The sequence below is a fragment of the Achromobacter sp. FW305-C-28 genome (genome assembly GCF_058783235.1).
In genome coordinates this window covers 1-112,807 of the sequence record NZ_JBYSYL010000013.1, presented here as the reverse complement: position 1 = coordinate 112,807, position 112,807 = coordinate 1, and the positions used below count along the sequence as shown (strand labels likewise).

The following is a 112,807-nucleotide window of genomic DNA, read 5'->3' as shown; positions in this document are numbered from 1 at the left end:
TACGGCTTCTGGTGGCCGCTGTACGCGCTGATGCTGTTCCTGACGCTGGGCATTGGCGTGATCCACCATAACCATACGCACATCCGCATGTGGCGGGGGCGCTGGACCAATCGCGCCACCGATTTCTGGATCACGCTGCTGCAAGGGCACCCCACCTTCGTTTTCTACCCGGCGCACGTGGCCAACCATCATCGCTACAAGCACGGCGCGCTGGACGCGGCGCGCACCTACCGGTTCGGCGGCGACACCAATCACCTGTGGGGCTACCTGATCCACCCGGCGCAGGCCGTGTGGGTGCTGTATCCGTTGTTCTTTGCCTGGCTGGGCCGGTTGCGCCGGCATTGGCCGGGCGCCTGGCGCTACTGCATGTGCCAATACGGCGCCTGGCTGGGCCTGTGGGGCGGGCTGCTGGCCGTGAACCCGGTCAAGGCGCTGGTGTTCGTCATCATTCCGCAACTGCATGGCCTGCATTGGCTGCTGGCCACCAACTATCTGCAGCACGCGCACGCCGACGGCGGCCCGCGGGCGGTGGCCGGCCTGAACTATGCCCGCAACTTCGAAGGGCTGGTCAATCCGCTGCTGTTCAACATCGGGCTGCACACTGCGCACCACGAACATCCGCGCGCGCACTGGTCGGAACTGACCGGCTTGCACCGCGACCATTACCGGGCCCGCGTGACGCCCGCGCTGAACGAGGGCGGCCTGACGCCCTACATGTTCCGCGTGTTCGTGCTGGGCACTTTCCTGCCGCGTTTCCGCACCCGCTCGTGCATGGCGCCCGAGCACGTGCGCTAGCGCCGCCTACCCATACCTGCCACTAGAGACCCGCCATGCCTATCGCGTTCAACCGTGTCTACCTGGAGAGTGCCGGCTATTTCATGCCGGGCGAACCCGTGTCCAACGAGGCCATGGACAGCTACATCGCGCCGCTGAACCGCATGTCCAGCCGCATCAAGAGCCGCATCCTGGCCGAAAACGGCATCAAGCAGCGCTATTACGCGATCGATCCGGAAGGCGCCACGGTGTTCACCAATGCGCAGCTGGCGGCCAACGCGATCCGCGATTGCCTGCGGCGCAACGACAGCGACCTGGCGGACGTGTCGCTCTTGACCAGCGGTTCGTCGGGCGGTGACGCGTTGATGCCCGGGTTCGCCAACATGATCCAGGGCGAATTGGCGGCGCATCCGATGGAAACCCTGTCGGTGCATGGCATCTGCGCGGCGGGCGTGTCGGCGATTCAGACGGCGGCGCAGGGCGTCGAGATGGGCGGCCATGCCCGCGCGCTGGCGGTGGCGGCCGAATTGCCGTCGCGCATGTTCAAGCGCTCGCGCTTCGCCGCGCGCGGCTATGACGCGGATTTCGATGCGCACTTCCTGCGCTGGATGTTGTCCGACGGCGCGGGCGCCGTGCTGCTGGGCCATGGCGGCCAGCCATTGCCGGGCGCATCTAGTGGCGTGCGGCTGCGCCTGAAGTGGGTGCACCAGCGGTCGTTCTCGGGCGATTATCCGGTCTGCATGCAGCTGGGTCTGTCGGCGGATCGGCAGCGGGGCCACCTGGACTATCCGTCCTGGAACGAGGCCGAGGCCGACGGCGCGCTGTCGCTGCGCCAGGACATCCGGCTGTTGCCGCACCTGTTCGACATCGGCATCCACGAATACGCCAAGCTGGTGCGCGATGGCTGGCTGGACCCGGACCAGGTGGATCACTTCCTGTGCCACTACTCGTCCGAGAAATTCATTCCGGTGGTCGAGGACCTGATGGAGAAGGCCGGCCTGGTGATCCCGCGCGAGCGCTGGTTCAGCAACCTGGCCTGGCGCGGCAATACCGGCGCGGCATCGATCCTGATCATGCTGGCCGAATTCCTGGAGACGCGCGAGGTCAAGCCGGGCGAGCAGATCTTCTGCTACATCCCCGAGTCGGGCCGGTTCATGGCCGCCTACATGCTGCTGGAAGCCGAGGCGGTGCAGGGCGCCACGGTGCCGGTGTCGACCGGTGCGGTACCGGCCACCACCGGCCGCGAAGACGTCCATAGCGCCGATGCCGACGCCATCGCCCCGCCGCACGATCCGGACATGGCGCCGCAAGGCCTGGGCCAGCTGCTGACCGAGCTGGCAGCCATCTGGCACGACTACCGTTCGCGCGTCTGGCGCACGCCGGTGGTGCGCCGGCTGCGCAACCGCCAGTTCCAGACCGCCGACTACCTGAACTGGATGGAAAACTGGATTCCGCAGGTGCGCGAGGGCAGCAAGTGGATGCGCGAGGGCGCGGCATCGCTGACCGAGCAGTACCAGCCGCTGGCCGCGCTGATCGACATGCACGCCGGCGAAGAGCAGAACGATTTCCAGATTCTCTTCCAGGACTACCGCACGGCCGGCGGCACGATCGACAACATCGACCTGTTGCGCCGCAACCCCGGCGGCGAAGCGCTGAACGCCTATCTGCACAGCCTGGCCGCCACGCGCGACCCGATCGGCCTCCTGGGCGCCATCTACATCATCGAAGGTACCGGCCAGCGTATCGTGCCGGCGCTGCTGCCGCTGCTCAAGGCCAGCCTGAAGCTGCCGCCCGACGCGTTCCGCTTCCTGGAATACCATGGCCACAACGATGAAAACCATCTGGCCCGCTGGTTGACGGCCGTGGAACTGGCGCTGGACTGCGATGAAGATGGCCGCGCCGAGCAGCGTATCGTCGACACCGCGCGCCGCACGGCGTCGCTGTACCTGATGCAGTTTCATCACGTGATGGAGGACGGCGCGGCATGAACAAGGAACCGGATTTCCTGGCCAAGGCGCACGACCCCGCCGATCCCAGCCCTTGGCTGGCCCTGTACCTGGACCGCAGCACGCCGTTGCCGGACAAGGTCAAGAAAGCCTGGCTGACGGATTCCAGCTGCGCCTCGCGCCAGTACCTGCTGCCGTTCTTGCGGCCGCTAGCGCGCGCATTCATCATACTGATCCAGGTCGTGAAGACCTTCTTGCCGCGCCGCTGGTCGCATTCTCGGCTGCTGCATCGCATTCTGGCGTGGGGCCTGAAGCGTTTCGTGTCGCCCGAGGCCAACTGGCTCATCCTGCGCCACTTTCACCTGGGCGCGCAGGCCCTGTCGTTCATCGCGGCCAATTCGCCGGTGCGTATCACCACCACGCCGCTGGAGCCGATGGAGATCGATGACCTGAAGGATGAACTGTTCGTCAAGCATGACCTGAACCTGTTCAACTTCGTGATCCGACTGAACCAGGCGCTGCGCGATGCCGGCGTCGAGATGCATGCGCCCGAGCACGTCGATTTCTCGATGATCCGCGATCCCGACCTGCGGCTGGAAGACATGCCGCGCGGCAAGCTGAATTTCCTGGACCTGCAAAGCGCGATCGAGTTGTTCACGCCGCTGTACCAGCTGATGCTGACCGACAACGACTTCTGGCGCGCGGCCAATTCGCTGCAGCTCGATGAAACCATCGGCATCTACGCGGCCAAGCTGCTGGGCGCGCCGCAGCACCTGATCCTGGTGAACAACAGCCATCCGCTGGTGCCGATGTCGACGCTGCGCGCCGGCTACCGGCTGGTGCTGCACGGCCTGTCCACGGAAATGCTGCACAGCCTGCTGATGGAAATGAAGGCCGCGCAAGCTGGCGCCGAACCGCCCGCGCCGATCGCCTGAGGCCGCGCCGCTCAGGGCCGTCGGTGCGCACAAGCCCGGGTTGTCACTGTAGGAGGCGGCAAAGCCGCTGCGCTATATTGCGACGCTTGCCCGCCGAGCCCCGCGGGGGCCGTGACCGCACGGCCTGAATCCCTGTTCCGGAAGCGCTTTCAATGCCCCAGCCCATAGAAGTTCTTGCCACTGCCTTGTTCGTCGTGGCGGTGCTTCACACCTTTTCCGTGCCCGTGTTTGCCCGCCTGGCCCACCGCGGCGGACCGCATGCGGGCTTCTGGCATCTGTTGTCGGAAGTGGAGGCCGTCTTCGGCGTCTGGGCGTTTGCGCTGATCCTGGCGATGGCGGCCCTGTCGGGGCCATCCGAAGCCATCGGCTACATGGACACGCGCAACTTCACTGAGCCGCTGTTCGTGTTCGCCATCATGGTGGTGGCGGCCAGCCGGCCGATCCTGGAACTGGTGGGGTTGCTGGTTCGCCTGGCCGCGCGCGTCGTGCCCCTGCCGCGCGAGCTGGCGACGTTCTTCGTGGTGATGTCGCTGGTGCCGCTGGGTGGGTCGTTCATTACCGAACCCGCGGCCATGACGCTGGCGGCGATCCTGCTGCGCGATGCCTATTTCCGCACCAGCGGGCGGGCCGGCTTCAAGTACCTGACCCTGGGCGTGCTGTTCGTCAACGTGTCCATCGGCGGGGTGCTGACTTCGTACGCGGCGCCGCCGGTGCTGATGGTGGCCTCCACCTTCGGCTGGGATTCGGCCTACATGGTGCAGCACTTTGGCTGGCGGGCGGCGGTGGCCGTCTGCCTGAACGCCGGTCTGCTGACTTTCGTGTGCCGCAAGGCGCTGCTGGAGCGCTCGGTGGGCACGGGGGGCGGCGTGGATGCGCCCGAGGGCCAGGATAAGCGTCCGCCGGTGCCGGCCGTGGTAATGCTGATCCACCTGGTGTTCCTGGTGGCTGTCGTGCTGACCGCGCACCATCCCGCTATTTTTCTGGGCCTGTTGATGATGTTCATCGGCTTTGCCGAAGCCTACAAGCGCCACCAGAACCGCCTGTTGATCAAGGAAGGCCTGATGGTGGGGTTTTTCCTGGCCGGGTTGGTGGTGCTGGGCGGTCTGCAGAAATGGTGGCTGCAGGATCTCTTGGGTGGACTGGAGCCCTTCGTGCTGTTCTGGGGCGCCACGGCCCTGACCGCGGTGACGGACAATGCCGCGCTGACCTACCTGGGTTCATTGGTGGAGGGCACGGGCGAGGCCTGGCGCTACATGCTGGTGGCGGGGGCGGTGACAGGCGGCGGCCTGACCGTCATTGCCAACGCGCCCAACCCGGCCGGGTTTGCCATCCTGAAGAACCATTTCCCGGATGGCAGCATCTCGTCCGGGCGGCTGTTTTTGTCCGCCCTGGGGCCTACGCTGGTCGCTGCCCTGATGTTCCTGTTGCCCGTCTGACGGGGTGGGGGGCGGCCCCCCGGCGACGGCCCCCGGGGGGGCGTCGCGAGGTTGCCGCCGGCCCTTCATGAAAAACCGCTAAAATTCAAGACTTTCCCGTATTTTTCCGGCCTTGCCCGCCCGTTGTCCGGTCTGGCGCCAGTTCCGGCCCCGTGTCCTTCCCTGAAGGGCCCGCCGGCGAACCTGGTTCCGCATCGTCCGGCCGACGGTTATTGAACCGCCGGGCCCGCGCCTGGGAGCCCTCGATGCCCATCTACGCTTATAAGTGCAGCGCCTGCGGCCATGCCAAAGACGTCTTGCAGAAGATTTCCGACGCGCCGCTTTCGGTTTGCCCCGAATGCGGCCAAAGCACGTTTTCCAAGCAGGTGACCGCGGCTGGATTCCAGCTCAAGGGGTCCGGCTGGTACGTCACCGATTTCCGCAACGGTAGCGGCGGCAACCAGGCCACCGGCGCCGCAGCGCCGGCGGCGTCATCCGACAATGCCGCCCCGGCCGCCAGTCCGGCGCCCGCCGCCAGCACGCCGGCACCGGCTGCTGCCCCCGCGCCCGCCGCCGGCTCGGCTTCCGCTTCCTGAGACCGCGCGCGATGCGAATGCGCGTCATCAAAAAGTACTTCATCACCGGCCTGTTGATCTGGGTTCCCCTGGTCATCACGGTGTGGGTGCTGGGGCTGCTGGTCGCGACCCTCGAAGGGTTCGTGCCTGGCTTCCTGTCGTCCGAATCGCTGTTCGGCGTCGACATTCCCGGCTTCCGCTTCGTCCTGGTCATCGTGGTGGTGCTGTTGACGGGCATTTTCGCGGCCAACCTGATCGGCCGCACCATGGTGGACCAGTGGGAAAACCTGCTGGGCCGCATCCCCTTGGTGCGCTCGATCTACAACTCGGTCAAGCAGGTCAGCGATACCGTGCTTGCCCCCAATGGCCAGGCGTTTCGCCGCGCGGTGCTGGTGCAGTACCCGCGCGTGGGCAGCTGGACCATCGCATTCGTGACCGGCACGCCCAGCGGTGAAGTGGCCGACCAGCTTCCTGGCGACCACATCAGCGTGTACGTGCCGACCACGCCGAATCCCACGTCCGGCTTTTTCCTGATGGTGCCCCGTGCCGACACGGTGGACCTGCAGATGAGCGTGGACGCGGCCCTGAAGTACATCGTTTCCATGGGCGTCGTCGCCCCGGGCCCGGCGGTTGCGCCGGGCGTCCGGCCGGCGCCGCTCTCTCCGGCACCCGGTGCGCAGAACGCGCCAGGCGCCGATTCGTAACCCTTACGCTACAACCAAGCACACAACGGAGTTATCCCGATGCGTACCTGCTACACCGGCCAGGTTTGCCGCGACCATCTCGGCCAGACCGTCACCCTGTATGGCTGGGTGAACCGCCGCCGCGACCACGGCGGGGTCATCTTCATCGACTTGCGCGACCGCGCGGGCCTGGCGCAGATCGTGTTCGATCCGGATAACGCCGCCTTCGCCACCGCCGAGCGCCTGCGCAACGAATTCTGCGTCCGCGTCACCGGCCTGGTGCGCGAGCGTCCGGCCGGCACGGCCAACGCCGAGCTGGCCTCGGGCGAAATCGAAGTGCTGTGCAAGGAAGTCGAGATCCTGAACGCGTCGGTCACCCCGCCGTTCCAGCTCGACGACGACAACCTGTCGGAAACCACCCGCCTGACGCACCGCGTGCTGGACCTGCGCCGCCCGCAGATGCAGCGCAACCTGATGCTGCGCTACCGCGTGTCGATCGAAACGCGCAAGTTCCTGGACCAGCTGGGCTTCATCGACATCGAAACCCCGATGCTGGCCAAGAGCACGCCCGAAGGCGCGCGCGACTACCTGGTGCCCTCGCGTGTGAACGCCGGCCACTTCTTCGCGCTGCCGCAATCGCCCCAGCTGTTCAAGCAGATGCTGATGGTGTCGGGCTTTGACCGCTACTACCAGATCACCAAGTGCTTCCGCGACGAAGACCTGCGCGCCGATCGCCAGCCCGAATTCACCCAGATCGACTGCGAAACGTCGTTCCTGAACGAATTCGAGATCCGCGAGATCTTCGAAAACCTGATCCGCCACGTCTTCAAGGTGGTGCAGGGCGTCGACCTGGCCCAGCCGTTCCCGATCATGACGTGGACCGAAGCCATGCGCCGCTACGGCTCCGACAAGCCGGACCTGCGCGTGCAGCTCGAGTTCACCGACATCACCGATGTCATGCGCGACGTCGACTTCAAGGTGTTCGCCGCCGCCGCCACGGCGCCCGGCAGCCGCGTGGTCGCCCTGCGCGTGCCCGGTGGCGCCGAAATGTCGCGTAGCGAGATCGACGCCTACACCCAGTTCGTCGGCATCTACGGCGCCAAGGGACTGGCCTACATCAAGGTCAACGAAGTGGCCAAGGGCCGCGACGGCCTGCAATCGCCCATCGTCAAGAACCTGCACGACGCTGCCCTGGCCGAACTGGTCAAGCGCACGGGCGCGCAAGACGGTGACATCATCTTCTTTGGCGCCGACCGCGAAAAGGTCGTCAACGACGCCATCGGCGCGCTGCGCGTGAAGATCGGCCACAGCGAATTCGGCAAGAAGTCGGGCCTGTTCACGGCCGGCTGGCAGCCGCTGTGGGTGGTCGACTTCCCGATGTTCGAATACGACGAGGAAGACGGCCGCTACACCGCCGCCCACCACCCGTTCACCAGCCCCAAGGATGGTCACGAAGACTTCCTGGAAACCGATCCCAGCAAGGCGTTCGCCAAGGCCTACGACATGGTGCTGAACGGTTGGGAAATCGGCGGCGGCTCGGTGCGTATCCACCGCGAAGAAGTGCAGAGCAAGGTGTTCCGCGCGCTCAAGATCGGCGCCGAGGAAGCCCGCGAGAAGTTCGGCTATCTGCTGGACGCGCTGCAATACGGCGCGCCTCCGCACGGCGGCATCGCCTTCGGCCTGGACCGCATCGTCACGATGATGACCGGCGCCGAATCGATTCGCGACGTGATCGCCTTCCCGAAGACGCAGCGCGCGCAAGACCTGCTGACGCAAGCGCCTTCGGAAGTCGACGAGAAGCAGCTGCGCGAACTGCACATCCGTCTGCGCAACGTCGAACAGAAGTAAGCCCCCCCCGAGGCGCCGGAGGCGCTTCCCCCCCGGGGGGCGCCTCGCGGGACCGGCGGAGCCGGATCCTCGGCGGCCTGGCTTGTGGGGCGGCGCTTGCTGGTGGCAACCAGGCTTGCGGTGCGCAGCTTTTTGTTGCGGCTCGGGATTGCTGAATTGGGGTAATCTGGCAAACGCCGCTTTGTGGCGGTGCTTGCCGGGCTGCTGCAAGGCTTGGCTCTTGGTTCCTCTGCTTTCAAAGGCGCCATCGCTTTTATGTCGCTCATCCGTGTCGTCAGCTACAACATCCACAAGGGCCGTTCGGCGCTGGGCCGGCGCGATTCCCTGAATGAATTGCGCCTGGGCCTGTATGGCCTGCGCCCCGACCTGGTCTTCCTGCAGGAGGTCCAGGGCCGCAATGAACAGAAGTCGTTGCTGGACGCTCAGCACGAGTCCTTGGCCGCCGCCCTGAAACTGGACGTGGCCTATGGCCGCAATGCCGTTCGCCATGAAACCGATCATGGCAATGCGCTGTTGTCGCGCTTTCCCATTCTTGACCACGAAAACCAGGACATCTCCGACCACCGGCTGGAGCAGCGCGGCCTCTTGCACGCGCGCATTGAACTGGATGGCCGTGCCGTGCATTGCTTCGTGGTGCACCTGGGCCTGTTTGCCGGCAGCCGCAGCCGCCAGATCCTGGCGCTGACCGAGCGCATCCGGCGCATGGTGCCGGACGGCGAGCCCATCCTGATCGCGGGAGACTTCAACGATTGGGGCGACCGGCTGGCGCCGCTGTTCGTGCAGCAGTTGGGGCTGTACGAAGTGTTCTCGCACGCGCCGCGCAGCCATGGCGGCGAATTGCCGCGCCTGCGCGACTCGGTCAAACGCCTGAGCAATGCCTTGCGCGGCCTGCCCAACAGCGGCGTGTCCGTCATGGAACGCACCAACCAGCTGGGCATGGACGGCAGCTCGCGGCTGCTGTTGCCGCCGCCGCGCACGTTTCCCGCCGTCTTTCCGTGGTTCCGCCTGGATCGCATCTACCAGCGCGGCTTTGCCGTGCGCAGCGCGCGCGTGCTGCGCGGCCGCGAATGGGCGCGGCTGTCCGATCATTCCCCCTTGCTGGCCGAGCTGGAACTTCCGTGAAGGCCGAGCAGGTCAAGTTGGAATGGACCGACGGCAACCAGATCCGCTTGTTGCAGAACGGGACCGATTTTTTTCCTGCGCTGTGCAAGGCGATCGACGAGGCCCAGGTCAGCGTGCACCTGGAGACCTACATTTTCATGCTGGACCGCACCGGCCTGAAGGTGCTGGACTGCCTGATGGCCGCGGCCGCGCGTGGCGTGAAGGTGCGCGTGGTGCTGGACGGCTTTGGCAGCGCTGATACCGTCGATGCCGTGCGTGAACGCCTGACCGACGCGGGTGCGCAATGCCGCATCTTCCGCCCCGAGCCGCGCTGGTTCGCCAAGTTCATCCCGTCGCGCAGCCGCCTGCGGCGCCTGCATCGCAAAGTCACGGTCGTCGATGGCAGCATCGCCTTCATCGGCGGCATCAACATCATCGACGATTACGACGACCTGGATCCGACCGACGGCATATCAGCGCCACGCTTCGATTTTGCGGTACAGGTGCAGGGGCCGGTGGTCACCGACGCCGCCTATGCGCAGGACTTGCTGTGGGTGCGTCTTAACTGGGCCCGCCTGCGGCGCCATCCGCGCGACTGGAGCCGCATGCGGCTGACCAAGCCCAGCCATGCGCCGGTGGCGCCTTGCGGCGAGCTGCGCGCGGCGCTGGTGCTGCGCGACAACCTGCGCTTTCGCCAGACCTTTGAACGCGCCTACCTGTACGGCATCACGCAGGCGCGCCGCGACATCCTCATCGCCAACGCCTATTTCTTCCCGGGCCGCCAGTTTCGCCGGGCCCTGGCCAAGGCCGCCGCGCGCGGCGTGCGCGTGCGCCTGTTGCTGCAAGGCAAGGTCGAATACCGCATGCAGTATCACGCCACGCGCTCGCTGTACGACCAGCTGCTGCGCGACGGCATCGAGATCTACGAATACATGCCCAGCTACCTGCATGCCAAGGTGGCCGTCATCGACAACGTGGCCACCGTCGGCTCGTCCAACCTGGACCCTTTTAGCCTGTTGCTAGCGCGCGAGGCCAATGTGGTGGTGGATGACCAGCCGTTTTCGTGGGACCTGCAAGAGCGGCTGGAAGCGGCCATCCAGCAAGGCGGACGCTTCATCCGGCCGCTGGAATATCAGCGCCGCGGCTGGTTGCGGCGCTGGGTGGATGCGGCGTCGTATACCTTGCTGCGGATCGGCGTGGCGCTGACGGGAACGTCGGACAAGTACTGAACCGGCACCGCCAGCTAGCGGCGTTTGCCGCCGACCAGGCCCAGCGCCAGCGCTGTGCCGACCAGGATGATGCCTGCGCCGACCAGGATCGATGCCGTAATGGCTTCGTCCAGGAACCAGGCGCCCCACACCACACCGAAGACAGGCACCAGGAACGTGACGCTGACCGCGCCGGTCGGTCCCACATTGGCAATGAGCCGGAAGAAGACGATGTACGCCGCGCCGGTGCAGACGACGGCCAGCAGGATGGTCGCGCCCCACGCCATGGCCGACACGGGCGCCTGCGGCCAGGTGGCCAGCGCCAGGGGCAGCAACAGCAGCGTTGCGGCAAGCATGCTGCCCGTGGCGTTGGACAGGGCGTCCACGCCCGTCAGAAAGCGTTTGGTCCAGTTGGCGGCGATGCCGTAGAAAACCGGCGCCGACACCGCTGCCAGCACCGCGGGCCCCGTGCCGCCGGCCTGAAAATCAAGTTTGTCCCAGACCAGCACCACGATACCCAGCAGGCCGATTGCCAGCCCCAATGAGCGTGACCAGGGCAGCCGATCCTTCAACCATAGCCAGCCGACCACGGCGCCCCACACCGGCGTCACCGCATTGGCGACCGACAAGAACCCCGCGCCTAGCGACTGGGCGGCATAGGCATACAGGAGGAAGGGCAATGCCGCGTTCAGCGTGCCCACCACCAGAATGGCCTTCCAGTGCTTGGCGATGACCGGCAGCCTGCCACGCCACAGGGCCGCGGGCAGCAGGAAGAGCGCGGCCAGGCCGACGCGCAGTTCAATCAGCGCGACAGGCCCGAATTCGCCGACGGCCAGGCGCATGAACAGGAATGAGCCGCCCCAGACGGCGGCCAGGAGCAAAAGGTCCAACAAATCGCGACGACGCATGGTGAGTTCTGAGTCAGGCTTGGTTCCGGCCGGTGGCCAGATTCTTCATCTTGACCCGATGCGCGAGTACCGCACAGGTCAGGCACAGGACAATACACAGGACCAGACCGGTTCGCACTCCGTTTAGTACAGTGCCATGCGAAATCAGGATACCCACCACGGCGGTACCCAGTGCGCTGCCGATGGCCCGCGTGGTCTGTACCAGCGCGGACGCCACGCCGACGTCGCGTCGCTCGCTCAGCATCTGCATGAATAACGTCAGATTGGGCAGCAGGAAGCCCAGGGCGCAGCCATTGACGAAGAACGCCGCCAGGATCCACCAGGCCGACGTCCCGGGCGAGATCAGCAGCACCATCAACGTCCCGACGGCCAGCATGCCCGCCCCGAACACCATGAGGCGTTGCGGTTCGGCCTGTCGGGGGAACAGGCGGCCGTTGATGATGCTGCCGACCGAGATGGCCGCCACCAACGGCGTCATCAGCAAGCCCGCTTCGCTAGGGGTGTAGCCCAGCACCTGTTGCAGCAGCAGCGGGCTGTAGAAGATCAGCACGAACATGACGGCGCCGACCGTCATCGCGGCCAGGTTCAGCAGTTGCGGTTCGCGGCCGGCCAGCACGCGCAATGGAAAGATGGGTGTTTCGACGCGGCGTTCGATGGGGATGAGCAAAACGATGGCGGCGATGCCAATGATCGCCAGGGCCAGGCCCATCATCGGATGGGCATGCTCGCCTTTTGCGAAGGCGAGTTCCAGCGCCGCCAGCGGCGCACCGACTGCCAGCACCAGCAGCACCGCGCCAATCCAGTCGATGCGTCGCGCGCCGGTGTGCACTGGTTTGATCCGTGGGAAATACTTGGCCAGCAGGAACAGCGCTACCGCGGCCGCCAGTGGGGAAATGAAAAACGCCGCTCGCCAGCCCAGCGCCTGGGTGGCAGCGCCGCCCAATACCGGACCGATGCCGCTGGCCATGGCGAAGGCGGCCGAGACCAGGGCCATCCACTTGACGCGTTCCTTGGCATCGGGGAACAGGTCGGCCGGCGCCGCGAAGGCGGTGGCGATCATCATGCCGCCGCCGATGCCCTGAAGCGTACGGAACAGAATCAGTTGTCCCATGGTCTGGGACAGGCCACAGGCAATGGACCCCAGTGCAATGATCAGCACGGAAACCAGCATGAGGGGCTTGCGGCCGAACATGTCGCCCAGGCGGCCAAAGATCATGATGGACGCGGCGGTGGCCAATAAATAGCCCGTGCCGACCCAGGCATACAGCGCCATGCCGTTCAACGCTTCAGCCACTCGCGGCAAGGTGGTGCTGATGATGGTGGAATCGAAGGCGGCGAGGACCACCGTGGCGGCTACCCCGGCCATCCCCCTCAGCAGGTCGCGACGAGAGTGAACGGGTGCGGCGGGCTGGGCAGGGGCGGATGGCGGCGTCATGCCGCCAAGCATATCATCGGTGCATAAGGGTTTTTACTTGTAGAACGCGTGGTAGCTCCAGAACACCGCGACCACCAGCACCACCAGTATCCATGACCAACGCGAGTTGGACAGGCCGCGCGGTTCGGGTTCCGGCGGCGGGGGCGGTGGGGCCAGGCGGGGCTGCTTGGCCATGTGGTCAATGAAGGCGGTGAAGAATTTCTGGATGATCTTGTCGCCCGCCTTGAGCAGCAGCCCTTCGCCGCATTCGGCGAGCTTGCCGCCGGCCATACCGGCCACGGTGTAGGCAACACGCGTGCCTTGATCCTTGGTGCTGAGATTGATCTGGGCGGTGCCGATCGCCAGGCAGGCCGCCCGGCCCTTGCCCTCGAAGACAAGTGTGCAGCTATTGGGGGCGTTGGTGTCCGACATGAGGATTTCGCCTTCGTAGTCCGTATCGATGCCGGCCAGCTTGGCGCGCAAGGTGACGGCGTATTCGGTGGGGCTTTTGCGGGCGACTTCTACACAACCGGGAATGCACTTCTGCAACACTTCCGGGTCTGTCAACGCGTCCCATGTCTGGTGTTGCGTGGCAGGAATCCATTGGGCATCAGCTATGCGCATGGCTGTCTCCTTGTAGAAGAGTTGTACGCCTATTCTGTTCCCAAATAGGCTGTTTGGCTACTTGGTGAGCCCCTGTTGCGCGCGATACCCTCGGTCTTTCATTTTGCCGCTTGCCGAATGTGCAAGGAATTTCAGCCGCGGCCAACCGTAGCGCAATGAGGCATTGAATGAACAGTGTCCCTCTTTCACTGTATTGCAGAGGGTCTATCGCGTTTTGATGACAGGCACACGTCTGACGTTACAATCGCGCCAATTCACCATTTCAGCGTGCTTTCCCCATGTTGTACGTTCTTGTAGCGTTTCTGGTTTCGCTCGTTTCAACCTTGCTGATCGTCCGCTACCGATCCTGGCATGATGGCTTGACTGGGGACCACGACGTGGCGGGCGTGCAGAAATACCACACGGCGCCCGTGCCCCGCATTGGCGGGCTGTCGCTGCTCATCGCGACGGCGGTGACCTGTGCGTTGGTCGCCGTCCGGGAACCCGAGGTGCTACCCAGCATGGTGCTGCTTCTGGCGGCTTCCATGCCGGCGTTCCTCGGAGGCTTTGCCGAAGATCTGACCAAGCAGGTCAGGGTATTGGTACGGCTCGGCCTGGCCATGCTTTCCGGGGTTGCAGCCTATTATCTTTTGGGTGCCGCGGTAACTCGAGTCGATATTTTCGGCATTGATTGGCTGCTGCAGTTCGGCATTATTTCGTTGATATTTACATCAGTGGCGATCGGTGGTGCCGCCAATGCCATCAATATTATCGACGGATATAACGGATTGGCGGCGGTGGTTTCCGCGATGATTTTGGCGGGTTTTGCCTACGTATCTTTCTATCTGGGCGATCGGTTTTTGCTGATCGTCGCATTGAGCACGTTGGGCGCCGTTATCGGATTTTTGGTCTGGAATTATCCGCACGGCCATATTTTCCTGGGGGACGGCGGCGCTTATTTCCTGGGATTCATCATTGGCGAGCTGTCGGTCCTGATGTTGGCACGCCATCCCCAAGTCTCGGCGTGGTTCCCGCTGCTGCTATGCATCTACCCCGTGTTCGAGACCCTGTTTTCCATCTACCGCAAGAAGTGGCTGCGAGGACGTTCACCTGGGGCGCCGGACGGTGTGCATCTGCATATGCTGATCTACAAGCGTCTGGTGCGCTGGGCGATCGGTTCGCGTGAAATGCGCCATCAGACTCAGCGCAACTCCATGACGTCGCCTTATCTGTGGCTGCTCTCGTCCCTGGCGGTCATTCCTGCGGTATTGTTCTGGCAGCAGCCGTACGTGCTGATGCTGTGCACGGCGGCGTTCTCCACGATGTATATCTTGCTTTATCGTCGACTGGTATTGTTCCGCATGCCTAAATGGATGATTGTCAAAAAACGGAAACGACATTGAGACAAGCGTGATTTCGGCTGGAATGCGGATTTGGCATGGGGCGGATCATGCCGCGCTGCAATAGGCAATGTTGTTGTACAGTTCGGGCTGCGTTGACCGGTGCCTGCCCTTCGGGTCGATAGTGGCGCCAAGCACGAATCCTTGCCCATGCCCACACGAATTCTGATTGTTCGCACCTCCTCCCTGGGCGACCTCGTCCACATGTTGCCGGCTATCACCGATATTGCCCGGCACGTTCCCGACGCGCAGATAGACTGGGTGGTCGAAGAGGCGTTTGCCGAGATTCCTTCCTGGCATCCCGCGGTCAATGAAATCATCAAAGTTGCCCATCGCCGCTGGCGTAAATCCTGGTGGTCGGCGCAAGTGCGGGCCGAGCGGCGCGCGCTGCGCGAACGCCTGCGGTCCGTGCATTACGACATCGTCCTGGATATGCAGGCCTTGCTGAAATCCGCCTGGCTGGTGCGTCAGGCGCGTGGCGTGCGGCACGGTCTGGATTGGCGTTCCGCCCGCGAACCGCTGGCGTCCCTGTTCTACAACGTGCGCCATCGCGTGGAATTCTGGCAGCCCGCCGTCATTCGCCAGCGCAAGTTGGCCGGACTGACGTTCGGGTATCAGCACGCCGGCTTGCCGGATTTCGGCTTGCAGTCCTTTGTGCGGCAAGCCGGGCAAGCGGCGGATCCGGTGCATGACGTGCCGAGTGAAGGGCTCAATGCCACGGAAATGCCCCGGCTGCACCATGTAGACGCAGACCGTGGCTATGCAGTGATCATGCCGTCGGCCAGCCGCGACGACAAACTCTGGCCCGAAGACGACTGGCGGGCTGTCTTTCGTCGCCTTCTGGACGCGGGTTGCTCGCTCAAGCTGCTGGCCGGCAACGAGCAGGAAGCCGAACGTGCCCGGCTGTTGGTGGCCGGCATGGAAGACGTCGAGGTCATGCCGCGCATGGACCTGACCGCGGTGGCCCGACTGTTGGCGGGTTCCCGCCTGATGGTCGGCTTGGACAGCGGCCTGACGCACCTGTCGGCGGCCCTGGGCCGCCCCACGATCGGCATCTACCGCGCGTCCACGCCGGTGCGCACGCCCCTGGTCGGTTCCAATTACACCGCCAGCCTGGGGGATCGCGGCGCCTCGCCTTCGCGCGAGGCCGTCATGGCGTCGGTGGAGCAGGCGCTGGCGGCGCACTGACATGAACCGCAGCGTCTACACCCTGGCGTTGCGGGCGCTGGCGCCGCTGGTCTGGCTGTGGATGGCCCGTCGCGCCAAGCGGGCGGGTGGCGAATGGCAGATTTTTTCACCCGAGCGTTTTGGCCGGACGGCAACGCGTCTTCCCGGGGCTGGGACCAGGGCGGATGCCGCCGCAGCGGCTCAGGCTCCCGTTTGGGTGCATGCGGTGAGCCTGGGCGAAACGCGCGCCGCGCAGCCGCTGCTGCAAGCGTTGCTGGACCGCGGCCTGCCCGTCTTGTTGACCCACATCACCGCCACGGGCCGTGCCGAAGGCGCGCGGCTGTTTACTGACGCGATCGCACGCGGACAGCTTCGCCAGGCCTGGCTGCCCTACGATTTTCCTGGCGCGACACGGCGCTTCCTGGCCGCCAATGCGCCCCGGTGCGGGCTGTTGATAGAACGCGAAATCTGGCCCAACCTGTTGGCGGCTGCTCGGCGTGCCCGCCTGCCGATGGCGTTGGTAAGCGCCCGCTATTCGGAATCTTCGCTGCGGCAGGCGCGTCGGCTGGGTGGCGTCATGCGCGAAGCGCTGCAAGGGCTGGATCTGGTGCTGGCGCAGACCGCGCAGGACGCCGACCGATTGGCCCAGGCCGGCGTGCGCAATCCGAGCGTTTCCGGCAACTTGAAATTCGATCTGGCTTTACCTGAGCAACAGGTCCAGGACGGGCAGGCGTGGCGCGCCCGCCTGGGCCGGCCCGTGGTGGCTCTGGCCAGCACCCGCGAAGGTGAAGATGCGCCATTCATCGACGCGATCAAGCGCCAGTCCGCGACGGCCGGTGGGCCGTTATTCCTGCTGATTCCACGTCATCCCCAGCGGTTCGACGAGGCCGCGGCGCTGCTGGAGCAGGCCGGCGTGCCTTATGTCAGGCGATCGTCCGGACAGGAACCTGGCGCGGACACGACGGTGCTGCTGGGCGATACGCTGGGCGAGATGGCCTTTTACTATGCGGCGTCGGACGTGGCCGTGGTGGCCGGCAGTTTTGCGCCGCTGGGCGGCCAGAACCTGATCGAAGCGTGCGCCGCGGGCGTGCCCGTCATCGTGGGGCCGCACACGTTCAATTTCCAGCAGGCCGCCAGCGACGCCATTGAAGCGGGTGCGGCGCAACGCCAGCCCGATCCGGCACAGGCGGTGGCGGCAGCCTTGGCGTTGGTGGCCGACCCGGCCAGGCGGCAGGCGGCGGGCCAGGCGGCGCAGACCTGGTTTGCCAGTCACTCGGGCGCGACGGCCCGGACCATGGCGGCGTTGGCGCCCTGGCTGGATTGATGCGGGTGCGCCGCAGGCGCATGCAGCGCGTCCTGGCCGATAGCTTGGCGTGCAAGCCGCCGCGAACCTCTAACGGGGGTTTCTGGGCACCAGCGTGACGGCGCCCGGATTCAATTCCTGGCTGAAACGGCGCGGATCACGGCCTTCGTCTGCTGGCCGCGTGCCCAGCCAACCTTGCCCCAGGGCCAGCACCCAAAGATTCGCCAACAGGATCAAGATGAAGAGCACTCGCATGCGGCGGCTTCGTGTCAGGCGTCCGGTGCCGGGGTGGCGCGCGCCATGGCGGCCAGTCCGTCCAGGACGGGGTGGTTGAGGTAGACGGGCACGGGCGCGGCGCCGAACGCGCCGCCGGCATCCGCCAGCAGGCGTTCGATTTCCTGGTGCACTTCCGGCCAGCCGCCGCCGGCCGCGAAGATCTGCGGCGTCTGGCCGTAGCGCTGGCGGCCGGCCAGCCATTGACGCACCACGGCGCCGGCCTGGGCGGCGGCGATGCCCGAGGCGATCGCTTCGTGCGTATCGGTGGGATAGGCCACGACCTGGCCCTCGGCGATCGGCAGGTTGGCCGTGCCGTGGGCCAGTGCGTTGCGCATCATGGCGGGTCCGGGCAGGATCAGGCCGCCCGCAAAGACGTTGTCGGGCCCGACCGTGTCGATGGTGGTGGCAGTGCCGAAACTGGCCAGCAGGAACGGCGGATGGGCCCCCGGCAGGCGCGACAGCACGCCCAGCAACGACGCCCAGCGGTCCGCGCCCAGTTGTTGCGGTGTCTTGTAGCGATTGACCAGCCCCAGGGTGGTGGCCTGTGAGGTGGCCCAGGTGACTGCACAGCCGCGGCGCTGCAGGATGGCCGCGATGGCGACGCCGCGTTCGGCACCTGCGACGTTCACGCCCAGCGCGCGCGTCGGCTGCTGGGGCAGGGCGGTCAGCCAGCGGTCCAGCGCGTCCAGGTCAAGGCCGTCGAAGGCGACGGCAGCGGGCTCGCGCGGCATGTCGGGGCTGGAAGGGTCCAGCCAACCCACTTTCAGGCGGCTGTTGCCGGAGTCGATGAGGATGATCATGCCTGCTGCCTGATCGAGATTTCGCCGACCGATATCGGCGTGGCACCCTGGGGCGTCTGCACCAGCAGGCGGCCCTGACTGTCGACGCCACAGGCCGTGCCGCTGAGGATGACGTCGCCCTTGTCGAGCACATTGACCGCGCGGCCGGCCAGCGCATCGACCTGGCCGAAGCGTTGTGCGAAGGCGCCAAAGCCCTCGCGTTCCAGCATCTGCACGGCCTCGTGCCAGGCGGTGGCCGCGGCGCAGACCAGGTCTGCGGCGGTGGCGGGGTGGCCGGGCGCGTGTTGGGTGACCTGGGTCCAGTCGGCCACCTGGCGGCCCAGGGCCTGCGACAGGGCGTCGGCGTCGACCAGGTTCACGCCCATGCCAATGACGACCGTGTAGCCGGTTTCGCGGCCGCCCGGGTTGCGGGTGGTCTCGACCAGCACCCCGGCCAGCTTGGCGTCGCGCCATTGCACATCGTTGGGCCATTTCATGCAGAGGCCGTCGGCGCCCGCGCCGGCCACGGTGCGCAGCGCCTCGCAGGCGGCCAGGCCGGCTAGCGGCGACAGGGCGGGCAGTTGGGCGGCCGGCAGGTGCACGTCGAAGGCGCACGAGAACATCAGCGCCGCGCCCACCCGGTTCTGCCAGGGGCGGCCAGCACGGCCCCGGCCCGTTTCCTGCAGGTGGGTGCCCAGCAGCCAGGGTTTGCCGGCGGCTGCGCCGCCGCGGGCGCGCGCCAGCAGGTCGGCGTTGGTCGAGCCGGTGCTGGCGGTCCAGGCGATGTCTTGGAAGGCGGGCAGGCGCGAACCCAGCATCCGGGCCAGGTCTTCTGGCGCGGGCAGGTCGATGGGGCGGACTTGAGCGGACATGGCGGCGATTGTAGGGCACGCGCGGGCCGGGTTCGCGGCGTTTCGGCCCCAGCGTATATGATTGTCGATACATTTTGCATCGGTATCATGTCTTCATGCCGCATTCTTCCCCATCCGCGTCCGCCGCCGCGCCCTTCCGCCAGGAAGCGGGCGTGTGCCATGTGGGGGGCGACTGGAGCGTTCTGGCGCTGGCCGAGCCCGGCGAGGTCGAACGGCGCCGCGCCGCGATGGCCAAGGCTGTCAGCGAAGACGCGCGCTGGGACCTGCACTGCATCAGCCGGCTGGACACCATCGGCGCCCTGCTGATCTGGCAGGCCTGGGGCGAAAAGCTGCCCGAACGGGTGCGCTGGTCGGCCGGCCAGCAGGACGTGTTCAATGCCCTGGCGCTGAACAAGGGCGAGCGCCAGGCGCCGCCGCGCCCCGAGGCCTCGTGGGGCTGGGTCCGGTCCGTGGGCGACGCGGTGCTGCAGGCGGCCGAGAACGGCCGCGCCCTGTTGGTGATGCTGGGGCAACTGGTGCTGGATTTCTTCGGCATGCTGCGCCGGCCCTCGCGGGGCCCTTGGCGCGAGATCTCGGCCCAGATCTACCGCACGGGGGCGCAGGCCCTGGGCATCACGGCGCTGGTGGGGTTCCTGATCGGCGTGGTGCTGTCGTATCTGTCGGCGCAGCAGTTGCAGATGATTGGCGCGGACCGCTTCATCGTCAGGCTGCTGGGCGTGTCCATCGTGCGCGAGCTGGGGCCGGTGCTGGCTGCCATCCTGGTGGCGGGGCGGTCGGGGTCGGCCATCACCGCGCAGATCGGCGTCATGCGGGTCACGCAGGAACTGGATGCGATGCTGGTGATGGGCATTTCGCACGGCCAGCGGCTGATTCTGCCGCGGGTGGTGGCGCTGGCGGTCACCATGCCGTTGCTGGTGCTCTGGACCGACGCCATGGCCATCCTGGGCGGCATGCTGGCCGCGCAGGTGCAGCTGGGCGTGTCGGCGCAGTGGTTCCTGCAATCCTTGCCCGACGCAATTTCCCTGACCAATTATTGGATCGGCATCCTGAAGGGCGTGACCTTCGGCATGCTGATCGCGCTGATCGCCTGCCATTTCGGCTTGCGCATCCAGCCCAACACGGAAAGCCTGGGGCGCGGCACGACGACTTCGGTGGTCACGTCGATCACCGGCGTGATCCTGCTGGACGCGTTGTACGCGGTCATTTTCAGTTCGGTGGGCATCTGATGGCCGGCGCCGAACAACATCGCCTGTTCACCGAAGAGCATGTCACGGTTGCGCCGGTCATCACCGTGCGGGGCCTGCGTACCGCCTTTGGCGACCACGTCGTGCACGACAACCTGGACCTGACGGTGTTTCCCGGCGAGATCCTGGTGCTGGTGGGCGGTTCGGGCACGGGCAAGACGGTGCTGCTGCGCCAGATCATCGGGCTGGACCAGCCGGCGGCCGGCACCATCCAGGTGCTGGGCAATACCTTGTCCGAGCTGACGACCGCCGAGCGGCGTCGTCTGTCGTACCGCTGGGGCATGCTGTTCCAGGCCGGCGCGCTGTTTTCGGCGCTGTCCGTGTTCGACAACGTGGCGCTGCCGCTGCGTGAACTGCGCACGGTGCCCGAAGACCTGGTGCACGACGTCGTGATGTGCCGACTGGCCATGGTGGGCCTGACGGCGCAGGACGCCGGCAAGCGGCCGTCGGACCTGTCCGGCGGCATGGTCAAGCGCGTGGCGTTGGCGCGCGCGTTGTCGCTGGACCCTGAACTGGTGTTCCTGGACGAGCCCACGGCGGGCCTGGACCCGTTGCGTTCGGACGAATTCGTGGACCTGGTGCGCAGCCTGCACCGGCAGTTGGGATTTACCGTCGTCATGGTGACGCACGATCTGGACACGCTGCTCGCGTTGGCCACCCGTGTCGCCGTGCTGGCGGACAAGCGGGTGATCGTATGCGACACGGTGCCGGAAGTACTGAAGGTCGATCACCCGTTCATTCACACATTCTTCCTGGGCGAACGCGGTCTGCGTGCGCTTGGGGACATGGCGCCGAAGGGAACGCATCATGGAAAACCGTAGTCACGCGCTCATGGCCGGCATCTTCACGCTGGTCCTCCTGGCCGCCGCTGCGCTGGTGGCCGTCTGGATCGGCCGCGATCGGACCAAACTGCAAACCTATGAAATCGTGTCGGCCACTGCCGTCAGCGGCCTGAACCCGCAATCGACCGTCCGTTACCAGGGCGTGCCGGTGGGCAAGGTGCAGTCGCTGGCGCTGAACCCCGATAAGCCCGGGCAGGTGCGGATCCGCATCGGCGTGGCGCCCAACACGCCCATCACCGAATCGACCTGGGCAGAGCTGGGCGTGCAGGGCGTGACCGGCATGGCCAATGTGGAACTGCGCGATGACGGCAGTTCGTTCAAGCGGCTGGCCTCCAGCGACGCCAATCCCGCCGCGATTCCCTTGCGCCCGGGCTTCCTGGACCGCATCGAGCAACGCGGCGGCCGGCTGATTTCCAATGTGGAAGACGCGACCGAGCAGTTGCGCCGGCTGCTGAGCCAGCAGAACGTGCAGGCGCTGACCGCCAGTTTGCAGAATGCCGCCGACATCACCCAGTCGCTCAAGGACGCCACCCGCGATCTGAGCCCGACCCTGGCCAAGCTGGGGCCGCTGATGGATTCGCTGGGCAGCACGTCGCGCCAGGCCGACCGCGCGGCGCGCGAAGTGGCCGACCTGGCCCAGCAGGCGCGGCAGTCGCTGGCGCGCCTGAACGCACCCGACGGCCCGCTGGCTACCGCCACGCGCAGCCTGAACGACATCGCCTTTGCCGCGTCACGCCTGGACGGCGAAACGCTGCCCGCCTTCACCAGCATGGCGGCCAACGTCAGCGCGGCCGCGCGCGGCGCTACCTTTACCTTGCGGCGTGTGGATAATTCGCCGCAATCGTTGTTGTTCGGGCCGGCGCCGGTTGCGCCCGGGCCCGGCGAGGCCGGCTTTGCCGGATTTGGGAGACAGCCGAAATGAAGATGCGTAGCGCGATTCTGATCCTGACTTTGGCGCTCGCCGGCTGCGGGGTCGGCCGCGTCGGCGCGCCGCCCGCCGTCTTCGACCTGGGGCTGGACGCCCGGCCCACACCGCAGTTGCCGGCGCGCGAACCCATCGCGCTGGTGTTCTCGGCCGTGCCGGCGTTGTCCGATACCGGCATCGTCTGGCGTGTCGGCGACAGCGCGGCGCCCAAGTCCTACGCCACTTACCGCTGGTCGTCGTCGCCGTCCGACCTGGTGCGCCAACGCCTGATCGAACGTCTGTCGCGCCAAGGCCCGGTGTTGGCTGATCGGGCGAGCGGCCAGACGCCGCAGTTGCAGGTCTACCTGTCGCAGTTCGAGCAGGTGTTCACGCCCGACGGCTCGGCCAGCGAGGGCCGCGTGCTGTTGCAGGCGGTGCTGCTCAATGGCCGCGACGTGGCTGGCCAGGTGCGCATCGCGACCCAGGCCCCCGCACCGACGCAGGACGCTGCCGGTGGCGTAGCCGCCTTGCGTCAGGCCACCGATGACGCCGCCGACCAGCTGGCGCAGTGGCTGGCCAGCAATCCGATAGCCGCGGCGCGGCCCGCCCGCTGACGCCTCGCCGGTTAACATTCCCTTTTTCACGCAGCACGAGTACCCCTATGCCCGCAAGCACTGAAACCCACGCCTTCACCGGAGCCGCCGGCCGCATCGATTGCGCGGTGGATTGGCCCGACGGCACGCCGCGGGGCTGGGCCCTGGTGCTGCATCCGCACCCGCTGCAAGGCGGCGCCCGCGAAAACAAAGTCGTGACCACGCTGTCGCGCGCCTGCGTGCAGCACGGGCTGGTGGCGGTGCGCCCCAACTTCCGCGGCGTCGGTTTGTCCGAGGGCGCGTTCGACAAGTCCGTGGGCGAAACCCAGGACATGCTGGCGGTGGTGGCGCAGATGCGCGAACGCCATCCGGAACTGGCCACCGCGCCCTGGGTGCTGGCCGGATTTTCCTTCGGCACCGCCGTGGCCGCGCAAACCTACGCGGCGCTGGCAGAGCAGGGCGACACCGTCTTGCCCAGCGCGCTGATGTTGATGGGTCCGGCGGTGAACCGCTTCCAGTCGCATGAGGTCCAGGTTCCTGACGATACGCTGATGGTGCATGGCGAAGAAGACGAAGTCGTGCCTTTGTCCGAAGCCATGGACTGGGCCCGGCCGCGTTCGATTCCCGTGGTGGTGATCCCCGGCGCGTCGCACTTCTTCCATGGCAAGCTGCTGGTGCTGCGCCAATTGGTGCAGGCACGCCTGAAGGTTGCGCTGGACTGAGCCACGCGTCGCGACGCGCGGCGAGTTGCATCAGGTTGCATGTTTTAAATGACCAAGGAACCCATCCCGGGGCGGATGGGTCCTATCGACTGCCTATAATTGTCAGCCACTTGCCCCGCGCCAGCGGGCGTCTTTCCTGGACCCACGTTGCCGATGAAGAATTTGCCTTACTCCGCTCAATCCCCCGTTGTCTTTGCCCGTCGCGCGTTGGCCGGCGCGGTGTTGTCGGCGATGCTTGCGGCCTCGCTGCCGGCCTGGGCCCAGCAGGCGCCCGCCGCGGCACCCGCGGCCGCCGGCGCCACGGCGCCCGCGCCGACGGCCTCGGGGGTGGTGCCGGTGGGCGATGTGTCGGCGGTGCCGGCGCCCACCATCGCGGCCAAGGCCTGGATCGTGATCGACGTGAACAGCGGCCAGACTCTGGCCGCCTCCAATCCGGACATGAAGGTCGAGCCGGCCTCGCTGACCAAGATCATGACGGCCTACGTCGTGTTCAACGCGCTGGAAGAAAAGCGCCTGACGCTGGAGCAGACTGTGCCCGTGTCCGAGCATGCCTGGCGCACCGGCGGCTCGCGCATGTTCATCGAGCCGCGCAAGCCGGTCACGGTCGACGAACTGAACCAGGGCATGATCGTGCAGTCGGGCAACGACGCGTCCGTCGCGCTGGCCGAAGCGGTTGGCGGCAGCGAGTCCGCCTTCGCTTCGCTCATGAACCAGGAAGCCGAACGCCTGGGCATGCGCAATACCCACTTCATGAACGCCACGGGCCTGCCTGATCCGCAGCACATGACGTCCACGCGCGACCTGGCCACGCTGTCCGCGCATCTGATCACCGACCACGCCGAGTTCTTCCATTACTACAAGCAGAAGAGCTTCACGTACAACAAGATCACCCAGCCCAACCGCAACCGCCTGCTGTGGGCCGACCCGTCGGTCGACGGCATGAAGACCGGCCATACCGATTCCGCGGGCTACTGCCTGGTGTCGACCGCGGTGCGTGGCGACCGCCGCATCCTGGTCGTGGTGGTGGGCACCGACAGTGAAGCCACCCGCGCCGAAGAAAGCCTGAAGCTTTTGAACTGGAGCTTCCAGAATTTCGACACGGTCAAGCTCTTCGACAAGAGCCAGCCCGGCATCGACGCCCGCGTCTGGGAAGGCACGGCCGACAACGTCAAGCTGGGCCCGCCCAACCCGGTGTCGGTGGCGGTGCCGCGCGGCAAGGCCGGCGACCTGAAGCCGGTGGCGCAGCGCACGGACCCGCTGATCGCCCCGCTGGCCAAGGGCCAGCAGGTTGGCACGCTGCAATTCACGCTGGATGGCAAGGTGCTGCGCACCGAACCTCTGGTGGTGCAGGACGCCGTCGAACGCGCGGGCTTCTTCGGCCGCATGGCCGATACCGTCAAGCGCTGGTTCCAGTAAGCGGGCGCGCCACGGGCGCGGCCGCGGGTGTAAGCTCTATCCCAAGGGGCGGGCCGGGTGGCCCGTCCCTATCCATTTGATTCTCAGGAGCGGCTCATGATTCCGGGCGTACCGGGCGAAAGCCAGGTGTTTCTCAATGGCGAGTTTCTGCGCGTGGACGAGGCCAAGATCTCTGTCCTGGACCGCGGCTTCATTTTCGGCGACGGCATCTACGAAGTCGTGCCGGTCTATCGCGGCAATGCCTTCCGCATGGCCGAGCACCTGGACCGTCTTGACCGCAGCCTGGCGGCCTTGCGCATCGCCCAGCCGTTCGACCGCGCCGGCTGGATCGACCTGATCGAACAGCTGCTGGCCCGTTCCAACCTCGAGACCTGCATCGTTTACCTGCAGGTCACGCGCGGCGTCGCCAAGCGCGATCACCCGTTCCCGGCCCAGCCGGTCACGCCGACCGTCTTCGGCATGGTGTCGGCGTGGGCGCCGCCGTCGGCCGAGGCCCGCACGCAAGGCCTGTCCGCCATCAGCATCCCCGACGAACGCTGGCTGCACTGCGAGATCAAGTCCGTGTCGTTGCTGGGCAACGTGCTGGCCAAGCAGCAGGCCGTGGACGCCCATGTCGACGAAGTGCTGCAGTTCCGCGACGGTTTCCTGACCGAAGGTTCGTCCACCAACATCTGGGTCGTGTCCGGCGGCAAGCTGCTGGCGCCGCCCAAGAACAACCTCATCCTGGAAGGCATCCGCTACGGCCTGATGGGCGAGCTGGCGACCGAAGCCGGCATCGCCTTCGAAGCGCGCCGCATCACCCAGGACGAAGTCGCTCAGGCGGACGAACTGATGCTGTCCTCGGCTACCAAGGAAGTCCTGGCGATCGTCTCGCTGGACGGCCGGCCGGTGGGTTCGGGCAAGCCCGGCCCCGTTTTTGAGCAATTGCGCGCGGGTTATGATGCCCGCATCGCCGCGCGCTAAGCCGGCCCTGCGGGGGCGCTGTGACCAGCCCCCCCGCGTCGCCCGCCCTGACGGGCGGGCCTTGCCTGGGCGATGCCTGCCCCCATATAGATGAATTGACGCTCCAGGCCATCCATCATGCATATTCCGCCCGAAGACTCCCTCATCGAGTACCCCAGCGACTTTCCCATCAAGGTCATGGGCAAGCAGCACCCCGATTTTGCGCAGACGTTGACCGACGTCGTGCTGCGCTTCGACCCGGGCTTTGATGCCGCCACGGTCGAAATGCGGCCCAGCAAGGGCGGCAACTACCTGGGCCTGACCTTCACGGTGCGCGCCACCTCGCGCGAGCAGCTCGACGGCCTGTACCAGGCGCTGCACGGCCATCCCATGGTGTCGATTGTCCTGTAAGGCAAGAAGGCTGCCGTGATCAAGTGGCTCGCGCGGCCGGCGGACTACCTGTCCGTCTGGCGGGACATGCAGGCTTATACCGACCAGCGGTCGGCCGAGACGCCTGATGAAATCTGGCTGTGCGAGCATGCGCCCGTCTACACGCTGGGCCAGGCCGGCTTGCCCGAGCACGTGCTGAACCCGGGCGCCATTCCCATCGTCCACTGCGACCGCGGCGGCCAGGTGACCTATCATGGCCCCGGCCAGGTCATGGCCTATGCGTTGTTCGACCTGCGCCGGGTCGATATGTACGTGAAGGAATACGTCGCGCTGCTGGAATCCGCGGTGATCGACACGCTGAATGACGTGGGCGTGGCCGGCGCCTGCCGCAAGCCGGGGGCGCCGGGCGTCTACGTGCCCGCGCCGGGCGGCGGCGACCTGGCCAAGATCGCCGCGCTGGGCATCAAGATCCGCAATGGCCGCGCCTACCATGGCGTGTCGCTCAATGTGGCCATGGACCTGGCGCCGTTCCTGGGCATCAACCCCTGTGGTTACGCGGGGCTGCGCACCGTCGACATGGCGGCCTGCGGCGTCCGGCAAGACCCTACCGACGTCGGCGACACGCTGGCGCGCAATCTGGCACGCGCCTGGCGCCAGGCAAGGACTCCTGCATGACATTCAGCTTCACTCCCGCCGACGTGGCCGCGACCTCGCCCGAACAATTGGCGCAGCTGCGTGCCGGGCCGGTCGAGGCGTACGCTGCCTGGATACAAACCGCGGCCGGCATGGGCCTGGCCGAGGCGCAGACCATTTTCGGCCAGATGCTGCTGGACGGCATCGGCATGCCGCAAGACCAGGCCGAAGCACTGGCGTGGTTCAAGCGCGCCGCCAATGGCGACAGCCTGATGGCCATCAACATGGTGGGCCGCTGCTACGAGAACGGCTGGGGCGTGGCGCCGGACGATACCGTCGCGGCGTACTGGTTCCGGCTGGCTGCTGACCGCGGGCTGGACTGGGGCATGTACAACTATGCCCACATGCTCAAGAGCGGCCGTGGCGGCGTGGTGCAGAACCGCGCCGCGGCGCTGGCCCTGTACCAGCAGGCCGCGCAGGGCGGCCATGTGAAATCCATCGGTATCGTGGGCCGCTTCTACGAAGCCGGCGATGTCGTGGCGCAAGACCTGGAACGCGCCTTCGATTGCTACCAGCGCTGCGCCGAAGGCGGTGACTTCCGCGGCATGTTCCATCTGGGCCGCATGCTGTTGCAGCGCGGCCGCAAGGAAGAGGCCGTGCAATGGCTGGTACGGGTGCCCGAAACCGCCACGCCGGCGTTTCTGCGCGAAGCCGACGCCATGTTGCGCGACAGCGGGTTTCCGGCCCTGTACGAAACCGGGGCTTGACCAGAGGGCGGCCCGCCCGCTGCCGGCCCGGGCCGGCTACGTGCTCAGACGCGGCTCGAACACCACTTCCATCGTGACCTGAGTGCCGGGCGGCTGTTCGCCGTCCAGCCGGTCCAGCAACAATTGGGCTGCGCCACGGCCCAGGTCGGCGGCATCCACCCCCAGCGTCGTCAGGCCCTGTACCCATTGCGGGGCACTGCCATCGTCGGTGAAACCCAGCACCGCCAGGTCCTGCGGCACGTGCAGATCGCGGTTGTGGGCTTCGGACACGGCCGCGGCGGCCAACAGATCCGACGTGCAGAACACCGCATCGAAAATCGTATTGGTCGCCAACAGGCGCAGGAAGGCCATGCGGCCATCGTTCATCTGCAGGGCCTCGGGTTGCACGATGTCTGCCACCTGGGTCAGGCCCAGCGCGGCCGCCGCACTGATGAAGCCCTCGCGCCGGGCCCGCTCCCAGGGGGTGTCGGCGCTGATGCAGGCGACCTGGGCGAATTTCTTTTCGGCGAAATGGCGGGCCGCTTGGCGGCCGGCTTCGGCGTTGTCGATCGCGACGACGCTGTCTAGCGGAGTTTCCGGCAGGCCCCAGGTTTCCACCACCGGAACGTCCAGCGCCGCGACGGCGGCACGCAGTTGCGGATCGTCCAGCGGCCCCAGGACCAGGACGGCGGCGGGCCGCAGCACGGCCAAGCCCGGCAGCAGGCCGGGCTCGCGCCAGGAGCCGGTGGCCAGGTAGTAGCCGGCGACTGCCAGCCGGTCGGCGATGGCCTGGATCGCGCGCGGCGCGGGCGGCGAGTCCAGGCGAGGGGAGACCAGGGCGATGGGACGGGGGACGGATGGGGAGGGCATGACGGGCGGGGTGGAATTCATCAGGCGTGACGATAACCCAGCCTGGTCAGCCGCCCGGCCAAAGGCCGTTCAGGGCGGAAGCCCCCAGGGAGGGTAAAATGCGTTTTTTGTCTCAGACCACGGCGCGATCCGCGCCGGTCGTGAAGGTGTCTCATGTCTACGCTTGCCGAGTCGTCTGTTCCCTCGAACGAACCCGCCGCTACGCCTGCCGAAGCGGTCTACGATCCGACGCAGAAGCAGAAATCCCAGGCCAAGACGGCGCGCATTCCTATCAAGATCATCCCCGCCGAACGCCTGAAGAAGCCGGAATGGATCCGCGTCAAGGCTGCCCAGCCCGGTTCCCGCTTCTACGACATCAAGCGCATCCTGCGCGAGCACAACCTGCACACGGTCTGCGAAGAAGCCTCGTGCCCGAACATCGGCGAGTGCTTCGGCAAGGGCACGGCCACGTTCATGATCATGGGCGACAAGTGCACCCGCCGCTGCCCGTTCTGTGACGTGGGCCATGGCCGCCCCGACCCGCTGGATACCAACGAGCCGCTCAACCTTGCGCGCACCATCGCCGCCTTGAAGCTTTCGTACGTGGTGATCACCTCGGTCGACCGCGACGACCTGCGCGATGGCGGCGCTGGCCACTTCGTCGATTGCATCACCCATATCCGCGAATTGTCGCCGTCCACCCGCATCGAGGTGCTGGTGCCCGACTTCCGCGGCCGCCTGGACCGTGCGCTGACCATCCTGAACGCCGGCCCTCCCGACGTGATGAACCACAACCTGGAAACCGTGCCGCGCCTGTACAAGCAGGCCCGCCCGGGGTCCGACTACATGCACTCGCTCAAGCTGCTGGCCGAGTTCAAGCAGTTGCATCCGGAAGTGCCCACCAAGTCCGGCTTGATGCTGGGCCTGGGCGAGACCGACGAGGAAATCCTTCAGGTCATGCGCGACATGCGTGCGCACAACGTCGATATGCTGACCATCGGCCAGTACCTGCAGCCGTCCGAACACCACCTGCCGGTGCTGCGCTATGTGCACCCGGATACGTTTGCGATGTTCGAGCGTGAAGCCTATGCGATGGGCTTTTCGCACGCGGCGGTGGGTGCGATGGTGCGTTCTTCGTACCACGCAGATGAGCAGGCGCATGCGGCTGGCGTGAACTGATGGCAAGGGGGGGGGGCGCTGCATCTGGTGCGGCCGCCAGCCTTCTTGCCAGATATCCTGACCGTGTCATGCGGCATCAGAGAATCCCCAGGTTGAGCCGGGATGAGAAGAAATAGGCCATTCCCGAGGCAGGTTTGCGCTTTTTGCGTGGCCGCACTGCCTTGAAAAAATGGCAATTCCCGTATGCTTGCGAATATTCTTGAGAAATAACGCATGACTCCCCGACAGAAATGCATAGGCAGCCAGAAGGCTGCCGATCCCAGGTATTGCCCGTATCCGGCGTTGGACTCACGAGTCTCGCCCTTGTGTCCTGCGCAGCGCCTTTCGTCCATCGGAGCGACAAGAGGCTGCGTCGCCATGGCATCAATGGAGGTTTTTCCATAATGAGGCAGTTTCCGAGCAGCCCGCGTGCGCTTGTCCTGAGTGGGCTGCGCAACGGTGGTCTGATCACCGCATCAATCAAGCGTGAAGTCATCGGGCGCTATAAAGGTTCCATCATGGGTTTGATGTGGACCTTCATCAATCCCATCATCATGCTCGCGATCTACACCTTTGTATTCAGTGTCGTCTTCAAGGCGCGCTGGAATACGGGTAGCGCCTCGCGCACCGAGTTTGCCCTGGTGCTGTTTTTGGGGCTGATCGTTTTCAATTTGTTCGCGGAGTGCTTCAACAAGGCATCCGGACTTATCGTTGGCAATCCCAATTTCGTCAAAAAGGTCGTCTTCCCGCTCGAGATCTTGCCTTGGATTACTCTTGGCGCCGCGTTGTTTCATACCCTGGTAAGCCTCGTGGTGTGGCTGGCGGCCTATCTCGTCCTGTTTGGCCTGCCGCCCGTGACAGTGCTGTACGTTCCCCTCGTTCTGTTGCCGTTCTGCCTTTTTATTCTGGGCTTGTGCTGGATATTGGCCTCGTTGGGGGTCTATCTGCGAGACGTGTCCCAGTTCATCGGCATTGTGACGACGGTGGTGATGTTCATGTCACCCATCTTCTATCCGCCGGAGAACCTGCCGGAGCCTTACCGGCATCTGCTGTACTTGAATCCGTTGACTTTCATCGTTGAACAAGTACGCGCCGTGGCCTTCTTTGGGGCTCAGCCGAACGTGGCGGGCTTGTTGATATACGCCGGCGCCGCGGGGGTATTCGCATGCCTGGCATTTGCATGGTTCCAAAAGACCAGAAAGGGGTTTGCGGATGTCCTCTGAGACCTCTATTTCGGTATCCGGCGTCAGCAAGTGCTATCACGTCTACGAACGTCCGCGTGATCGTCTCTTGCAGATGCTCACGCGTGGCCGCAAGCAGTTCTTCAAGGAATTCTGGGCATTGCGGGACATCTCCTTTGAAATCAAGAAAGGGGAAGTCATCGGCATCGTGGGTCGCAACGGTTCTGGCAAATCGACCTTGCTGCAGCTGATTTGCGGCACGTTGAATCAGAGTTCGGGAGACGTGAGTACGGTGGGGCGGGTTGCCGCTCTGCTCGAGCTGGGATCCGGGTTCAACCCGGAATTCACGGGCCGCGAGAACGTCTTCCTCAATGGCGCCATCCTTGGCCTGAGTCGCCAGGAAATTGCGTCCAAAATGGACCGCATTCTTGCCTTCGCGGAGATTGGCGATTTCATCGATCAGCCGGTCAAGACCTACTCCAGCGGGATGTACGTGCGCCTGGCGTTCGCCATTCAAGCCAATATCGATCCGGATATTCTGATCGTCGACGAAGCCTTGGCGGTGGGTGACGCTTACTTCACCCACCGATGCATGCTGCGCTTCGAACAATTGCGCGAACGCGGCACCACGATTCTGTTCGTGTCCCATGACGCGAGCGCTGTGCGAGCATTGTGCGAAAAATGCATCTGGCTGGAAAACGGCCAAATGGTCGCTTTCGATACGGCTTCGAAAGTCGTCGATCGTTATCTTGCCGCACTGTTTGGCTATGAGCGGACGGATGCCACTGTCGAGCCTTCTGCGACGGCGCTGCTCGAGGGGGGGGCGCCTGTCGCGCTCCCCGATGGCATTGAATCGACGATCCCCAATATTGACCAGCGGCTGGGCGATGGCAAATATTCGATTATCGGGGTCGGGCTTTATGACGATCAGATGCGGCAGGTGCAGACCGTGGCCCATGGCTCGCGTGTCACTCTTCGGTTCAGTATTCGCAACGATTCCGATGAGTCCGGTGGCAAGCTCATCGCTGGCTACATATTCCGCACGCAGAAGGGCATAGAACTGGCCAGTACGAATAGCGACGTCGAAAAGGTCACGATCACCAGCGGCGGGATGGGCTCCGTTACAACGGTGGCGTTCACCGTCGAACTGCCGCTGCTTCATCCGGGGTCTTACGCCTTCTGCCCGGCAGTCGCGTATCGTACCGACCTTGGCGACATCAAGATGGCCGATCGGCTGGATAACGCCATTGTATTCATGGTGTCTGCCGATAGACAGGTGCATGCAATGTTGAACCTGCCGACTACCGTATCGGCGACGATCACTGAAAGATTGGCCTCTTCGCAGGCGTAATGGAATAGCCGTCGGTTGGGCAAGACAATCGAAAAGAAAACAGTCGAATAGCAGAATTTACCGAGGAATAGTGATGTGTAATGCTTGGTGCATGGATTGGGGAAAGCTGGCACAGCCGCATGTGAAGAAGGGGGCGCGGCTGCTGGAAGTCGGTTCGCGCGACGTGAACGGGACGCTCAGGGCAATCTTTGCCGATCCGGAAAGCGAATATGTCGGCATCGACATCTTCGAAGGTCCTGGTGTCGACCTTGTCCTGGATGCTTCTCGCATCGTCAGCCAGTTCGGCCGCGAATCGTTCGATGCCGTCGTTTCCACCGAGATGCTGGAGCATTGCTACGATTGGCAGGGCGCGCTGTATCAGATGGCGTCGGCCTTGCGTGTGGGTGGCGTATTGGTGCTGACCACCCGCTCCCCCGGTTTCGAACTGCACGACTATCCGGCAGATCACTGGCGCTTTTCCCACCAGGATTTCGTCGACATCTTCTCGCCGTTGGGCGAGCTGATTTCGGTCGGCGATGACATGACGCTGGGTTGGGCATGCGGCGTCGGCGTCATCGTGCGGCGCACGTGCTCCGCCGAGGAACTCGATGCCTGGCAGGAGCGGATGCGCGCGTTCCCGGTGTACTCCATGGCAGACGAAGCCAAGCAACAAGCCGAGAAAGACCAACAAGGCGAACCCGCGACCCATCCCGGTCCGGAAGGCATGATTTTCGACCAGTACAGCCGTTACCTGGCCTGCGCGCGATTCCTGCGCGATGCCGGCCTGAAGCCGGGCTCGACCGTACTGGACGTGGGTAGCGGACCCGAATGCCTGCTTGGGGGGTTCATCGAGGAAGCCGACGTCACCTATGTCGATCCGCTGCTTGCGGGCAATGACGGGCCCAACAAGGTGAGCGGCGATGTGTTCGCCGATAGGTTGAACGGCAGGAAATTTGATTTCGTCTGCGCCGTAGACGTCCTGGAACACGTGCCGCCGCAATATAGGGATGCTTTCCTCGCGCGCCTGATGGACCTGGCGGGTACGACAGTGCTTCTCGGGTTCCCGCCGGAAGAGGGCGGGCATGCGCTCGACACGGACAATCGCGTCAATGACGAGTATCGCCGCGTGCATGGCGAGACGTACAGCTGGCTCCACGAACATACCGAGTATGGGCTGCCGTCAGCGCGTAAAGTGGAAGAGGATTTCCGCGCGCGCGGGTATAGCCCCTCCGTGGTTGGGCATGGCCATACGCCTTGGCTGAATCGTCTGTTGTCCAAGGTGATCTGCTATTGGGACGTTCAGACGCTCAAGCCCGAGGTGTTGGCCGCATCCGAAGCATTCAATCGTGAACTCGCCGAGCAGGATTTCGCGCCGCCGCATTATCGCGTGTTCGTTTCAGCCTCCAAGACGCCGTCGGCGGCATCCGCACAGCGGTATGAGCCCACGGCCGACGTGCAAGCAATTCTTGACCAAAAGTTCGACGAGATTGCCCGCGAGCTCGACGAAAGTGTATTGACCAAGGCCGTGCGCGAACTGAAGCGCAAGGAAGCAGAAGTCGCCAAGCTGAGCGGTGATGTCCATCAGACTTCAGTCTGGGCTCAGTCCGCCGCGGAGTCGGTCAAACAGCGCGACACCGAGATCCGTCGTTTGCAGCAAGAGCTGGAAGCGCTCCCTGTCGCGCTCTCGCGCGTGGATCAGCGCGATGCCGAGATTCAGCGCCTTCAAGGCGAACTCAATGATCTTTCCCAGATGCATCAGCGCGGCAGCGTGCGCCTCGGGGTGCGCCTGGTGAAGGCTGCGGCGCGGCGGCGGCTTGCGGCTACCCCCGTGGGTGATGTCGTGCGGTTGGCGCGCAGCCACAAGGCCAAGCAGCAAGCCCAAGTGAAATTGGATGCTGTCGCGCAGGCGGTGGCGCGCAAGAATCAGCGACTGGTATTGACGTTTCCCATCATCAATTGGGACTTCCGTTGGCAACGGCCGCAGCACCTCGTCTCGCGGCTGCGTGATCATGGCTACGCAGCGTGCTATCTGTCGATGAATCTGCAGCCGCTGGGCCGCAAGTTCGTTTCGGCGGCCGAGGCGGCAGTTGCCCTTGGCGTGGATGAGTTGGACCAGGACATCTTCCAGGTCCGATTGCAGTCCCGTGATCCCATCAATGTGTATGTCAACACGATTGCTGGCGAAGACCTTGAAAACCTGGTCACGTCGCTGTCGGAGTTGATTCGACAAGCCAAGCCGGCATCGATTCACTACCTGGTTCAGTTTCCGGGATGGTGGCCCGTCGCCAAGCGACTGAAAGAGGCATTTGGCGGAACCGTGGTGTTTGATTGCATGGATGATCACGCCGGCTTTTGCACCAATACCTCCGACGCGCTCAAGATGGAGCAGAAGCTGATCGAAGAGGCCGACCTGGTCGTGGCTTCTTCGCTGCTGCTGGAAGACCGTTGCCACATATTGAATCCGCGTACCATCCAGATCAAGAACGGCACGGAGTTCGAGCATTTCGCTGAACCCGAGCGCAACGGCCTGCTGGATGCCTATGCCGATCGGCCGATCGTCGGGTATTACGGCGCCATTTCAGACTGGTTCGATATGGAGCTCGTGGCCCACTGCGCTCGCGCCAAGCCGGAGTGGAATTTTGTGTTGATCGGCTCCACCATGGGTGCGAACCTGGCGCCGGTGCAAGGGCTGTCGAACGTGCATCTGCTCGGCGAAAAGCCCTACGCGGAATTGCCCGGATACTTTGCATACTTCGATGTGTGCACGATCCCGTTCAAATTGATGCCGCTGACCTTGGCGACCAACCCGGTCAAGTTCTATGAGTACCTGAGTGCGGGCAAACCTGTGGTTTCCATCGAATTGCCCGAGCTTGCGCCGTATGCTGACGACTGCTACCTGGCCCATAACGGCAAGGAGTTCGTTGCACAGCTGGAAAAGGCCATGGCGCAAAAAGACGATCAAGAGAAAATCGCTCGGCGCATTGCGCTTGCCAAGGAGAACTCCTGGGACGCCCGCGTTGCCGAACTTTTGCAGACCGAAGCTTTTGCCAAGCGCTGAAAGCGGGCGTCCAACGTTATGAGCAGCTATCCTACGAGTGACATGGACGCCTCCATCATCGTTCTGGCCTACAACCATCTCGACGAGACCACGGCGCCTTGCCTGGACTCGATACTCGAGCATACCGACCTGACTCGCAACGAGCTCATCGTTGTTGACAACGCATCCAGCGACGGTACGGCAGAGTACTTGCGCGAATTTCAGCGACGGCACCCCAAGGTGCAGTTGTGCTTGAATGATGTGAACAAGGGATATGCCGGTGGCAACAACGACGGGATGCGTCTGGCCAGCGGCCGTGTTGTCATTCTATTGAATAACGACACGCTCGTCGGACCCGGCTGGCTTGCACCGTTGGTGGATGTGCTGGAGCAGGACCCTGGTGTCGGCATGGTGGGGCCGGTAACCAACTCCGCTGGCAATGAACAGCGTATCGTCCTTCCGGATGTCACGCCGGAAAATTTCATATCTGCGACGACACCCTACCTGGCGCAGCAGCATGGCATCTATTCCGAAACGGCCAAGCTGGGGTTTTTCTGCGTGGCGATACGCCGTGACGTCATCGAGAAAATTGGCATGCTGGACGAAGCTTTCGGTATCGGCATGTTCGAAGATGACGATCTGTGCGTACGTGCCATCAGTGCGGGCTATCGGTTGCTGATCGCAGAAGGCGCCTTTGTCTACCACAAGGGCAGCGTTTCGTTCAGCAAGCTGGGCACCGAGAAATACCAGGGATTGTTCTTCAAGAATCTCGCCTATTTCTTCGAGAAGCACAACGCGGCATGGACCTACACGGATATATCCATTGCTGCGTGGAAGCGCCTGAAACAGGATACGCATCAAGCGCTGGAGGGAGACCTGGCCGCGGCAGCCAGGGTTCGCACCAGGGCGTCTCTGATGGACGATACCCTGAGTCAGGCGAGAAGGCAGGAAGAGGCGGCTATGCAGTCCTCGTCCTCCGAGCTATCAAATCGCATCGCCGCCAAGAAGCATGCCGAATTGATGGAAATCTCGAATTGGGCGACGTCGCTCAAAGCCGAGAACGAAAGGCTGTCGCTGGCGTTGCAAGAGCGCAGGTCGGGTAGCGCGGCCGCGACGGACCCCGCTATCATGCCCGCCGCCGGATTGCTGGTGCGGGCCGTGGGGCGCAAGATCAAGCGGCTTCTCGGGGTGTGACCCCGCTGGTTTGCCACATTTAGCTTGCGCCGTCTGCCAAGGCAGTTTCCGTCAATGTATATATTGCGCCTGTTGAAGAACGAGGTACCTACATGAACATCATTCCTACCGCTATTCCCGACGTCCTGCTCATCGAACCTCGCGTGTTCGGCGACGACCGCGGCTTTTTCTTCGAGAGCTTCAATAGCCGGCTGTTCAATGAGGCGGTTGGTCGCGAAGTCAATTTCGTGCAAGACAATCATTCGCGTTCGGTGCAAGGCGTGCTGCGAGGCTTGCATTATCAGATCGTCCAGCCGCAGGGCAAATTGGTGCGCGCGGTGATCGGCTCGGTGTTCGATGTGGCCGTGGACATGCGCAAGGGCTCGCCTACGTATGGCCAGTGGGTGGGTGAAGTGCTGAGCGCCGAGAACAAGCGTATGTTGTGGGTGCCGGAGGGCTTCGCGCACGGCTTCCAGGTCCTGTCGGAAACGGCTGATTTTCTGTACAAGACCACCGACTTCTATGCCCCGCAACACGAGCGCTGTGTGATCTGGAACGATCCTACCCTGGCAATCGAGTGGCCCGCCGACGTCACGCCGCGCCTGTCGCAAAAGGACGAGCTTGGTGCGAAGTTCCTGGAAGCGGATGCTTTTGCCTGATTTCGCCAGTCCGAGCGCGTCCGCGACCCGCGAACGCAGTCTTGGGGACAACGTCTCATGCTGAAAAAGGCTTCCGTCATCATCCCGACCAAGAACCCGGGGGGCATCCTGCGCTCCGTGCTTGCGGCCGTCTGCAATCAGAAGACAGACTTCGATTTCGATGTGCTGGTCATTGATTCGGGCTCAACGGATGGGACGGTCGAGTTCGTTCGCCAGTTCGACGACCCACGCGTCCGCCTGCATGAGATAGCGCCGGCGGAATTTGGTCACGGAAAAACCCGCAATCTGGGGGTGTCCTTGACCGAAGGCGAGTTCGCCGTGCTGATCACCCACGATGCTCTGCCCGCCAATGAAGGCTGGCTGGCAGCCATGGTGCGGCCGGCAGAGCAAGATCCTGATGTTGCCGGCGTGTTCGGCAGACATCTGGCCTATCCTGATGCCAGCCCCTTCACCAAGCGAGACCTGGAGCGTCACTTTTCCCACTTCGAGTCAACGCCTGTGGTGAGTCTGGACGACCGTGCGCGGTACGACAGGGATCCCGGTTATCGGCAATTCCTGCACTTTTTTTCTGATAACAATGCGTTGATCCGTCGCAGCGTGTGGCGGCAGTTTCCGTACCCGGACGTGGATTTCGCGGAAGACCAGATGTGGGCGGAGACAGTCATCAAACAGGGCTGGAAGAAAGCCTACGCGCATGATGGCGTTGTGTTCCACTCGCATGACTTTCCGCCTTTCGAGTCCATGCAGCGCAGTTTTGACGAGGCTTACGCCCTGTTTCGGCTGTTTGGCTATACGTTGGTGCCATCGTTGTTTCGCTTGGTTCGTGCCTGGGCGGGGGCAACCTGGCGGGATGTGCGCTACGCCGTGCAAGCAGGGTTGATCTGGCGTCAACCCTTGGCTGTGTTGGGCATGCCGTGGCGCAATTTCATGCGGTCGGCAGGGCATTATCTGGGATCACGCGCCGACAGGTTGCCAGTGGGTTTACGCCACTGGCTTTCGCGAGACCGGCGCATGATGGCTGGCCTGACTGTATCCGTTAGAGCGGAAGAGAAATCATGAATTTGGGTACTCTCTGGAAACGTGCTGGTGGTGTCTGGCGTTTTCGTCAGGATCACGGCACCAAGGCCGCGATCCTGCGAGCGCTGAACGCCATGCTGAATCCCGACGCGTTCAAGAAGCACAAGGTGGTGGATTCCCTCGCGTTCACCCGATACCAGCCGTTCGGCTCCCTGGCGGCAGCGCAAGGGGTTGCTTCCAATACGGTCAACTGGTTCATTCCGCGTCCGGGCCGTGGCTCGGGTGGCCATCTGAACATCTTCCGTTTCGTGCGCAACCTTGAAGCCCAGGGCTTCGAGTGCCGCATCATCTCCACGGTCACGAATTTGCCAGGCATGACGCCGGAGCAAATGGAGGCGGACATCGCCAACTGGTTCTTTCCGCTCAAGGCCAAGGTGTACATCGGAGCGGAAAATGCGCCTCCTGCGGCCATATCCATCGCGACAGGTTGGCACACCGCCTATGACGTACGCAATTTTCAATCCACCCTGCACAAATGCTATTTCGTGCAGGACTTCGAACCCCTGTTCTATCCCGTCGGCACCGACTACGCATTGGCCGAAGAAACCTACCGATTTGGTTTCACGGGCATAACGGCGGGAGGGTGGCTGGCCACCAAATTGGCCACGGAATATGGCATGCGCACGCATGCAGTCGGGTTCTCCTATGATCGTGAGTTGTACCGCGCCAATCCGGTTGCCCACGACGGACGTCGCGTCTTCTTCTATACGAGGCCGGCGACACCGCGCCGTGGCTTCGAACTGGGACTCGCCGTACTGAATGAAGTGGCTCGACGTCACCCGGACACGGTCGCGGTGCTGGCAGGGGGCCGCCTTGGGCAGTGGGAGATTCCGTTCAAGCATGTCGATAGCGATATCGTCGATCTCAACAAGCTGAGCGAGCTCTACAACAGCTGTGATGCCGCGTTGGTGCTGTCGTTCACCAATCTGTCTTTGCTGCCATTGGAACTGATGGCTTGCGGTGTGCCTGTGGTGAGCAATCGAGCCCCTTGCACGCAGTGGCTGTTGACGGACGAAAACGCCCGGCTCGAGGCGCCCACCATCGACGCCTTGGCGGATGCGATCTGCGACATCCTGGAAAACCCCGCGGAAGCCGAACGACTGCGACAGGGCGGCTTGCAGCGTGCCGCGACGACGGACTGGGAAGTGGAGGGACGCCGCATGGCGGAAATCTTGCGCCAGATCAGTAACGAGCTGGACGGCGCGGCGACAGTATCATCGCCGGCGGCGCAGGCATGATGGACCTGTCCCAATCCCGTTGCGCCATCCTCGGTGGTGGCGGCTTCATCGGTACCAATCTGTGCCGGGCATTGAATGGCCGGGTGGCAGCGCTGCGAGTATTCAGCCGGCGCCTGTCGTTTCCTGAGGCGGTCTCCGGGGTCGAGTGGATTGCCGGGGATTTCGAGCAGATCGACAAGGTGCAAGAGGCGGTGGCGGGTTGCGACACCGTGTTTCACCTGCTGACGGCTACCACCCCAGCCAGCGCAAATCTGGACATGGTTGGCGATCTCAATGCGAATGTGGCGGGCACGCTGCGACTGCTTGATGCTTGCCGTGCGCAAGGAGTGCGCCGGGTGGTCTATGTTTCCTCGGGCGGGACGATCTACGGCATTCCCGAACATGTCCCCACCCCAGAAAGCGCCGCGACGTCACCCATCACGGCTTATGGCGTCACCAAGCTCGCCGTAGAGAAGTACCTGCATCTCTATCATCATCTCTACGGATTGGAATACCGCGTGCTGCGGGTAGCCAACCCCTTTGGACCCTATCAGACCGCCGTCAAGAACCAGGGCGTGATCGCCGCCTTCATGCGCCAGGCGCTGCGGGGCGAGCCCATCGATGTCTGGGGTGACGGATCAGTCGTAAGGGATTACATCTACATTGACGATGTGATCTCGGCTATGCTCGCAGCGGCGACGCACGAGGGGCCTTCGCGTGTCTTCAACGTTGGCCGGGGCGAGGGACGCAGCCTGGCCGAGATCGTCGAAGCGATAGAAGCCGTTTCGGGACTGGTGATTCCCGCCCGGTATGGCGCCGCGCGGCCAATCGATGTGCCCCGCAGCATTCTCGATATCACGCTGGCTCGGCAAGAGTTGGGTTGGCAACCACAACATGATTTCCTGTCCGGGATGCAGTTGACCTGGGACTGGATCCGTAGCTTGCCTTGAATCCGGCGACCGACCTCAACCAAAAATGAAGAAGTACTTTCGCGCATTGCGGACCATGGGAGCCTTGGGCGTATCCGAAGGCGGCTTGATGGGCCTGGTCCAGAAAAGCATCCGCATGTATCGGACCGAAGGCCTGCACGGATTCAAGCGGTTGTTCTCGGCCGCGGCAGGCGGTCATGCGTTGTCGCAAGCCGGCCCGAACCGTCCTCGGGACCGGGACGACTTTGCGTTCGAGGTTCCCTTCGGCTATCCCGTTTCTCGCGACCCGGCGCTGCGCGCCTGCGCGGTTGTCCATGCTTTCTATCCCGAACTGGTACCGCAGATCCGGAACTACCTCGAGCGGGTGCCGGGCCAGCTCGACGTCTATATCTCGACCACATCTGATGAGAAGCGTCATCTCATCGAGGCTGCCATGCAGGGCTTTGGATCTGGCGCGGTCGAGGTACGGGTGTTTGAAAATCGCGGCAGGGACATTGCCCCCAAGTTGGTTGGCTTCGCGGATATTTACGGAAAGTACGACGTCGCACTGAGCCTGCACACGAAAAAATCGCCGCATGGCGGTGAAATGCTGGCGCCTTGGCGCGACTATCTGTACGACCACCTGCTGGGGTCGCCGGAGATCGTCGCTTCAATTTTCGAGCTTCTGCAGCAAGACCGCATTGGCATGGTCTTCCCGCAGCATTTTTTTCCTTTGCGCAATCACCTGGCGTGGGGGCCGAATTTTGAACCGACACAGGCTCTGCTGAAGGAGCAAGGTGTTGCGATCGAGCCCGACGTGTACCTGGAGTGTCCGTCCGGGTCCATGTTCTGGTGTCGGACTGATGCACTCAAGCCTTTGTTGGCGTTGCGTTTGACGTTCGACGATTTCCCTGAGGAACAGGGCCAGATAGATGGCACGCTCGCTCATGCGATCGAGCGAGCGTTTCTCTACAGCATCGAGGGCGTGGGATACAAATGGGCCAAGGTGGTGCTACGCAAGGCTTACCCGCTGCCGACCACCATACTTCCAGTAAATAGCACGCTGGATATCGGCCAAGGTATGGTGCGTGTATATAGGCCTTTGCTGGGGTCAAAAATGCCCGCAATAGGCCGTAAATAGTCGGGTACAACAGAACGGCCCTTCAGTTTGCGCCGTGGCAATGCTTTGCGTAAAGAGGTGTGATGCGATTTGCTCGTTATCTTTCAGTCCAGGTCGCTGCGTACGCAATAGACATGGGTGGCTTTATCCTGCTCAGTAAATACTTGCTCGTACCGGTCCTGGTGGCCAATATCATCAGCAAGTTCTGTTCAGGCATATTCTCCTTTGCCGTGAATCGTGCCTTCACGTTTGGTTTGCAGGGGTCGGATCGAGCCTGGCGGCAGGCAGTGATTTACTTTTCCCTGATGGCGTTGACTTTGCCGATGTCGTCATTGGTACTGCACGGTGTGCTGCAAATCGTGACATGGCCGGTTGCAGCGAAATTCATCTCGGACGCCATCTGTCTGGTGATCAATTATTGGCTGACCAAGCGCGTCGTATTCAGATAGAACGTCCGCGATCGTCATGGTGCGGGAATGTTACGGTCTGCCGCCTGCAGCGCCTTTGCTACGCGGCAATCGGATCGTAACGGATCATTCCGAGGCGGGTTTGGGCCTGTATTCATATGTCGGCAGCGTATGCGAGTGGCTGCCTGCCCATGCATTGAGTGTCGTGGCAGACTCCTGTCCCACCAGGCCCAGAATCTTGCGCAGGGTGTTGCGCCGGTTGAACCACAGCAAAACGCTGGTCCAGAGCGCAGCGCCGGAAATCCGTGCAAAAGGTTCTTCGGCGTCGAAGTCGTAGGGGTGACAGTAGGTCCAAAGGCATGATTGATTCGATGCCTGGCTCAATAATCTGTTGATTATCGCTTGCGGCATGTATCTGAGGTAGAAGCCGCCAAGATAAGGCAGGGTGGCGCTCCCCAGCTTACCGACCGGGCAGGGAAGCTCGACCAGACCGTTGTGCCATTTGAATGGCTCCTGCGGTACGCCGGGGAAGCCGTATAACGGGGTTCTCGTCGGCATGACGCTTGAGGAATAGGAAAAGCCAAGACGGCGCAAATCGTCCACGAACCAGGCTGTGCGCTCTACTAGCGAAAAAATGGGGGCACGATAGCCGGTGATCTCCTGGCCGATGCAATTTTCCAGAATTCCCTTGGCTCGAGCGGTACTCTCTCGCAATTGCCTGGGTGATTGTTTGTCCAGCGGAGTGTGATCCAGGCTGTGGCAAGCAATTTCATGCCCTAATGCGGCAATTTCTCTCAGTAAGGCAGGCTCTCGTTCGGCTATGCGGGCAACGGTGAATACCGTGCCCTTGACGTTCCGCTCGGCGAGCGCGCTCATCACGCGCCGCGTCACTTCCGGATAGCGGCTCGTGCTGTCATAGCGCCCAAGATGGTCTTCCAGGTCGAGGCTGAAGAGTATTTGCTTGTTCATCGGAGAGTGAGGGGCTGTCGAGCCAGGATTAGTGGCGCTATTGCGTCAGTTAGCTGATGCAGCCGGAACTTTATGCCCGGCCGCCGCGAAGTCTGGATAATGCCCATTCCCGTCTATCGCTTAAGCCGTGCGGATGACAGGCTGCCTTTTTTTCCATTTGAAAAATGAGCGCTGCTCCGGGACGACTCGGGCGGCGATCGGTATGGAACACCCACCGGGCCAGTGAATTCCCAGATCGAAGTGCGGCTTGCTGTAGACCGTGATGTCATTGAATCCGGCGGCAATCAACTCGCGAATCAGGGAGGCCTCGGAAAACAGCCGCATCTCCAAAGTGGTTCCCGGGCCTCCGTGGAAGCAAAGATCGTCAAATCGTTCTTGTTTGCCGTCGCGAGTCGTATTGTGCAGGACCCAATTGCCGGCAACCTCTTCAAGTCTCCAGTCGTGCAGATTCGGGAACCATTCCTTGGTTTCAGCATTCGGCTCTCCGGGACGATCGAACGGCACCGAGATAATGAAGACGCCGTCCGGCTTCAGCAGGCGACGAGCATTTTCGAATGCCGTCGATATCGGTGGGGCGACATGCTCAAAAACGTCCGTGGAGACGATGAAATCCAACTGGTTGAGCCATTTTTCCCCGATGTCGGTGATGTCAAGAAATGGCTCTTGATGGTAGTAGGTGTTGATGTACTTGACCTTGTGCGCCAGGCGATTTGCATAGACTTCCCAGCAGCTCATTCCGATGCCGACGATATCCGGCCGAGGGGGCGAGATGTCATCAATCGGCATGCTTTTGCCAAACAACTCGGCAGTCAATATCTGGACCATGGAGCGCATGCGTACCGTTGAACCGCAGGAGGTGCAAGTAGCCTCTTCCCGTGTCAGGCTGCTGAGCGGGACGCTGTTCATATGACTGCAGATATTGCATTTGAATTCAATCAAATCGTCAGCATTCGGCTTCATTGGTCTAATAAACTCAAATAATTCAATTGCGCGGAATTGCGTTATTGCTGAGGCCGAACAGCGCGTTGGCTTAAGGCAGAGCCGTCCCGGCGGATAACAGACAGTCAGTTTTCGGATTTCTGTTTCTGTTTTCGGATTTTAAAAAAACGTGTTTGGCGATGAATGCTGCGCCGGGGTACCTGCGCAACGTCATGGCCAATGAATGCCAGGAGAAATTGAACGCCCATAAGCAGGCTGACCGTTGCGATCATTATGGTGCCAACGGGTGCCGCGACATGATGCTGAGCTGAGGAGATCCAGTTGTATCCCCCAAAAATTACCGCGAACAATACGAGAATGGCGCCCAGGGGCAATTCCAGAGACGCCAGTGACATATCTCGCAGATAGTAGTTGTACGCAATTCGCTTGCACGCATTACGCAAGTGCTTGACCATGAATTCTCCGGCGACCCGGGAAATCTTCAAATTGCTGACTTCGTCACCGTAACTGGCATCCATGGGTACATCGATCACGACGGCACGCAATATGTTCAAGCGGAATAGTATGTCCGTTTCAAAGAAATAGCGCTCGCTCAGCTTTTGCAGAGGCAGCCGTCGCAGCACATTCACGTGAACAGCAGTGTAGCCATTGGTGGGATCGAAAAGATCCCAATAGCCAGACGAAAACTTGGCCATGAAGGAGAGCATGGCATTTCCGACCAGCCTTATCTTCGGCATGCTATGTATTTCTTCGAGATCGTAGAATCTATTGCCTTTGGTGTAGTCCGCCTCGCCGCTGATGATGGGGTCGACAAAGTCCGGCAGCAAGGCAGGATCCATTTGTCCATCGCCGTCGATCTTCACCACGATGTCCAGGTCTTCCTCGATAGCGGCGCGATATCCCGTGATGACCGCGCCTCCTACGCCTTTGTTTTTCTCGTGAAAGATCACGCGGACCCGAGGATCGCTGCAGTGTTCCTCGACGTGACGACCACTGCCGTCCGGGCACGCATCATCCACGACATAGATGCGACTGCATTCCGAGCCGATGCGGGCGATGACGTCCAGGACGTGGCGGGTGACCTTGTACGAAGGAATGACGACCGCGATGCGGGGGTTGGCAATGGGCTGAATCATGTCAGTTTAGTTCCACGTGCAGATTCTCGACGACTACGGAGGCACCGTCGCGGATAGTAATGTAAGGCTGTCCCAAGCGTGCGTTGGTGGGCACGAAGAGCGCTTCGGAGAAGGTGAGGCTTCCAGCGTGGCAGGCTACCAGTCGATAGTACGGATCGCCGCTGTCCCAGTTCACCTGGGCAATGAAAGAACCCTTGTCGGTCGCGCAACGCAATCGTACGGTGTACCTGGCTTGACTGGCTGCGCCGGTCGCGAACGTGGGAAGCGGGATCGCTTGCGACGTGGCTTCGATCTCGCCCGCGGAATTGCGAACCACGCTGGGCGACGGTGTGGCTAGCGCGGCATCGAGGGAGAACCCCTCATGATAGTCGACCGGTTCAGCGCCAACGCGATACAGAGTGAGCGGACCGGATTGATCGATCACTTTGCCATAGCGCGCCAGGTATTCGCGCAGGAGCGTCACCGAAATCCAGGGATAGACCCTGGTCTCGGCGTCACCCTGGTTGACGATGACGAAATCGACTTTCTCCGCCGCCAGGAAGTTCGCCACGTCAGCTTCGGTCTTCATCGCCCGATAGGCCGCCGTGCGGGCTGGCGTGTACCAGTTTACGTAAAGCGGCGTTCCTAGGAGTGCTGCGCCATAGGTTGTCTCCATGGGGTACAACACTCGAGCCCCGGGGGCAATCTGCGCGATTTTCTTGTTCAGTTTTACGGCCGGGGCGTAAAGATTGACAAGCCGTTCGCGTCCCGCTTCGGTATAGGCCGTTTGGGCAGTATTCTGCATTATCCAGGATATGCCGCGGAATGAATAAAGATTCATGGCAATGCATGCCAGCGTCAGAACGGCAAAAACAGCGCGCAAATATCGACGTTGGCCAACAAACAATGCCCCCATGACAGCCACTGCGAGCGGCATGACGGGGAACAGGTAGCGCAAATACTGAATGGCCGCGAACATTATCGTGCCGAATCCCAGCAGCGGAATCAGGGCGAGACGCAATGAGCGGGGAGCGCCGCGCAAGCCTAGTGCGACGATCGCGAAGGGCAGCAGGAAGAGATACTGCCAGCCTGCGACATAATCCTTCGATTCGAAGAACCTCGAGGTTTCGAAGAAGGCATTTACATAGTTTGATAGCGTAAAACCCCGTGTCCAGGCAGTATCGATAAAGTTTTCGGGGCTGTAATAAGGAGAACGGAAAATCCCGTTATATAGCGGAAAGACAGGGTTGCCGGTCACTCGCCATGCGAAAGCGTAATTGTGCAGCGCCACCCAGCCTAGAGTCAAAAGTGCCAGTGCCGCCCACAAGGCGCCCTTGCGCTGGGGCAGTATGCCGCGCAGGCCGACCCGCAATACCAGCGCGACGAGCAGCAGCACGCCTAGTGCGGCAGCCGGGAGCTTTACAGCGGCGCACAATGCGGCTCCAGCCAGAACGCCCCATACGTGGGCGCTGTGCCCCTTGGTGGCCCCGCTGATGAGCGACACGCAGGCCATCGCAATCACAGCAAGCACGAGTTCCGTCTGCAGCGAGAGCAACAGGTTGCCGAGCATCGGGGTACTGGCCAATAGCACGACAAGCAGCCATTGGGCAGGCGCACTTACACGGGCCTGCTGCAACACCCTTGCTGTCAGTCCCAAGAGTGACAAGGCAAGCCCGAGGTTCCATGCGCTGCGCATGTCCGTGCCTGCCATGAGCGACAGCGCGGCATGCGTCAGGTCCAGGGCAAAAGGCGCGAGCGACCAGATTTGATACGTCGGATCCAGTTCGGCCCGGTGTTGGGTGACAAAGCTGGTCCAGAGGCGAAGATGCATCGCGTGGTCGTCAAACATGACACTGGGGATGCTGCTCCAGCGCAATACCCAGCCGATGATGGCCAGGCCCAGCACCCATGCGACGAATGGAATGGATTTCATCCATTCGCCGGCTGCGCCAAGCCGCGCACCGAAGGCAAGGCGATACTGGTCGGCGCGAAACCGGAGTGCGGGGGCCAACGCGATGAGCGTCAAGCCCCAATAAATGCCGCGATAATTCACCCGATAATGCAGCATCAGGTTCCAGGCACCGAGCCAGATGGCAGCACCCAGGACCGTCGCTTCCAGCGGATGAAGCAATGCGTAATCGCGCTCCTTGTGGATGTATTGCAACAGCAGGCCGCCGAGCGCCCACGCGCTGATGAACCAGAGGCAGACGATCAACAGATTGCCTATGCCGACACCCATGCCCAGCCAGCCAAGCATGATGGCGAGCATCGCAGCGTGGGCCTGGCGCCGCATCAGCATGAACAGCACAAATCCCGTGAGTGCGGCACCGGACGTCCACATGACGCCGTCATATTGAATTGACGACGACCATCCCGTCTCCTGCCACAAGTACAGTGGTGCGAGTATGGTTAATGCGCCAAGCACTGCCCAGGCCAGAACCTTGGCGACACTATCAAATGGGCTATGCACTAGCTCTCTCTCTATTTAATCGGTGCATGCGGTTCAGGGAATCCGCTCACATGGTAAAGCTTGTAGGGTCCAACCTGATCGACAAGGCGCCCCTGGCTGGCTACGTATTCACGTATCAAGCCGTTCGGTATGCTCGTGGGGCCTGTGTCTGTCTGGTTGACGATGACAAAATCCGGGCGTTGATCGGCAATGAACGCGGCAGCGCGATCAGCGTTCGCTATTCCTTGGAATTGCAGGGAACGTGCCGCCGCATACCAGGACGTATAAACGGGTCGACCATGCAACGTAGCACCGGTCGGGGACTCGAACGGATAAAGCACGCGTGAGCCGGGAGCTAGGGCATTGACCGTCGCGGTCAACGCGGCAACGGGCGCGAAAGCGCGTGTCAACTGATCCTGGCCGTGCTCGGTATAGGCCATCTGTGCCGGCACATGCATCAAGCCCGATATGTTGCGGTAATACCGCATATTCAGTCCCACGCAAGCGATGGCCAGCAGGACGGCGACGTATCGGACGCTGCTGCGTTGGTGGCGGGTGAATAGAACACCCATCACCACGATGGCAAGCGGCATGACCGGGAACAGATATCGCCAATACTGGACGGCAGCAAACATTGCGATGCCGAATCCCAGCAACGGGAGCAGGGCAATCCGCAACAGGCGCGGAGTGCCGGGAAGCACTGTCGCAGCCAGCGCGACGGGCAACAGAATCAGATATTGCCAACCGGCCGAATAGTCGCTGGACTCGAAATATCTCGACGTCCGGAAAAACGCCTCGACGTAACTGCGCAGTGAAAATCCTGCGGACCAGGTCACGTCCTTGAAATTCTCGGAGGGGAAAAAGCTTGAGCGGAAGATGCCGTTGTACAGCGGGAAGACCGGGTTGCGCGTGAAGTACCAGGCGACGGCGTATGCGTGCAGGGCGACGAACGCGAGGATCACCAGCGTGAGCCAGGCCGTTGGATTGAACCAGCGTTTGGGCAGGAGCGTGCGGCCAAAGGTAACGGCCATTGCGGCGATACATGCCACCCCAAGTATCGCGCCGGGTAGCTTGACCGCAACGCAGAGGCCGGCGCAGGCCAGGACGCCGAATACGGGGGGATTGGCTGTTTGCTCGGCATTTCCGATCAGGGCGATGGCCGTCAGCGCCAATACGCCAAGAGCCAGCTCGGTCTGCAGCGATACCAGCAGATTTCCAAACATGGGTGTGCTGGCCAGCAGCACCAGCAGGAGCCATTGCCATCGGGGGGGGACATTGATCTGCGACAGAACTTTTGCCGTCAGCCCCAGGATTGCCAGCCCCAATGCCAGGTGCCACGCACCACGGACATCGTCGGCCGCCATCAGGGACAGGGCACCATGCAGTAGATCGGACGCAAAAGGGGCGACCGACCAGATTTGGTCGACCGGATTGAATTCCGCCCGGTGCTGGAATTCGAACATGGTCCACATGCGCAGATGCAGCGCATGATCGTCAAACATCACGCTGGGCAGGCTGGCCCAGCGCAGTACCCAGCCGATGATCGCGACGCCGGGCACCCACATCCACACGGGGATGGATTCAAGCCAATGATCGAAATCGGCAAGCCGCCGCTTCAGCGAGTGCCGCAGCGATCCTTGCGGCAACAGGCGCCAGTGGATGAACGGCAGCAAGCACAAGCCCCAGTACACGCCCCGGTAGTTGATCTTGAAATGGAGCATGACTCCCCATACCGCCAGCCACGCGGCCGTGCCGACAACGAGGGCTTCGACCGGATACTTGATCGGGTAATCCGCGTCGCGGTAAATGGCGTGAAGCAGCAGGCCGCCGAGGGACCACGTGGCAGCCGTCCAGATGGCGATCACTGCCAGATTGTTCCAACCGACGCCCAACCCTACCCAGCCGAGTGCAACGGCCAGCAATGTTTCCTTGGCACGGCGCAGGCGCAGGAGGTGCAACGCCAGGCCGGTCAGCAGCACCGCTGCAGTCCAGGTCATGTCGTCGCGTCGGCCGGCGGATGGCCAAGCGAGTTCTTGCCACAGATAGCGGGAGCCCAGCAGCATCAATCCGCAGAGCAGCACGCTGCCCAGACCTGTTGCGATATTGCGATGAGTATTGTGCAAAGCGGTTCTCGTCACCCGATCTGGGCAAGCAACTGTTTGCGGCCGCTTTGAGCCATTTCCGCGAGTTGATCAAGAACGGCAAAATTGCTGGTGATCATGTGGGCGTATTCTTCGCCCAACGGCAGGCGACGCTGGGCCAGGTCGTCCATCGTGGCATAGCGCATGCCGAGGTCGGCAAAGTCTCCGACTTCAGGGGTACCCATGACAGGCAACACGCCGAAGCTCAGGTATTCGATAAGCTTGGTCGGGCAGGCGACCCGGTTCAGCACATGGCGCTCGCGGCACAGAATACCGTAGCTGCTTTCGGCATACACCGCACGTACTTCGGAGGGGCGTGCAGCATAGATGGACAGGCGATCTCCATCCGCCAGGCAACCGCGAGCGAGAAACTTCTGGCGGAATATCTCCGGCTCGTGAGTCAGGATTCTGGCGGTATAGGTCTGCAAGGACGCTTGGACCGCCTCGACGATGCAGTCGACCATCTGCCACGCCTGTGCGCCGCCCGCATACACAACAGCGCCATTGGGCTGGTGGCCCGCCAGCTCGCGTTGCGAGGTTTCAGGAAATATCGGGCTTACGATGTTGACGGCATCGATCCAGGCGTACTTTGCACGGAAATGCTTGGCCATCTGGCGCGTGACATGAATGAGCACGTCCGCTTCGAGCACGGCCCATGATTCAAGTTGCCCGAGGGTCAGTGCACGTTCAGCGTCACCCAGGAACGCGGTTTCCTCGGGCACGACGCCATGCATATCCACGATCAATTTTCCGCCGCGCAGGCTCGCGAGATGGCGGGTCTGCTCGTGCAGCAAAGGAAAAATGCTATGTGAATAAATGGCGGTGGCGCGGCGGAAAAGGCGAATGACCGAGTTGCCGTACTGTTGGCCTATTTCGAGTTCCAGGCAGCCAGGTCCCAATTGACGAAGGGCGTGGCCGTTCCCGATGGCCGGATTTACTTTCACATAGACGCGATTGCGTGCGTTGAGGTACGAGTCAACCGTCGCGACGCGCTGCTGATAGCCCTCGCGCGGCTTGTCATCCAGAGGGTTGACGCCGTTCGCGAGAACGATGACGGGGTTTTCAACGAAGTGCAGGGCGTCTCGCATACCATCGGGCCGTCGTCAGGCGCCCGGGCGAGATTGGCTGAGGTCCCAGTCTGCAATGGCCGACAGGCCTGCGGCGCTCGGGAACAGTGCAGCCTGCGCGCAGGCGACGATGCGGCCGCTTGCCAGGCCATCGCCGTAGGGCGAGTCGCCGCGGCTCATCTGGCTGAAGTAGGCGGGATCACGGAGCAGGCGCGTCGCTTCGCCGACGATGCTTGCGGTGTCGGTGCCGACAACCTTGACGACGCCGGCAGCGACGGCCTCGGGGCGCTCGGTGACCTCGCGCACGACAAGGACAGGTTTGGAAAGCGCCGGCGCTTCTTCCTGCAGGCCGCCGCTGTCAGTGATGACCAGCGTGCAACGCTTGAGCAGCGCAACCATGTCGCGGTAGCCGACGGGCGCAATGAGTTTGACGCGCGGCAGGTCGCCCAGCAGGCCGGTGACGACATCGTTCACGTTGGGATTCGGATGGACGGGGTAGACCAGGGTCAGGTCCGGGAATTCGTCGTGCAGCTGACGCAGGGCAGCGCAAATACGCTTAAGGGGTTCCCCAAAATTTTCGCGGCGGTGTGCGGTGACCAGGACGAGCGGGCCGGTGTCGCCAAACGACGACGGTTCGGTTCGCGCGGCCATGTCCAGCAGTGCGTCGACCACCGTGTTGCCAGTGATCTTCACGGCGGCCGGGTCGATGCCTTCGGCCACCAGGTTGTCTTTGGACAATTGGGTCGGGGCGAAATGCAGCGCAGAAATGCGGCCCGTGACGATACGGTTGAATTCTTCGGGAAACGGCTGATGCAGATTCCCGGTACGCAGGCCGGCTTCGACGTGCCCGAACATGATGCGCCGATAGAAGCAGACCACGGAGGCGACCATGACGGTGGTCGTGTCGCCTTGCGCAAGCACCAGATCCGGCGCGAGCTTCTCCAGGGTTTCGTCCAGCTGGAGGAACAGTCGACCCGTCAATCCGGCCAGGCTCTGGTTGGCTTGCATGATGTCCAGGTCCAGGTCGACCTGGACGCCGAAGTCGCTCAGCGTCTGCATCAGGATCTGGCGATGTTGGCCCGTGGACAGCACGATGGTCTCAGCCCAGTCGCAGCGCTGGAATGCCAGAATGACCGGCGCCATCTTGATCGCTTCGGGGCGCGTGCCGACGATGCAGACGACCTTTTTCTTCATGTTCATGCTGGGTACTCTTGACTGTGTGTGCTAAGACCGCCGCAGGCTTGGCCGTGGCCATCCCCTGGTGAGCTTCATTGCCCGGGGCTCGAAGAAAATTCTGGCCATTGCGCCAGGCGCGCGGCTGGCGATTCCGAACCCGCAATGTTACCATCCCGCGATCTATATCCGCATTTTTATTCAAAGTTTGCGGCTCCATCAGGCCTCTCGCCTTTTTTGTTTTTTTGGAAGCGCAGGATCGACGTCGAACTTTCGCGAAAAGTGGTACGTATTCGAGCGCTATAACTGCGCGGATAAAAAATTGTCAATTCCCAATAATGAAACTCGCGGCACGGCTGACGGCTCGTCAGGTGGTATGACGGGAGTGAAGCCGTCATCGGTCCTTTATCAGGCGGCGATTGACAATCTACCCCGTTGGTTTATTCAAAAAGTTCGGGAAGATGGGGCTTCGTCGTGCGACTGGTTTTGTTCCGAGGGGGATGGAACGGATTTGTTGGCGCAGCGCTTGAAAATCAAGGTAACCGGCCTGGATGAGTCGGCCGAGTCAATTGATCACGCTCAACGAAAATATTCACAGCCGCAGTTCCTGCGGGTTGAAGATCTGCGTCTTGGTGCGAGCGATCGGATCGACAAATATGGAATATGTTTTGTCATCAACAAGCTTGAGCATTTTGCCAACCCTGTCGATGTCCTGACCCGTATCGCCGGCAGGGCGGGCAATTATCTGGTGGTGCAGGTGCCGTATCGGGAATATCAACGCCCGGCCGTGCATGCAGCAACTTTTGATCAGGGGAACATACCGGTTTCCATCGCAGGCCGATTTACGCTCATTTATTCGCGTGCGATGGCCGTCGATGTCCGAGACGGCGGGGGTGAGCATATCTTGCTCATTTATGCGTCCGAGCAGGAGATCGGCAGTTTGGGTTTGTCGCTGGTCGACCTGGAAATCGGTCGGGAATCGCTGCGGCCGGCCGTGCGCCTGCAGCGCCTGCGTGACGAACTCAAGACGGCGAATCAGCTGTTTCTTGATCGCACGGGCTCGCTGGAGCAACGGCTTGGCGCCAGCGAAGGCGCGTTGCGCGAACGCGAGGCCTTGATTGCCGCGATGCATCGAAGCACCTCGTGGCGCCTGACTTCTCCAGTGCGCGGCCTGGGGCAGGCGGCAAGGACAGGCAAGCACAAGGTCAAGGCAATGGCACGGGCAGCATACCGCCGCGCGCCGATGCCGAAGGCCTGGAAGCAAGCTTTGAAGCGCGCGCTTGTGGGGGGCGAGGCAGCAACGCCGGCCGGCACCGCATCGGCCGCGCCGCAGAACATGCCTGAGGTGGTGCCGCACTTTGTGCCGCCCTTGCGGGGCGCCAAGGACCGTGCGGACGTCTTCATCTGGGGCGGCGCCGACTGGCCTTGCCTGGCGGTCCGCGCGCAACAGATTGCCCGCGGCTTGGCAGAGTTGGGTCATCGGACCTACTTTTTCTCCAGCCGATTCATCGAGGACGACCGGCCCGGTTTTCAACTGGAGGCGGTTTCGCCGGATGGCCTGTTGAATGTGGTCCATCTGCACGTGGCGAACCCGCAGTCGATTCACGATCCGTCGATTGACGCCGCAATGATGGGGCGCCTGAAAACCAGTCTGGCTATGTTTGTGGACGAGTCGGCCCCGACTTCCATCATTTCATTGTTGCAACACCCGTTTTGGCTGGCTTGCGCGGATCAGGTGCCCAACCGACGTTTGGCGTATGACACGATGGTCGACCCCGGGGATCTCAGCCTGGCCGGGCTTGAAGGTGACCCGGGCCTGATTCTGTCTGCCGACGATGGCCAGCTGGATGCGCAGGACCGGGCGCGCGCCATTGTCCAACAGCTGGACCAGGATGTGCCGCCACTGGTCAGCGTGGTGCTGGTCACCTACAACAAGTTGGAGCTGACTCACGCGTGTTTGCACAGCCTGGAAAAGAATACGCACTACAAGAACGTTGAAATCATCGTCGTCGACAATGATTCGCGCGATGCCACGCCCGAGTACCTGAAGGAATGGGCGCGTCGCGGTGAGAACCGTCGGATCATCCTGAATGCGGACAACCGGGGATTCGCCGCAGGCAACAATCAAGGGCTGAGGATCGCACGAGGGGAATACCTGGTGCTGCTGAACAACGACACCTACGTGACCTCGGGCTGGCTGGGGTCCCTGGTCCGCCACTTGCAGCGCAATGCGAGCATGGGCATCGTCGGTCCCGTCACCAACAACATTGGAAACGAGTCGCGGATCGATATTTCGTACGGTTCGATGGACGAGATGGAGACTGCGGCGCGGCGCTATACCGCCAGCCACATGGGCGAAACGATAACGCTATATACGGCCGCTTTCTTCTGCGTGGCTTTTACGCGGGAAATCTACGAAAAGGTCGGCGAGCTCGACGAAGCCTTCGGTATCGGCATGTTCGAGGACGACGACTATTGCCGCCGCGTACAGCAATTGGGCTACACCGTGGCATGCGCGGAAGACGTGTTCATCCACCATCACCATTCCGCATCCTTCAATTTGATGGGCGTGGAACGACGGATGAAGCTATTCAACGAAAACCGCGCGCTGTACGAAAGCAAGTGGGGACCCTGGGTGCCCCACACGTATCGCCAGGGTGTTGGGCCCGTTCAATAAACCTTTTCGACCAGCAGGCGCTGCAGGTATTTGCCGTAGCCGTTCTTGGCCAAGGGCGCCGCCAAGGCTTCCAATTGCTCGGGGGTGATCCACTTGTTGCGGAACGCGAGCTCTTCGGGGCAGGCGACCTTCAACCCCTGGCGGTTTTCCAGGGTCGAGATGAACTGGCTGGCTTCGAGCAGGGATTCGTGCGTGCCGGTGTCAAGCCAGGCATAGCCACGGCCCATGATTTCCACGCCGAGTTTGCCCTGGTCGAGATAGACGCGGTTCAAGTCGGTGATTTCGAGTTCGCCACGAGCCGAAGGCTTGATCTGCTTGGCGATTTCAATCACGTCCTTGTCGTAGAAATACAGGCCGGTGACCGCGTAATTGGATTTCGGCTTGGCCGGCTTTTCTTCAAGCGAAAGGACGGTGCCGTTTTCGTCGAATTCCGCCACGCCATACCGCTCGGGGTCGTGTACGTGGTAGGCGAATACGCTGGCCCCGTCGGTGCGGGCATGGGCGTTGGCCAGAAGCTGGTGGAAGTCGTGGCCGTAGAAAATGTTGTCGCCCAGCACGAGCGCCGACAGGTCGTTACCGAGGAATTTTTCACCGATCAGGAAGGCCTGGGCCAGGCCATCAGGTGAAGGCTGGACGGCATATTGCAGGTTCAAACCCCATTGCGAACCATCGCCGAGCAGTTGCTGGAAACGGGGCGTATCTTGCGGGGTCGAGATGACCAGGATGTCCCGGATCCCGGAAAGCATCAGCGTGCTCAGCGGGTAGTAGATCATCGGCTTATCGAAAACCGGCAGCAATTGCTTGCTGATCGCGAGGGTGGCGGGATGCAACCGGGTGCCGGAGCCGCCAGCCAGAATAATACCTTTGCGCTTCATGCGGAGAGTTCCAAAGACGAGAGTTGATCCACCGTGCGGTCGACGTGGACCGTCCAATGAGGTAACTGCAGTTTCAGCGGAGTTGTGAGGGCGGCGGTGTTCAGCCTGGAGTTCTTTGGCCGAACCGCCGGGACCGGATATTCTTCGGTCGCAATGGGTTTGATGTTGCCCGCGCCGGTCTTCAGCGTTACTCCATTGCGGCGCGCACGCTCGACCACGTGCGAGGCCAATCCATGCCAGGTGGTCTGTCCCGAGGCCGTCAGATGGTAGATGCCGCTAGCCAGATTGCCCTGCAACCATCCGGCGATAGCCAACGCCGTGACGTCTGCAATGAGTTCGGCGGAAGTGGGGGCGCCATGCTGATCGGCAACGATGCTCAGGGCGTCCCGTTCCTTGGCAAGGCGCAGGATCGTCTTGATGAAATTGCCGCCATGCGTCGAGAACACCCAGCTGGTGCGCAGTATCAGCGCGTTGCAGCCGCTTTCCTGGATGGCCGATTCGCCCGCCAGTTTGGTGGCGCCGTACACGCTTTGGGGGTTGGTCTGGTCATCGACGTCGTAAGGGGTTGCCTTGGTGCCGTCGAATACGTAGTCGGTGGAGTAGTGCACCAGACGCGCACGCTTGTCCTGCGCATAGCGGGCAAGCAGCGCAACGGCCTCGGCGTTGATCCTGCGCGCCGCGTCTTGATGGGTTTCGGCCTTGTCCACCGCGGTGTAGGCCGCGGCATTGACGATGAGGTCGGGCGTCTGGGCATCGAGTAAACGGCCGAGTGCGTCCAGGTCTTCAAGGTCGGCATCCTGGCGGCCGAAGGCATGCACTTCACCAAGTGCAAGCAAGGTTCGCTGCAATTCGTGGCCGACCTGGCCATTTTTGCCTAGGAGCAGGATTTTCATGGCTACCTTCAAATTCGGTTGGAGATTGCGGCGGCCAGCAGCCCCAGATTGCCCAAGGTTGTCTGGCGATAGATGCCGGAACACTTGATGCCGATGACCCGCGGCAGAAGGCTGCGTTGTCGGGCACTGACAAAGCGGTCGTAGATGCGGCGATTGGCGGGAGTCAGCTTGGGCAGCAGGGGGGCCAACGCAACGACGTGCTGGTCGGTCCACGCCTTGAGGTGCCCACGGAACAGCATTCGAATCCGTTGCAGGCGCGCCGCCAGGCCGGCATTGGCCCCGATCAGGTTTGCGCCATGCTGACGATACCGCAGCGAGGGCTGACTGTCATAGTGCACGCGGCCGCCACAGGCGCTGACCACGATATAGACCCACCAGTCATGCGCAATGACGTTCAGGTCGGCACCCGCTTCCAGAAGCAGGGCACGCGCCGCATTGTTGATGACCATCGTATTGCCGCCCGCCACATTCTGCACGAGGGCATTGGCAAAACCTGGTGGCCGCCGGAACAGCGGAGAGTAACCCAGCGTGTGACCGGCTTCGTCGATGAGTTCGGTGCGCGTGCAATACAGCGCCGGGATGTCTTGGGGTATCTGGCGCAACCAGTCGACGGCGCGCTGCAGCTTGTCGGCGTGCCAGATATCGTCCTGGTCAGACATCGCGTAGTAGTCGGCGTTCAGGTCCGGGCTGCAGAGCAAGGACATGAAGTTCGCGACGAAGCCTTTTCGCGGACCTGAGCGGATCGTCAGTTGACCAGGCGCCCAGCGGCGTTGATAGCTTTCCAGCATCTGGGTCGTGCTGTCGACGGAGCCGTCATCTGACGCCCAGACTTCCCAGTGGGTATACGTCTGCGCGGCGAATGAGTCCAATTGCTCTGCCAGGTATGTTTCACCCTGGTACGTGCAAAGGAGGATTGCGATCCGCTGATTCACCGGGTCACCCGTTTGGCTAGTTGTTGGCCTGTTGGCAATGCGAGGCCCGGATGCTTCACGGCGAACGGCACATCAGGTGTCGTTCGCCATGCCGGGCTGATCGCATGTCAGGCGGCGTATTGGGTATGGATCCACTCGCGATAGGCGCCGCTGGTGATGTTGGCCACCCACTGCGGGTTGGCCAGATACCAGGCTACGGTCTTGCGAATGCCGGTTTCGAATGTTTCCGCGGGCTTCCAGCCGAGTTCGCGCTCGAGACGCGTGGCGTCAATGGCATAGCGCCTGTCGTGGCCCGGGCGGTCTTTGACGAACGTGATCTGGGTGGCATAGGACTGGCCGTCGGCACGCGGGCTCAGTTCGTCGAGCAGTGCGCAGAGCGTGTGGACGACTTCCAGGTTGGCTTTTTCATTCCAGCCCCCGACGTTATAGGTCTCGCCCAGTTTGCCGGCTTCGAGGACTCGGCGGATCGCGCTGCAATGATCCTGGACGTAGAGCCAGTCGCGAATCTGCTGGCCATCACCATAGATGGGCAATGGCTTTCCTGCCAAGGCATTGTGAATGACCAGGGGAATCAGCTTCTCGGGGAAGTGATAGGGGCCGTAATTGTTCGAGCAGTTGGTCGTCAGGACCGGCAGGCCATAGGTGTGGTGATAGGCCCGTACCAGGTGGTCGCTCGCGGCCTTGCTGGCCGAGTACGGGCTGTTGGGCTCGTAGCGATTCGTTTCCGTGAAGGCAGGGTCTGTCTTGCTCAGGGAGCCATAGACTTCGTCGGTCGACACGTGCAGGAAGCGAAAGGCCGCACGCTCGGCATCCGGCAGCGCCGACCAGTAGGCACGCACGCTTTCGAGCAGATGGAACGTGCCGACGATGTTCGTCTGGATAAATTCGCCGGGACCATGGATGGACCGATCCACATGGGATTCGGCGGCGAAGTTGAGTACCGCACGCGGCTTGTGCTCGGCCAGCAATTGGGTGACGAGATCGGCATCGCCGATATCGCCGTGGACCAAGCGATGGCGCGCGTCATCTTTCAACGAGGAAAGATTGTCGGGGTTGCCGGCGTAGGTCAACTTGTCCAGCGTGATGACCGGCTCATCGCTTTGGGCGAGCCAGTCGAGCACGAAATTCGAACCGATAAAGCCGGCGCCACCGGTGACAATGATACTCATTATAGTTTGGCTCTCGAGCGAAAAGCGCGGCCTGAATCACCGCTCAATAACCCTCCATTATGCCGTAAAGCGCCTGCTGAAACCTTACTGAAATCTAACGAGTGCCAACAAAACATCCCGTTTCAGTGGAATAACAACTCTTTTTTGGCACCGAAATGTCCCTGTATTTCAACGAATTACGGGGACGGCGAGCGGGGCGTGGCATACGGTGAATATATCGGCGGCTAGTCCTGGCGCGAGTGGCGGCTGTGCCACTGCACATCGCCAACACCTAGATGCTGATTCAGATAGCGCGCGACGATGAACAGCAAGTCGGCAAGGCGATTCAGATATTGGCGCACAGGGGGATTGACGGGGTCCATGTGCGCCAGGGCGACAACCGCGCGCTCGGCGCGCCGGCAAATCGCGCGAGCCATGTGCGCGTGCGCGGCAGGGGCGGAACCACCGGGCAATACGAATTCCCGCAGAGGGGCCAAGGCCGAGTTGTAGTGCGCCAGCCTGGCGTCCAGGTGGGCGACCTGTCCGTCATCGAGGGCCGTATGGCCCGGGATGCAGAGCTCTGCACCCATGTCGAACAGATCATGTTGCACCGTCAGCAGATCCTTCGAGACCTCGGGAGGCAGCGTGTGCGTGAGTACAACGCCGATGGCGCTGTTCAATTCATCCACATCGCCAAGCGCGGCAATGCGTGGTGCATCCTTGGAAACGCGGCTGCCATCTCCAAGACCCGTGGTGCCGTCGTCGCCGGTACGGGTAGCAATGACTGATAAGCGGTTGGCCATGGGAACGTCCTGAAGTCGGTGACGAGTCGTGTGGAGAATGCGTCGGCTGGTAAGCACACGGCGTGCGTAAGCGCACGATCGCAATCTATCGTCAGAATTGTTGCGCAATTCGGATGGAACTGTTGCGTCGGGGCGGTATCCTAGCACTATGCACGTGGCGAGGTACGGTCGATCCGGTCCCGGAATCTCGCTGTAATCGGAGGATAAAGCATGGCTTTCAACCGTAAATACGCAATGCCCATGGCCGTCGCCACCGCGATGGCCGTCGTGTCGCTGGCCACGCCGCTGGCGTTCGCCCAGCAGGCCGACGCCAGTGGCGAGGTGCGGCGCGTGGACCCGGCTGCGGGCAAGGTCACCATCAAGCACGACGCCATCAAGGCGCTGGACCTGCCGGCAATGACACTGGTGTACGACGCTGATCCCGCGCTGCTGGCCAAGATCAAGGCGGGCGACAAGGTGCGCTTCACGGCCGAACGCAAGGACGGCAAGTACGTGGTGACCGCTATCACCAACTAAGTGGCGCTGTGCAGCCGTTGGGCCGCATACGCCTGCACCGTTTCAACAATAGGGAAAGGCCCGCCGCAATCGCTTGCGGCGGGCCTTTTTGTTGGCGACCGTGGCAGTGCTTACAGCACGTAGCGGGCCAGATCCTGGCTGCTGGCGGCTTCGGCCAGTTGCGCATTGACGTAGGCGGCGTCGATCTTGACCGTCTTGTCGCTGCTGGAGGTGGCGTCGAACGACAGTTCGTCGAGCAGCTTTTCCATCACCGTGTACAGGCGGCGGGCGCCGATGTTCTCGGTGGTTTCGTTGACGTCGTATGCCAGCTCGGCCAGGCGGCGCACGCCTTCGTCGGTGAATTCCAGCTGCACGTCTTCGGTGGCCATCAGCGCCGTGTACTGCTTGGTCAACGAGGCATCGGTGTCGGACAGGATGCGCACGAAGTCTTCGGCGGTCAGGGATTCGAGCTCGACGCGGATCGGGAAACGGCCCTGCAGTTCAGGGATCAGGTCCGACGGACGGGCCAGGTGGAAGGCGCCCGACGCGATGAACAGGATGTGGTCGGTGCGGACCATGCCGTAGCGCGTGTTGACAGTGGTGCCTTCGACCAGCGGCAGCAGGTCGCGCTGCACGCCCTGGCGCGAGACGTCGGCGCCGCCGCTTTCCTGGCGGGCCGCGATCTTGTCGATTTCGTCCAGGAAGACGATGCCGTTCTGCTCGACGTTGTTGATGGCGGCGGTGCGCAGGTCTTCTTCGTTGACGCGCTTGGCGGCTTCTTCGTCGACGATGAGCTTGAAGGCTTCGCGCACCTTCATTTTCTTGGACTTCTTCTTGTCGCGGGCCATGCCAGCGAACATGCCGCGCAGCTGCTCGGCCATTTCTTCCATGCCGGGGGGCGTCATGACGTCCATCTGCGGCGCGGCTTGGGCGACTTCGATCTCGATTTCGAGGTCGTCGATCTTGCCCTCGCGCAGGCGCTTGCGGAAAGTCTGGCGGGCGCTGTTGTCTTCGCCGCGTTCGGGTTCGCCGGAGGCGCCGCGCGGGGGCGGAACCAGGGCGTCGAGGATGCGGTCTTCGGCGGCGTCTTCAGCCTGGGTGCGCACGCGGCGCATTTCCAGTTCGCGCGTCTGCTTGATCGAGTATTCGGTCAGGTCGCGGATGATGGTGTCGACGTCGCGGCCGACGTAGCCCACTTCGGTGAACTTGGTGGCTTCGATCTTGATGAACGGCGCGTTGGCCAGCTTGGCCAGGCGGCGGGCGATCTCGGTCTTGCCCACGCCGGTGGGGCCGATCATGAGGATGTTCTTGGGGTGGATTTCGTGGCGCAGGGGCTCGGCGACCTGCTGGCGGCGCCAGCGGTTGCGCAGGGCCACCGCCACGGCGCGCTTGGCGCGATTCTGGCCGACGATGTATTTGTCGAGTTCGGAGACGATCTCTCCGGGCGTCATGTTGGATGCGGACATGAGGGCGAATCCTTGGAAAGCGAGGGCTGGCTGGGGGACGCGCGCCGCGGCGCAGGAAGCTGCGCCGCGCGGCGGGCGTCAGTCGCCCAGCGTTTCGATGACGTGGTTCTGGTTGGTGTAGATGCAGAGGTCGCCAGCGATCTCGAGAGACTGTTTGACGATGGTCTCGGGCGGCAGTTCCGTGTTGCGCAGCAGGGCCAGCGCGGCCGACTGGGCGTAGGCGCCGCCGGAGCCGATGGCGGCCAGGCCGTGTTCGGGTTCGAGGACGTCGCCGTTTCCGGTGAGCACCAGCGTGTGTTCGGCGTCGGCCACGATCAGCATGGCTTCGAGTCGGCGCAGGACGCGGTCGGTACGCCAGTCGCGGGTGAGTTCGACCGCGGCGCGCATCAGGTTGCCCTGGTGTTTTTCGAGCTTGGCCTCGAAGCGTTCCTGCAGCGTGAACGCATCGGCGGTGGCGCCGGCGAAACCGGCCAGAATCTTGTCGTGGTACAGGCGGCGGATCTTGCGCGCCGTGCCTTTGATGACGATGTTGCCCAGGGTGACCTGGCCATCGCCGCCCAGTGCGACGCGGTTGCCGCGACGCACGCACACGATGGTGGTGGCGTGAAATTGTTCCATGCGTTCCTTCCGTTGAAACGACTAGCTGGGGGCGATCCAAGGGAAATCAAGGCTTTCCGGGGCGCCAATAAAAAAGGCCATGCTGGGGGCAGCATAGCCTTTCAGGGTGAAGCCGGAAAACGGGACGGATCAGTCGCCGTATAGCTTCTGGCGCATTTCGCGGCGCTCTTGAGCTTCGAGCGACAGCGTGGCAGTGGGGCGGGCCAACAGGCGCGGAACGCCGATGGGTTCGCCCGTTTCTTCACACCAGCCGTATTCGCCGCTGTCGATGCGGGCGATGGACTGTTGCACCTTTTTCAGCAGCTTGCGTTCGCGGTCGCGCGTACGCAGCTCAAGGGCGTGTTCTTCCTCGATGGTGGCGCGGTCGGCGGGATCGGGCACGAACTGCGTTTCGCGCAGGTGCTCGGTGGTTTCGCCGGCGTTGGCCAGGATGTCCTGTTCGAGTTGTTTGAGCCGTTCCTTGAAGAATGCCAGCTGGCGTTCGTTCATATAGTCGGACTCGGGCATGGCCAGCAATTCCTTCTCGCTGGGCAGATCAATCGCCGTATCGCTCGTCGACTTGCTTGATTTTTTGGTTGCTGCCTTGGTAGCCATGAAAACACTCCACTATGAATCGATCCTGGCGCGGGCGGTTCTTCCCGGTCCGTGTGCTTGCTGCCTACGCTATCCGTACCTCACAGTACTGCCTTCGTCGCATCGAGTCACGTATCCAAAAAGGGGATCACCCCGCCAGGCACTGCTCCAAGCCCCGGGTGAAAATCTCCTGGGGCAGCTTGCGTCCGATGAAGACCATCTTGGTGGACGGTTTTTCGGCCGCGGTCCACGGTTTGCCGGGTTCGGCGCCCATCATCATGTGCACACCCTGGAACAACATGCGGCGGTTGATGCCCTTCATGTACAGGATGCCCTTGTAGCGCAGCAGGTCGGGACCATAGACCTGCACCACACCGCCCAGGAATTCCTCAAGGCGCGCGGGATCGAACGGCTTGTTGGAACGGAACACGAACGCGCCGATTTCGTCGTCGTGCTTGTGGTGGTGGTGATGATGCGCGTGATTGCAATGCGCCCCGCAGTCGCCTTCGTGATCATGGTCGTGGCCGTGATCGTGCCCATGGTCGTGCCCGTGGGCATGGCTGTGGGCGGCGTCGGGGTGCTCATCGGCCAGGAATTCCGGGTCGATGTCGAGAATGGAGTTCAGGTTGAAGCCGCTGATGTCGATGATGGACTTCAGGTCGGCGTCGCCGAAGTTGACCGCGGTGATGGGCGCGCGCGGGTTCATGTGCACCAGGCGGTTGCGCAGCGCTTCGTAGTCGACTTCGTTGACCAGGTCTTTCTTGGAAATCAGGATGCGGTCCGCGAAGCCCACTTGCTTCTGGGCTTCGGGCTGCTCGTCCAGCGTGACCATGCCGTGCTTGGCGTCGACCACCGTGACCACCGCGTCCAGGCGGTAGTACTCGGCGATGTCGTCGTCCATGAAGAACGTCTGGCACACGGGGCCGGGGTTGGCCATGCCGGTGGTTTCCAGGATGACGCGTTCGAAATTCAGGGTGCCGGCTTCGCGCTTGGCGCGCAGCTCGGACAGGGTGCGCATCAGGTCGCCGCGCACCGTGCAGCAGACGCAGCCGTTGGACAGTTCGATGATTTCTTCATCGCTGTCTTGCACCAGCAGGTCGTTGTCGATGCTTTCCGGTCCGAACTCGTTTTCGATGACCGCAACGCGGCGGCCGTGGAACTCGGTCAGGATACGTTTGAGCAGGGTGGTCTTGCCCGCACCGAGAAAGCCGGTGAGGATGGTGACGGGAACCATTTTGTCCAAACTGCGCGGGGTGTTCATGGCGAAGCTGCTTGCGTGAAGTAAGGCGGCGAAGAGTCGCTGCCACAGGCTGCGAGGGCCGCCTGGAGCGGCCGGACGCAGGATTACAGCACAGTCGGGGGCAGGGGGCAAACCCCGGGCCAACCCGGGGGCCGTAGCCGCCCAGTTCGCGGCTGTACGCCGTCAAGTATCGGGCGATATCCCTATTTTGGGGCAAATTTCGGGATTTCAAGGTCCGGATCCGGCGGCCGGCCGGGGCCGAGGGGTACGCGCCTGCCGCGGGGCAGGCGCGTCACGGCGCCTCAGTGGTGATGGTGGTGGTGGCCGGCGTCGGCGGGCTGCTTCTGCTGGCACTGGGGGCACAGCGCCCGGATCTCGGTTTCGTGGGTAGCCAGGGCGTAGCCGGTCTGGGCCACGCGTTCGGCCAGTTGGCGGCTCATGGCGGGGTCGGAGACTTCGGCCACCGCGCCGCAGCCGGTACAGACCACCAGCAGGTCATGCGGTGCGCCGCCGGCATCGTGGCAGGCGCTCCAGGCGTTGACGGCGTCCAGCCGGTGGATCAGGCCTTCGTCCATCAGGAAGTCCAGGGCGCGGTACACCGTGGGGGGCGCCGCGCCGGGATGGACTTCGCGCATGGCGTCCAGCAGTTCGTAGGCCTTGAGGCTGCGGCCGTGGCGCAGCAGCAGTTCCAGGACCTTGCGGCGGATGGGGGTCAAGCGGCGGCCGCGTTGTTCGCACAACGTCTCGGCGACGCTGAGCTGGGCGCCTACGGTGTCGCTGCGGGGGGAACGGGGCGGAGCGGGCATGGCGGGCTTCATCTGAATTAGGGACGCGCGCGACGCGCGCGAGATGCCAGGAAGGTAGCAGAAAACACTCTGATGCGGGCGAAAGGCGCCCTTTCAAGCCTTGTTAGTTATGATATAACATAATAAATCTGTTTCGTAGCCTGTCGTTTCCATGTCTCACTTTTCGCTCTTGCCCCCGCGGCCCGGCGCCGCGCCAGGGCCGGGCTCCTCCCACCGTTCCAGCTTCCTGGCCTCTGCCTGGCGTCGCATGGCCTATGCGCTGGCCGCGGCCGCCGCGCTGTGGGCGCTGACCGGCTGGGCCATGGACTGGTGGCCCCGATGAATGCGGCACCGGTCGCCATCGAGCTGCGGGACGCTTCCTTCGGCTGGCACGGGCATGCGGCGTTGCGCGGCGTGTCGGGCCGCTTCGAGCCGGGCGCGATGACTGCCGTGGTGGGGCCGAACGGGGCCGGCAAGTCGACGCTGATCAAAGGCATCATGGGGGTGCTGCGGCCGTTGTCGGGCAGCGTCACCGTGGGCGGGGCCGGTCGGTCGGAACTGGCCTGGCTGCCCCAGGCCGCCGAACTGGACCGTTCGTTTCCGGTGTCGGTGCTGGATCTGGTGGCGATGGGTGCATGGCGCCGGGTTGGCGCCTGGCGGCGCTACGGGGCCGAGGAAATCGACCGCTGCCTGCACGCACTGGAGACCGTAGGCCTGGCCGGCATGGCCGGACGCGGGGTGGACACGCTGTCGGGCGGACAGATGCAGCGCACGCTGTTCGCGCGGATGCTGGTGCAGGATGCGCCGGTGCTGCTGCTGGACGAGCCCTTCGCGGCCGTGGACAGCCATACCGCCGATGACCTGATGGCGCTGCTCTGCGGCCTGCATGGCCAGGGGCGCACCGTCATCACCGTGCTGCATGACCTGGACATGGTGCGCGGTCATTTTCCGCAATGCCTGCTGTTGTCCGGTTCGGTGGTGGCCTGGGGTGATACCGAATCAGCCCTGTGCGACGAGAACCTGAAGACGGCGCGCCAATGGCACGCGGGAGCGTTCGCATGAGCGCGCTGCAATGGGTCGTGTCGCCTTTCCTTGACTACGGTTTCATGCGCCGCGCACTGGCCGGCGCCTGCGCCTTGTCATTGGGTGCGGCGCCGCTGGGGGTGTTCCTGGTCTTGCGCCGCATGAGCCTGATGGGCGACGCGATGTCGCACGCCATCTTGCCGGGCGTGGCGGCGGGCTTCCTGCTGTCCGGCCTGTCGCTGGGCGCGATGATGTTGGGCGGCGTCGCGACCGGCCTGGCCGTGGCCTTGCTGGCCGGACTGGTGGCGCGGCTGACGCCGCTGCGCGAAGACGCCAGCTTCGCCGCTTTCTATTTGATCTCGCTGGGCCTGGGGGTGCTGCTGGTGTCGCTGCGCGGCTCCAACATGGATCTGCTGCACGTGCTGTTCGGCACGGTGCTGGGTCTGGATGACGCGGCGCTGCTGCTGGTGACGGCCACGGCCAGCGTCACGCTGGTGGTTCTGGCGGCGCTGTACCGGATGCTGGTGGCCGAATGCCTGGATCCGGGCTTCCTGCGTGCCAGCGGCGGACGCGGCGGCTGGGTGCACATGGGCTTCCTGGTGCTGGTGGTGGTGAACCTGGTGGCGGGCTTCCAGGTGCTGGGCACCTTGATGGTGGTCGGCATCATGATGCTGCCGGCCGCTGCGGCCCGCTTCTGGCTGCGCTCGGCGGCCGGCCAGATTCCCATGGCCGCCGGCATCGGCGTGGCCGCATCGGTGGCCGGCCTGTTGGTCTCGTATCACTTCAATGTGCCGGCCTCGCCCGCCATCATCCTGGCGGCCGGCGTCTGCTACCTGTTTTCCATCGTTTGCGGCCCGCAGGGCGGGCTGCTGCGGGCGCCGCGCAGACCGCGCAGGGCCTGATCCTTCAAGGAGATTCGCTATGACTTCCCTATCGCTGGCGCTGTCGCGCCGCCGTGCCTTGCTGGCTGCCGCCGGCTTGTGGCTGTCCGCGACCTTCGGCATGGCGCATGCCGCCCAGCCGTTGCAGGCCGTGGCCAGCTTTTCCATCCTGGGCGACATCGTGCGCGAAGTCGGCGGCGATGACGTGCAACTCACGACCCTGGTGGGACCGGACGGCGACGCCCATGAATACGAGCCCACCCCCGCGGACGCCAAGAAGCTGGCCGCCGCCAAAGTGCTGTTCGTGAACGGGCTGGACTTCGAGGCCTGGTTGCCCAGGTTGGTCAAGGCATCCGGTTTCTCGGGCCAGACGGTGGTGGCGTCCAAGGGCGTTGCCGCGCGCAAGTTCGCCGGCCACGGCCACGATCACGACGACAAGGACCACGATCATGACCACGCGCCCGCCCACGCCCATGGCGAAGCGGACCACGGCCACAGTCATGGCGACAACGACCCGCACGCCTGGCAGAACCTGGCCAACGGCGCGATCTACGCGCGCAACGTCGCCGACGGCCTGGCCGCCGCGGACCCGGCTCATGCCGACGCCTACCGCAAGCGCGCCGACGCCTACATCGCCCGCATCCAGGCCGCCGACGCGTCGGTGCGCAAGACCTTCGCGGCGATTCCCGCGGAACGCCGCAAGGTGGTGACCTCGCACGATGCGTTCGGCTATTTTGGTGATGCCTACGGGGTGCAGTTCATTTCGGCGGTGGGCGTGTCCACCGCCGCCGAGCCGGCGGCGGGCGACGTGGCGCGCATCATCGAACAGGTCAAGCGCGAGAAGGTGCCGGCGGTGTTCGTCGAGAACATCACCAGTCCGCGCCTGGTGCAGCAAATCGCACGCGAAACCGGCGCCAAGGTGGGTGGTACGCTTTATTCCGATGCGCTGTCCAAGCCTGGACAACCCGGCGCCACCTACCTGGAAATGTTTGAATGGAACGTACGTCAGCTCGCCGCGGCCTTGCAGCCCTGATCGCCGTGACGGGCGCGCTGGCGGCCAGCGCCGCCAGTGCGCACCCGCACATGTGGATCGACGCCCGCGCGGTGGTCGACCTGGACGAGCAGCACCGGATCACCGCCGTGCGGCAGGTCTGGCTGTTCGACGAGATGTTCGGCGCCTACGCCACGCAAGGCCTCAAGAAGGGCAAGGGTGGCACGCTTGCCGACGACACCTTGAAGGGCATGGCGCAAGACTGGATGAAGGCGCTGGGCGAGCCGGTCTCGCACTATTTCACGCGGGTCACGGTGGCGGGCAAGACCATGGCGTTTGCCGCGCCGCGAGACGCCCGCGTGACGTGGAACCCCAAGACGGGCCGTTTGGCGCTGGCGTTCACGTTGCCGTTGGCCGAACCCGCCGCGCTGGATGCTGCGGGCGCCCAGGTGGACATCTACGACCCCACCTATTTCGTGGCCTACGCCTTTGATGAAAAGGGCGCTGTCACGCTGGGTGGTCCCGGCGCGGCAGCCTGCAAGCCGGCCTACCGCAAGCCGAAGGAACTGGATTGGAACACCATGCAGCAGCTGGCCGCGATCCCGGCCGATCCGGACGCGTTGCCGGAAGAGCTTTTCGCCATCACCAAGGGGCTGACGCACCGCATCGAGGTGCAATGCGCCTGACGGCGTGCCGTCCGGCTGCAGCCGCCTTCGCGTGGTTGCTGGCGCTGGCCGCCATGGCCTGGACGGGGATGGCGGACGCGCAAGGCGCGCATCCGTTCGGCGTGCCGGAAAGCGGCGCAGGGTTGGGCGGACCGGGTTGGCTGGCGATTTTTTTCGGCCAGGTGTCGGTATGGCAAAGCCATTTCTATCGCCAGCTGACGGCGGCGGTGCGGGCCTGGCAGGCCGACGGCGGCGCGGCCTGGATGCTGATCGGCCTGTCGTTCGCCTACGGCGTGTTTCACGCGCTGGGACCGGGGCACGGCAAGGCCGTCATCTCTTCTTATGTGCTGGCCAACCGGCAGACCGCGCGTAACGGCGCCTTGCTGGCGCTGGCGTCGTCGTTGGTGCAGGCGTTGGTGGCGATTGCGATGGTGGCGGTGTTGGCGCTGGTGTTCAACGCCACGGCAGCGACCATGAATCAGGCGACCCGCTGGCTGGAGCTGGCGTCGTACGCGTTGGTGACGCTGTTGGGCGCTTGGCTGGTGTGGGTCAAGGCGCTGCGGCCATTGCTGCGCCGGCGGCCTGCTGCGGCGCAGCCGACCCACCGTGGCGTTGATGGGCCAAGGCCGTCTGCGGTAGCCGGGACGGGCCAAGCCTTGAAGGGGGCTGCGGCGTTGCGGGCCATCTCGGTGCAGGCGGCGCCTGTGCGGCAAGGCCCTGCCGCAGCCGCGTTGCCGAGCGCGTTGCACGACGCCGCGCACGACCATGCCCATCATCATCACGACGATTGCGGTTGCGGCCACGCCCATGTCCCGCCGCCGGAGCAGGTGGCCGGGCCGCTGAATTGGCGTCGCGCCTGGTCGGCGATCCTGGCGGTGGGGTTGCGGCCGTGCAGCGGCGCGTTGATCGTGCTGGTGTTTGCGTTGTCGCAGGGATTTTTCCTGGCGGGCGTGGCGTCGGCGTTGGCGATGGGGCTGGGTACGGGCCTGACGGTCGCGGCGCTGGCTTGCCTGGCGGTGGCTGCGGGCGGTGCGGCGACGGCCCTGGGCGGCAGGCTGTCCAGCGTGGGCGCGGCGCGGCTACGCTATGGCGTAGAGGCCTTGGCCGCACTGGCCGTCTTGGCGTTGGGTGTGCTGCTTTTGGGCGGGATGCTGGCCGGCGGCGGCTGAACGGCCAGCGTCAGGATTTGCGGCCGGCGCGCGGATGCGCCTGGTCGTAGGCGCGGGCCAGGTGCTGGAAGTCGAGCCGGGTGTAGATCTGGGTGGTGGAAATGTTGGCGTGGCCCAGCATTTCCTGCACGGCGCGCAGGTCCTGGGCCGACTGCAGCACGTGGCTGGCGAAGCTGTGGCGCAGCACGTGCGGATGCACATGGGTGGGCAGGCCGGCGGCTTGGGCGATCTGCGCCAGTTGCAGCTGCACCACGCGCGGCGAGATGCGTCGTCCGCGCGCGCCCAGGAACAGCGCAGCCGCATCTTCGGGTTGCGCGGCGGGCGGGGCCAACTGGGGGCGGACTTCGATCCAGCGGCGCAATGCGGCCAGGGCCGCCTGGCCTATCGGCGCCGAACGGCGCTTGCCGCCTTTGCCCAGCACGATGACTTCGGCATCGTCCAGGTTGAGCCAGCCGCGCGATTCATAGTGGGCCGTGCGTTCGTAGCGCAGGTCCAGCCCCACCAGTTCAGACAGGCGCAGCCCGCTGGAATACAGCAATTCGAACATAGCCTGGTCGCGCAAGGCGGCCGGCTCGGTGGCGACCTGCGCCTGTGGGCGATCGAGCAGCGCTTGGGTCTGCTCGACAGACAGGGCCTTGGGCAGGCCGCGCGGCGCCTTGGGGGCGCGTACGCCGGCGACGGGATTGCCGGCCAGGCCGACGACCGGCGCCCACCACTGATAGAAGCCACGCCATGCCGCCAACGTGCGCGCCAGGCTGCGCGGGCCGCGGCCCTGCGCGTGCAGCCGCGCCACGAACTGGCGGATATGACCGTTGCCCAGGGTGTCCAGCGGCAGCTTGGCGCGTTCGGCCAGGTCGCGCAGGAAATGCAGTTCGCGCCGGTAGCCTGCGAGCGTGTGCGGGGAATAGCGGCGGTTGGCTTCCAGATGGCGCAGCCAGGCGGCCATCGGGTCGGGCAGGGGGGCGTCCGGTGCTTGCGGTGCCTGCATGGGAGCCCCCGCCGTCATGGGGTCAGGCCTTGGGGGCGGCCGGGTTCAGCCGGTGCAGCGCGGCCGAGGCCAGTTGGCCGATGGATTCGAGGAACGCGGTGCCCATGTCGGGCGTGAAGCGTTCGGCGTCGTCCGAGCCCAGCACCAGAAGGCCGACGCTGGCGCCGTCGGCTTCCAGGCGCAGCGGCACCAGTGCCAGGGACTTGGGCTTGGCGTTGAGCCAGCCGGCGGCTTCGAAGGCGGTGTCGGTGCCGCAATAGGGCGTTTTCAGGCTGTCGGCGAACGTGCGCACGTCTTGCGTGACGGGTTCGCCGTAGCCGGTTTCGGGCAGCTCGGGCAGGTTCCACAGGCGCAGCGCGACATGGTTGATGTCGAACTGCTCGGCCAGGCCCAGAGCGATTTCGCCGGGCACGAGCTGAGGATCGTTTTCCGACAGCAGGCGGCAGCACCATTTAGCGACATGGCCGCCGATGGTTTCATTGGCGGTGGCATTGCGCACCAGTTCATTCAGGCGCCATTCGAGTTCGCGGTTGCGTTCGCGCAGCGTGAGGATCTGGCGTTCGCCCAGCGAGATGGCGCGCGAACCATGCGGATGCGGCACTTGCAGGGTCGCGAAGACGTCGGCGTGCTGGTCGAAGAAGCCGGGGTGTTCCTGCAGGAAGGTGGCGATGTCCTGGGCGGTGAAAGCAGTATCGGTCATGGGTTATCGGTTCAGCGCCATGGAGAAGACGAGCTTGTCGATGTCGACCTGCCCCGTGAAGACGGATTCGGCCGGGCCGGTCATGCGCAACTGGCCGTCCGTCCAGGCGATGGTCAGCACGCCGCCGCGCGTTTGCACGCGCACGGGGGAGTCGAGCAGGCCGCGGCGGATGCCGGCCGCGACGGCGGCGCAGGCGCCGGTGCCGCAGGCCAGGGTTTCGCCGGCGCCGCGTTCGTGCACGCGCAGCCGGATGTTGTGGCGATCGACGATCTGCATGAAGCCGGCGTTGACCCGGCGCGCAAAGCGCGGGTGGGTCTCGACCAGGGGGCCGACGATGGCGACGGGGGCGGTGTCGACGTTGTCGACCACCTGCACCGCGTGCGGATTGGAAATGGCCACGGCGGACAGGCTGACGCTGCGCGGCAGGCCCGCGGGCGTGTCCAGCGGCAATTCCCAGAGGGTGTCCTGGCCTTCGGCACGCGAGGCCAGGCCGGTGGTATCAAAAGGCAGGTCGGCCGGATCGAAGCGGGTGCTGCCCATGTCGACAGTGACCTGTTCGTCGTCGCCTTCGTCCAGGACCAGGATACCGGTGGCGATCTCGGCGCGCAGCGGGTTGCGATCGGACAGGCCTTGTTCGTGCACGAAGCGCACGAAGCAGCGCGCGCCATTGCCGCAGTGTTCGACTTCGCTGCCGTCGGAATTGAAGATGCGGTAGCGGAAATCGGCGTCGGGTCGGGTGGCGCGTTCGACCAGCAGGATCTGGTCGGCGCCGATGCCGAAGTGCCGGTCGCCCAGCGCGCGGGCGCGTTCGGGCGTCATGTCGATGACTTGGCGAACGCCGTCGAGCACGACGAAGTCGTTGCCCGCGCCATGCATTTTGGTGAAGTTCCAGTTCATGAGGGGATTATCGCCCATTCTGGCGCGGGAAACCGCCAGCGCCGTGGCGTCGGCGGGCAATGTTGCGTGCAGGCGGCCTGGCGGCTTGCGGCGTTCCGCCGCGGGGTCGCCCGCCGACTAGTAGATCTTGGCTTCGCCGGGTGGCCGGGTCTTGAAGCGGCGGTGGACCCAGTAGTACTGGCTGGGGCAGCGGCGCACCCAGGCCTCGAGTTCGCGGTTCAGGCGGGCGGTGGCTTCCTCGAGCGAGTCCTCACCCGGGAAGTTTTCCAGCGGGGGCAGGACTTCGGCGTGGTAACGCCCGGTTTCGGGATTCCAGAAATCCAGGATGGGCAGCACGGCGGCGTCCCATTTCTTGGCCAGTTGAGCGGTGGCCAGCAAGGTGGCGGCTTGCACGCCGAAGAACGGCGCGAACACGGCGCCCTGGCGGCCGAAGTCCATGTCGGGCAGGTAGTACACCGGGCGCGGGGCGCGCAGGTGGCGGATCAGCTCGCGCACGCCGTCCTTGCGGCTGACCAGGAAGACCTCGTTGAAGCGGGCCCGGCCGGCAGCCACGACCGCATCGATGTGCGGGTCGCTTTGCGGGGTGTACATGGTGGCCGCGCTGGGCACTTCCATGGTGAGCCGGGTGGCGGCGGCATCCAGGCCGATGAAGTGCGGCGCCAGCAGGATGACGCTGCGGCCCTGGGCGGTGAGTTCGTTGATGCGCTCGGCGCCGCTCTGCGTGACCATGTCCTTGATGGCCTCGGGCGTGCCGTACCAGAGCACGCCGCGGTCGACGATGGATTGCGCCAGGGCGCGGAAATGTTCGCGTACCCAGCGTTCGCGGACGGCCTCGGGCTGGTCGGGAAAGCACAGTTCGAGGTTGCGGCGCACGATGCGGGTGCGCGATTTGGCCAGGCGCATGGCCAGCCAGCCGAGCGTGGCGCCGATGCGTTGCCGCGTGGCGGGCCGCATGCGGCCAAACCATTTCAGCAGGGAAACCAGCGTGCGCGTTTTTGATTCGTTCATGGGCAAATTAGGGGCATAAGACCAGGGCGGAGCAGGGGCGCGGACCGGGCGTCAGCCGGGTTCGGCCGCAGCGCCGTCGGCGGGCGCGGGCGGTGCGCCGCGCGGGGTCTTATAGCGGTTGTAGCTCCAGAGGTATTGTCGCGGGCAGCGGCGGATCAGCGTTTCCATGGCGGCGTTCAGCAGCGCGGCCTGGGCCTGCGGGTCGGCGGGCAGGGGTTCCGGCACACGGACGTAATGGATGCGCCAGCCGCGGCCGCCGGGCAGGCGTTCGCCGGCGGTCAGGATGATCGGCACGCCGGTCTGGCCGGCCAGCTTGCCCGGCAGGGTCATCGTGTAGGCCATGCGTCCGAAGAACGGGGCCCAGACGCCGTCGCCGACGCCGGGGGCCTGGTCGGGCAGCATGCCGACCGATTCGCCGCGGCGCAGGGCGCGCACGAATTCGCGCACGCCTTGCAGGGTGGCCGGTACGGCATTGACCGCCGAGCCATTGCGCGCGGTTTCCAGCAGCGGCGCAAGGATGTCCTTGCGCGGCGGGCGGAACATCACGGTCATGGGCATCTGGCGGGCCAGGTAGCGGGCGGTGATCTCGAAGCAGCCCAGGTGCGGGGTCAGGAACAGGATGCCGCGGTTTTCGGCGCGGGCGGCGTCCACCACGGCGTTGTCGTCCGACACCACCTGGGCCAGGCTTTGCTCATTGCGGAACCACACCCGGGGCATTTCGAGGATCATGGCGCCGGCTTCGCCCGCCGCCTGGCGGGCAAATGCCGCGCCGGGGTAGCCGGCCTGCGCAGCATTGGCCTGCAGGCGGCGCCGGTACTTGCCCGGGAACGCATAGGCCACGCGGCCGAGCAGGCGCCCCAGCGCGTGCGCGACGGGCAGGGGCAGGGAAGCAAACAGGCGAAACAGGGCTAGCAGCATGCGGCAAATGGCTGAGATCGGGCATGGTGATGCCGGTGCTCGGGAGAAAGACCCCAACGGTGGCACAAGCATAAGTACGGCATTTTCGCTTAAAATCGGCTGGTCGCCGAGTTAACCGACAACTTGCGGGGCGACGGTAGGGGGATAGCGCGTTGCGCGTCTCATGCCAAATCCGCTAAAGCGTCGCGCCCAGATCAGCGTATTTCAATGCCGTCCGGGGTGCTACGCGCCTCGTGAACCTATGTTCCGGCCCTGCCGGACACCCAAGGACGCATCTGTGGCCAATAACGACTTTCTCTTCACTTCCGAATCCGTTTCCGAAGGGCACCCCGACAAGGTAGCCGACCAGATTTCCGACGCGATTCTGGACGCCATCTTCACGCAGGACCCCAACGCCCGCGTTGCCGCCGAAACCCTGTGCAACACGGGTCTGGTCGTGCTGGCCGGTGAAATCACCACCACCGCCAACGTCGACTACATCCAGGTCGCGCGCGACACGATCCGCCGCATCGGCTACGACAACACCGAATACGGCATCGACTACAAGGGTTGCGCGGTGCTGGTCGCCTACGACAAGCAGTCGCCGGACATCGCCCAGGGCGTGGACCGCAGCTCGGAAGACTACCTGAACCAGGGCGCGGGCGACCAAGGCCTGATGTTCGGCTATGCCTGCGACGAAACCCCCGACCTGATGCCGGCTCCGATTTGGTACGCGCACCGCCTGGTGCAGCGCCAGAGCGAACTGCGCAAGGACGGCCGCCTGCCGTGGCTGCGCCCGGATGCCAAGTCGCAAGTGACCTTCCGCTACATCGACGGCCGCCCGGCTGAAGTCGACACCGTGGTGCTGTCGACCCAGCACGCGCCCGACGTCACGCAGGAAACCATCCGCGAAGCCGTCATCGAAGACATCATCAAGCCCAGCTTCCCCGAAGGCCTGATCACGCCCCAGACCAAGTTCCTGGTCAACCCGACCGGCCGCTTCGTCATCGGCGGCCCGCAAGGCGATTGCGGCCTGACCGGCCGCAAGATCATCGTCGACACCTACGGCGGCGCATGCCCGCACGGCGGCGGCGCGTTCTCGGGCAAGGATCCGTCCAAGGTCGACCGCTCGGCCGCCTACGCCGCCCGCTATGTGGCCAAGAACATCGTGGCCGCCGGCCTGGCGCGCCAGTGCCAGGTGCAGGTCAGCTACGCCATCGGCGTGGCCGAGCCCATCAACATCACCGTCTACACCGAAGGCACCGGCGTCATTCCCGACGACCAGATCGCCAAGCTGGTGCGCGAGCACTTCGACCTGCGTCCGAAGGGCATCGTGAACATGCTCGACCTGCTGCGCCCGATCTACACCAAGACCGCCGCCTATGGCCACTTTGGCCGTTCCGAGCCGGAATTCTCGTGGGAAGCCACGGACAAGGTCCAGGAACTGAAGAAGGCGCTGTAAGCCGCCCGCTTCCAGCAAAAACGCCCCTGCATGAGTTGTGCAGGGGCGTTTTTCTTTTTTGGACGGCAGTTGAGGCTACAGCCCCCACGCTGAGAGGTCGGGGGGGCGGGGCACGGGCGCCAGCACCCGTTCGATCGCCTCGGCGCAGTCCAGCATGGCCGCATCGCTGCCCGCGGGGGCCAGCAACTGCACGGCCAGCGGCATGCCGTCGGCGTCGAAGCCGGCCGGCAGGGCGATGGCCGCGGCGCCCAGGAAGTTGGCGGGGCGCAACAGTTTGCCCAGGCCCGTGTGGCGCACGTCGGCCGCATCCAGCGGTTGCGCGGCCTGATCGCAGGCGGGCATCAGCAGGGCGTCCAGCCCCTGCATGGCAGTGGCGAACGCGGCCATGTCGGCCTGGCGGCGTTGCAGGGCCGCTTCGTAGTCGGCCTGGGTGATGCGGCCACCGGCGGCGATGCGGGCGCGCACCACGTCCCACAGGGGCTGGGCGGGGTCTTCGGCCAGCGCACCGTAGTAGCGATAGGCCTCGTAGGCGAGCACCAGCGAGTTGTCGTCCGCCATGCGGGCAAACGACAGTGCGGCGGGCGGATGCCAGGCTTCGGGCGTGCAGCCGGCTTGGTCCAGGCGCTCCTGGGCCTCGTGCCAGATGCGCAGGCCCTCGTCGGTCAGCGGGGCCGGCCAGGCTTGCGGGGCCAATACCGCTACCGACGCACGCCGACGCGCGGCGGGGCGGCGCAGGGCCGTGATGCAGTCGGGCGGTAGCGCAAGCGTCACGGCATCATCGATGTCCGGGCCGGCCAGCAACTGCGTCATCAGGCGTGCGTCCGCCACGCTGCGGGCGATGGGGCCCAGCACATCCAGGGTGTCGGACAACGGCAGACAGCCGGCGCGGCTGATGACGCCCGAAGACGGCTTGTAGCCGACCACGCCATTGAGCGCCGCGGGGGCGCGCACCGAACCGCCCGTGTCGCCGCCCAGCGCCAACGGCGCCAGGCCGGCGCCCACGGCCACGCCGGCGCCGCTGGATGAACCGCCCGGTGCGCGCGCTTCGCGGGCGTCCCAGGGGTTGCGGGCGGTGCCTTGCGTGGGGTTCTGGCCGGACAGGCCGAACGCGAATTCGGTCATGCGGGTCTTGCCCAGGATGGGCATGCCCTGCGCGGCCAGCCCGTGGGCGGCGGCGGATGTCTCGTCGCTGACCACGCCCCGGCGGGTCTGTGACCCCCCGCTGATCGTGGTGCCGGCCCACTGCACGCTGTCTTTCACCGCCACCGGCACGCCGTGCAGGGGGCCCATCGAGATGCCCGCGGCTTGCAGGCGATCGGCGGCGTCGGCCTGGGCCAGCGCGCGTTCGGCGGTGACTTCGCTGTAGGCGGCGAGTTGCGGCGCGCGTTCGATGCGGTCCAGGAAGTGGGTGGTGACCTGCCGCGACGTCAGTTCGCCATCGCGGATGGCACGGGCGAGTTCGCGGGCTTCTCGGAAATGCAGGGCGGTGTCTTGGTCTGGCATGGCTCTCACGGAAATGAAAAAGCCTTCCGGCCCGTCGGGGCCGGAAAGCGGGGCATGGGACGCTGCAAGAGGCGCGTTACTTCAGCGATTGGCCCCGGGTTTCAGGCATGCGGATGAAGGTGATCAGCGTGATGACGGCGCCCGCCAGCACGTAATAGAAGAACCAGCGTTCCATGCCCTTGCTTTGCAGCCAGGTCAGCAGGTAGGGCGTGGTGCCGCCCAGCAGCGCGACGACCAGGTTGTACGGCGCGCCGATGCCGACCGCCCGCACGCTGGTCGGAAACTGCTCGGACATGATGGCCGGGGCGATCGACGTGTACATGGCATACAGCACCAGGCCGAACAGTTCCACGGCCAGGATCGAGCCGAACGACGGGCCCAGCGTGCTCATCAGCGGGTAGAAGAAGATCAGGTAGCCGGCGGCAAAGAAGATCAGCTGCGGCTTGCGGCCGATGCGGTCGGACAGCATGCCGAACAGCGGCTGTACCAGCATGAACACGATCAGCGCGATGGTGTTGGCGGCGAACGCGACCTGCGGGTCGGCCTTGACCTGGCGGATGGCGTAGGTAGGCACGTAGGCCACGAAGATATAGAACGCGAAGGTCGTCAGGATGGAGAAGCCGACAATGCGCAGCACTTCGCGCGGGTGGTCACGCAGCAGGGTGCGCAGCGGCTGCTTTTCGACACCGGCTTTCTTGGCGTGCGAGAACGCTTCGGTTTCGGGAATCGAACGGCGGATCCACATGCCGGCCAGGCCCCCCAGCGCGCCCAGGGCGAACGGAATGCGCCAGCCCCAGGCGGCCATGTCAGCGCGGGTCAGCGTCGACGTCAGGATCCAGCCCACGGCCGAGGCGGCCAGGATGCCGACGGCGGCACTGAAGAAGACGAAGCTGGAATAGAAACCGCGCTTTTCGGGCGGCGCCATTTCCGCCAGAAAGGTCGTGGCCGAGGCATACTCTCCGCCCAGCGACAGGCCTTGCAGCAGGCGCGCGGCTGTCAGGAGCAGCGGGGCGGCCAGGCCGATGGCGGCGTAGGTGGGGGTGACGGCGATGATGAGCGAACCGCCTGCCATCATCAGGATGGTCAGGCCCAGCGCGGCCTTGCGGCCGTAACGGTCGGAGAAGATGCCCAGCACCCAGCCGCCCACCGGACGCATGAAGAAACCGACGGCGAAGATGCCGAACGTGTACAGCAGGGCGGCGGTTTCATTGCCTTCAGGGAAGAACTGGCTGGAAAAGAAGATGGCGAACGACGCATAGATGGTCCAATCGAACCATTCGACGGCATTGCCTACACTACCGGCCAGAATCGTGCGGGCCCGCGATACGGGCGCGGCGCTTGCCCCCTGCGTGGCGCGCAGGGTTGCGGATGGGGTGCTCATAAGGTCCTCGGGTATTTATTTTTGGTCAATTTGACCGTTTAATTTTGTGTTTTTATCAATGCGCGAACGTTAGATTAATGAATATGGTCACGTCAAGTAAGGGTAAGTCCCTAATGCCGGCGCTCGATGACACCGATCTGGCCTGCCTGATCGCCTTGCAGGCGGACCCGCGGGCGTCCTGGCGCGAACTGGGCGCGGCCACCGGCATCGCCGAGCGCACCGTGGCGCGACGCATCAAGCGGCTGATGGACGCCGACGCCCTGCGCGTCATCGCCGAGGCCGACCCGCTGGCCACCGGGCGCGGCGTGGTGCTGCATGCCTGGGTGCGCTGCCGGTCGGGCCGCGTGCCGGACGTGGCCGAGGCGCTGGCGCAGCTGGGCATCACCCAGTTGGTGGTGACGCTGGCCGGCACCGCGGACCTGATGGCGGAATTGACGCTGGAAGACGCGGCGGACATGCCCGACGTGGTGACGCGCGTCCTGCCGTCGATCGACGGCGTCGAGCACGTCGAAGCCCGGCTGGTGCTGCGGCCGTTCCGCCGGGCGGGCCAATGGCGCATCCAGGCCGATGCCGGGGCGCCTCAGGACGCGCAGGAGCCGTCGTTGGCGCCGCCGGCGGCACTGACGGACGCCGAGCAACGCATCGTCGCTCATCTGATGCGCGACGGTCGCGCCAGCCTGGCGGAACTGGCCGGGCACGCCGACGTCAGCGAGCCCACCACGCATCGCCTGCTGCAACACCTGGTGGACCGGCGCGCGTTGAGCTTCCGGGTCGAGGTCGAGCCTGCCCTGGTGGGCTTTCCGGTCGAGGCGGTGATTTCGGTGCAGGTGCGGCCGCAGGCGGTCGATGCGCTGGCCGCGCACTTGGCGCTGGATCCGAACACGCGGTGCCTGTTCGGCACCAGCGGTGCGTCGCAATTGTTCTGGCACGTGCTGTGCCGCGACAGCCTGCATCTGTGGGATGTGGTCACGCGCCGGCTGGGCGAGCTGGACGGCGTGCTGGCCAGCGAAGTGGGCGTGGTGATGCGCGCCTACAAGCGTTGCGGCATCGTGCGCGAAGGCGCGCGGCTGGGCGGCGAAAACGCCTGATCGGCCGGCAGGGATACGCGGGCCGGCTGGCCCGCAGAGCGCCCGAGCCGACCCGAGTTGACTCGGGCAGACCCGATTCGTCCCGAGCCGGCCCGACTGCGCCTGCGTCGCTACGCGCCCAGGTAGGCGCGGGCCAACGCCCCATCGGCCGCGATCTCCTGCGCCGTGCCCTGCGCCGCCACGCGGCCAGATTCCAGCACGTAGGCGCGGTCGGCCAGGGACAGCGCCAGCGCGGCCATCTGGTCCACCAGCAGGATCGTCATGGATTCGGCGCGCAGCCGGTCCAGCGCTTCGAACAGCTCGTCAATGATCTTCGGCGCCAGCCCCAGCGACGGTTCGTCCAGCAGCAGGATGACGGGCTTGGACATCAGCCCGCGCGCAATGGCCAGCATCTGCTGTTCGCCGCCGGATAACAAGCCGGCACGCTGGTGCAGCCGCTCGCGCAGCCGCGGAAAGCGCGTCAGCATCTCTTCCACTCGCGCGTCGCGGTCGGCCGGATGCAGGAAGGCGCCCAGCCGGATGTTGTCCAGCACGCTCAGGTCGGGAAACACCTGGCGGCCTTCGGGCACCAGCACCAGTCCGCGCGCGACGATGCGGTCCGCCGCCAGCCCATTGAGTTCCTGGCCTTGCAGGTGCATGCCGCCTTGCGCCGGCCGGTGCAGGCCTGCCAGCGTGCGCATCAAGGTGGACTTGCCCGCGCCGTTGGCGCCCAGCAGCGCCACCATTTCGCCTTCGCGCACCTGCAGGTCGATGCCATGCAGCACGGGGTTGGCGCCGTAGCCTGTGGTCAGGCTGCCTACCCCCAGCACTTCGGGGGCGATGCCGGGGCCGGCCGAGGCAGGGCGTGCGGCGGGTGCGCGCCGCGCGGCGTCGTCGCCCAGGTACGCTTGCCGCACCGCGTCGGATTGCTGGATCTGGGTGGGCGTCCCTTGCGCCAGTTCGCGGCCGGCGTCGATGGCGACGATATGGTCCGACACGCCCATGACCAGCGCCATGTCGTGTTCGACCAGCAGCACGCCTGCGCCCGCCTCGGCGATGCGCCGCAGCAGTCCGGCCAGGCGGGCCTTGTCTTCGCGCGACAGGCCGGCCGCGGGCTCATCCATCAGCAGTACGTCGGCGTCCGTGGCGAGCGCGCGCGCAATCTCCACCAGCCGCCTGTCCACGTGTGGCAGGTCGGCGGCGGGCGTGTCCAGTGCGCCCTCGTAGCCGCAAAAGGCCAGCAGGGCGCGTGCCCGTTCGCGGGCGTCGGCTGCCAGGTAGCGCCGCTGCGCCAGCAGTCCGCCAAGGCGGCCGCGCAACAAGCCCAGCGCCACGTTGTCTTCGACGCTGAGCGTGTCGAACAGCTGCGAGGTCTGGTAGGTGCGCGCAATGCCGCTGCGCGCCACGCGGTAGGCGGGCAGCGCGGCCAGGGGGGCCTGGCCCAGCGACACCGTGCCTGCGGTCGGCGCGTAGTAGCCGCTGAGCATGTTGATGACGGTGGACTTGCCCGCGCCGTTCGGTCCGATCAGCGCCGTGACGGCGGCGGGGGCGACGCTGAACGACACATCCTGCACCGCGCGTACGCCGCCGAAGGTCATGGTCAGCCCTTCAGCCCGCAAGGCGCGGCGCGGCCCGCCACTGGCCGTGATGCCTCCTTGGCGAGGCGCCAGCCGCGGCGCCGTGCGGCGCTGCCGCCACCGCCCCAGCAGCCCGGCCGCGCCGTCGGGCGCGGCCCACAGCACCACCAGCAGGAAGGCGCCGAAGAACAGCAGCCGGTATTCCTCCAGGCCCGCCAGCACTTCGGGCAACAGGCCCACCACCAGCGCGCCCAGGAGCGGCCCGGCCAGCGAGCCGGCGCCGCCGATGGTCACCGCCAGCACGAACAGGATGGACTGCATGAAATTGAAGTTGTGCGGCGTGATCATGCCGGCCTGCGACGCATACAGCCCGCCGGCCAGGCCCACCACCGCCGCGGACACCATGAACGCCACCGCCTTGACGACCAGCGGATTGATGCCGATCGATTCACTGGCGGTCTCGCTGTCCTTGACCGCCCGCATTGCCGCGCCCCAGGCGCCGCGCGCCAACCGCGCATAGCCCGCCAGCGCGACGAAGACGGCGACGATGGCCAGCATCGCCACGCCGCGGTCGCCGCCCAGGCTGCCCAGCGAGGGCTGCACGATGCCCATCAAGCCGTTCTGCCCGCCGGTCACGTCACCGCCTTCGATCAGCGCGTGTTCCACGATGAAGCCGAAGGCAATGGTGATCATCGCCAGGTAGGGGCCTTTGACGCGCAGCGCCGGCACTGCCAGCAGCAGGCCGAAGGCGCCGGCCACCAGCGCCGCCACGGGCCAGGCCAGCCAGAAGCTCCAGCCTGCCTGCCCGGTCAAGATCGCCACCACGTAGGCGCCGATGGCGTAGAACGCCGCGTGGCCGAACGACATCTGTCCGGTCAGCCCCAGCAGCACGTTCAGGCCGATGCCCGCCAGCGCCAGCAGCGCCACGTTGCCCAGCACGAACACGTAATAGCCGTTGACGCTGGCGACCAGCGCCAGGCTGGCAACGGCCAGCAGCGCGTAGCCCGCCAGCGCCAGCGGAAAGGATGCAGTGCGTTTGTCCATCAGACTTTCCTTGCGGCAGCACGGCCGAACAGCCCGTCGGGGCGCGCGGCCAGCATCACGATGACCAGCGCGAAGCTGATGATTTGCGTGTACCCGGAACCCAGCGTCACGGTGATCAACGCTTCGACCACGCCGAACAGCAGCCCCGCCAGCATCACGCCCCAGGCGCTGGTGATGCCGCCCAGGATCGCCACCACGAAGGCCTTCAGGCCGAACAGCGTGCCCATGTCGGCCTGCACGTTGAACAGCGGCGCGACCAGCGCGCCGGCGATGCCCGCGAACAGCGTGGACACGGCAAAGGCCGCCATGATGGCGCGGCGCACGGGGATGCCCATCAGGCGCGCGGCATTGGGGTTCTGCACCACCGCCAGCAGCGCCACGCCCCAGCGGGTGCGGCGCGACAGCGTATGCAATGCGGCGGCCAGCGCCAGCCCGATCAGCGGGATCAGCAATTGCAGCGGATACACGCCCAGGCCCAGTCCGCCGATCTCCAGCGGCGCTTGCGCCAAGGGCGACGGCAGGCTGCGCGGCTCTTTGCCGAAGGTGAACATCACGACGTTGTCGAGCACGATGCCCAGCGCCACCGTGGACATGAGCCAGGCGTTGGAGCCGCGGCTGGCGAACGGTCGCACCGCCAGCCGCTCGACCACCAGGCCGTACAGCGCGCACAGCGCCAGTGCCGGCGGCAGGGCGGCTGCCAGCGGCCAACCCAGCGTCTGCGCGAAGGTGTAGGTCAGCACGGCGCCCAGCATCATCGAGCTGCCCTGCGCGAAATTGACCGTGCCCGACACGGCGTAGGTCAGATAGAAGCCCAGGGCCATCAGCCCATACATGCTTCCCAGGCCCAGGCCGCTGACGATGGCGGACATCCACAACATGCGTGTCTCCCGGTGGCGATGGTGGCGGTGCGCGCTTACTGCGCGCTCGCGACCGGCAAAATGCGGTTGTCCACGAAGTGGGTCCACACGTAGTCGTTCTCGCGTAGCGCATCGTGCGAGGTCGGCGTGAAAGGCTGTTCGTAGGTCTTGATCAGGCCTTCGTACTTGCCGATCTTGTAGAAGCCCTGGCGCACCGCGTCGCCGTCGGTGGAACCGGCCTGGGCAATGGCCAGCGCCGCCAGCCGCATGCCGTCGTAGGCGTTGGCCACGCCCACGGCCGGCGTGATGTCCTGCGGGCCCTTGATGTCGGGATACCTGGCCTTGAGCGCCTGCATCACCTTTTCACCGACCGGGCTTTGCTTGCCGAAGAAGCTGTAGGTCTGCACGAAGTGCACGTTCTTGGCGTTGGGGCCGGCCAGCTCGGTGAAGCGTCCGCCCGCGGGACCCCAGTGCGACACCACCGGCACCTTCCAGCCCATGCGGTCCAGCGACTTGACGACCTGTGCCGACGGGCCCACGTTGCCCACCAGGAACAGCGTGTCCGCCCCGGCCGCCTTCAGGCGGCTGAGCTGGGGCGTGACGTCCAGATCGGCGGGCTGGAATTTCTCGACGCCGGCCGGCGCGATCCTGGCGGCTGCCAGCGCCGCGTCCAGGCCCTTTTCGTTGGATTCACCCCAGGGGTTGTTGACCAGGATCATGCCCGGCTTGGCGCTCTGAAACGTCTTTCGCGCGTATTGCACCATGGCGCTATCGACGATCTCGTCCATGGCCGAGACGCGGAAGACAAAGTTGGGATTGCCTTTGTTCTGGGTGATCGCGGTGCCGGCGGCCCACGGGCCCATGAACGGCACTTTCTCCTGGTTGACGATGGGCACGATCGCCATCGATACCGGCGTGTCCAGCCCGCCGAACAGCACGGTGACCTTTTCCTTGTAGATCAGCTCGCGCGCGGCGGCCATGCCCTTGGCCGGGTTGCCTTCGTCGTCGCGCCGCACCAGCACCACCTGGCGTCCGCCCAGCAGGCCGCCGCTGGCGTTGATCTCGTCGATCGCGATGGTCATGCCGCGCGTCAGCGCTTCACCGGCTCGGGCCGATTCGCCCGACAGCGCGGTGATCAGGCCGATCTTGATCGGGTCGGCAGCCAGCGCCGGTTGCGTGGCCAGGCCGGCCGCGAGCAAGGCGGCGCTGGCGGTGCGAAGCAGGAAGGAACGGCGGGTCGGGGTCATCGGGCACTCCTGGAAAAGTGGAACGGATCTTGCATGGGTTCAAGTGCTGCTCCGGTTCCCTATGCAAGATCCATGCCACCCGGCCGGCCATGCGCCGCGCCTGTCTCGCAAGGCCTTGTCCCAGGGGGATGTGAACGGTTCATCTGGGAGTTTGTCTCGCCTTAATCCAAATTTTGTTCCCAAAACATCAGGCTTTTTGTTCACAATCACGCATCAGGATTTGCACCAAAATGAATCCATCCCAGCTCTCAAGCACCAATCCGGGGCGCGACGCGCCCACGCCCTGGGCCCCTGCGCCGCTCGCCAGCCATGGCCGCTTTCCTTACCAGGCGATTACCGGCCGGGCGGACTACGCCTGGCCCAACGGCGCGCGCCTGGCGGTGTACCTGGGCTTCAATATCGAGCACTTCGCCTTCGGCGAGGGCCTGGGGGCCGAGCTGGGGCCAGCCTCGCCGCATCCCGACGTGCTCAATTTCGCCTGGCGCGAGTACGGCAATCGGGTGGGGGCGTGGCGCTGCCTGGAACTGTTCGACGAATTGGCATTGCCCGCTGGCGTGCTGATCAACACGGCGCTGTATGAACACTGCCCCGAACTCGTCGACGCCTGCCTCGCGCGCGGCGACGAATTGATCGGGCATGGCTATAGCAACGCCCACCGCCAGGGCGGCCTGTCCGAACCCGACGAACGCGCGTTGCTCGAACACTGCCGCGACCGCATCGGCCAGCACGCCGGCCGTGCGCCCGCCGGTTGGCTGTCGCCCTGGATTTCCGAAAGCCACGCCACGCCCGACCTGTTGGCTGAAGCGGGCTACCGCTACACCTTGAACTGGTGCCACGACGACCAGCCGGTGCGCATGCGCACCCGCGCGGGCGACCTGTGGGCGATTCCATATCCGCAGGAGCTGAACGACATCCCCATGATCATGGGCCGCAAGATGGACGCCCGCGACTTTGCCGATATGATTCTTGACCAGTTCGAGGAAATGCGGATGCAGGCGCAGCGCCAGCCGCTGGTGATGGGCATTGCGCTGCATCCGTATATCGTGGGCCAGCCCTATCGGCTGCGGCACCTGCGCCGGGCGCTGGCGCCGCTGGCCGCCGCGCGCGACCGCGGCGAGATCTGGTTCGCCACGCCCGGTGACATCTGCCGCCATATGGACAGCCTGACGCCCACGGCCTGACCCCGCCCGCTGATCTTTCACCCCCGCGACCTTCTTGCCAATGCCGAGCCCCGCCATGCCCACCCGCAGCCCCAACAAACCCCGTTCCACGCCGGCCGTCAAGCGCCGTGCGACAGTCGTTGCGCCCTCGGCCGACGACACGGCGCCCGACGCCGACCAGGAACGCCGCATCTGCGAGGCGGTCTACGAAAGCGTGATGAGCCAGCGCCTGACGCCCGGCACCAAGCTGCCCGAGGCGGCCCTGTGCGAGATCTTCGGCGTGTCGCGCTCGGTGGCGCGCAAGGCCTTGCAGCGCCTGGCGCACGAGCACGTGGTCGACCTGCACCACAACCGCGGCGCCGTGGTGGCCGAGCCCACGCCCGAAGACACTCGCCAGATCTTCCAGGCGCGGCGCGCGCTTGAGGCCGCGTTGCTGCCGCTGGCTGCCGCCCGCGCCACCAAGGCCGACTACGCCTCGTTGCGCAAGCAGCTGCGCGACGAGCACGCGTTGCTGCATCGCGCCGGCCAGCCGGCCTGGGCGCGACAGGCCAGCGCCTTTCACGTGCGGTTGGGTGAACTGTCGGGCAACGACATCCTGCACGGTTACCTGGCCGAACTGGTGTCGCGCTGCTCGCTCATCGTGGCGCTGTACGAGCCGCCGGGCAACGCCGCCTGCGAACACGGCGAACACGTGCTGATCGTCGACCTGCTCGAACGCGGGCAGGTGGCCGAGGCCGTGAAGATCAACGACAACCACCTGGCGGACCTGGAACGGCGCATCAGCCTGGAACGTCCGCAACCCGCTCAAACCCTTGCCCAGATGCTGGGACTGGCCTGACATGGACATCGACTTCGATTCAATCACCGAGTACCAGCGCTACAAGCTCATGGCGAGCCTGATCGTGCCGCGGCCCATCGCGCTGATCACCACCTTGTCGGAAACCGGCGTGGTCAACGCCGCGCCCTTCAGCATGTTCAACATGCTGGGCGAGGACCCGCCCATCGTCATGGTCAGCATCAACCGCCTGGAAGACGGCAACCTGAAGGACACGGCGCGCAACATCGCACGCACCGGTGAATTCGTGGTACACCTGACCGACGAGGCCATGGCCGAGAAAATGCACCGCTGCGGCGACCGGCTGCCGGCCGACGTCAGCGAGCTGGCCCACGCCGGCCTGGACGCCGCGCCCAGCCGAAAGGTCGCGCCGCCGCGCATCGTGCAAGCGCCCGTGGCGTTCGAATGCACGCTGTTCGAAACCCTGGAAACGGCCAGCCGGCAGATCTTCATCGGCCAGGTGCGCTGGCTGCACGCGCGCGACGGCCTGATCGACACCGAGACCTGGCGCGTGCGCCTGCAAGACTATTTTCCGGTGGGCCGCTTTGGCGCCAGCTTCTACGTCACCACGCGCGACCGCTACGCGATCGGTGGCGGCGACGCGCCGGCCAGCACGGCTATCGACGAGATCTAGCGGCTTTGCCCGGCGCTGCGCCACTGCCGGGTCCGCCGCATCACCAGACCGCGGCCTGTGAACCCGGCGCGCGCAGGTGCCGGGAAAATCGCTGCGCCAGGAAGTCCACGAACGCCAGCGTCTTGGCCGGCAGGTTCAGGCGTTCCGGGTACAGCACGTGGATATCGGCCGGCGGCGTGGACCATTCGGGCAGCACCTGCCGCAGCCGGCCGGCGCGCAGGCAGGCCGCCGTTTCCCATTCCGACCGCATCACGATGCCGTGGCCGTCCAGCGCCCATTCCAGCGCGCTCTGGCCGTCGTTGGAACTGACCGGCCCGCGCACTTTCACGGTTTCTACGCGCTGGCCGGCTTCCAGCCGCCAGGTGCCATAGGCCACGTCGTTCTCGCGCACCACGATGCAGCGGTGGCGTTGCAGCTCGCCCGGCGCGCGGGGTTCGCCATACGTGTCCAGGTAATGCGGCGACGCGCACAGCAGCCGCCGGTTCGACGCAATCTTGCGCGCGGTCAGCCGGGCGTCGGGCAGGTCGCCGAAGCGCACCGCCACGTCGAAACCTTCTTCGATCAGGTTCAAGGGCCGGTCGGTCAGGCGTAGCTGCACCTCGACGTCGGGGTACTGCCGCGCAAAGTCGGACACGGCCGGCGCGACGTGGGCGCGGCCGAAGCCGAACGTGGCGTTCAGCCGCAACAGGCCCTGGGGCTGGGCGCGGCTGCTGGAAACCGATCGTTCCAGCGCCTGCAGGTCGGCCAGGATGCGGCCGCCTTCGGCCAGGTACAGCTCGCCTTCCTGGGTGACGCTGACGCGTCGGGTGCTGCGGTTGAGCAGGCGCACGCCCAGCCGCTGTTCCAGCTTGGCCAGGCGCGTGCTGACGGCGGGCGGCGTCAGGCCCAGTTCGCGCGCGGCGGCCGACAGGTTGCCGTGCCTGACCAGCAGCGAGAAAAACGCCAGATCCGAAAGCGCGTCCATGGGCTTATTTATAAATTTAATTTAATAAAGATTTAGTTTAGTCATTAATTATAAGAATGGAACCGGCTTATACACTGGGTTCACCGATACGCAGAGCCGCCCGACGCGGCCAACCAAGAGGAGACCCGACCCATGAAGAACCCCCCCACCGCCCTGCGCGCCCTGTCGCTTGCTGCCGCAGCCACGATTGCCGCGTCCTGTTGGATCGCACCGGCCATGGCAGCCGACGCCTTCCCGCAGCGGCCCATCACGCTGGTCGTGCCGTTCGCCCCGGGCGGCAGCGTCGACATCGCTGCGCGCCTGATCTCCGACGCCTGGGGCAAGGCCCTGGGCCAGAGCGTCATCGTCGAGAACCGTGCCGGCGCGTCCGGCAATATCGGCATGGCGGCCGTGGCGCGCGCCGAGCCCAACGGCTACACGCTGGCCATCAACACCATGTCGCTGGCGATCAACCCGGCGCTGTTCAAGACCATGCCCTTCGACACCGCGCGCGACCTGCGTTCGGTGGGCACCGTGGGCACCTCGCAGCACGTGCTGACCGTGTCGCCGTCGCTGCCGGTGGACAACGTGCAGGCGCTGCTGGACTACATCCGCGCACGGCCCGCCAATGAGCTGAGCTTTGGTTCGGCCGGCACCGGCAGCACCTTCCACATGGCGGCGGAACTGTTCAAGTCGGTCTCGGGCACGCAGATCCTGCACGTGCCCTACAAGGGCGGCGGCCCGGCCATGGTGGACACCATCAGCGGCCAGGTGCAGATGAGCTTTCCGGTGCTGTCGGCGGCCAAGCCGCAGGTCGATGGCAAGAAGCTCAAGGCGCTGGGCGTGACCGGCACGACGCGCTCGCCGCTGTTGCCCGACGTGCCCACCATCGCCGAGTCGGGCCTGCCCGGCTATGCCTTCAACACCTGGTTCGTGATCAGCGCGCCCGCGGGTACGCCGCAGGCCGCCGTGGATACGCTCAACGCCAAGCTGGCGCAGGCCCTGCAATCGCCCGCGCTGGCCGAACGCATGGGCCGCGAGGGCTTCGACCCGCTGATCTCCACCCCGGCCCAGACCGACGCCATGGTGGCCACCGAGATGACGCGCTGGGCGGGCATCGTCAAGGACGCCGGCATCGAGGCCAACAACTGACGTTCCGCAATCGTTTCGTCGCGCCCCGCGCGGGCGCGTTTTTCTGCAAGGAAGCACCGACATGCCCGGCATGACGCTATACGACAAACTGGTGGCCAGCCACGAAGTGGTCCGCATCGACGACGAGCACATCCTGCTGTACGTGGATCTGCACATCATGAACGAATACACCAGTCCGCAAGCCTTCAGCGGCCTGGCTGCGCGCGGCCGCCAGGTGCTGCGGCCAGGGCAGCAGATGGCGGTGGTCGATCACATCATCCCCACCCATCCGGTGCCCGCCGCGCTGCGCGTGATTCCCGATGACGCCTCGTCGCGCCAGGCCCGCAACCTGAAGCGCAATTGCGACGAACAGGGCATTGCCCTGTTCGACACCACCGACCCGCTGCAAGGCATAGAGCACGTGATCGCGCCCGAGCACGGCATGATCCTGCCCGGCATGGTGGTGCTGTGCGGCGACAGCCACACCACCACCTACGGGGCGCTGGGCGCGCTGGGCTTCGGCATCGGCACGTCGGAAGTCGAACACATCCTGGCGACGCAGACGCTGGTGTATCGCGTGGCGCGCAACCTGCGCATCCGTGTCGACGGCCGCCTGCCCGCAGGCGTATCCGCCAAGGACCTGGTGATCTACGTCGTGCACCGCATCGGCGCCCAGGGCGCGCGCGGCCATGCCGTGGAATTTTGCGGCAGCGCCATCGACGCCCTGTCGGCCGAGGCCCGCATGACCCTGTGCAACATGACGGTCGAAGCCGGCGCACGCGCCGCGCTGATCGCACCGGACGCCACCACCGATGCCTACGTGAGCGCACACGCGCCGCAACTGGATGGCGCCGAACTGGCGCAGGCGCGGGCCTATTGGGCCACCCTGCATAGCGATGTCGACGCCGTCTTCGACGTCGAACAGGTGTTCGATGCCGCGTCGATCGCGCCGTTCGTCACCTGGGGCACCAGCCCCGACCAGGCCATGCCGGTCACCGGCACCGTGCCCGACCCGCAGGCTGAACCCGACGCACTGGCGCGTCTGGCCCTGGAAAAGGCCGTGGATTACATCGGCCTGCAGCCGGGCGCGCCCATTGCCGGCGTGCCGATCGACCGCGTGTTCATCGGCTCGTGCACCAATGGCCGCATCGAAGACCTGCGCGTGGTGGCCGACGTGGTGCGCGGCCGCCATGTGGCGGCCGGCGTGCGGGCCATGGTGGTGCCGGGGTCGGGCGCGGTGCGCGCCCAGGCCGAGGCCGAAGGCGTGGCCGCCGCGTTGATCGCGGCCGGCTTCGAATGGCGCCAGCCGGGCTGTTCGATGTGCCTGGCCATGAACGACGACGTGCTGCGCCCTGGCGAGCGTTGCGCCTCCACCACCAACCGCAATTTCGAAGGCCGCCAGGGCAGGGCGGGGCGCACCCACCTGATGAGCCCTGCCATGGCCGCCGCCGCCGCGCTGGCCGGTCGCATCGTCGACGTGCGCGATCTGGAGCAGACACGATGAATCAGACCATTTCCGGCGTTGCCGCGCCCTTGCCTTATTCCAATCTGGACACCGACCAGATCATGCCCAAGCAGTTCCTGCGCATCATCGACAAGGCAGGGCTGGATCGTGGCCTCTTGTATGACCTGCGCTTTGATGCCGACGGCGCACCACGCCCGGACTTCGTGCTGAACCAGCCCGCCTATGCGGGCGCGTCGATCCTGGTGGCCGGGCCCAACTTCGGCTGTGGCTCCAGCCGCGAACACGCGGTCTGGGGCCTGATGCAGTTCGGCATTCGCGCCGTGATCGCCGCCAGTTTCGGCGAGATCTTCTACTTCAATGCGCTCAACAATGGCCTGCTGCTGGTCAGCCTGCCGCCGGCCCAGGTCGACGCGCTGCTGGCGCGCCTGTCCGACCCGGTGTCCAATACGGCAGGCAACCGCGTCGAGATCGACGCGCTGGCAGGCACCGTGCGCGCCGCCGACGGCTGGACGGCCACGTTCGACCTGCCGGCGCGGCATCGCCGCATGTTCTCGCAGGGGCAGGACATGGTCGGCGCTTCGCTGCAGCAGTTGCCGGACGTGGAACAGTTCGAGGCCGGCCACTGGACCCGGCATCCGTGGATGAAAGACGTGGCGCGCCGTGTGCGCGACCGGCTGGACAACGAATAGGCGCAGACCGCAATGACCGCATTCTTCGATCTTCCCGTGCAACGCCACGAGGTCAACGGCATCCACATCGCTGCCCGCGTGGACGGCGCGGGGCCGCCCCTGCTGCTGCTTCATGGCCATCCGCAGACCCACGCCATCTGGCACCGGGTCTGGCCCGAGCTGACCCGCCACCACACTTGCGTGGCGGCCGACCTGCGCGGCTATGGCGACAGCGACAAACCCGCGGCTTCGCCCGACCATGCCGCGCATTCCAAGCGCGAGATGGCGGCCGACATGGTGGCGCTGATGCGCGCCCTGGGCCACACGCATTTCGACGTGCTGGCCCACGACCGCGGCGCGCGCGTCGCCCACCGCCTGGCGCTGGACCACGCGGCGGCCGTGGGGCGCATGATGCTGCTGGATATCGCGCCCACGCTCGATATGTACGAAAACACCACCCGCGCGTTCGCCCAGGCCTACTACCACTGGTTCTGGCTGATCCAGCCCGCGCCCATGCCCGAGACCATGATCGAGCGCGATCCGGTCTTCTACCTGCGTTCGGTCATGGGCGGACGGCCTGGCGGCCTGGCGCATTTTTCGGCCGAAGCCATGGCCGAATACGAACGCACGGCCCGGCTGCCGGGCTGGGCTACCGGCATCTGCGAAGACTACCGGGCGTCCGCCACACTGGATCTCGACCATGATCGGCAAGGGCGCGCGGCCGGGGAACGCCTGCGCTTGCCGCTGCGGGTGCTGTGGGGCGAGCGTGGCGCAGTGGGCCGCAATTTCGACGTGCTGGGTCTGTGGCGCGCGGTGGCCGACGAGGTCTCGGGCAGCGCCTTGCCCGGCGCCCACTACCTGGCCGAGGAGACCCCCGACGCACTGCTGCGCGAAGTGGCCGGATTCTTCGGTTGGCCGGAATAAGAGGCGCTTTGTCGCTGCTGGATGGCTCGCCCGGAGCCCGGGCGGACGGGAGCCGCGCGGGGCATTCCGACTCGCGACGGCGCTTGGCTGCGCTGTCAATCAAGCCACGCCAGGCAATAGGGCTATCAAAAAAGGGACGCACCCCTGGTGTTAACCTTCGGCCCATGAATCGCCACTTTACCGATCTGTCCGAATTGCCCGATCCCGAGGATGCGCAGCGCGCGTTCCGGGCCACCGATTCCCCCTGCGTCGCCGTTTGCTCCACGCTGTTCGACGACATCTGTCGGGGTTGCGGGCGCACGGCAATGGAAGTGGCCAATTGGGTCTTCATGACCGACGAGGAAAAACGCGAGGTCTGGGTGCGCATCAAGGCCCAGGGATATCCGCGCCGCAACAACTAGGGCGTACTGAACGGCCTGCAGGCCGGCCGTCTTGGGCGTGTCACATGCCGCGGGCTAAATCGCGGTATTGCCCACTTCCGGCCCCATCATGCGCATCGTCCTGGTCACGGATGCCTGGCATCCGCAAGTCAATGGCGTCGTCCGCACCTGGACGACCATGCAGCAGATCCTGAGTGAATGGGGCCACGAGCTGATCGTGGTGAACCCCCAGGGCAGCCGGACCATTCCGGCCCCGTCCGAGCCCGACCTGCGGCTGTGCCTGCAACCCGGCCGGCAACTGCGCCGCATCCTGGGCGACACCATCCCCGACGCCCTGCACATTGCCACGGAAGGCCCGCTGGGCCTGGCGGCGCGGCGCATGGCGCTGTCGCGCGGCTGGCGCTTCACCACCTCGTTCCACACCATGTTTCCGGATTACCTGCAGGCGCGCATGGGCATACCCGCCGCGTTGCCGTGGCGTTATCTGCGCTGGTTCCACCGGCCCTCGCAGTGCGTGCTGGTACCCACCCCCACCGTGCGCGACATCCTGGTGCGGCGCGGACTGGCCAACCTGCGGGTCTGGTCGCGCGGGGTAGACCCGCGCAAATTCCAGCCCACCGCCGGTCAGGCGTTCCAGGACCTGCCCCGTCCCGTTTTTCTATCGGTCGGCCGGGTGGCGCGGGAAAAGAACCTGGACGCCTTCCTGTCGCTGGACCTGCCAGGCAGCAAGGTCGTGGTCGGGGCCGGACCGGACGAGGCGCGCCTGAAGAAGCGCTTTCCGCAGGCCGTGTTCCTGGGCATGCAGAAAGACGACGCCCTGCCGGCGTTCTACGGCGCGGCCGACGTGTTCGTGTTTCCCAGCCTGACTGACACCTTTGGCCTGGTGATGCTGGAAGCCATGGCCTGCGGTACGCCGGTGGCGGCCTTTCGCAGCGAAGCGCCGCTGGCGGTCGTGGCGCAGGGCGTCACCGGCATCCTGGACGACGATCTGGCCCATGCCTGCCGCGCCGCGCTGCCGCTGGACCGCCACGCGGTGCGCGAACATGCCCTGACGCGCAGCTGGGATTCGGTCGCCTCGGACCTCCTGGCCTCGCTGGTGCCGCTGACTCCCGGCGCCGAGGTCGACAGGCGCCTGGCCCGAGCGGGCTGATCGGCTGTCGGGCGGGGGCCGGCGCCTGCGGAATTTGGCGCGCCGGGCGTTTCCCCCCGCAGGGCAAACCGGTACAATGCTTGCCAATCCTGAGGAGCGTTGCGACGACCATTGATCATTTGGTCGCCAGGCTCAGGAATTCCTGTTCAAGCGTTGCGCATCGCGCAGCGCTACAGCAACGGCGCTCACCTTTGTCGCGTATGGCGGAAAAGGCGAGCACTCGATTGTCGTGGTGGTTTCGCGTTGTCCGGCCATATCGTGCGCCGTTCGTTTTTCACGTGGAGCCTACACACCATGAACGCTGTAACCGATAAATCCTTCTCCGACTACCTCGTTGCCGATATGTCGCTGGCTGGCTGGGGCCGTCGCGAGCTGGCGATCGCCGAAACCGAAATGCCCGGCCTGATGGCCATCCGCGAAGAGTTCGCCGCGAAGCAGCCGCTCAAGGGCGCCCGCATCGCCGGCAGCCTGCACATGACCATCCAGACCGGCGTGCTGATCGAAACGCTGGTGGCCCTGGGCGCCGAAGTGCGCTGGGCCTCGTGCAACATCTTCTCCACGCAAGACCACGCCGCCGCCGCCATCGCCGCGTCGGGCACGCCGGTCTTCGCCGTCAAGGGCGAAACGCTGGAAGAGTACTGGCAGTACACCCACAAGATCTTCGAATGGCCCAACGGCCAGAACGCCAACATGATCCTCGACGATGGCGGCGACGCCACGTTGATGCTGCACCTGGGCACCAAGGCCGAGAAAGACATCTCGGTGCTGGCCAACCCCGGCAGCGACGAAGAGCGCGTGCTGTACGCCGCCATCAAGGCCACGCTCGAGCGTGACCCGAAGTGGTACTCGACCCGCCTGGCCCTCATCAAAGGCGTGACCGAAGAAACCACCACCGGCGTGCATCGCCTGTACCAGATGTCGCAGAAGGGCGAGCTGGCCTTCGCCGCCATCAACGTCAACGACTCGGTCACCAAGTCCAAGTTCGACAACCTGTACGGCTGCCGTGAATCGCTGGTCGACGGCATCAAGCGCGCCACCGACGTGATGGTCGCCGGCAAGATCGCCGTGGTCGCCGGTTACGGCGACGTGGGCAAGGGCTGCGCCCAGGCGCTGGTCGCCCTGCGCGCCCAGGTCTGGGTCACGGAAATCGACCCGATCTGCGCCCTGCAGGCCGCCATGGAAGGCTTCAAGGTCGTGACCATGGAAGAAGCTGCCGCCCACGGCGACATCTTCGTCACCGCCACTGGCAACTACCACGTCATCACCCGCGACCACATGAACGCCATGAAAGACCAGGCGATCGTGTGCAACATCGGCCACTTCGACAACGAAATCGACGTCGCCGGCCTGGCCGACTGCAAGTGGGAAGAGATCAAGCCGCAAGTCGACCACGTCATTTTCCCGGACGGCAAGCGCATCATCCTGCTGGCCCAGGGCCGCCTGGTGAACCTGGGTTGCGCCACCGGCCACCCGTCGTTCGTGATGTCGTCGTCGTTCGCCAACCAGACCATCGCCCAGATCGAGCTGTTCACGCGCAACGAAGCCTACAAGTCCGGCGAAGTCTACGTGCTGCCCAAGCACCTGGATGAAAAGGTCGCACGCCTGCACCTGGCCAAGCTGGGTGTGAAGCTGACCACGCTGCGCAAGGACCAGGCCGACTACATCAGCGTGCCGGTTGAAGGTCCTTACAAGCCGAATCACTACCGCTACTGATGCTTGTAGCAAAATAGGGAAGTATCCGCGCCATGTCGGCGCGGGCTTTCCGGTCCGCGGGGTTCCCCCGTGTCGCCTGGCGATGACGGGGCCGCGGAGCGTCAATACAGGAGGTCGAACATGGCATTGATACTCGTCTGGATCCTGAACGCGGTGGCCCTGCTGGCCGTTGCTTACCTGCTGCCCGGCATCACCGTGGCCAGCTTCGGATCGGCGCTCATCGCCGCCCTGGTGCTGGGCCTGGTCAACATGCTGGTCAAGCCGGTCCTGGTGTTGCTGACGCTGCCCATCACGATCGTCACGCTCGGTCTCTTTCTCATCGTCATCAACGCCTTGTTGTTCTGGTTCGTCGGCTCCGTGCTCAAGGGCTTCCAGGTCAACGGGTTCTGGTGGGCCGTGGGGGGTGCGATCCTGTACAGCCTCATTTCTGGCCTGCTCACCAAACTGATCCCCTAATGTCTGACTCGACTACCCCCGCTTTCAGTCTGGAATTCTTTCCCCCGCGCGATCTGGCCGGCCAGGAACGGCTGGTCCGCGCGGCCAAGCAGATGCTGGCGATCCAGCCCAAGTATGTCAGCGTGACCTTCGGCGCGGGCGGTTCCACCCGCGCCGGCACGGCAGACGCCGTGCGCACGCTGCGCAACCTGGGCTGCGATGCGGCGCCGCACTTGTCGTGCGTCGGCGCAACCCGCCAGGACCTGCGGGACATCCTCCAGGCATACAAGAATGAAGGCGTGCGGCGCGTGGTCGCCTTGCGCGGCGACCTGCCTTCGGGCATGGGCGGCGACGCAGGCGAACTGCGCTATGCCAACGAACTGGTGTCGTTCATCCGCGAGGAAACGGGCGACTGGTTCCACATCGAAGTCGCGGCCTATCCCGAAATGCATCCCCAGGCGTCCAGTCCGTCGGCCGACCTGGATCATTTCGTGGCCAAGGTGAACGCCGGCGCCGATGCAGCCATCACCCAGTACTTCTTCAATGCCGATGCCTATTTCGACTTTGTCGACCGGGCCCAGGCCAAGGGCGTGCGGGTGCCCATCGTGCCGGGCATCATGCCCATCACGAACCACACCCAGCTCTTGCGCTTCTCGGAAATGTGCGGCGCCGAAGTGCCGCGCTGGATTCGCCTGCGCCTGGCCGAATTCGGCGACGACAAGGCTTCCATTCGCGCCTTTGGCGTGGACGTGGTCACCGAGCTGTGCCAGAACCTGCTGGACAACGGTGCGCCGGGCTTGCACTTCTACACCCTGAACCACGCCGACGCGCCGTTGGCCGTGTGGAAGGAACTGGCGGTGTAAGCCAGATTGCAAGGGCGTATCGCCCAGGCAGGGCAAGGCCGGCATACGCCGGCCTTTTTTCATGCGCGCTTGCAGGTGCGGATTGATGGGCTCGCGCGCATGGCCATCAATCCGCGTACACCCCCGCTTTGCGGATGATGGGCCCCCACTTGTCCACTTCGGATTGCAGCCAGCGTTGCAGGCCTTCTGGCGTCTGCTTGGCCTCGGGCACGATCTCGGCGCCCAATTCAGCCATCTTTTGCGTGAAGGCCGGGTCTTTCAGCGCAGCGCGCAAGGCTTCGTTGAACTTGGCGATGACCTCGGGCGGCGTGCCCTTGGGCGCGTAGACGCCGTGCCACACCTTGACCTCGAAGCCCTTCACGCCGCCTTCCTGCAGCGTGGGCGCGTCGGGCAGCGCCTTGATGCGGTCCAGGGTGGTGACGCCGTACAGCTTCACGCGCTGGCTCTTGATATGCGGAATGGTCTGCGTGGTCTGGTCGCACAGCACGTCTACCTGGCCGCCCAGCAGCGCTGTCAGCGCAGGCGCCGTGCCGGCATAGGGCACGGTCGTGAACTGCACGCCCAGCGATTCCTGCAACAGCATGCCGCACAGCTGCGACACCGCACCCAGGCCCGCATTGGCCAGGTTGATCTTGTTGCCGTTGGCGTGGGCGTACTGGATGAATTCGGCCATGTTGCCGGGCGGCAGGTCCTTGCGGCCCAGCAGCGTCATCGGCACGTCGGCCACCTGGCCGACATAGGAAAAGTCGGTCAGCGGATTGAACGGCGGCTTGCGGTACAGCGCGGGTGCGGTGGCCATGCCGTTGTGGTGGATCAGGAAGGTATAGCCGTCGGGCGCGGCGCGCGCCACGTGCATGGCCGCCAGCGTGCCGCCGGCGCCGGTGCGGTTCTCGATGATGATGCTCTGGCCCAGCGTCTTGGACATCGCGGCGCCCAGGCTGCGCGCCACCACATCGGTGGGGCCGCCCGCCGAAAACGGCACCACCAGCGAAATGGCATGGTTGGGATAGTTGCTCTGGGCCGCGGCGGGGCCGCCGGCCAGGCAGGCCAGGGCCACCAACGGCCCGGCCAGGCGCGGCAGTGCGCGCGAGGAAATAGGAGTCATGTCTCGTTCCTTGTGGTTTTATCGTGACCCGCAAGGCGAAGCATGACGGGCTGGCACCAGTGTGGCGCGCCAGCCGGAAGATGAGAATTTGCGGTTTTACAAGCCGGGCTTAGGGAAGCGGAAAGGCGGGTTTATACGGTCAGACACTTTTACCGGCCGCGGGCAGAAAACACGAAAGCCCGCAGCAATTGCTTGCATGCGGGCTTCGGAAAAGCCGTCCCTAATTAGCCTGATCCTTTCCAGGATCTTCCGCCAGCACCTGCGGGGCGGCGTAGACGGCCAGGGGCACGTCCACCGGTTCGGCGCGTAGCGGCTGGTGGATGCGGCTGGCGGGCACCAGCGAGGCGGGGTCTTCGGGGTTGGCCCAGAGTGGGTCGGGGATTTCGGCGAAGACCTGGCGCAGGCGTTCGCCCCAGGTGCCGCGGATCATGCGGAAGTACTCGTTGTGCTCGTCGATGCTGGCGAAATGCGTGACGCGCAGCGCGTGCGTGTCGTAGACCAGCAGGTCCAGCGGCAGGCCTACCGAGATGTTCGAGCGCAGCGTCGAATCCATCGAGATCAAGGCGCACTTGGCGGCCTCGTCCAGCGTGGTCTCCGGGCGCAGTACGCGGTCCAGGATGGGCTTGCCGTACTTGGCTTCGCCGATCTGGAAGTACGGACATTCCGAGCCGGCTTCGATGAAGTTGCCGGCCGAATACAGCTGGAACAGACGGCAGCGCTCGGCGCCGATCTGGCCGCCGAAGATCAGGCTGACGTTGAATTCCACGCCCTGTTCGTGCAGGGCGGCGGCCTCGCGGCGGTAGACGTCGCGCACCGCGGCACCGACCCGGCGCGTGGCTTCGAACATGTCGGGCGCGTTCCAGACGGTTTCGCCGCCTTCGTCGTGCTGGCGTGCCAATGCGTTCAGCACGGCCTGGCTGACGGCCAGGTTGCCGGACGTCATCAGGACCATCACGCGATCGCCCGGGCGCTCGAAGACGGTCATCTTGCGGAACACGCTGATCTGGTCGACACCGGCATTGGTGCGGGAGTCGGACAGGAAGACCAGGCCGGAATCGAGGCGGGCTGCGACGCAGTAAGTCATGATGGGGAAAAAATAAAAGCCACGCCGCATTGTATTGCGGCGCGGCCCGCAGGGGTTATTGCTGCAAAGTCGTCTGCACTTCCACGTGGACCTCCATGGATTCCTCGCCGCCGCCGCTGCGCACGCCGCGCACCGGCGAGGCCGAATCGTAGTCACGCCCCACCGCCAGCCGGCAGTGGCAATCGGAGGCGAACTGGCGGTTGGTGATGTCCACGCTGGTCCAGCCGGTGTCGGGCAGCCAGACGTCGGCCCAGGCGTGGCTGGCCGCGTGCTGGGTGGTGGTGTACAGGTAGCCGCTGACGTAGCGAGCGGGCACGCCCAGGCCGCGCACGCAGGCCAGGAACAGGTGGGCGTGGTCCTGGCAGACGCCGTGGCCCATGGCCAGCACCTGGCTGGCCGCGGTGGTGACATCGGTGGTGCCCGGCTCGTAGGCCACGCGATCGCAGATGGCGCTGGCCAGCGCCAGCACGTCGGCCGGCGTATTCAAGCCGCCGGGCAGCACGTCGCGGGTGAAGGCGTGGATGGTGTCGTCGGCCTGCGTCAGCGGCGTCTGCACGCAATAGGCGTGCACCGGCAGGCGGCTGTCTTCGCCGCCCAGCGCGCCCAGCGTCAGCGCGCCTACCTGTACCTGGCCCACTACGCGCAGCTCGATTTCGGTGTGCGGGCGGTTCAGGGTCAGCGTGTGGGTGATGTTGCCGTAGGCATCCACCTGCTGTTCCAGCGCGCCGGGCGCTTCGATGTGCCAGCGCAGCACGCGCTGGTGCTCGTCGTCGCGCGGCGTCAGCCGCAAGGTCTGGATGCTGTAGGTGACGGGCGCGGTATAGCGGTAATGCGTGACGTGCGTGATGATCTGTTTCATGCCTGTCTCCTTGTCATGCCGACAGCGGCACCAGGAAGTCCTGGCTGATCCGGTTGCCCAGATCGTTGATACGGTCCAGGAAGTGCTCCAGGTACTGGTGCAGGCCGCTATCCAGAATGTCTTCGACGCGGCCGAATTGCAGCTCTGCGCAGAGCATGCCTGCGCGGCGCTGCGTTTCGGTCGAGCGTTGGTTCGATACGCGCGCCAGGTCTTCCGACACCGCCCGCATCGACGCCAGCAGCGAACGCGGCATGTCGGGGTGCAGGATCAACAATTCGGCCACGCGGTCCGGCGTGATGATGTCGCGATATACCTTGCGGTAGATTTCCAGCCCCGACACCGAACTGAGCAGTGCCGACCACCGATAGAACTCGCTTTGCAGACCGCTGGTGGCGTTACCGTCGGTGCGGCTATCCTGTTGTTGTTGCTGCTGCTGCGACCCGTTGGCGGTTGCACCGCCATTGCCGTCGCGTTCGTGGAACTTCACGTCCAGCATGCGCGCGGTGTTGTCGGCGCGTTCCAGGTGCATGCCGATGCGCAGGAAGTACAGCGCCTCGTCTTCGAGCATCGTGCCGATGGTGACGCCGCGGGCCAGGTGCGAACGGAACTTCACCCATTCGAAGAATTCGCCCGGGTTGCGTTCCAGAAGCCCGGTGTGCAAGTGCTTGAGCAATTCCAGCCAGGTGGTGTTGTAGGTCTCCCAGACTTCGGTGGTCAGGCTGCCGCGCACGGCGCGCGCGTTCTCGCGGGCGGCGCGCATGCAGGTGTAGATGGACGACGGGTTCTCGGGGTCGCGCACCATGTACTGCAGCACGTCCTGCGGTGAAATGACGGCATGCTTGGCGCGGTACAGGCCTTGCAGTTCCGAGATGCGCAACACGGCGTTCCACGAGCCCTCGCGGGTCTGCGCGTCTTGCGGCAGCAGCGACATCTGCAGGTTCACGTCCAGCATGCGGGCGGTGTTCTCGGCGCGCTCGATGTAGCGGCACATCCAGAACAGGTTGTCGGCGGTTCGGCTCAGCATCGTTATTCCTCCAGAACCCAGGTGTCCTTGGTGCCGCCGCCCTGGCTGCTGTTGACCACCAGCGAGCCTTCGGTCAGCGCCACGCGGCACAGGCCGCCGGGCACGGTGCGGATGTCCTTGCCGCACAGCACGTACGGCCGCAGGTCGACGTGGCGCGGCGCCACGCCCGACTCGACATAGGTGGGCACGGTGGACAGCGCCAGCGTAGGCTGCGCGATGTAGTTGGACGGGTTGGCGCGCACGCGGTCCTTGAAGGCTTCGACCTCGGCGCGCGAGGCCGACGGCCCCACCAGCATGCCGTAGCCGCCGGCGCCGTGCACTTCCTTGACCACCAGTTCGTGCATGTTGGCCATCACGTGGGACAGCTCTTCGGGACGACCGCAGCGCCAGGTCGGCACGTTCGACAGGATCGGCTCTTCGCTCAGGTAGAAGCGGATCATGTCCGGCACATACAGGTAGGTGGATTTGTCGTCGGCAATGCCCGTGCCGATGGCGTTGGCCAGCGTCACGCGGCCGGCGCGGTACACCGACAGCAGGCCGGGCACGCCCAGCGCCGAATCGGCCCGGAACGACAGCGGATCCAGGAAGTCGTCGTCCAGCCGGCGGTAGATCACGTCGACCTTGCGCGGCCCCTGCGTGGTGCGCATGTACACCGTGTTCTGTTCCACGAACAGGTCCTGGCCTTCGACCAGCTCCACGCCCATCTGCTGCGCCAGGAAGGCGTGCTCGAAATAGGCCGAGTTGTACATGCCCGGCGTCAGCACCACCACGGTCGGGTCGTCGCCGCCGTGCGGCGCCACTTCGCGCAGGTTGTCCAGCAACAGGTCGGGGTAGTGCGCGACGGGTTCGACCTTGATGCGGCTGAAGGCATCGGGCATCAGACGCATCGACATCTTGCGGTTTTCCAGCATGTAGGACACGCCGGACGGCACCCGCAGGTTGTCTTCCAGCACATAGAATTCGCCGGCGCCGGCTCGCACGATGTCCACGCCCGCGATGTGGCAGTAGATGTCCTCGGCCACGTCCACGTCCTGCATTTCGGGGCGGTACTGGGCGTTCAGGAACACCTGTTCGGCCGGCACGATGCCGGCGCGCACGATGTCGTGGCCGTGGTAGATGTCGTGGATGAACATGTTCAGCGCGCGTACGCGCTGCTTCAGGCCGGCTTCCAGGCGGCGCCATTCGTCGGCGGGAATGATCCGCGGGATCATGTCGAAGGGAATCAGGCGTTCGGTGCCGGCCGCGTCGCCGGCCACCGAAAAGGTGATGCCGACCCGGCGAAAGCTCAGGTCGGCTTCCAGGCGGCGCGCCGCCATGGCTTCCGCGGATTGCTCGTCGTGCCAGCGCTCGAAGGCCTGGTAATGGGAGCGTATGCCGCCTGCGCTGTCGCGCATCTCGTCATAGGCGGCTGGACGGGATGGTCTGTCCTTCATGGCTCCTCCGTTGCAGATACTGACGGCCGGCTTGGGCGCGGCCGTTATCCGGTCGGTGCAGACCGGTCTGAATGAACAAGCAACCCGCATGCCAGCTTTGCGCGGACAAACGGGGCCGCCCTTGGGGAAGAATATCCTCCCCTGGGCCTTGTGTGGCTAGCCCCCGGGGAAACGACAGGCGCCCGGGGCGTGGCGAGGGGCGGTCGAGGCGGCCGGGCAAGGTCCCGGCGCGGAGGGCGTGGTGGGTTCGTGACACCGCCGTGGGGGAAAACCGCGGGCGGGGGATGAGCGACGGGCGTGCCGTGCTGGGGGGCGGGGGCCTAGCCTGGGTGAGGCTCTGGCCGGAAATATCAGGGTCAGATAATAGGGCTTGCACCAGGTTGGTGCAAGCTCCGGAGCAACTCTGGTGCGTCAGCGCAGCGTGTAGCTGTGCAGGAGGGCGCCGCCCTGGCCGGGTTCCTGTTGCGGGGCATGCGGCACCCAGCCGTCCGGGGTGATCACCGCGTCCAGGCGGAAATCATGGGCGGCCGGCAGGTAGCCGGGGTCCAGTTCGCCGCAGCTCCAGGCCACGCCGATGGTGGTGAAGGCGTGGCCGCGGTCGCGTAGCGCGGCCAGGGTGCGGTCGTAATAGCCGCCGCCATAGCCCAGGCGGTCGCCGGATTCGGTGTAGCCCAGCGTGGGCACCAGCAGCACGTCGGGCAATACCTCGGCGCCGTGCACGGGTTCCTGGATGCCATAGGGGCCGGCGCGCAGCTCGGCGTCCGGCGTCCAGGGCAGGAACACCAGGGGGGCGTTGCGCTCGCGCACCACGGGCAGCGCCACCTTCACGCCGTTGTCGGTCCATTGTTCCAGCAGGGGGCGCAGGTCGGGCTCGTCGTCCATGGGCCAGAAGGCGGCCACCGTGGCCGGCGCCGGGCGGCCGGCGCGCACGGCTTCGTCGCGCGCCACGTTGAGCCAGGTGAACAGGCGTGCGCGCATCAGCAAACCGCCGCGGCTGCGTTGATCTTCGGGCAGTTCGGCACGCAATTTCCGCAATCGCGTGCGTAGCTGGACTGCGGTATCCTCTGGAGTATTTTGCGTAGTCATGCGGTAGCTGTAACAGGGGTGAAAAATGAAGGCGACAATGCGGATCAGCGATAACACCAACAAACGCGCGCACCATTGCGCGGACCCGCAAGCCGCTGGCAAGGCCGGCGCATGAAGCACACGCCCAACGACCTGGCCATGGCCCCGGCCTCGCAATTCGGACGGTATCAGAAATCCGCCGGGAAATCCGCGCAGGCCGCCGACGCGCGCGCAGGGCTGCGCCGCTGGTTGCCGCTGCTGGCCTTGTTCACCGCGGCCTGTGCGCCGGTCGACGCCCAGCAACGCACTGCCGCGGTCAACCCGCAGCCCCAGCCTGCCGTGCAGACCCCGCAGCCGGCCATCGCCGTGCCGCCGGCCGTGCTGGCCGGCCTGCCGCCCACCAGCGACACGCCCGCGCTGGCCGCCGTGGTGGCCGCGCGCGAAGCCATGAACCGCAAGCAATGGTCGGTGCTGGGCGCGCTGGTGCCGCAAGCCAAGTCCGATCCGCTGGGCATGTACCCCGAATACTGGCTGCTGCGCTACCAGCTCTGGAGCCCACCCGCAGGGGGCCGGCCGACCGCCGACCTGCAGAAGTTCATCAATGGCAATCCCGACGCCTACCTGGCCGACCGCCTGCGCGCCGACTGGCTGCTGGCCGCCGCGCGCAGCGGCGACTTCGAAACCGTGCGCAAGCTCGCGCCCGTCAAGAACACCAACGCCCAGGTCGAATGCGCCATCCTGGACGCCAAGCACATGACCGGCCAGCGCGCCACGGCCGCCCAGGCCATCGCCGCCTTTGCGCCGGGCGGCGCCTGCTGGGCGCTGTACGACCAACTGGTGGCCGATCGCATCCTGGGCTGGGACGAACTCGAACCCCAGCTGCGCGACGCCATCGAGGCCAACAAGACCACCGATGCCCGCAAGTTCGTGCAGTACATGTTCGAGCCGCGCGACCAGAAGACCTACGACGTCCTTATCAAGGACCCGATGCGCTGGCTGACGCGGCAAGACCGCCTGCCGGTGGGCCGCAACGAAAAAGAGCTGGTCACCATCGCGCTGGCGCGCCTGGCGCGTTCCGACATCAACGTCGCCGATTCCTATCTGCGGCGCGAATGGGCCAAGTCCATGGCCAAGTCGAATCTGGCCTGGATCCGCGGCCAGTACGCGCTGGTGGCCGCGCTGAACCTGGATAGCCGCGCCGACGACTGGTACCACGAAGCCGGCCATATCCGCATGACCGACTACAACGCCGGCTGGAAGGTGCGCGCCGCGCTGCGCCAGCCCAAGATCGACTGGAAGTGGGTCATCGAGTCCATCGACCAGATGCCCGCCGCGCAGCAAGCGGATCCGTCGTGGGTCTACTGGAAGGCGCGTGGCATGGCCGCCACCGGCCGCCGCGACCAGGCCAACGCCGCCTACGCCAGCATCGCCGACCGCTTCGATTTCTACGGCCAGCTGTCGGCCGAAGAACTGGGCCGGCGCATCACCGTGCCCCCGCGCCCCACGCCCGTCAGCGACCGCGAAATCGCCGAGGCTCGCGCCAACCCCGGCCTGCGCCGCGCCGTGCAGCTGTTCCGCCTGGGCTGGCGCCAGGAAGCCGTGCCCGAATGGAACTTCGCGCTGCGCGGCATGACCGACCGCCAGCTGATCGCCGCGGCCGAACTGGCCCGCGCCGAAAACATCTACGACCGAGTGGTCAACACCTCCGACCGCACCGAAAAGGAATTCGACTTCAGCCAGCGCTTCATCGCGCCCTTCGAAGGCCGCGTCACCGCCAAGGCCAACGCCATTGCGCTGGACCCGGCCTGGGTCTACGGCCTGATCCGCCAGGAATCGCGTTTCATCATGGATGCGCGCTCGCACGTGGGTGCCTCGGGCCTGATGCAGCTGATGCCGGCCACGGCCAAGTGGGTTGCCGGCAAGATCGGCATGAGCAACTTCACACCCGACAGCGTCAACGATTTCGACACCAACACCGAGCTGGGCACCAACTACCTGAACATGGTGCTGCGTGACCTGAACGGCTCGCAGATGCTGGCCAGCGCCGGCTACAACGCCGGGCCGCGCCGGCCGCACAACTGGCGTTCGACCTTCACGCACCCCGTCGAAGGCGCGATCTTTGCCGAAACCATCCCGTTCAACGAAACGCGCACCTACGTCAAGAACGTGATGTCCAACGCGGTCTATTACGCCGCCATGTTCAGCGGCCAGTCGCAGTCCCTGAAAGAGCGCCTGGGCAACATCGTGCCGCTGGGCGCCGAAACCACCAACTTGCCATGACGCAGGACGCGGCAACGCAAGGGTTGCAGGTCTATATCGTGGGCGGCGCGGTGCGTGATGCGCTGCTTGGCCTGACGCCTGGCGATCACGACTGGGTGGTCGTGGGCGCCACGCCCGAAGACATGGCGCGGCGCGGCTTCATTCCGGTGGGCGGTGACTTTCCGGTGTTCCTGCACCCGGTCACCAAAGAGGAATACGCGCTGGCGCGCACCGAACGCAAATCGGGGCGCGGCTACAAGGGCTTTACCTTCTACACCGGCGCCGACGTCACGCTCGAAGAAGACCTGCGCCGCCGCGACCTGACCGTCAATGCCATCGCGCAGCGTCCGGATGGCACGCTGGTCGACCCCCTGCGCGGCGCGGCCGACGTGCAGGCGCGCGTGTTCCGCCACGTGGGCGAGGCGTTCGAGGAAGACCCGGTGCGCATCCTGCGCCTGGCCCGCTTCACCGCGCGCTTTGCCGATTTCAGCGTGGCGCCCGAAACCCTGGAACTGTGCCGCCGCATGGTCCAGGCCGGCGAGGCCGACGCCCTGGTGGCCGAGCGCGTCTGGAAAGAACTGTCGCGTGGCCTGATGGCCGCCGCGCCGTCGCGCATGCTCGACATCCTGCGCCAATCTGGCGCGCTGGCGCGCGTCATGCCTGAATTGCAGGGCTCGGAAACCACCGGCGCCGACATCGACCGCGCCGTTTCGCCAGGCCTGGCGCTGCCGGGCCGCTATGCGCTGCTGTGCCGGCTGTCGCCCGAGCGCGAAGCCCTGGGCCGGCGCCTGCGCGTGCCGGCCGAATGTAACGACTACGCGCGTTTGCTGCCCGAGATGCTGGCGGGGCTGGATGCCGCGCAGGCGGCTGGCGCGGACGCCGCCGATGCACGATTGGCGCTGATGGAACGCGCCGACGCGCTGCGCAAGCCCGAACGCTTTTTCGATCTGCTGGATACCGTGGCGGTGTTGCAGCCGGTGGACCGTGATGCCTGGCGCGCCCGTGTGGAGGCCGTGCGCGGCGTGGATGCCGGCGCTATCGCCCGGGGCTGCGCGGGCGACCCTGCGCGTATCAAACAAAGCGTGCGCGAGGCACGCTTGCAGCGGTTACGCGCGGGTTGATGGCGGGTGCGTGACGCCGGCCGGCGCGCAATGCGGGCTTGGCGGCGCTTGCCCTGCAAGCGCTTGGTCGCCGGTCCGGCGCCTTACAGCTTGCCCAGCCGGTCACCGCGGGCAAAGCCGATCAGCGGCTCCGTCATGCCTCGGCCCACCGCCAGCACCTTGAACAGCTCGCCCATCTCGGCCTCCGACAGCAGTTTCTGCACCGGCGCCACCGCCTGCGCATAGGCTTGCGCATCCGAGGGGTCCAGCTGCGCCAGCAGTTCCATCAGGCCCGCGTTCATCAGGAAGCGTGCCTGCGAGGTATAGCCCAGCACTTGCAGCCCGGCCGCCATCGCGGCGTCCGCCATGGCGGTGAAATCCACGTGCGCGGTGATGTCCTGCAGCCCGGGCGCGGTGAAGGGATCGCCGTGTGCATGATGACGCAGGTGGCACATCAGCGTGCCGCCCGCGCGTTGCGGGTGGTAGTACTCGCTGCGCGGAAAACCGTAGTCCACCAGCAGCGCGGCGCCCTGTTCCAGCCAGCCACCCAGCCCATCGATCCAGGCTTCGCCCTGCAGATTGATTTCGGACACGTAGCCGGAAAGCGCCGGCATGCGCGCTTGCACCGCGGCGGCCAGACGCGGCGAAGCCGGGCGGTCTTCCCACACGAAGCCTTGTGCCGCGTCCACGGCCACGCCGCGTTCCAGCACGGCGCCATCGGCGCCCCAGGTGAAGAGCGATACCGGCATCGCGTCCAGCACTTCATTGGCCAGCACGCAGCCGCGGAAACGCTGCGGCAGCGCATCCAGCCATTGCACCCGCGCGCCGAACGGCGCCAGCCGTTCGGCCTGGCGTGCGCGCAGGTCGGCCGACACTTCCAGGATCAGGTATTGCGTGTCCGTCAGCCCCAACGCGTCCAACTCGCGCAGCACGCCTTCGGCCAGCGCTCCGGTGCCGGCGCCGAATTCCAGCACGTGGTGCGTATCGGTCTGGCGCAGCACCTGCGCCACCTGGCGCGCCAAGGTGCGCGCGAACAAGGGCGTCAGCTGCGGCGCGGTGACGAAGTCGCCGGCAGGTGTGCGGCCATCGGCCTCGGGTTCGGCCAGCTTCACGTTACCCGCCGCGTAATAGCCCAGCCCGGGGGCGTACAGCGCTTCCGCCATCCAGTGGTCAAACGGCAGCCAGCCCGAAGCGGCGGCGATCGCGGCACGCAGGTGTGCGCTGGCGGCATCGCTGTGTGCCTGGGCGGCGGGGGAAAGCGGGGGCAGATTGGCAGGGGCGGGGCGTTGCATGGCAGGAATCAGGACGTCGGGGCAATCACGCATTTTCCCAAAAAACAAACCCCGCGACAGGCGCGGGGTTGGCTTGGGGGAAATCGACAGGCCGCCAGGCGGCTGGTCGATATGCCGATCAGGGCTTAGCCGCGGCGGTCGCCGGCCGGCTTGGCGAAGCGCTTGGCGGGGCCGCCGGGGCGCTTGTCGAACGTGGGCTTGCCGCGGAAGCCGCCTTCCGGACGGTCGCCGCCACGGAAGCCGCCTTCGCGCTGCGGACGGTCGCCAAAGCTGGGGCGATCGCTGAAGCTGGGACGGGCATCACGGTCGGCGCCGCGGAAACCGCCTTCACGCGGAGCGCGTTCGTTGAACGGACGCGGATCGCGCTGGGGGCGGTCGCCAAAGCTGGGACGGTCGCTGAAGCTGGGGCGCGAATCACGGTCGGCGCCACGGAAGCCGCCTTCACGCTGGGGGCGATCACCGAAGGGACGATTGCCCTGGTAGCCGCCTTCGCGTTGGGGGCGGTCGCCGAAGCTGGGGCGATCGCTGAACGAGCGGGCCGGGCGATCGCCGAAGGGGCGATTGCCTTGGTAGCCGCCTTCGCGCGGGGCGCCGTCGCGGGCGCCTTGGTAACCGCCTTCACGCGGCTTGAACTCGCCACGCGGGCCGCCGAACGAACGGCCTTCACGCGAGCCGCCGTCCCGGTTGCCTTGGTAACCGCCGCCGAAACCGCCGGGGCGCTTGCCGAAAGGCTTGCCGCCGCGCGGCGCAGCGCCGGTCGACGGACGCGGGGTGCGCTTGGGTTCCAGGCCGGCAATCACTTCAGGGTTGATCGATTGGCCGATGTAGTGCTCGATGCGGCGAACCTTGTGGCGCTCGGAGTGCGTGGCCAGCGTGAACGCCAGGCCGTTGCGGCCGGCGCGGCCGGTACGGCCGATACGGTGCACGTAGTCTTCGGCTTGCATCGGCAGGTCGAAGTTGACGGCGTGGCTGATGCCTTGCACGTCGATGCCGCGGGCGGCCACGTCGGTCGCAACCAGAATACGCAGCTGGCCGCGTTGCAGTTGCGACAGCGTGCGGGTGCGTTGGCGCTGGTTCATGTCGCCGTGCAGGGCAGCGGCGGCAAAGCCTTGGTCGGCCAGGCGGTCGGCCAGGTCGTCAGCGCCGCGCTTGGTCGACGTGAAGACAATGGCCTGGTCCAGCGAGGCGTCGCGCAGCACGTGGTCCAGCAGCTGCATCTTGTGGCTGGCGTCGTCCGCGTACAGCAGGCTTTGCGTGATGTTGGTGTGCTTTTCCTTGGAGCCGGCCATCTCGATACGCTGCGGGTCGCGCATCATGCGCGCCGCCAGCTTGGCGATGGTGCCGTCCAGGGTGGCCGAGAACAGCAGCGTCTGGCGTTCCGCGGGCAGGCGGCTGACGATGGTCTCGATATCTTCGATGAAGCCCATGTCCAGCATGCGGTCGGCTTCGTCCAGCACCAGCGTGTGCACGGTGTTGAGCTTGACGCGGCCCGACTGCAGGTGGTCGATCAGGCGGCCCGGGGTGGCGACCAGCACGTCAACGCGACGCGACAGGGCCTTCAGTTGGGCGCCGTAGGGCATGCCGCCCACGACGGTGGCGGTGCGCAGGTCGGCCAGCTTGCGGCCATAGGTGGCGGTGGCTTCGGTGACTTGCAGAGCCAGTTCGCGGGTCGGGGTCAGCACCAGCACTTGCACGCCGACGCCCTTGTTGGCGGGCATCTGGGCAATGCGGTGCAGGGCCGGCAGCATGAAGGCGGCGGTCTTGCCGCTGCCCGTCTGCGAGGACACCATCAGGTCGTGGCCGGCCAGCGCTTGCGGAATGGCCGACGCTTGAACGGGGGTGGGGGTGCTGAAGCCAGCTTCTTGAACGGCCGACAACAGGGCGGGTGCGAGACCCAGGGTTTCGAAAGACATTACTTTCCCTTGCCGCGAAAAATGCGACGCAGTGCTTGGTCGGGCCAGGGGATTAGGCGGCCGGATCCAGGCGACGGTTGATGGAGCATCGTGCCGACCGAATCAACCGTGCGCGTGGCGCGTTCTCTTGATACTGCTTGGAACGCAGGGCGAAAGGAAAGGAGGTCAGGAATCGATGATGTTCGGCATGGGGCTCGGGCTTGGTTGCCCGGCAGACTGCTAAAACTTCCGCTAAATCAAGGCGGTAAATGCCGAACTCGTTTTGTGCAGTGCGGCGATCATAACCCGAATTCGCCCTGCATGGGAATTATTTTTTTGTCCAGCGCCCAATCAATAGGGTTTTTCCCTTGGTCGACCAGCCAGCGGTTGGTCGCCAGAAAGTGCCCGCAACCCAGGAACGGCACCGGGGGACGCCGGGCGGAAAGCGGCGAGGGGTGGTTGGACATCAACACCAGGTGGCCGCTGTTGCTGGGTAGCAACGCCTGCTTGGCCTGGGCATGGGCGCCCCATAGCAAAAACGCCTTGGGCGAGGGGTCTTGCGCCACCCGCGCGATCAACGCGTCCGTCACCGTTTCCCAGCCGCGCTTGGCGTGGGACGCCGGCTGACCGTCTTCCACCGTGAGTGCGGTGTTCAGCAGCAGCACGCCCTGGTCGGCCCAGGGGCTCAGGTCATTGCCGGCGGGCAGCGCCGTGCCGGGGTATTCCTGGGCGATCTCATTGAAGATGTTGCGCAGGCTGGGCGGGCGCTTGCAGTCGTCCGGCACCGAAAACGCCAACCCCTGCGCCTGGCCGGGCCCGTGATACGGGTCTTGCCCCAGGATCACCACCCGCACATCCGACGGCGCCAGCCCGTGCAGCGCCCGAAACGGCGTGGCCGGATATACCACCGCCCCTTCAGCCAGCCGCTTTTCCACGTGGGCGGTCACGGTATGCAGGGCGTCGGCCACGCGCGGGGCGTTTAGCGCCGCCTGCCAGGCGGCGGGCAATTGCGCCGTTTGGGCGGCGAGGGCGGAAGGAAGCAGTCGGTTGTCGGTCGGCATGGGCGCGATTTTGGCACAGCCCCCGGGACGGTGCAGGCAGGCAACGTCAAGACGCCCTGAACATTTTCAGAAAGATCCAATGGCAGCCAGCCGGACCTCCCATTAAGTTATCGGGGCAGTCATCTGTTACGAAACATGTATCTCTATATGGGGCGTCGTCGCCAATGTATGCCGGATCATTCGTCAACAAACGGCATAAATTGAGATTTGCGCTTAATTAGTCCGGCTTTCTTCCGTTATAGGGAGAAACCAGTCATTTCAATAAGAAACAAGTGCATAAGTTCACACTGCGAAGCCGCCTCCGGCAGAGGCGCCTTCCCGGGCTGCCGTTGTCTGCTGTATTGGTGGCCTATTTCATCGGTTTATCTCCCGTGTCTGCGCAGACTCCGCCTGCGGAGGCGGCCGCGCGCGCCAGCGACATCCAACGCCGCCAGGAACAGGAACTGGACGCCCAACGCGCTCGCGCCGCCGAGCGGCCAGACGTGCTGTCCACGCCCGCCGCGCCCGCAGCGGGACAAGGGCCGCTGACCTTCCCAGCCGAATCGCCCTGCTTCACGCTGGGTCATATTGTCTGGGACGGCCCAGAACCGCCCGACTGGTTGCGCCTTGAAAGCGAAGCCGCCCTGAGCCAGTGCGTCGGCGGCCAGGGCCTGCGCCTGCTGCAAGAGCACCTGATGGCCCGGCTGATCGACCGCGGCCTGATCACCGCGCGCGTGCTGGTGCCCGAGCAATCGCTGGCCAGCGGCACCCTGACCCTGCGTTACGTGCCCGGCCGCATCTCCGGCGTGAAAAGCGAAGGCGCGCCCGGCTGGTGGCGCATGGCCCTGCCCACCGGGCCCGGCGGCAGCGTCAACCAGCGCGACCTGGATCAGGCCCTGGAAAATATCCGCCGCCTGGCCGGCCAGGCCGACGCCAGCATCGACGTGGCCCCCGGCCCCGAGCTGGGCGAGTCCGACATCCTCATCAAGCCCGGCACCGGCAAGCGCTGGCACGCCTACGTTGGCGGCGACAACGCCGGCCTGGAATCCACCGGCAAGAACCAGATCAACGCCGGCCTCACGCTGGATTCGCCGCTGTTCCTGTACGACCAGTTGTCGGCGTCCTGGAACAGCAACGCCGACCTGCGCAACAGTGACGCCGGCTCGCGCGCGGCGTCCATCAACTACAGCATCCCGTTCGGCTACTGGACCCTGTTTGCCGGGGCCAGCAAATCGCGCTACCGCCAGACCGTGGCCGGCTTCGAAGCGCCCATCGTCTACGGCGGCACCAGCAAGCAGGTCGAGGCCGGCGTGTCCGTCGTGCCGTACCGCGGCGCCAGCTACAAGGGCACCGCCGTGCTCAAGTTCCTGCGCAAGCGCGCCAACAGCACGCTTAACGACGTCGACATCGAAGTGCAGCGACGCGACGTGGTCGGCTACGAATTCAGCTACGGCCACCGGCACTACGTCGACCAAATGGTGCTGGACATCGGCGGCGGCGTGCGCGGCACCCTGCCGCAGTTCTCCAACCAATCCGGCTACGTCTATGGCGATCCCGATTGGAACGGCCGCAGCACGCTCTTGTCCGCCAACGCCGGCCTGTACCTGCCATTCAAGGTGGCAGGCCAGCAGATGGCCTACCAAGCCAACTGGCAGATCCAGCACGCCAAGACCCCCGTCGTGCCCGCCGACTATTTCACCATCGGCAACCGCTACGCGGTGCGCGGCTTTGACGGCCAGATGACCCTGGCTGCCGAGGACGGCTGGACGCTGCGCAACGACCTGTCGCTGAACTTGGGCAATCTGGGCCAGCAACTCTATACCGGCCTGGACGCCGGTCGCGTCGGCGGTCCGTCCGCGCAATACCTGACCGGCCGCACCCTGGTCGGCGCCGTCGCCGGTCTGCGCGGGCGCATCGCCATGCCCTATGTCAGCGCCAGCTACGACCTGTCGGCCGGCTGGCCCCTGAAAAAGCCCGACAACCTGAAAACCCAAAGCACGGTCTTCGCCGCCACGCTGATGTTCGAGTTCTAAGCCCGGGCGGCGCCTGGCGTGCCGCCTGCCGCATGACGTGCCGCGACCCGAGTCGCGCCACAAGTCGCTGCACACATTGCTCTGCGGGTTGCCTCGCCATGGGTCGACCCACCTCTACCGAGATTCGCCACGCTATGTCCAAGCTTCGCTCCGCAGTTCTCTGGTTGGTCCTCTACACGCAGATCTGGACGCCCGTCTTGGCGCAGACCTTGCCGATTTCGGTGGACCAGAACGTGGCCGGGCAGAAGCCCGTGGTGGGCGTGGCGGGCGGCGTGCCGGTGGTCAACATCGCGCCGCCCTCGGCCGGTGGGGTGTCCAACAACCGCTACACGCAGTTCAACGTCGGGCCGTCCGGCGTGGTGCTCAATAACAGCGGCGCGGCCAGCCAGACGCAAGTGGCGGGGCAAGTGGCGGGTAACCCCATGCTGGGCAACCAGCGCGCCAGCACCATCCTGAACCAGGTCACCGCACCCAACCCGTCGCAGCTGGGCGGGATGCTGGAAGTGGCCGGCAACCGCGCCAACGTCATCGTCGCCAACCCGGCCGGCATCACCTGCAACGGCTGCGGCTTCTTGAACGCCAACCGCGCCACGCTCACCACCGGCAAGCCGGTCGTCGGGCCGGACGGCACGCTGGGCTTTGACATCGCCAGTGGCCGCCTGGCCATCGAAGGCGCGGGTCTGTACGGCGCCAATCTCAGTCAACTGGACCTGCTGGCGCGTACGCTGGAGTTGAACGCCCAGGTCTGGGCAGACCGCCTGAACGTGGTGGCGGGGCCGGCGCGGGTGGGCTACGAAGGTATCGACGTGTCGGCCCTGACCGGCGCTGGTGCTACGACTGGCGTATCCAT

At 65.0% G+C, this 112,807-nt stretch carries 103 protein-coding genes and 1 riboswitch (1 of these 104 cut by a window edge); of the genes, 59 read left to right on the top strand and 44 right to left on the bottom strand.

All coding sequences use genetic code 11. The annotated features are described in order from the left end of the window. The 9 genes from AC3WMR_RS25900 to clsB all read left to right on the top strand — a co-directional run. Nucleotides 1–795, top strand: the 3' portion of a protein-coding gene (locus AC3WMR_RS25900; protein WP_492266015.1) for a fatty acid desaturase. It extends 138 nt beyond the left edge of the window; 795 of the gene's 933 nt are visible here — the last part of the coding sequence; its start codon lies beyond the left edge, outside the window; it ends in the stop codon at nucleotides 793–795. Nucleotides 796–830: 35 nt separating this feature from the next. Then, a complete protein-coding gene (locus AC3WMR_RS25895) occupies nucleotides 831–2,762 on the top strand; it encodes an iron-containing redox enzyme family protein (protein WP_492266016.1) in 1,932 nt (643 codons plus the stop codon). After that, nucleotides 2,759–3,655, top strand: a complete 897-nt coding sequence (locus AC3WMR_RS25890; protein ID WP_492266017.1) for a DUF6999 family protein — start codon at nucleotides 2,759–2,761, stop codon at nucleotides 3,653–3,655. Before AC3WMR_RS25895 ends, AC3WMR_RS25890 begins: the two co-directional genes overlap by 4 nt. A gap of 152 nt (nucleotides 3,656–3,807) precedes the next feature. Then, nucleotides 3,808–5,091 carry a putative Na+/H+ antiporter gene (locus AC3WMR_RS25885; RefSeq protein WP_492266018.1) on the top strand — a complete coding sequence of 428 codons (1,284 nt, stop codon included), beginning with the start codon at nucleotides 3,808–3,810 and terminating at the stop codon, nucleotides 5,089–5,091. Nucleotides 5,092–5,336: 245 nt separating this feature from the next. Further along, nucleotides 5,337–5,666: an FmdB family zinc ribbon protein gene (locus tag AC3WMR_RS25880; RefSeq protein WP_492266019.1), complete on the top strand. Its 330-nt coding sequence runs from the start codon at nucleotides 5,337–5,339 to the stop codon at nucleotides 5,664–5,666. A 17-nt stretch (nucleotides 5,667–5,683) separates the two neighbouring features. Continuing rightward, entirely contained in the window at nucleotides 5,684–6,349 is a 666-nt protein-coding gene (locus AC3WMR_RS25875) for a DUF502 domain-containing protein (RefSeq protein ID WP_025136284.1), read from the top strand. A 39-nt stretch (nucleotides 6,350–6,388) separates the two neighbouring features. Further along, nucleotides 6,389–8,176 (top strand): aspartate--tRNA ligase, encoded by a 1,788-nt coding sequence (aspS, locus tag AC3WMR_RS25870; protein ID WP_025136283.1) that lies wholly within the window; start codon nucleotides 6,389–6,391, stop codon nucleotides 8,174–8,176. A gap of 255 nt (nucleotides 8,177–8,431) precedes the next feature. Further along, nucleotides 8,432–9,298 (top strand): endonuclease/exonuclease/phosphatase family protein, encoded by an 867-nt coding sequence (locus AC3WMR_RS25865; RefSeq protein WP_263913021.1) that lies wholly within the window; start codon nucleotides 8,432–8,434, stop codon nucleotides 9,296–9,298. Continuing rightward, complete coding sequence (clsB, locus tag AC3WMR_RS25860; protein ID WP_492266020.1) at nucleotides 9,295–10,506, top strand: cardiolipin synthase ClsB; 1,212 nt, start codon at nucleotides 9,295–9,297, stop codon at nucleotides 10,504–10,506. Before AC3WMR_RS25865 ends, clsB begins: the two co-directional genes overlap by 4 nt. A gap of 14 nt (nucleotides 10,507–10,520) precedes the next feature. On the opposite strand, the gene AC3WMR_RS25855 is transcribed toward clsB, so the two are convergent. From AC3WMR_RS25855 to AC3WMR_RS25845, 3 genes are all read right to left on the bottom strand, one after another. Further along, nucleotides 10,521–11,393 (bottom strand): DMT family transporter, encoded by an 873-nt coding sequence (locus AC3WMR_RS25855; protein WP_492266021.1) that lies wholly within the window; start codon nucleotides 11,391–11,393, stop codon nucleotides 10,521–10,523. Nucleotides 11,394–11,406: 13 nt separating this feature from the next. Then, nucleotides 11,407–12,759: an MFS transporter gene (locus AC3WMR_RS25850; protein WP_492266101.1), complete on the bottom strand. Its 1,353-nt coding sequence runs from the start codon at nucleotides 12,757–12,759 to the stop codon at nucleotides 11,407–11,409. A 102-nt stretch (nucleotides 12,760–12,861) separates the two neighbouring features. Continuing rightward, a complete protein-coding gene (locus AC3WMR_RS25845) occupies nucleotides 12,862–13,431 on the bottom strand; it encodes an SRPBCC family protein (protein WP_492266022.1) in 570 nt (189 codons plus the stop codon). A 278-nt stretch (nucleotides 13,432–13,709) separates the two neighbouring features. On the opposite strand from AC3WMR_RS25845, the gene AC3WMR_RS25840 reads away from it, so the two are divergent. From AC3WMR_RS25840 to AC3WMR_RS25830, 3 genes are all read left to right on the top strand, one after another. Continuing rightward, entirely contained in the window at nucleotides 13,710–14,813 is a 1,104-nt protein-coding gene (locus tag AC3WMR_RS25840; RefSeq protein ID WP_492266023.1) for an MraY family glycosyltransferase, read from the top strand. A 147-nt stretch (nucleotides 14,814–14,960) separates the two neighbouring features. Next, nucleotides 14,961–15,998 carry a lipopolysaccharide heptosyltransferase I gene (gene waaC / locus AC3WMR_RS25835; protein ID WP_492266024.1) on the top strand — a complete coding sequence of 346 codons (1,038 nt, stop codon included), beginning with the start codon at nucleotides 14,961–14,963 and terminating at the stop codon, nucleotides 15,996–15,998. Between the two features lies 1 nt (nucleotide 15,999). Beyond that, nucleotides 16,000–17,301, top strand: a complete 1,302-nt coding sequence (locus tag AC3WMR_RS25830) for a 3-deoxy-D-manno-octulosonic acid transferase (RefSeq protein ID WP_492266025.1) — start codon at nucleotides 16,000–16,002, stop codon at nucleotides 17,299–17,301. A 69-nt stretch (nucleotides 17,302–17,370) separates the two neighbouring features. On the opposite strand, the gene AC3WMR_RS25825 is transcribed toward AC3WMR_RS25830, so the two are convergent. From AC3WMR_RS25825 to AC3WMR_RS25815, 3 genes are read right to left on the bottom strand one after another with little or no spacing between them, the layout of a single operon-like run. Continuing rightward, nucleotides 17,371–17,535: a hypothetical protein gene (locus AC3WMR_RS25825; RefSeq protein ID WP_492266026.1), complete on the bottom strand. Its 165-nt coding sequence runs from the start codon at nucleotides 17,533–17,535 to the stop codon at nucleotides 17,371–17,373. 14 nt (nucleotides 17,536–17,549) lie between these two features. Next, nucleotides 17,550–18,356, bottom strand: coding sequence for a type III pantothenate kinase (locus AC3WMR_RS25820; RefSeq protein ID WP_492266027.1), 807 nt, complete (start codon nucleotides 18,354–18,356; stop codon nucleotides 17,550–17,552). Continuing rightward, the gene (locus AC3WMR_RS25815; RefSeq protein ID WP_492266028.1) at nucleotides 18,353–19,207 is read right to left on the bottom strand and encodes a biotin--[acetyl-CoA-carboxylase] ligase; all 855 of its coding nucleotides are present in this window, start codon (nucleotides 19,205–19,207) and stop codon (nucleotides 18,353–18,355) included. The genes AC3WMR_RS25820 and AC3WMR_RS25815 overlap by 4 nt, the downstream gene beginning before the upstream one ends. Nucleotides 19,208–19,302: 95 nt before the next feature. Between AC3WMR_RS25815 and AC3WMR_RS25810 the strand changes: the two genes are divergently transcribed. From AC3WMR_RS25810 to AC3WMR_RS25765, 10 genes are all read left to right on the top strand, one after another. Next, the gene (locus tag AC3WMR_RS25810; RefSeq protein ID WP_025136258.1) at nucleotides 19,303–20,433 is read left to right on the top strand and encodes an MlaE family ABC transporter permease; all 1,131 of its coding nucleotides are present in this window, start codon (nucleotides 19,303–19,305) and stop codon (nucleotides 20,431–20,433) included. Next, nucleotides 20,433–21,272, top strand: a complete 840-nt coding sequence (locus AC3WMR_RS25805) for an ABC transporter ATP-binding protein (RefSeq protein WP_025136257.1) — start codon at nucleotides 20,433–20,435, stop codon at nucleotides 21,270–21,272. The genes AC3WMR_RS25810 and AC3WMR_RS25805 overlap by 1 nt, the downstream gene beginning before the upstream one ends. Beyond that, nucleotides 21,259–22,215 (top strand): MlaD family protein, encoded by a 957-nt coding sequence (locus AC3WMR_RS25800; protein ID WP_492266029.1) that lies wholly within the window; start codon nucleotides 21,259–21,261, stop codon nucleotides 22,213–22,215. The genes AC3WMR_RS25805 and AC3WMR_RS25800 overlap by 14 nt, the downstream gene beginning before the upstream one ends. After that, nucleotides 22,212–22,811 carry an ABC-type transport auxiliary lipoprotein family protein gene (locus tag AC3WMR_RS25795; RefSeq protein ID WP_492266030.1) on the top strand — a complete coding sequence of 200 codons (600 nt, stop codon included), beginning with the start codon at nucleotides 22,212–22,214 and terminating at the stop codon, nucleotides 22,809–22,811. The genes AC3WMR_RS25800 and AC3WMR_RS25795 overlap by 4 nt, the downstream gene beginning before the upstream one ends. A gap of 47 nt (nucleotides 22,812–22,858) precedes the next feature. Beyond that, entirely contained in the window at nucleotides 22,859–23,512 is a 654-nt protein-coding gene (locus tag AC3WMR_RS25790) for an alpha/beta hydrolase (RefSeq protein WP_492266031.1), read from the top strand. 153 nt (nucleotides 23,513–23,665) lie between these two features. After that, on the top strand, nucleotides 23,666–24,928 hold the full coding sequence (locus AC3WMR_RS25785; RefSeq protein WP_175192402.1) for a D-alanyl-D-alanine carboxypeptidase family protein: 1,263 nt from the start codon (nucleotides 23,666–23,668) through the stop codon (nucleotides 24,926–24,928). A gap of 96 nt (nucleotides 24,929–25,024) precedes the next feature. Next, the gene (locus tag AC3WMR_RS25780) at nucleotides 25,025–25,891 is read left to right on the top strand and encodes a D-amino acid aminotransferase (protein ID WP_492266032.1); all 867 of its coding nucleotides are present in this window, start codon (nucleotides 25,025–25,027) and stop codon (nucleotides 25,889–25,891) included. Nucleotides 25,892–26,008: 117 nt separating this feature from the next. Continuing rightward, nucleotides 26,009–26,281 (top strand): YbeD family protein, encoded by a 273-nt coding sequence (locus AC3WMR_RS25775; protein ID WP_492266033.1) that lies wholly within the window; start codon nucleotides 26,009–26,011, stop codon nucleotides 26,279–26,281. A 15-nt stretch (nucleotides 26,282–26,296) separates the two neighbouring features. Further along, entirely contained in the window at nucleotides 26,297–26,935 is a 639-nt protein-coding gene (gene lipB / locus AC3WMR_RS25770) for a lipoyl(octanoyl) transferase LipB (protein ID WP_492266034.1), read from the top strand. After that, nucleotides 26,932–27,660, top strand: coding sequence for a tetratricopeptide repeat protein (locus tag AC3WMR_RS25765; protein ID WP_492266035.1), 729 nt, complete (start codon nucleotides 26,932–26,934; stop codon nucleotides 27,658–27,660). The genes lipB and AC3WMR_RS25765 overlap by 4 nt, the downstream gene beginning before the upstream one ends. A gap of 36 nt (nucleotides 27,661–27,696) precedes the next feature. Here AC3WMR_RS25765 and AC3WMR_RS25760 read toward each other — a convergent pair whose 3' ends face one another. Next, a complete protein-coding gene (locus tag AC3WMR_RS25760; protein ID WP_492281595.1) occupies nucleotides 27,697–28,509 on the bottom strand; it encodes a substrate-binding domain-containing protein in 813 nt (270 codons plus the stop codon). 153 nt (nucleotides 28,510–28,662) lie between these two features. Between AC3WMR_RS25760 and lipA the strand changes: the two genes are divergently transcribed. The 11 genes from lipA to AC3WMR_RS25705 all read left to right on the top strand — a co-directional run bounded on the left by lipA (nucleotide 28,663) and on the right by AC3WMR_RS25705 (nucleotide 41,797). After that, on the top strand, nucleotides 28,663–29,667 hold the full coding sequence (gene lipA, locus AC3WMR_RS25755) for a lipoyl synthase (RefSeq protein ID WP_175216995.1): 1,005 nt from the start codon (nucleotides 28,663–28,665) through the stop codon (nucleotides 29,665–29,667). 383 nt (nucleotides 29,668–30,050) lie between these two features. Beyond that, entirely contained in the window at nucleotides 30,051–30,869 is an 819-nt protein-coding gene (locus AC3WMR_RS25750; protein WP_492266037.1) for an ABC transporter permease, read from the top strand. Next, nucleotides 30,859–32,178 carry an ABC transporter ATP-binding protein gene (locus AC3WMR_RS25745; RefSeq protein ID WP_492266038.1) on the top strand — a complete coding sequence of 440 codons (1,320 nt, stop codon included), beginning with the start codon at nucleotides 30,859–30,861 and terminating at the stop codon, nucleotides 32,176–32,178. The genes AC3WMR_RS25750 and AC3WMR_RS25745 overlap by 11 nt, the downstream gene beginning before the upstream one ends. A gap of 91 nt (nucleotides 32,179–32,269) precedes the next feature. After that, the gene (locus tag AC3WMR_RS25740; RefSeq protein WP_492266039.1) at nucleotides 32,270–35,215 is read left to right on the top strand and encodes a methyltransferase domain-containing protein; all 2,946 of its coding nucleotides are present in this window, start codon (nucleotides 32,270–32,272) and stop codon (nucleotides 35,213–35,215) included. A gap of 42 nt (nucleotides 35,216–35,257) precedes the next feature. Further along, on the top strand, nucleotides 35,258–36,388 hold the full coding sequence (locus tag AC3WMR_RS25735) for a glycosyltransferase family 2 protein (RefSeq protein ID WP_492266040.1): 1,131 nt from the start codon (nucleotides 35,258–35,260) through the stop codon (nucleotides 36,386–36,388). A gap of 92 nt (nucleotides 36,389–36,480) precedes the next feature. Then, nucleotides 36,481–37,026, top strand: coding sequence for a dTDP-4-dehydrorhamnose 3,5-epimerase (gene rfbC, locus AC3WMR_RS25730; protein ID WP_492266041.1), 546 nt, complete (start codon nucleotides 36,481–36,483; stop codon nucleotides 37,024–37,026). 57 nt (nucleotides 37,027–37,083) lie between these two features. After that, nucleotides 37,084–38,085 carry a glycosyltransferase family 2 protein gene (locus tag AC3WMR_RS25725; RefSeq protein WP_492266042.1) on the top strand — a complete coding sequence of 334 codons (1,002 nt, stop codon included), beginning with the start codon at nucleotides 37,084–37,086 and terminating at the stop codon, nucleotides 38,083–38,085. Next, nucleotides 38,082–39,341, top strand: coding sequence for a glycosyltransferase family 4 protein (locus AC3WMR_RS25720; RefSeq protein WP_492266043.1), 1,260 nt, complete (start codon nucleotides 38,082–38,084; stop codon nucleotides 39,339–39,341). The genes AC3WMR_RS25725 and AC3WMR_RS25720 overlap by 4 nt, the downstream gene beginning before the upstream one ends. Further along, nucleotides 39,338–40,270, top strand: a complete 933-nt coding sequence (locus AC3WMR_RS25715) for an NAD-dependent epimerase/dehydratase family protein (RefSeq protein WP_492266044.1) — start codon at nucleotides 39,338–39,340, stop codon at nucleotides 40,268–40,270. The genes AC3WMR_RS25720 and AC3WMR_RS25715 overlap by 4 nt, the downstream gene beginning before the upstream one ends. Before the next feature lie 25 nt (nucleotides 40,271–40,295). Continuing rightward, nucleotides 40,296–41,369 (top strand): rhamnan synthesis F family protein, encoded by a 1,074-nt coding sequence (locus tag AC3WMR_RS25710; RefSeq protein WP_492266045.1) that lies wholly within the window; start codon nucleotides 40,296–40,298, stop codon nucleotides 41,367–41,369. Nucleotides 41,370–41,431: 62 nt separating this feature from the next. Beyond that, nucleotides 41,432–41,797: a GtrA family protein gene (locus AC3WMR_RS25705; protein WP_492266046.1), complete on the top strand. Its 366-nt coding sequence runs from the start codon at nucleotides 41,432–41,434 to the stop codon at nucleotides 41,795–41,797. Nucleotides 41,798–41,881: 84 nt separating this feature from the next. On the opposite strand, the gene AC3WMR_RS25700 is transcribed toward AC3WMR_RS25705, so the two are convergent. From AC3WMR_RS25700 to wecB, 7 genes are all read right to left on the bottom strand, one after another. Then, nucleotides 41,882–42,724, bottom strand: coding sequence for a polysaccharide deacetylase family protein (locus tag AC3WMR_RS25700; protein WP_492266047.1), 843 nt, complete (start codon nucleotides 42,722–42,724; stop codon nucleotides 41,882–41,884). A 120-nt stretch (nucleotides 42,725–42,844) separates the two neighbouring features. Continuing rightward, the gene (locus AC3WMR_RS25695; RefSeq protein ID WP_492266048.1) at nucleotides 42,845–43,684 is read right to left on the bottom strand and encodes a class I SAM-dependent methyltransferase; all 840 of its coding nucleotides are present in this window, start codon (nucleotides 43,682–43,684) and stop codon (nucleotides 42,845–42,847) included. A 104-nt stretch (nucleotides 43,685–43,788) separates the two neighbouring features. Beyond that, the gene (locus tag AC3WMR_RS25690; protein WP_492266049.1) at nucleotides 43,789–44,799 is read right to left on the bottom strand and encodes a glycosyltransferase family 2 protein; all 1,011 of its coding nucleotides are present in this window, start codon (nucleotides 44,797–44,799) and stop codon (nucleotides 43,789–43,791) included. A 1-nt stretch (nucleotide 44,800) separates the two neighbouring features. After that, complete coding sequence (locus AC3WMR_RS25685) at nucleotides 44,801–47,248, bottom strand: hypothetical protein (RefSeq protein WP_492266050.1); 2,448 nt, start codon at nucleotides 47,246–47,248, stop codon at nucleotides 44,801–44,803. Nucleotides 47,249–47,259: 11 nt separating this feature from the next. Beyond that, complete coding sequence (locus AC3WMR_RS25680; protein ID WP_492266051.1) at nucleotides 47,260–49,350, bottom strand: hypothetical protein; 2,091 nt, start codon at nucleotides 49,348–49,350, stop codon at nucleotides 47,260–47,262. Nucleotides 49,351–49,361: 11 nt separating this feature from the next. After that, on the bottom strand, nucleotides 49,362–50,456 hold the full coding sequence (locus AC3WMR_RS25675; RefSeq protein WP_492266052.1) for a glycosyltransferase family protein: 1,095 nt from the start codon (nucleotides 50,454–50,456) through the stop codon (nucleotides 49,362–49,364). Nucleotides 50,457–50,471: 15 nt separating this feature from the next. Further along, nucleotides 50,472–51,635 (bottom strand): non-hydrolyzing UDP-N-acetylglucosamine 2-epimerase, encoded by a 1,164-nt coding sequence (gene wecB / locus AC3WMR_RS25670; protein WP_492266053.1) that lies wholly within the window; start codon nucleotides 51,633–51,635, stop codon nucleotides 50,472–50,474. Between the two features lie 61 nt (nucleotides 51,636–51,696). On the opposite strand from wecB, the gene AC3WMR_RS25665 reads away from it, so the two are divergent. Then, the gene (locus tag AC3WMR_RS25665) at nucleotides 51,697–54,285 is read left to right on the top strand and encodes a glycosyltransferase (protein ID WP_492266054.1); all 2,589 of its coding nucleotides are present in this window, start codon (nucleotides 51,697–51,699) and stop codon (nucleotides 54,283–54,285) included. Here the strand turns inward: AC3WMR_RS25665 and rfbA are convergent. The 5 genes from rfbA to AC3WMR_RS25640 all read right to left on the bottom strand — a co-directional run bounded on the left by rfbA (nucleotide 54,279) and on the right by AC3WMR_RS25640 (nucleotide 58,936). Next, complete coding sequence (rfbA, locus tag AC3WMR_RS25660; RefSeq protein WP_492266055.1) at nucleotides 54,279–55,160, bottom strand: glucose-1-phosphate thymidylyltransferase RfbA; 882 nt, start codon at nucleotides 55,158–55,160, stop codon at nucleotides 54,279–54,281. The two genes, AC3WMR_RS25665 and rfbA, sit on opposite strands and share 7 nt — an antisense overlap. Further along, entirely contained in the window at nucleotides 55,157–56,053 is an 897-nt protein-coding gene (gene rfbD / locus AC3WMR_RS25655) for a dTDP-4-dehydrorhamnose reductase (protein ID WP_492266056.1), read from the bottom strand. Before rfbD ends, rfbA begins: the two co-directional genes overlap by 4 nt. Nucleotides 56,054–56,061: 8 nt before the next feature. Continuing rightward, nucleotides 56,062–56,985, bottom strand: coding sequence for a glycosyltransferase family 2 protein (locus tag AC3WMR_RS25650; protein WP_492266057.1), 924 nt, complete (start codon nucleotides 56,983–56,985; stop codon nucleotides 56,062–56,064). A 107-nt stretch (nucleotides 56,986–57,092) separates the two neighbouring features. Further along, nucleotides 57,093–58,154, bottom strand: a complete 1,062-nt coding sequence (gene rfbB / locus AC3WMR_RS25645; RefSeq protein ID WP_492266058.1) for a dTDP-glucose 4,6-dehydratase — start codon at nucleotides 58,152–58,154, stop codon at nucleotides 57,093–57,095. A 224-nt stretch (nucleotides 58,155–58,378) separates the two neighbouring features. Next, nucleotides 58,379–58,936, bottom strand: coding sequence for a cob(I)yrinic acid a,c-diamide adenosyltransferase (locus AC3WMR_RS25640; RefSeq protein WP_492266059.1), 558 nt, complete (start codon nucleotides 58,934–58,936; stop codon nucleotides 58,379–58,381). Nucleotides 58,937–59,146: 210 nt separating this feature from the next. Here AC3WMR_RS25640 and AC3WMR_RS25635 point away from each other — a divergent pair, with 210 nt between their 5' ends. Beyond that, the gene (locus tag AC3WMR_RS25635) at nucleotides 59,147–59,452 is read left to right on the top strand and encodes a copper-binding protein (RefSeq protein ID WP_025136245.1); all 306 of its coding nucleotides are present in this window, start codon (nucleotides 59,147–59,149) and stop codon (nucleotides 59,450–59,452) included. A gap of 110 nt (nucleotides 59,453–59,562) precedes the next feature. Here AC3WMR_RS25635 and hslU read toward each other — a convergent pair whose 3' ends face one another. From hslU to AC3WMR_RS25610, 5 genes are all read right to left on the bottom strand, one after another. Next, entirely contained in the window at nucleotides 59,563–60,897 is a 1,335-nt protein-coding gene (gene hslU / locus AC3WMR_RS25630; protein ID WP_183005913.1) for an ATP-dependent protease ATPase subunit HslU, read from the bottom strand. Nucleotides 60,898–60,975: 78 nt separating this feature from the next. After that, the gene (hslV, locus tag AC3WMR_RS25625) at nucleotides 60,976–61,515 is read right to left on the bottom strand and encodes an ATP-dependent protease subunit HslV (RefSeq protein WP_008160807.1); all 540 of its coding nucleotides are present in this window, start codon (nucleotides 61,513–61,515) and stop codon (nucleotides 60,976–60,978) included. Between the two features lie 129 nt (nucleotides 61,516–61,644). Then, nucleotides 61,645–62,109: an RNA polymerase-binding protein DksA gene (dksA, locus tag AC3WMR_RS25620; protein ID WP_006216410.1), complete on the bottom strand. Its 465-nt coding sequence runs from the start codon at nucleotides 62,107–62,109 to the stop codon at nucleotides 61,645–61,647. Between the two features lie 127 nt (nucleotides 62,110–62,236). Continuing rightward, entirely contained in the window at nucleotides 62,237–63,349 is a 1,113-nt protein-coding gene (locus AC3WMR_RS25615; protein ID WP_492266060.1) for a CobW family GTP-binding protein, read from the bottom strand. A gap of 281 nt (nucleotides 63,350–63,630) precedes the next feature. Next, nucleotides 63,631–64,134, bottom strand: coding sequence for a Fur family transcriptional regulator (locus AC3WMR_RS25610; RefSeq protein ID WP_006224833.1), 504 nt, complete (start codon nucleotides 64,132–64,134; stop codon nucleotides 63,631–63,633). Between the two features lie 151 nt (nucleotides 64,135–64,285). Here AC3WMR_RS25610 and AC3WMR_RS25605 point away from each other — a divergent pair, with 151 nt between their 5' ends. Genes AC3WMR_RS25605 through AC3WMR_RS25580 form a run of 6 tightly spaced genes read left to right on the top strand, consistent with a single transcriptional unit; the run spans nucleotide 64,286 to nucleotide 68,842 of the window. Next, nucleotides 64,286–64,456: a hypothetical protein gene (locus tag AC3WMR_RS25605; RefSeq protein WP_492266061.1), complete on the top strand. Its 171-nt coding sequence runs from the start codon at nucleotides 64,286–64,288 to the stop codon at nucleotides 64,454–64,456. Further along, nucleotides 64,453–65,175 carry a metal ABC transporter ATP-binding protein gene (locus tag AC3WMR_RS25600; protein WP_175216990.1) on the top strand — a complete coding sequence of 241 codons (723 nt, stop codon included), beginning with the start codon at nucleotides 64,453–64,455 and terminating at the stop codon, nucleotides 65,173–65,175. The genes AC3WMR_RS25605 and AC3WMR_RS25600 overlap by 4 nt, the downstream gene beginning before the upstream one ends. Continuing rightward, nucleotides 65,172–66,038 carry a metal ABC transporter permease gene (locus AC3WMR_RS25595; RefSeq protein ID WP_492266062.1) on the top strand — a complete coding sequence of 289 codons (867 nt, stop codon included), beginning with the start codon at nucleotides 65,172–65,174 and terminating at the stop codon, nucleotides 66,036–66,038. Before AC3WMR_RS25600 ends, AC3WMR_RS25595 begins: the two co-directional genes overlap by 4 nt. A gap of 19 nt (nucleotides 66,039–66,057) precedes the next feature. Further along, entirely contained in the window at nucleotides 66,058–67,050 is a 993-nt protein-coding gene (locus AC3WMR_RS25590; protein WP_492266063.1) for a metal ABC transporter substrate-binding protein, read from the top strand. Continuing rightward, nucleotides 67,011–67,694 (top strand): DUF1007 family protein, encoded by a 684-nt coding sequence (locus tag AC3WMR_RS25585; protein WP_492266064.1) that lies wholly within the window; start codon nucleotides 67,011–67,013, stop codon nucleotides 67,692–67,694. The genes AC3WMR_RS25590 and AC3WMR_RS25585 overlap by 40 nt, the downstream gene beginning before the upstream one ends. A 53-nt stretch (nucleotides 67,695–67,747) precedes the next feature. Then, a complete protein-coding gene (locus AC3WMR_RS25580) occupies nucleotides 67,748–68,842 on the top strand; it encodes a nickel/cobalt transporter (RefSeq protein ID WP_492266102.1) in 1,095 nt (364 codons plus the stop codon). Between the two features lie 10 nt (nucleotides 68,843–68,852). On the opposite strand, the gene xerC is transcribed toward AC3WMR_RS25580, so the two are convergent. The 5 genes from xerC to AC3WMR_RS25555 form a co-directional block, all read right to left on the bottom strand. Further along, a complete protein-coding gene (gene xerC, locus AC3WMR_RS25575; protein ID WP_492266065.1) occupies nucleotides 68,853–69,830 on the bottom strand; it encodes a tyrosine recombinase XerC in 978 nt (325 codons plus the stop codon). A 22-nt stretch (nucleotides 69,831–69,852) separates the two neighbouring features. Continuing rightward, a complete protein-coding gene (locus AC3WMR_RS25570; protein ID WP_492266066.1) occupies nucleotides 69,853–70,530 on the bottom strand; it encodes a DUF484 family protein in 678 nt (225 codons plus the stop codon). A gap of 3 nt (nucleotides 70,531–70,533) precedes the next feature. After that, entirely contained in the window at nucleotides 70,534–71,445 is a 912-nt protein-coding gene (gene dapF / locus AC3WMR_RS25565) for a diaminopimelate epimerase (protein WP_492266067.1), read from the bottom strand. Between the two features lie 99 nt (nucleotides 71,446–71,544). Continuing rightward, nucleotides 71,545–72,435, bottom strand: coding sequence for a lysophospholipid acyltransferase family protein (locus AC3WMR_RS25560; protein ID WP_175192429.1), 891 nt, complete (start codon nucleotides 72,433–72,435; stop codon nucleotides 71,545–71,547). Nucleotides 72,436–72,486: 51 nt separating this feature from the next. Next, nucleotides 72,487–73,353, bottom strand: coding sequence for a lysophospholipid acyltransferase family protein (locus tag AC3WMR_RS25555; protein ID WP_492266068.1), 867 nt, complete (start codon nucleotides 73,351–73,353; stop codon nucleotides 72,487–72,489). 277 nt (nucleotides 73,354–73,630) lie between these two features. Here AC3WMR_RS25555 and metK point away from each other — a divergent pair, with 277 nt between their 5' ends. After that, nucleotides 73,631–74,794: a methionine adenosyltransferase gene (gene metK / locus AC3WMR_RS25550; RefSeq protein WP_445657817.1), complete on the top strand. Its 1,164-nt coding sequence runs from the start codon at nucleotides 73,631–73,633 to the stop codon at nucleotides 74,792–74,794. 75 nt (nucleotides 74,795–74,869) lie between these two features. Here the strand turns inward: metK and AC3WMR_RS25545 are convergent, their stop codons facing one another. Both AC3WMR_RS25545 and AC3WMR_RS25540 read right to left on the bottom strand, forming a co-directional pair. Next, on the bottom strand, nucleotides 74,870–76,297 hold the full coding sequence (locus AC3WMR_RS25545; protein ID WP_492266069.1) for an amidase: 1,428 nt from the start codon (nucleotides 76,295–76,297) through the stop codon (nucleotides 74,870–74,872). A gap of 76 nt (nucleotides 76,298–76,373) precedes the next feature. Next, on the bottom strand, nucleotides 76,374–77,678 hold the full coding sequence (locus AC3WMR_RS25540) for an MFS transporter (protein ID WP_492266070.1): 1,305 nt from the start codon (nucleotides 77,676–77,678) through the stop codon (nucleotides 76,374–76,376). A 113-nt stretch (nucleotides 77,679–77,791) separates the two neighbouring features. On the opposite strand from AC3WMR_RS25540, the gene AC3WMR_RS25535 reads away from it, so the two are divergent. Further along, nucleotides 77,792–78,766: an Lrp/AsnC family transcriptional regulator gene (locus AC3WMR_RS25535; protein WP_492266071.1), complete on the top strand. Its 975-nt coding sequence runs from the start codon at nucleotides 77,792–77,794 to the stop codon at nucleotides 78,764–78,766. Between the two features lie 110 nt (nucleotides 78,767–78,876). Here the strand turns inward: AC3WMR_RS25535 and AC3WMR_RS25530 are convergent, their stop codons facing one another. Genes AC3WMR_RS25530 through AC3WMR_RS25520 form a run of 3 tightly spaced genes read right to left on the bottom strand, consistent with a single transcriptional unit; the run spans nucleotide 78,877 to nucleotide 83,470 of the window. Further along, nucleotides 78,877–81,366 carry a branched-chain amino acid ABC transporter ATP-binding protein/permease gene (locus tag AC3WMR_RS25530; protein WP_492266072.1) on the bottom strand — a complete coding sequence of 830 codons (2,490 nt, stop codon included), beginning with the start codon at nucleotides 81,364–81,366 and terminating at the stop codon, nucleotides 78,877–78,879. Then, complete coding sequence (locus tag AC3WMR_RS25525; RefSeq protein WP_175192434.1) at nucleotides 81,366–82,244, bottom strand: branched-chain amino acid ABC transporter permease; 879 nt, start codon at nucleotides 82,242–82,244, stop codon at nucleotides 81,366–81,368. Before AC3WMR_RS25525 ends, AC3WMR_RS25530 begins: the two co-directional genes overlap by 1 nt. Nucleotides 82,245–82,279: 35 nt before the next feature. Continuing rightward, on the bottom strand, nucleotides 82,280–83,470 hold the full coding sequence (locus AC3WMR_RS25520; RefSeq protein WP_492266073.1) for an ABC transporter substrate-binding protein: 1,191 nt from the start codon (nucleotides 83,468–83,470) through the stop codon (nucleotides 82,280–82,282). 230 nt (nucleotides 83,471–83,700) lie between these two features. On the opposite strand from AC3WMR_RS25520, the gene AC3WMR_RS25515 reads away from it, so the two are divergent. From AC3WMR_RS25515 to AC3WMR_RS25505, 3 genes are read left to right on the top strand one after another with little or no spacing between them, the layout of a single operon-like run. Further along, the gene (locus tag AC3WMR_RS25515; protein ID WP_492266074.1) at nucleotides 83,701–84,651 is read left to right on the top strand and encodes a polysaccharide deacetylase family protein; all 951 of its coding nucleotides are present in this window, start codon (nucleotides 83,701–83,703) and stop codon (nucleotides 84,649–84,651) included. 55 nt (nucleotides 84,652–84,706) lie between these two features. Next, complete coding sequence (locus AC3WMR_RS25510) at nucleotides 84,707–85,468, top strand: GntR family transcriptional regulator (protein WP_492266075.1); 762 nt, start codon at nucleotides 84,707–84,709, stop codon at nucleotides 85,466–85,468. Between the two features lies 1 nt (nucleotide 85,469). Next, a complete protein-coding gene (locus tag AC3WMR_RS25505; RefSeq protein WP_492266076.1) occupies nucleotides 85,470–86,099 on the top strand; it encodes a flavin reductase family protein in 630 nt (209 codons plus the stop codon). A gap of 40 nt (nucleotides 86,100–86,139) precedes the next feature. Here the strand turns inward: AC3WMR_RS25505 and AC3WMR_RS25500 are convergent, their stop codons facing one another. After that, nucleotides 86,140–87,063 (bottom strand): LysR family transcriptional regulator, encoded by a 924-nt coding sequence (locus AC3WMR_RS25500; RefSeq protein WP_492266077.1) that lies wholly within the window; start codon nucleotides 87,061–87,063, stop codon nucleotides 86,140–86,142. A 132-nt stretch (nucleotides 87,064–87,195) separates the two neighbouring features. On the opposite strand from AC3WMR_RS25500, the gene AC3WMR_RS25495 reads away from it, so the two are divergent. The 9 genes from AC3WMR_RS25495 to metF all read left to right on the top strand — a co-directional run bounded on the left by AC3WMR_RS25495 (nucleotide 87,196) and on the right by metF (nucleotide 95,771). Next, nucleotides 87,196–88,194, top strand: coding sequence for a tripartite tricarboxylate transporter substrate binding protein (locus AC3WMR_RS25495; protein ID WP_025136220.1), 999 nt, complete (start codon nucleotides 87,196–87,198; stop codon nucleotides 88,192–88,194). 61 nt (nucleotides 88,195–88,255) lie between these two features. Continuing rightward, nucleotides 88,256–89,677, top strand: a complete 1,422-nt coding sequence (leuC, locus tag AC3WMR_RS25490) for a 3-isopropylmalate dehydratase large subunit (protein WP_492266078.1) — start codon at nucleotides 88,256–88,258, stop codon at nucleotides 89,675–89,677. Beyond that, the gene (gene leuD, locus AC3WMR_RS25485; protein ID WP_492266079.1) at nucleotides 89,674–90,327 is read left to right on the top strand and encodes a 3-isopropylmalate dehydratase small subunit; all 654 of its coding nucleotides are present in this window, start codon (nucleotides 89,674–89,676) and stop codon (nucleotides 90,325–90,327) included. The genes leuC and leuD overlap by 4 nt, the downstream gene beginning before the upstream one ends. Before the next feature lie 12 nt (nucleotides 90,328–90,339). Continuing rightward, nucleotides 90,340–91,230 (top strand): alpha/beta fold hydrolase, encoded by an 891-nt coding sequence (locus tag AC3WMR_RS25480; RefSeq protein WP_492266080.1) that lies wholly within the window; start codon nucleotides 90,340–90,342, stop codon nucleotides 91,228–91,230. A 164-nt stretch (nucleotides 91,231–91,394) separates the two neighbouring features. Continuing rightward, nucleotides 91,395–91,631 (top strand): DUF1289 domain-containing protein, encoded by a 237-nt coding sequence (locus AC3WMR_RS25475; protein ID WP_492266081.1) that lies wholly within the window; start codon nucleotides 91,395–91,397, stop codon nucleotides 91,629–91,631. Between the two features lie 88 nt (nucleotides 91,632–91,719). Continuing rightward, complete coding sequence (locus AC3WMR_RS25470; RefSeq protein ID WP_492266082.1) at nucleotides 91,720–92,760, top strand: glycosyltransferase family 4 protein; 1,041 nt, start codon at nucleotides 91,720–91,722, stop codon at nucleotides 92,758–92,760. Nucleotides 92,761–92,845: 85 nt separating this feature from the next. Beyond that, a riboswitch (S-adenosyl-L-homocysteine riboswitch) is annotated at nucleotides 92,846–92,954 on the top strand. 100 nt (nucleotides 92,955–93,054) lie between these two features. Next, nucleotides 93,055–94,473, top strand: coding sequence for an adenosylhomocysteinase (gene ahcY / locus AC3WMR_RS25465; RefSeq protein ID WP_175192443.1), 1,419 nt, complete (start codon nucleotides 93,055–93,057; stop codon nucleotides 94,471–94,473). 120 nt (nucleotides 94,474–94,593) lie between these two features. Next, nucleotides 94,594–94,929 carry a phage holin family protein gene (locus AC3WMR_RS25460; RefSeq protein ID WP_025136213.1) on the top strand — a complete coding sequence of 112 codons (336 nt, stop codon included), beginning with the start codon at nucleotides 94,594–94,596 and terminating at the stop codon, nucleotides 94,927–94,929. Continuing rightward, nucleotides 94,929–95,771, top strand: a complete 843-nt coding sequence (gene metF / locus AC3WMR_RS25455; RefSeq protein ID WP_492266083.1) for a methylenetetrahydrofolate reductase [NAD(P)H] — start codon at nucleotides 94,929–94,931, stop codon at nucleotides 95,769–95,771. The genes AC3WMR_RS25460 and metF overlap by 1 nt, the downstream gene beginning before the upstream one ends. 106 nt (nucleotides 95,772–95,877) lie before the next feature. Here metF and AC3WMR_RS25450 read toward each other — a convergent pair whose 3' ends face one another. The 6 genes from AC3WMR_RS25450 to AC3WMR_RS25425 all read right to left on the bottom strand — a co-directional run bounded on the left by AC3WMR_RS25450 (nucleotide 95,878) and on the right by AC3WMR_RS25425 (nucleotide 102,362). Then, complete coding sequence (locus AC3WMR_RS25450; RefSeq protein ID WP_492266084.1) at nucleotides 95,878–96,876, bottom strand: tripartite tricarboxylate transporter substrate-binding protein; 999 nt, start codon at nucleotides 96,874–96,876, stop codon at nucleotides 95,878–95,880. Between the two features lie 220 nt (nucleotides 96,877–97,096). Next, nucleotides 97,097–97,960 (bottom strand): proteasome-type protease, encoded by an 864-nt coding sequence (locus AC3WMR_RS25445; protein ID WP_492266085.1) that lies wholly within the window; start codon nucleotides 97,958–97,960, stop codon nucleotides 97,097–97,099. Between the two features lie 55 nt (nucleotides 97,961–98,015). Further along, a complete protein-coding gene (locus AC3WMR_RS25440) occupies nucleotides 98,016–98,819 on the bottom strand; it encodes a transglutaminase family protein (RefSeq protein ID WP_492266086.1) in 804 nt (267 codons plus the stop codon). A gap of 13 nt (nucleotides 98,820–98,832) precedes the next feature. Next, on the bottom strand, nucleotides 98,833–99,843 hold the full coding sequence (locus AC3WMR_RS25435) for an alpha-E domain-containing protein (RefSeq protein ID WP_492266087.1): 1,011 nt from the start codon (nucleotides 99,841–99,843) through the stop codon (nucleotides 98,833–98,835). A gap of 2 nt (nucleotides 99,844–99,845) precedes the next feature. After that, nucleotides 99,846–101,276 (bottom strand): circularly permuted type 2 ATP-grasp protein, encoded by a 1,431-nt coding sequence (locus AC3WMR_RS25430; protein ID WP_492266088.1) that lies wholly within the window; start codon nucleotides 101,274–101,276, stop codon nucleotides 99,846–99,848. 411 nt (nucleotides 101,277–101,687) lie between these two features. After that, entirely contained in the window at nucleotides 101,688–102,362 is a 675-nt protein-coding gene (locus tag AC3WMR_RS25425) for a 5-formyltetrahydrofolate cyclo-ligase (RefSeq protein ID WP_492266089.1), read from the bottom strand. A gap of 111 nt (nucleotides 102,363–102,473) precedes the next feature. On the opposite strand from AC3WMR_RS25425, the gene AC3WMR_RS25420 reads away from it, so the two are divergent. Continuing rightward, entirely contained in the window at nucleotides 102,474–104,621 is a 2,148-nt protein-coding gene (locus tag AC3WMR_RS25420) for a lytic transglycosylase domain-containing protein (protein ID WP_492266090.1), read from the top strand. Beyond that, the gene (locus AC3WMR_RS25415; protein ID WP_492266091.1) at nucleotides 104,618–105,721 is read left to right on the top strand and encodes a tRNA nucleotidyltransferase/poly(A) polymerase-related protein; all 1,104 of its coding nucleotides are present in this window, start codon (nucleotides 104,618–104,620) and stop codon (nucleotides 105,719–105,721) included. The genes AC3WMR_RS25420 and AC3WMR_RS25415 overlap by 4 nt, the downstream gene beginning before the upstream one ends. A gap of 83 nt (nucleotides 105,722–105,804) precedes the next feature. Here the strand turns inward: AC3WMR_RS25415 and AC3WMR_RS25410 are convergent, their stop codons facing one another. From AC3WMR_RS25410 to AC3WMR_RS25400, 3 genes are all read right to left on the bottom strand, one after another. Continuing rightward, nucleotides 105,805–106,992, bottom strand: a complete 1,188-nt coding sequence (locus AC3WMR_RS25410) for a class I SAM-dependent methyltransferase (RefSeq protein WP_492266092.1) — start codon at nucleotides 106,990–106,992, stop codon at nucleotides 105,805–105,807. Between the two features lie 125 nt (nucleotides 106,993–107,117). Next, complete coding sequence (locus AC3WMR_RS25405) at nucleotides 107,118–108,905, bottom strand: DEAD/DEAH box helicase (protein ID WP_492266093.1); 1,788 nt, start codon at nucleotides 108,903–108,905, stop codon at nucleotides 107,118–107,120. 278 nt (nucleotides 108,906–109,183) lie between these two features. Then, the gene (locus AC3WMR_RS25400) at nucleotides 109,184–109,945 is read right to left on the bottom strand and encodes a uracil-DNA glycosylase (protein WP_492266094.1); all 762 of its coding nucleotides are present in this window, start codon (nucleotides 109,943–109,945) and stop codon (nucleotides 109,184–109,186) included. A 371-nt stretch (nucleotides 109,946–110,316) separates the two neighbouring features. On the opposite strand from AC3WMR_RS25400, the gene AC3WMR_RS25395 reads away from it, so the two are divergent. Next, on the top strand, nucleotides 110,317–111,957 hold the full coding sequence (locus tag AC3WMR_RS25395; RefSeq protein ID WP_492266095.1) for a ShlB/FhaC/HecB family hemolysin secretion/activation protein: 1,641 nt from the start codon (nucleotides 110,317–110,319) through the stop codon (nucleotides 111,955–111,957). Nucleotides 111,958–112,091: 134 nt separating this feature from the next. Beyond that, the coding region (locus AC3WMR_RS25390) for a filamentous hemagglutinin N-terminal domain-containing protein (protein WP_492266096.1) at nucleotides 112,092–112,807 on the top strand (716 nt) is incomplete at its 3' end.

Bases quoted from the DNA above. Each gene is read 5' to 3' on its own strand.
- AC3WMR_RS25505 (WP_492266076.1), top strand. From the start codon at position 85,470: ATGGACATCGACTTCGATTCAATCACCGAGTACCAGCGCTACAAGCTC.
- lipA (WP_175216995.1), top strand. From the start codon at position 28,663: ATGTCTACGCTTGCCGAGTCGTCTGTTCCCTCGAACGAACCCGCCGCT.
- leuC (WP_492266078.1), top strand. From the start codon at position 88,256: ATGCCCGGCATGACGCTATACGACAAACTGGTGGCCAGCCACGAAGTG.
- rfbB (WP_492266058.1), bottom strand. From the start codon at position 58,154: ATGAGTATCATTGTCACCGGTGGCGCCGGCTTTATCGGTTCGAATTTC.
- AC3WMR_RS25515 (WP_492266074.1), top strand. From the start codon at position 83,701: ATGAATCCATCCCAGCTCTCAAGCACCAATCCGGGGCGCGACGCGCCC.
- AC3WMR_RS25830 (WP_492266025.1), top strand. From the start codon at position 16,000: ATGAACCGCAGCGTCTACACCCTGGCGTTGCGGGCGCTGGCGCCGCTG.
- AC3WMR_RS25470 (WP_492266082.1), top strand. From the start codon at position 91,720: ATGCGCATCGTCCTGGTCACGGATGCCTGGCATCCGCAAGTCAATGGC.
- AC3WMR_RS25890 (WP_492266017.1), top strand. From the start codon at position 2,759: ATGAACAAGGAACCGGATTTCCTGGCCAAGGCGCACGACCCCGCCGAT.
- AC3WMR_RS25855 (WP_492266021.1), bottom strand. From the start codon at position 11,393: ATGCGTCGTCGCGATTTGTTGGACCTTTTGCTCCTGGCCGCCGTCTGG.
- metF (WP_492266083.1), top strand. From the start codon at position 94,929: ATGTCTGACTCGACTACCCCCGCTTTCAGTCTGGAATTCTTTCCCCCG.
- AC3WMR_RS25750 (WP_492266037.1), top strand. From the start codon at position 30,051: ATGAGGCAGTTTCCGAGCAGCCCGCGTGCGCTTGTCCTGAGTGGGCTG.
- AC3WMR_RS25780 (WP_492266032.1), top strand. From the start codon at position 25,025: ATGATTCCGGGCGTACCGGGCGAAAGCCAGGTGTTTCTCAATGGCGAG.
- AC3WMR_RS25445 (WP_492266085.1), bottom strand. From the start codon at position 97,960: ATGACTTACTGCGTCGCAGCCCGCCTCGATTCCGGCCTGGTCTTCCTG.
- AC3WMR_RS25810 (WP_025136258.1), top strand. From the start codon at position 19,303: ATGCCGCATTCTTCCCCATCCGCGTCCGCCGCCGCGCCCTTCCGCCAG.
- AC3WMR_RS25450 (WP_492266084.1), bottom strand. From the start codon at position 96,876: ATGACTCCTATTTCCTCGCGCGCACTGCCGCGCCTGGCCGGGCCGTTG.
- AC3WMR_RS25410 (WP_492266092.1), bottom strand. From the start codon at position 106,992: ATGCAACGCCCCGCCCCTGCCAATCTGCCCCCGCTTTCCCCCGCCGCC.
- AC3WMR_RS25700 (WP_492266047.1), bottom strand. From the start codon at position 42,724: ATGAACAAGCAAATACTCTTCAGCCTCGACCTGGAAGACCATCTTGGG.
- AC3WMR_RS25500 (WP_492266077.1), bottom strand. From the start codon at position 87,063: ATGGACGCGCTTTCGGATCTGGCGTTTTTCTCGCTGCTGGTCAGGCAC.
- rfbA (WP_492266055.1), bottom strand. From the start codon at position 55,160: ATGAAGCGCAAAGGTATTATTCTGGCTGGCGGCTCCGGCACCCGGTTG.
- AC3WMR_RS25865 (WP_263913021.1), top strand. From the start codon at position 8,432: ATGTCGCTCATCCGTGTCGTCAGCTACAACATCCACAAGGGCCGTTCG.
- AC3WMR_RS25705 (WP_492266046.1), top strand. From the start codon at position 41,432: ATGCGATTTGCTCGTTATCTTTCAGTCCAGGTCGCTGCGTACGCAATA.
- AC3WMR_RS25535 (WP_492266071.1), top strand. From the start codon at position 77,792: ATGCCGGCGCTCGATGACACCGATCTGGCCTGCCTGATCGCCTTGCAG.
- AC3WMR_RS25435 (WP_492266087.1), bottom strand. From the start codon at position 99,843: ATGCTGAGCCGAACCGCCGACAACCTGTTCTGGATGTGCCGCTACATC.
- hslU (WP_183005913.1), bottom strand. From the start codon at position 60,897: ATGTCCGCATCCAACATGACGCCCGGAGAGATCGTCTCCGAACTCGAC.
- AC3WMR_RS25405 (WP_492266093.1), bottom strand. From the start codon at position 108,905: ATGTCTTTCGAAACCCTGGGTCTCGCACCCGCCCTGTTGTCGGCCGTT.
- AC3WMR_RS25850 (WP_492266101.1), bottom strand. From the start codon at position 12,759: ATGGCCGGGGTAGCCGCCACGGTGGTCCTCGCCGCCTTCGATTCCACC.
- AC3WMR_RS25710 (WP_492266045.1), top strand. From the start codon at position 40,296: ATGAAGAAGTACTTTCGCGCATTGCGGACCATGGGAGCCTTGGGCGTA.
- AC3WMR_RS25475 (WP_492266081.1), top strand. From the start codon at position 91,395: ATGAATCGCCACTTTACCGATCTGTCCGAATTGCCCGATCCCGAGGAT.
- rfbD (WP_492266056.1), bottom strand. From the start codon at position 56,053: ATGAAAATCCTGCTCCTAGGCAAAAATGGCCAGGTCGGCCACGAATTG.
- AC3WMR_RS25695 (WP_492266048.1), bottom strand. From the start codon at position 43,684: ATGAAGCCGAATGCTGACGATTTGATTGAATTCAAATGCAATATCTGC.
- AC3WMR_RS25845 (WP_492266022.1), bottom strand. From the start codon at position 13,431: ATGCGCATAGCTGATGCCCAATGGATTCCTGCCACGCAACACCAGACA.
- AC3WMR_RS25815 (WP_492266028.1), bottom strand. From the start codon at position 19,207: ATGTCCGCTCAAGTCCGCCCCATCGACCTGCCCGCGCCAGAAGACCTG.
- AC3WMR_RS25765 (WP_492266035.1), top strand. From the start codon at position 26,932: ATGACATTCAGCTTCACTCCCGCCGACGTGGCCGCGACCTCGCCCGAA.
- dksA (WP_006216410.1), bottom strand. From the start codon at position 62,109: ATGGCTACCAAGGCAGCAACCAAAAAATCAAGCAAGTCGACGAGCGAT.
- AC3WMR_RS25440 (WP_492266086.1), bottom strand. From the start codon at position 98,819: ATGAAACAGATCATCACGCACGTCACGCATTACCGCTATACCGCGCCC.
- AC3WMR_RS25420 (WP_492266090.1), top strand. From the start codon at position 102,474: ATGAAGCACACGCCCAACGACCTGGCCATGGCCCCGGCCTCGCAATTC.
- AC3WMR_RS25615 (WP_492266060.1), bottom strand. From the start codon at position 63,349: ATGAACACCCCGCGCAGTTTGGACAAAATGGTTCCCGTCACCATCCTC.
- AC3WMR_RS25605 (WP_492266061.1), top strand. From the start codon at position 64,286: ATGTCTCACTTTTCGCTCTTGCCCCCGCGGCCCGGCGCCGCGCCAGGG.
- AC3WMR_RS25460 (WP_025136213.1), top strand. From the start codon at position 94,594: ATGGCATTGATACTCGTCTGGATCCTGAACGCGGTGGCCCTGCTGGCC.
- AC3WMR_RS25425 (WP_492266089.1), bottom strand. From the start codon at position 102,362: ATGACTACGCAAAATACTCCAGAGGATACCGCAGTCCAGCTACGCACG.
- leuD (WP_492266079.1), top strand. From the start codon at position 89,674: ATGAATCAGACCATTTCCGGCGTTGCCGCGCCCTTGCCTTATTCCAAT.
- AC3WMR_RS25585 (WP_492266064.1), top strand. From the start codon at position 67,011: ATGGAACGTACGTCAGCTCGCCGCGGCCTTGCAGCCCTGATCGCCGTG.
- AC3WMR_RS25590 (WP_492266063.1), top strand. From the start codon at position 66,058: ATGACTTCCCTATCGCTGGCGCTGTCGCGCCGCCGTGCCTTGCTGGCT.
- AC3WMR_RS25875 (WP_025136284.1), top strand. From the start codon at position 5,684: ATGCGCGTCATCAAAAAGTACTTCATCACCGGCCTGTTGATCTGGGTT.
- AC3WMR_RS25735 (WP_492266040.1), top strand. From the start codon at position 35,258: ATGGACGCCTCCATCATCGTTCTGGCCTACAACCATCTCGACGAGACC.
- ahcY (WP_175192443.1), top strand. From the start codon at position 93,055: ATGAACGCTGTAACCGATAAATCCTTCTCCGACTACCTCGTTGCCGAT.
- AC3WMR_RS25715 (WP_492266044.1), top strand. From the start codon at position 39,338: ATGATGGACCTGTCCCAATCCCGTTGCGCCATCCTCGGTGGTGGCGGC.
- AC3WMR_RS25430 (WP_492266088.1), bottom strand. From the start codon at position 101,276: ATGAAGGACAGACCATCCCGTCCAGCCGCCTATGACGAGATGCGCGAC.
- xerC (WP_492266065.1), bottom strand. From the start codon at position 69,830: ATGCAGGCACCGCAAGCACCGGACGCCCCCCTGCCCGACCCGATGGCC.
- AC3WMR_RS25800 (WP_492266029.1), top strand. From the start codon at position 21,259: ATGGAAAACCGTAGTCACGCGCTCATGGCCGGCATCTTCACGCTGGTC.
- AC3WMR_RS25555 (WP_492266068.1), bottom strand. From the start codon at position 73,353: ATGCTGCTAGCCCTGTTTCGCCTGTTTGCTTCCCTGCCCCTGCCCGTC.
- aspS (WP_025136283.1), top strand. From the start codon at position 6,389: ATGCGTACCTGCTACACCGGCCAGGTTTGCCGCGACCATCTCGGCCAG.
- AC3WMR_RS25495 (WP_025136220.1), top strand. From the start codon at position 87,196: ATGAAGAACCCCCCCACCGCCCTGCGCGCCCTGTCGCTTGCTGCCGCA.
- AC3WMR_RS25690 (WP_492266049.1), bottom strand. From the start codon at position 44,799: ATGATTCAGCCCATTGCCAACCCCCGCATCGCGGTCGTCATTCCTTCG.
- AC3WMR_RS25540 (WP_492266070.1), bottom strand. From the start codon at position 77,678: ATGAGCACCCCATCCGCAACCCTGCGCGCCACGCAGGGGGCAAGCGCC.
- AC3WMR_RS25745 (WP_492266038.1), top strand. From the start codon at position 30,859: ATGTCCTCTGAGACCTCTATTTCGGTATCCGGCGTCAGCAAGTGCTAT.
- AC3WMR_RS25525 (WP_175192434.1), bottom strand. From the start codon at position 82,244: ATGTTGTGGATGTCCGCCATCGTCAGCGGCCTGGGCCTGGGAAGCATG.
- AC3WMR_RS25825 (WP_492266026.1), bottom strand. From the start codon at position 17,535: ATGCGAGTGCTCTTCATCTTGATCCTGTTGGCGAATCTTTGGGTGCTG.
- waaC (WP_492266024.1), top strand. From the start codon at position 14,961: ATGCCCACACGAATTCTGATTGTTCGCACCTCCTCCCTGGGCGACCTC.
- dapF (WP_492266067.1), bottom strand. From the start codon at position 71,445: ATGGGCGATAATCCCCTCATGAACTGGAACTTCACCAAAATGCATGGC.
- AC3WMR_RS25675 (WP_492266052.1), bottom strand. From the start codon at position 50,456: ATGCGAGACGCCCTGCACTTCGTTGAAAACCCCGTCATCGTTCTCGCG.
- AC3WMR_RS25610 (WP_006224833.1), bottom strand. From the start codon at position 64,134: ATGCCCGCTCCGCCCCGTTCCCCCCGCAGCGACACCGTAGGCGCCCAG.
- AC3WMR_RS25635 (WP_025136245.1), top strand. From the start codon at position 59,147: ATGGCTTTCAACCGTAAATACGCAATGCCCATGGCCGTCGCCACCGCG.
- AC3WMR_RS25840 (WP_492266023.1), top strand. From the start codon at position 13,710: ATGTTGTACGTTCTTGTAGCGTTTCTGGTTTCGCTCGTTTCAACCTTG.
- AC3WMR_RS25640 (WP_492266059.1), bottom strand. From the start codon at position 58,936: ATGGCCAACCGCTTATCAGTCATTGCTACCCGTACCGGCGACGACGGC.
- AC3WMR_RS25560 (WP_175192429.1), bottom strand. From the start codon at position 72,435: ATGAACGAATCAAAAACGCGCACGCTGGTTTCCCTGCTGAAATGGTTT.
- wecB (WP_492266053.1), bottom strand. From the start codon at position 51,635: ATGAACATGAAGAAAAAGGTCGTCTGCATCGTCGGCACGCGCCCCGAA.
- AC3WMR_RS25545 (WP_492266069.1), bottom strand. From the start codon at position 76,297: ATGCCAGACCAAGACACCGCCCTGCATTTCCGAGAAGCCCGCGAACTC.
- AC3WMR_RS25820 (WP_492266027.1), bottom strand. From the start codon at position 18,356: ATGATCATCCTCATCGACTCCGGCAACAGCCGCCTGAAAGTGGGTTGG.
- AC3WMR_RS25805 (WP_025136257.1), top strand. From the start codon at position 20,433: ATGGCCGGCGCCGAACAACATCGCCTGTTCACCGAAGAGCATGTCACG.
- AC3WMR_RS25400 (WP_492266094.1), bottom strand. From the start codon at position 109,945: ATGCCGACCGACAACCGACTGCTTCCTTCCGCCCTCGCCGCCCAAACG.
- AC3WMR_RS25570 (WP_492266066.1), bottom strand. From the start codon at position 70,530: ATGACCGATACTGCTTTCACCGCCCAGGACATCGCCACCTTCCTGCAG.
- AC3WMR_RS25740 (WP_492266039.1), top strand. From the start codon at position 32,270: ATGGATTGGGGAAAGCTGGCACAGCCGCATGTGAAGAAGGGGGCGCGG.
- AC3WMR_RS25790 (WP_492266031.1), top strand. From the start codon at position 22,859: ATGCCCGCAAGCACTGAAACCCACGCCTTCACCGGAGCCGCCGGCCGC.
- AC3WMR_RS25580 (WP_492266102.1), top strand. From the start codon at position 67,748: ATGGCCTGGACGGGGATGGCGGACGCGCAAGGCGCGCATCCGTTCGGC.
- AC3WMR_RS25720 (WP_492266043.1), top strand. From the start codon at position 38,082: ATGAATTTGGGTACTCTCTGGAAACGTGCTGGTGGTGTCTGGCGTTTT.
- rfbC (WP_492266041.1), top strand. From the start codon at position 36,481: ATGAACATCATTCCTACCGCTATTCCCGACGTCCTGCTCATCGAACCT.
- hslV (WP_008160807.1), bottom strand. From the start codon at position 61,515: ATGGAACAATTTCACGCCACCACCATCGTGTGCGTGCGTCGCGGCAAC.
- AC3WMR_RS25895 (WP_492266016.1), top strand. From the start codon at position 831: ATGCCTATCGCGTTCAACCGTGTCTACCTGGAGAGTGCCGGCTATTTC.
- AC3WMR_RS25775 (WP_492266033.1), top strand. From the start codon at position 26,009: ATGCATATTCCGCCCGAAGACTCCCTCATCGAGTACCCCAGCGACTTT.
- AC3WMR_RS25760 (WP_492281595.1), bottom strand. From the start codon at position 28,509: ATGCCCTCCCCATCCGTCCCCCGTCCCATCGCCCTGGTCTCCCCTCGC.
- AC3WMR_RS25600 (WP_175216990.1), top strand. From the start codon at position 64,453: ATGAATGCGGCACCGGTCGCCATCGAGCTGCGGGACGCTTCCTTCGGC.
- AC3WMR_RS25595 (WP_492266062.1), top strand. From the start codon at position 65,172: ATGAGCGCGCTGCAATGGGTCGTGTCGCCTTTCCTTGACTACGGTTTC.
- AC3WMR_RS25880 (WP_492266019.1), top strand. From the start codon at position 5,337: ATGCCCATCTACGCTTATAAGTGCAGCGCCTGCGGCCATGCCAAAGAC.
- AC3WMR_RS25415 (WP_492266091.1), top strand. From the start codon at position 104,618: ATGACGCAGGACGCGGCAACGCAAGGGTTGCAGGTCTATATCGTGGGC.
- AC3WMR_RS25520 (WP_492266073.1), bottom strand. From the start codon at position 83,470: ATGACCCCGACCCGCCGTTCCTTCCTGCTTCGCACCGCCAGCGCCGCC.
- AC3WMR_RS25530 (WP_492266072.1), bottom strand. From the start codon at position 81,366: ATGGACAAACGCACTGCATCCTTTCCGCTGGCGCTGGCGGGCTACGCG.
- AC3WMR_RS25795 (WP_492266030.1), top strand. From the start codon at position 22,212: ATGAAGATGCGTAGCGCGATTCTGATCCTGACTTTGGCGCTCGCCGGC.
- AC3WMR_RS25510 (WP_492266075.1), top strand. From the start codon at position 84,707: ATGCCCACCCGCAGCCCCAACAAACCCCGTTCCACGCCGGCCGTCAAG.
- AC3WMR_RS25480 (WP_492266080.1), top strand. From the start codon at position 90,340: ATGACCGCATTCTTCGATCTTCCCGTGCAACGCCACGAGGTCAACGGC.
- AC3WMR_RS25785 (WP_175192402.1), top strand. From the start codon at position 23,666: ATGAAGAATTTGCCTTACTCCGCTCAATCCCCCGTTGTCTTTGCCCGT.
- AC3WMR_RS25725 (WP_492266042.1), top strand. From the start codon at position 37,084: ATGCTGAAAAAGGCTTCCGTCATCATCCCGACCAAGAACCCGGGGGGC.
- AC3WMR_RS25885 (WP_492266018.1), top strand. From the start codon at position 3,808: ATGCCCCAGCCCATAGAAGTTCTTGCCACTGCCTTGTTCGTCGTGGCG.